This window comes from Rhodococcus sp. A14 (genome assembly GCF_011603105.1).
Taxonomy (GTDB): Bacteria; Actinomycetota; Actinomycetes; order Mycobacteriales; family Mycobacteriaceae; genus Rhodococcus_F; species Rhodococcus_F opacus.
In genome coordinates, this window is the sequence record NZ_JAAOQS010000007.1 from 1 (window position 1) to 112898 (window position 112898).

122 protein-coding genes, 1 pseudogene and 2 riboswitches (1 of these 125 running past the window's edge) are annotated in these 112898 nt (G+C 67.8%); of the genes and pseudogenes, 97 read left to right on the forward strand and 26 right to left on the reverse strand.

Annotated features, from left to right (window positions below; translation table 11 throughout):
* Positions 1-481: hypothetical protein (locus tag G9373_RS05745; RefSeq protein WP_240960389.1), on the forward strand; the 481-nt coding region annotated here is incomplete at its 5' end.
* A gap of 19 nt (positions 482-500) precedes the next feature.
* On the opposite strand, the gene G9373_RS05750 is transcribed toward G9373_RS05745, so the two are convergent.
* The 4 genes from G9373_RS05750 to G9373_RS05765 all read right to left on the reverse strand — a co-directional run bounded on the left by G9373_RS05750 (position 501) and on the right by G9373_RS05765 (position 3891).
* Positions 501-1349, reverse strand: a complete 849-nt coding sequence (locus tag G9373_RS05750; protein WP_005253852.1) for an ABC transporter permease — start codon at positions 1347-1349, stop codon at positions 501-503.
* A complete protein-coding gene (locus G9373_RS05755; protein ID WP_005564947.1) occupies positions 1346-2161 on the reverse strand; it encodes an ABC transporter permease in 816 nt (271 codons plus the stop codon). The genes G9373_RS05750 and G9373_RS05755 overlap by 4 nt, the downstream gene beginning before the upstream one ends.
* The gene (locus tag G9373_RS05760; protein ID WP_005253854.1) at positions 2158-3126 is read right to left on the reverse strand and encodes an ATP-binding cassette domain-containing protein; all 969 of its coding nucleotides are present in this window, start codon (positions 3124-3126) and stop codon (positions 2158-2160) included. The genes G9373_RS05755 and G9373_RS05760 overlap by 4 nt, the downstream gene beginning before the upstream one ends.
* Before the next feature lie 288 nt (positions 3127-3414).
* On the reverse strand, positions 3415-3891 hold the full coding sequence (locus tag G9373_RS05765; RefSeq protein WP_054245373.1) for a hotdog fold domain-containing protein: 477 nt from the start codon (positions 3889-3891) through the stop codon (positions 3415-3417).
* Positions 3892-4357: 466 nt separating this feature from the next.
* On the opposite strand from G9373_RS05765, the gene rpsJ reads away from it, so the two are divergent.
* The 24 genes from rpsJ to map all read left to right on the forward strand — a co-directional run bounded on the left by rpsJ (position 4358) and on the right by map (position 16931).
* Positions 4358-4663: a 30S ribosomal protein S10 gene (gene rpsJ, locus G9373_RS05770; protein ID WP_003938093.1), complete on the forward strand. Its 306-nt coding sequence runs from the start codon at positions 4358-4360 to the stop codon at positions 4661-4663.
* A 20-nt stretch (positions 4664-4683) separates the two neighbouring features.
* Positions 4684-5340 carry a 50S ribosomal protein L3 gene (rplC, locus tag G9373_RS05775; protein WP_005239628.1) on the forward strand — a complete coding sequence of 219 codons (657 nt, stop codon included), beginning with the start codon at positions 4684-4686 and terminating at the stop codon, positions 5338-5340.
* Positions 5337-6026 carry a 50S ribosomal protein L4 gene (rplD, locus tag G9373_RS05780; RefSeq protein WP_005239630.1) on the forward strand — a complete coding sequence of 230 codons (690 nt, stop codon included), beginning with the start codon at positions 5337-5339 and terminating at the stop codon, positions 6024-6026. Before rplC ends, rplD begins: the two co-directional genes overlap by 4 nt.
* Positions 6023-6328, forward strand: coding sequence for a 50S ribosomal protein L23 (gene rplW / locus G9373_RS05785; protein ID WP_005239632.1), 306 nt, complete (start codon positions 6023-6025; stop codon positions 6326-6328). The genes rplD and rplW overlap by 4 nt, the downstream gene beginning before the upstream one ends.
* 40 nt (positions 6329-6368) lie before the next feature.
* Complete coding sequence (rplB, locus tag G9373_RS05790) at positions 6369-7205, forward strand: 50S ribosomal protein L2 (protein WP_005239633.1); 837 nt, start codon at positions 6369-6371, stop codon at positions 7203-7205.
* A gap of 13 nt (positions 7206-7218) precedes the next feature.
* Positions 7219-7500: a 30S ribosomal protein S19 gene (gene rpsS / locus G9373_RS05795; RefSeq protein ID WP_003940820.1), complete on the forward strand. Its 282-nt coding sequence runs from the start codon at positions 7219-7221 to the stop codon at positions 7498-7500.
* Positions 7497-7901 carry a 50S ribosomal protein L22 gene (gene rplV / locus G9373_RS05800; RefSeq protein WP_005239634.1) on the forward strand — a complete coding sequence of 135 codons (405 nt, stop codon included), beginning with the start codon at positions 7497-7499 and terminating at the stop codon, positions 7899-7901. The genes rpsS and rplV overlap by 4 nt, the downstream gene beginning before the upstream one ends.
* Entirely contained in the window at positions 7901-8707 is an 807-nt protein-coding gene (rpsC, locus tag G9373_RS05805) for a 30S ribosomal protein S3 (RefSeq protein WP_167114394.1), read from the forward strand. Before rplV ends, rpsC begins: the two co-directional genes overlap by 1 nt.
* A 3-nt stretch (positions 8708-8710) precedes the next feature.
* Positions 8711-9127 (forward strand): 50S ribosomal protein L16, encoded by a 417-nt coding sequence (gene rplP, locus G9373_RS05810; RefSeq protein WP_005239636.1) that lies wholly within the window; start codon positions 8711-8713, stop codon positions 9125-9127.
* Positions 9127-9363: a 50S ribosomal protein L29 gene (gene rpmC, locus G9373_RS05815; RefSeq protein WP_005239637.1), complete on the forward strand. Its 237-nt coding sequence runs from the start codon at positions 9127-9129 to the stop codon at positions 9361-9363. The genes rplP and rpmC overlap by 1 nt, the downstream gene beginning before the upstream one ends.
* Positions 9360-9641, forward strand: coding sequence for a 30S ribosomal protein S17 (gene rpsQ / locus G9373_RS05820; RefSeq protein ID WP_005239638.1), 282 nt, complete (start codon positions 9360-9362; stop codon positions 9639-9641). The genes rpmC and rpsQ overlap by 4 nt, the downstream gene beginning before the upstream one ends.
* 169 nt (positions 9642-9810) lie before the next feature.
* Positions 9811-10179, forward strand: a complete 369-nt coding sequence (gene rplN, locus G9373_RS05825) for a 50S ribosomal protein L14 (protein ID WP_005239639.1) — start codon at positions 9811-9813, stop codon at positions 10177-10179.
* Positions 10179-10496 (forward strand): 50S ribosomal protein L24, encoded by a 318-nt coding sequence (rplX, locus tag G9373_RS05830; RefSeq protein WP_005239640.1) that lies wholly within the window; start codon positions 10179-10181, stop codon positions 10494-10496. Before rplN ends, rplX begins: the two co-directional genes overlap by 1 nt.
* 1 nt (position 10497) lies before the next feature.
* Entirely contained in the window at positions 10498-11064 is a 567-nt protein-coding gene (rplE, locus tag G9373_RS05835) for a 50S ribosomal protein L5 (protein ID WP_005239642.1), read from the forward strand.
* 4 nt (positions 11065-11068) lie between these two features.
* Positions 11069-11254 (forward strand): type Z 30S ribosomal protein S14, encoded by a 186-nt coding sequence (locus G9373_RS05840; protein WP_005239644.1) that lies wholly within the window; start codon positions 11069-11071, stop codon positions 11252-11254.
* Positions 11255-11407: 153 nt separating this feature from the next.
* The gene (gene rpsH / locus G9373_RS05845) at positions 11408-11806 is read left to right on the forward strand and encodes a 30S ribosomal protein S8 (RefSeq protein ID WP_005239657.1); all 399 of its coding nucleotides are present in this window, start codon (positions 11408-11410) and stop codon (positions 11804-11806) included.
* A 14-nt stretch (positions 11807-11820) separates the two neighbouring features.
* A complete protein-coding gene (gene rplF / locus G9373_RS05850) occupies positions 11821-12360 on the forward strand; it encodes a 50S ribosomal protein L6 (protein WP_005239658.1) in 540 nt (179 codons plus the stop codon).
* Between the two features lies 1 nt (position 12361).
* Positions 12362-12769, forward strand: a complete 408-nt coding sequence (rplR, locus tag G9373_RS05855; RefSeq protein ID WP_005239660.1) for a 50S ribosomal protein L18 — start codon at positions 12362-12364, stop codon at positions 12767-12769.
* 37 nt (positions 12770-12806) lie between these two features.
* On the forward strand, positions 12807-13463 hold the full coding sequence (gene rpsE, locus G9373_RS05860) for a 30S ribosomal protein S5 (protein ID WP_005239662.1): 657 nt from the start codon (positions 12807-12809) through the stop codon (positions 13461-13463).
* Complete coding sequence (rpmD, locus tag G9373_RS05865) at positions 13463-13642, forward strand: 50S ribosomal protein L30 (protein WP_005239665.1); 180 nt, start codon at positions 13463-13465, stop codon at positions 13640-13642. The genes rpsE and rpmD overlap by 1 nt, the downstream gene beginning before the upstream one ends.
* 2 nt (positions 13643-13644) lie before the next feature.
* Positions 13645-14088, forward strand: a complete 444-nt coding sequence (gene rplO, locus G9373_RS05870) for a 50S ribosomal protein L15 (RefSeq protein WP_005239667.1) — start codon at positions 13645-13647, stop codon at positions 14086-14088.
* Positions 14089-14278: 190 nt separating this feature from the next.
* Positions 14279-15592, forward strand: a complete 1314-nt coding sequence (gene secY / locus G9373_RS05875; protein WP_005239668.1) for a preprotein translocase subunit SecY — start codon at positions 14279-14281, stop codon at positions 15590-15592.
* Positions 15589-16134: an adenylate kinase gene (locus tag G9373_RS05880; protein ID WP_005253860.1), complete on the forward strand. Its 546-nt coding sequence runs from the start codon at positions 15589-15591 to the stop codon at positions 16132-16134. Before secY ends, G9373_RS05880 begins: the two co-directional genes overlap by 4 nt.
* Positions 16134-16931 carry a type I methionyl aminopeptidase gene (gene map / locus G9373_RS05885; protein WP_005564943.1) on the forward strand — a complete coding sequence of 266 codons (798 nt, stop codon included), beginning with the start codon at positions 16134-16136 and terminating at the stop codon, positions 16929-16931. The genes G9373_RS05880 and map overlap by 1 nt, the downstream gene beginning before the upstream one ends.
* Before the next feature lie 21 nt (positions 16932-16952).
* On the opposite strand, the gene dtd is transcribed toward map, so the two are convergent.
* Complete coding sequence (dtd, locus tag G9373_RS05890; RefSeq protein ID WP_054245432.1) at positions 16953-17390, reverse strand: D-aminoacyl-tRNA deacylase; 438 nt, start codon at positions 17388-17390, stop codon at positions 16953-16955.
* 265 nt (positions 17391-17655) lie between these two features.
* On the opposite strand from dtd, the gene infA reads away from it, so the two are divergent.
* The 9 genes from infA (at position 17656) to G9373_RS05935 (ending at position 23036) form a co-directional block, all read left to right on the forward strand.
* Positions 17656-17877 carry a translation initiation factor IF-1 gene (gene infA, locus G9373_RS05895; RefSeq protein ID WP_003418601.1) on the forward strand — a complete coding sequence of 74 codons (222 nt, stop codon included), beginning with the start codon at positions 17656-17658 and terminating at the stop codon, positions 17875-17877.
* Positions 17878-17963: 86 nt separating this feature from the next.
* Positions 17964-18077, forward strand: coding sequence for a 50S ribosomal protein L36 (rpmJ, locus tag G9373_RS05900; protein WP_003938068.1), 114 nt, complete (start codon positions 17964-17966; stop codon positions 18075-18077).
* Positions 18078-18297: 220 nt separating this feature from the next.
* A complete protein-coding gene (gene rpsM / locus G9373_RS05905; protein WP_005239677.1) occupies positions 18298-18672 on the forward strand; it encodes a 30S ribosomal protein S13 in 375 nt (124 codons plus the stop codon).
* Positions 18672-19085 carry a 30S ribosomal protein S11 gene (gene rpsK, locus G9373_RS05910; RefSeq protein ID WP_005239680.1) on the forward strand — a complete coding sequence of 138 codons (414 nt, stop codon included), beginning with the start codon at positions 18672-18674 and terminating at the stop codon, positions 19083-19085. The genes rpsM and rpsK overlap by 1 nt, the downstream gene beginning before the upstream one ends.
* A 22-nt stretch (positions 19086-19107) precedes the next feature.
* Entirely contained in the window at positions 19108-19713 is a 606-nt protein-coding gene (gene rpsD, locus G9373_RS05915; protein WP_005239683.1) for a 30S ribosomal protein S4, read from the forward strand.
* Between the two features lie 116 nt (positions 19714-19829).
* Positions 19830-20891, forward strand: a complete 1062-nt coding sequence (locus G9373_RS05920) for a DNA-directed RNA polymerase subunit alpha (RefSeq protein WP_005239684.1) — start codon at positions 19830-19832, stop codon at positions 20889-20891.
* Positions 20892-20918: 27 nt separating this feature from the next.
* A complete protein-coding gene (gene rplQ, locus G9373_RS05925) occupies positions 20919-21488 on the forward strand; it encodes a 50S ribosomal protein L17 (protein ID WP_005239685.1) in 570 nt (189 codons plus the stop codon).
* A gap of 5 nt (positions 21489-21493) precedes the next feature.
* Positions 21494-22387, forward strand: a complete 894-nt coding sequence (truA, locus tag G9373_RS05930) for a tRNA pseudouridine(38-40) synthase TruA (protein WP_206031630.1) — start codon at positions 21494-21496, stop codon at positions 22385-22387.
* A gap of 82 nt (positions 22388-22469) precedes the next feature.
* The gene (locus tag G9373_RS05935; protein ID WP_005560715.1) at positions 22470-23036 is read left to right on the forward strand and encodes an NAD(P)H-dependent oxidoreductase; all 567 of its coding nucleotides are present in this window, start codon (positions 22470-22472) and stop codon (positions 23034-23036) included.
* On the opposite strand, the gene eccE is transcribed toward G9373_RS05935, so the two are convergent.
* Entirely contained in the window at positions 23033-24682 is a 1650-nt protein-coding gene (gene eccE, locus G9373_RS05940; RefSeq protein WP_054245371.1) for a type VII secretion protein EccE, read from the reverse strand. The two genes, G9373_RS05935 and eccE, sit on opposite strands and share 4 nt — an antisense overlap.
* 112 nt (positions 24683-24794) lie before the next feature.
* On the opposite strand from eccE, the gene eccB reads away from it, so the two are divergent.
* Complete coding sequence (gene eccB / locus G9373_RS05945) at positions 24795-26273, forward strand: type VII secretion protein EccB (protein WP_043786916.1); 1479 nt, start codon at positions 24795-24797, stop codon at positions 26271-26273.
* A 10-nt stretch (positions 26274-26283) separates the two neighbouring features.
* Here eccB and mycP read toward each other — a convergent pair whose 3' ends face one another.
* Both mycP and eccD read right to left on the reverse strand, forming a co-directional pair.
* Positions 26284-27675, reverse strand: a complete 1392-nt coding sequence (mycP, locus tag G9373_RS05950; RefSeq protein WP_005560709.1) for a type VII secretion-associated serine protease mycosin — start codon at positions 27673-27675, stop codon at positions 26284-26286.
* Positions 27672-29144, reverse strand: a complete 1473-nt coding sequence (gene eccD / locus G9373_RS05955) for a type VII secretion integral membrane protein EccD (protein WP_054245431.1) — start codon at positions 29142-29144, stop codon at positions 27672-27674. Before eccD ends, mycP begins: the two co-directional genes overlap by 4 nt.
* Positions 29145-29428: 284 nt before the next feature.
* Here eccD and G9373_RS05960 point away from each other — a divergent pair, with 284 nt between their 5' ends.
* The 4 genes from G9373_RS05960 (at position 29429) to G9373_RS05975 (ending at position 35604) form a co-directional block, all read left to right on the forward strand.
* A complete protein-coding gene (locus G9373_RS05960; RefSeq protein ID WP_043786914.1) occupies positions 29429-33430 on the forward strand; it encodes a type VII secretion protein EccC in 4002 nt (1333 codons plus the stop codon).
* Positions 33431-33486: 56 nt separating this feature from the next.
* Positions 33487-34824, forward strand: a complete 1338-nt coding sequence (locus G9373_RS05965; RefSeq protein ID WP_240482661.1) for a type VII secretion-associated protein — start codon at positions 33487-33489, stop codon at positions 34822-34824.
* 131 nt (positions 34825-34955) lie between these two features.
* Complete coding sequence (locus tag G9373_RS05970; protein WP_005253872.1) at positions 34956-35273, forward strand: WXG100 family type VII secretion target; 318 nt, start codon at positions 34956-34958, stop codon at positions 35271-35273.
* 43 nt (positions 35274-35316) lie between these two features.
* Positions 35317-35604: a WXG100 family type VII secretion target gene (locus G9373_RS05975; protein WP_005253873.1), complete on the forward strand. Its 288-nt coding sequence runs from the start codon at positions 35317-35319 to the stop codon at positions 35602-35604.
* A gap of 78 nt (positions 35605-35682) precedes the next feature.
* Here the strand turns inward: G9373_RS05975 and G9373_RS05980 are convergent, their stop codons facing one another.
* Complete coding sequence (locus G9373_RS05980) at positions 35683-36135, reverse strand: Lrp/AsnC family transcriptional regulator (protein WP_005560697.1); 453 nt, start codon at positions 36133-36135, stop codon at positions 35683-35685.
* A gap of 81 nt (positions 36136-36216) precedes the next feature.
* On the opposite strand from G9373_RS05980, the gene ddaH reads away from it, so the two are divergent.
* The 8 genes from ddaH to G9373_RS06020 all read left to right on the forward strand — a co-directional run bounded on the left by ddaH (position 36217) and on the right by G9373_RS06020 (position 43699).
* On the forward strand, positions 36217-37134 hold the full coding sequence (gene ddaH / locus G9373_RS05985; RefSeq protein ID WP_081276425.1) for a dimethylargininase: 918 nt from the start codon (positions 36217-36219) through the stop codon (positions 37132-37134).
* Positions 37135-37140: 6 nt separating this feature from the next.
* The gene (gene rocD, locus G9373_RS05990; protein WP_120659336.1) at positions 37141-38367 is read left to right on the forward strand and encodes an ornithine--oxo-acid transaminase; all 1227 of its coding nucleotides are present in this window, start codon (positions 37141-37143) and stop codon (positions 38365-38367) included.
* 168 nt (positions 38368-38535) lie between these two features.
* A complete protein-coding gene (gene rplM / locus G9373_RS05995; protein ID WP_005239728.1) occupies positions 38536-38979 on the forward strand; it encodes a 50S ribosomal protein L13 in 444 nt (147 codons plus the stop codon).
* Positions 38976-39512, forward strand: a complete 537-nt coding sequence (gene rpsI, locus G9373_RS46255) for a 30S ribosomal protein S9 (RefSeq protein WP_005239729.1) — start codon at positions 38976-38978, stop codon at positions 39510-39512. The genes rplM and rpsI overlap by 4 nt, the downstream gene beginning before the upstream one ends.
* 137 nt (positions 39513-39649) lie before the next feature.
* A complete protein-coding gene (gene glmM, locus G9373_RS06005) occupies positions 39650-40987 on the forward strand; it encodes a phosphoglucosamine mutase (protein WP_005253877.1) in 1338 nt (445 codons plus the stop codon).
* 86 nt (positions 40988-41073) lie between these two features.
* Positions 41074-41382, forward strand: a complete 309-nt coding sequence (locus G9373_RS06010) for a hypothetical protein (protein ID WP_054245368.1) — start codon at positions 41074-41076, stop codon at positions 41380-41382.
* Positions 41379-43478: a hypothetical protein gene (locus tag G9373_RS06015; RefSeq protein WP_346842807.1), complete on the forward strand. Its 2100-nt coding sequence runs from the start codon at positions 41379-41381 to the stop codon at positions 43476-43478. Before G9373_RS06010 ends, G9373_RS06015 begins: the two co-directional genes overlap by 4 nt.
* A gap of 38 nt (positions 43479-43516) precedes the next feature.
* A complete protein-coding gene (locus G9373_RS06020; RefSeq protein WP_005562362.1) occupies positions 43517-43699 on the forward strand; it encodes a hypothetical protein in 183 nt (60 codons plus the stop codon).
* A 9-nt stretch (positions 43700-43708) separates the two neighbouring features.
* Here the strand turns inward: G9373_RS06020 and G9373_RS06025 are convergent, their stop codons facing one another.
* Positions 43709-44545 carry a dienelactone hydrolase family protein gene (locus tag G9373_RS06025; protein ID WP_167114402.1) on the reverse strand — a complete coding sequence of 279 codons (837 nt, stop codon included), beginning with the start codon at positions 44543-44545 and terminating at the stop codon, positions 43709-43711.
* 97 nt (positions 44546-44642) lie between these two features.
* Here G9373_RS06025 and glmS point away from each other — a divergent pair, with 97 nt between their 5' ends.
* Positions 44643-46505 carry a glutamine--fructose-6-phosphate transaminase (isomerizing) gene (glmS, locus tag G9373_RS06030; protein ID WP_005562366.1) on the forward strand — a complete coding sequence of 621 codons (1863 nt, stop codon included), beginning with the start codon at positions 44643-44645 and terminating at the stop codon, positions 46503-46505.
* 33 nt (positions 46506-46538) lie between these two features.
* On the opposite strand, the gene G9373_RS06035 is transcribed toward glmS, so the two are convergent.
* A complete protein-coding gene (locus G9373_RS06035; RefSeq protein WP_037203020.1) occupies positions 46539-46967 on the reverse strand; it encodes a cupredoxin domain-containing protein in 429 nt (142 codons plus the stop codon).
* On the opposite strand from G9373_RS06035, the gene G9373_RS06040 reads away from it, so the two are divergent.
* The 7 genes from G9373_RS06040 to tsaD are packed head-to-tail and all read left to right on the forward strand — an operon-like array spanning position 46966 to position 53438.
* On the forward strand, positions 46966-48450 hold the full coding sequence (locus G9373_RS06040; protein ID WP_167114407.1) for an NAD(P)H-hydrate dehydratase: 1485 nt from the start codon (positions 46966-46968) through the stop codon (positions 48448-48450). The genes G9373_RS06035 and G9373_RS06040 overlap by 2 nt on opposite strands.
* A gap of 17 nt (positions 48451-48467) precedes the next feature.
* Positions 48468-49673, forward strand: coding sequence for an alanine racemase (alr, locus tag G9373_RS06045; RefSeq protein WP_007301253.1), 1206 nt, complete (start codon positions 48468-48470; stop codon positions 49671-49673).
* 3 nt (positions 49674-49676) lie between these two features.
* The gene (locus tag G9373_RS06050; RefSeq protein WP_167114410.1) at positions 49677-50741 is read left to right on the forward strand and encodes an alpha/beta hydrolase; all 1065 of its coding nucleotides are present in this window, start codon (positions 49677-49679) and stop codon (positions 50739-50741) included.
* Positions 50731-51219 carry a tRNA (adenosine(37)-N6)-threonylcarbamoyltransferase complex ATPase subunit type 1 TsaE gene (tsaE, locus tag G9373_RS06055; RefSeq protein WP_005569292.1) on the forward strand — a complete coding sequence of 163 codons (489 nt, stop codon included), beginning with the start codon at positions 50731-50733 and terminating at the stop codon, positions 51217-51219. Before G9373_RS06050 ends, tsaE begins: the two co-directional genes overlap by 11 nt.
* A gap of 49 nt (positions 51220-51268) precedes the next feature.
* Positions 51269-51928, forward strand: coding sequence for a tRNA (adenosine(37)-N6)-threonylcarbamoyltransferase complex dimerization subunit type 1 TsaB (gene tsaB, locus G9373_RS06060; RefSeq protein WP_007301252.1), 660 nt, complete (start codon positions 51269-51271; stop codon positions 51926-51928).
* Complete coding sequence (gene rimI, locus G9373_RS06065) at positions 51925-52404, forward strand: ribosomal protein S18-alanine N-acetyltransferase (RefSeq protein ID WP_005566598.1); 480 nt, start codon at positions 51925-51927, stop codon at positions 52402-52404. Before tsaB ends, rimI begins: the two co-directional genes overlap by 4 nt.
* Positions 52401-53438, forward strand: a complete 1038-nt coding sequence (gene tsaD / locus G9373_RS06070) for a tRNA (adenosine(37)-N6)-threonylcarbamoyltransferase complex transferase subunit TsaD (RefSeq protein ID WP_005566597.1) — start codon at positions 52401-52403, stop codon at positions 53436-53438. The genes rimI and tsaD overlap by 4 nt, the downstream gene beginning before the upstream one ends.
* On the opposite strand, the gene G9373_RS06075 is transcribed toward tsaD, so the two are convergent.
* Complete coding sequence (locus G9373_RS06075) at positions 53431-55035, reverse strand: Hsp70 family protein (protein WP_167114413.1); 1605 nt, start codon at positions 55033-55035, stop codon at positions 53431-53433. The genes tsaD and G9373_RS06075 overlap by 8 nt on opposite strands.
* A gap of 207 nt (positions 55036-55242) precedes the next feature.
* Between G9373_RS06075 and G9373_RS06080 the strand changes: the two genes are divergently transcribed.
* Positions 55243-55779, forward strand: a complete 537-nt coding sequence (locus G9373_RS06080; protein ID WP_005566595.1) for a potassium channel family protein — start codon at positions 55243-55245, stop codon at positions 55777-55779.
* Here the strand turns inward: G9373_RS06080 and G9373_RS06085 are convergent.
* Entirely contained in the window at positions 55776-57494 is a 1719-nt protein-coding gene (locus G9373_RS06085) for a TIGR03767 family metallophosphoesterase (protein WP_054248331.1), read from the reverse strand. The two genes, G9373_RS06080 and G9373_RS06085, sit on opposite strands and share 4 nt — an antisense overlap.
* Positions 57495-57724: 230 nt before the next feature.
* Here G9373_RS06085 and groES point away from each other — a divergent pair, with 230 nt between their 5' ends.
* Together groES and groL are read left to right on the forward strand one after the other, a co-directional pair.
* Positions 57725-58024, forward strand: a complete 300-nt coding sequence (gene groES, locus G9373_RS06090; RefSeq protein WP_003940763.1) for a co-chaperone GroES — start codon at positions 57725-57727, stop codon at positions 58022-58024.
* Positions 58025-58116: 92 nt separating this feature from the next.
* A complete protein-coding gene (groL, locus tag G9373_RS06095) occupies positions 58117-59730 on the forward strand; it encodes a chaperonin GroEL (RefSeq protein WP_005253893.1) in 1614 nt (537 codons plus the stop codon).
* Between the two features lie 97 nt (positions 59731-59827).
* Here the strand turns inward: groL and G9373_RS06100 are convergent, their stop codons facing one another.
* From G9373_RS06100 to G9373_RS06110, 3 genes are all read right to left on the reverse strand, one after another.
* Entirely contained in the window at positions 59828-60547 is a 720-nt protein-coding gene (locus G9373_RS06100) for an anti-sigma factor (RefSeq protein WP_054248328.1), read from the reverse strand.
* 1 nt (position 60548) lies between these two features.
* Positions 60549-61181: a sigma-70 family RNA polymerase sigma factor gene (locus tag G9373_RS06105; RefSeq protein WP_005253895.1), complete on the reverse strand. Its 633-nt coding sequence runs from the start codon at positions 61179-61181 to the stop codon at positions 60549-60551.
* Positions 61182-61346: 165 nt separating this feature from the next.
* Positions 61347-61640 (reverse strand): WhiB family transcriptional regulator, encoded by a 294-nt coding sequence (locus G9373_RS06110; protein WP_005239766.1) that lies wholly within the window; start codon positions 61638-61640, stop codon positions 61347-61349.
* Between the two features lie 248 nt (positions 61641-61888).
* On the opposite strand from G9373_RS06110, the pseudogene G9373_RS46260 reads away from it, so the two are divergent.
* The 5 genes and pseudogenes from G9373_RS46260 to G9373_RS06130 form a co-directional block, all read left to right on the forward strand.
* Positions 61889-62137: pseudogene (locus tag G9373_RS46260) on the forward strand (MerR family transcriptional regulator); the annotation flags it as partial.
* A 198-nt stretch (positions 62138-62335) separates the two neighbouring features.
* Complete coding sequence (locus G9373_RS46265; RefSeq protein ID WP_317611074.1) at positions 62336-62905, forward strand: transcriptional regulator; 570 nt, start codon at positions 62336-62338, stop codon at positions 62903-62905.
* Between the two features lie 34 nt (positions 62906-62939).
* A complete protein-coding gene (locus G9373_RS06120) occupies positions 62940-63773 on the forward strand; it encodes a hypothetical protein (RefSeq protein WP_167114419.1) in 834 nt (277 codons plus the stop codon).
* Between the two features lie 159 nt (positions 63774-63932).
* Positions 63933-64511: a sigma-70 family RNA polymerase sigma factor gene (locus tag G9373_RS06125; protein ID WP_005239770.1), complete on the forward strand. Its 579-nt coding sequence runs from the start codon at positions 63933-63935 to the stop codon at positions 64509-64511.
* Positions 64495-65511 carry an anti-sigma-D factor RsdA gene (locus G9373_RS06130; protein ID WP_043792231.1) on the forward strand — a complete coding sequence of 339 codons (1017 nt, stop codon included), beginning with the start codon at positions 64495-64497 and terminating at the stop codon, positions 65509-65511. The genes G9373_RS06125 and G9373_RS06130 overlap by 17 nt, the downstream gene beginning before the upstream one ends.
* Before the next feature lie 85 nt (positions 65512-65596).
* Here G9373_RS06130 and G9373_RS06135 read toward each other — a convergent pair whose 3' ends face one another.
* On the reverse strand, positions 65597-66001 hold the full coding sequence (locus G9373_RS06135) for a DUF5319 domain-containing protein (RefSeq protein WP_005239778.1): 405 nt from the start codon (positions 65999-66001) through the stop codon (positions 65597-65599).
* 243 nt (positions 66002-66244) lie between these two features.
* On the opposite strand from G9373_RS06135, the gene guaB reads away from it, so the two are divergent.
* The 4 genes from guaB to guaA all read left to right on the forward strand — a co-directional run bounded on the left by guaB (position 66245) and on the right by guaA (position 72530).
* Positions 66245-67768 (forward strand): IMP dehydrogenase, encoded by a 1524-nt coding sequence (guaB, locus tag G9373_RS06140; RefSeq protein ID WP_005570999.1) that lies wholly within the window; start codon positions 66245-66247, stop codon positions 67766-67768.
* A gap of 33 nt (positions 67769-67801) precedes the next feature.
* A complete protein-coding gene (locus tag G9373_RS06145) occupies positions 67802-68941 on the forward strand; it encodes a GuaB3 family IMP dehydrogenase-related protein (protein WP_005257142.1) in 1140 nt (379 codons plus the stop codon).
* Between the two features lie 210 nt (positions 68942-69151).
* The gene (locus G9373_RS06150) at positions 69152-70894 is read left to right on the forward strand and encodes a GMC family oxidoreductase (RefSeq protein ID WP_005257140.1); all 1743 of its coding nucleotides are present in this window, start codon (positions 69152-69154) and stop codon (positions 70892-70894) included.
* A 64-nt stretch (positions 70895-70958) separates the two neighbouring features.
* Complete coding sequence (guaA, locus tag G9373_RS06155; RefSeq protein ID WP_005570997.1) at positions 70959-72530, forward strand: glutamine-hydrolyzing GMP synthase; 1572 nt, start codon at positions 70959-70961, stop codon at positions 72528-72530.
* A 60-nt stretch (positions 72531-72590) separates the two neighbouring features.
* On the opposite strand, the gene G9373_RS06160 is transcribed toward guaA, so the two are convergent.
* Together G9373_RS06160 and G9373_RS06165 are read right to left on the reverse strand one after the other, a co-directional pair.
* On the reverse strand, positions 72591-72818 hold the full coding sequence (locus tag G9373_RS06160) for a hypothetical protein (RefSeq protein ID WP_005570995.1): 228 nt from the start codon (positions 72816-72818) through the stop codon (positions 72591-72593).
* The gene (locus G9373_RS06165; RefSeq protein WP_167114422.1) at positions 72811-74343 is read right to left on the reverse strand and encodes a PspC domain-containing protein; all 1533 of its coding nucleotides are present in this window, start codon (positions 74341-74343) and stop codon (positions 72811-72813) included. The genes G9373_RS06160 and G9373_RS06165 overlap by 8 nt, the downstream gene beginning before the upstream one ends.
* A gap of 113 nt (positions 74344-74456) precedes the next feature.
* Between G9373_RS06165 and G9373_RS06170 the strand changes: the two genes are divergently transcribed.
* From G9373_RS06170 to G9373_RS06195, 6 genes are all read left to right on the forward strand, one after another.
* Positions 74457-75794: an ATP-binding protein gene (locus G9373_RS06170; RefSeq protein WP_167114425.1), complete on the forward strand. Its 1338-nt coding sequence runs from the start codon at positions 74457-74459 to the stop codon at positions 75792-75794.
* Positions 75795-75951: 157 nt separating this feature from the next.
* Entirely contained in the window at positions 75952-76455 is a 504-nt protein-coding gene (locus G9373_RS06175; protein ID WP_120659330.1) for a YbaB/EbfC family nucleoid-associated protein, read from the forward strand.
* Positions 76452-76766, forward strand: a complete 315-nt coding sequence (locus tag G9373_RS06180; protein WP_052024043.1) for a type VII secretion target — start codon at positions 76452-76454, stop codon at positions 76764-76766. Before G9373_RS06175 ends, G9373_RS06180 begins: the two co-directional genes overlap by 4 nt.
* Positions 76766-77623: a hypothetical protein gene (locus G9373_RS06185; RefSeq protein ID WP_054248424.1), complete on the forward strand. Its 858-nt coding sequence runs from the start codon at positions 76766-76768 to the stop codon at positions 77621-77623. The genes G9373_RS06180 and G9373_RS06185 overlap by 1 nt, the downstream gene beginning before the upstream one ends.
* Before the next feature lie 35 nt (positions 77624-77658).
* Positions 77659-78144 (forward strand): RDD family protein, encoded by a 486-nt coding sequence (locus tag G9373_RS06190; protein ID WP_240960390.1) that lies wholly within the window; start codon positions 77659-77661, stop codon positions 78142-78144.
* Between the two features lie 40 nt (positions 78145-78184).
* The gene (locus G9373_RS06195; RefSeq protein WP_005257121.1) at positions 78185-78844 is read left to right on the forward strand and encodes a response regulator transcription factor; all 660 of its coding nucleotides are present in this window, start codon (positions 78185-78187) and stop codon (positions 78842-78844) included.
* 12 nt (positions 78845-78856) lie between these two features.
* On the opposite strand, the gene G9373_RS06200 is transcribed toward G9373_RS06195, so the two are convergent.
* Entirely contained in the window at positions 78857-80068 is a 1212-nt protein-coding gene (locus tag G9373_RS06200) for a serine/threonine-protein kinase (RefSeq protein WP_005257120.1), read from the reverse strand.
* A 211-nt stretch (positions 80069-80279) separates the two neighbouring features.
* Between G9373_RS06200 and G9373_RS06205 the strand changes: the two genes are divergently transcribed.
* The 10 genes from G9373_RS06205 (at position 80280) to G9373_RS06255 (ending at position 89476) form a co-directional block, all read left to right on the forward strand.
* A complete protein-coding gene (locus tag G9373_RS06205) occupies positions 80280-81119 on the forward strand; it encodes a hypothetical protein (RefSeq protein WP_025432258.1) in 840 nt (279 codons plus the stop codon).
* A complete protein-coding gene (locus G9373_RS06210; protein WP_167114428.1) occupies positions 81116-82669 on the forward strand; it encodes a DNA polymerase Y family protein in 1554 nt (517 codons plus the stop codon). Before G9373_RS06205 ends, G9373_RS06210 begins: the two co-directional genes overlap by 4 nt.
* Positions 82662-83264, forward strand: a complete 603-nt coding sequence (locus G9373_RS06215; RefSeq protein ID WP_005572772.1) for a dihydrofolate reductase family protein — start codon at positions 82662-82664, stop codon at positions 83262-83264. The genes G9373_RS06210 and G9373_RS06215 overlap by 8 nt, the downstream gene beginning before the upstream one ends.
* 592 nt (positions 83265-83856) lie before the next feature.
* Positions 83857-85083 carry a transposase gene (locus G9373_RS06225; protein ID WP_346842808.1) on the forward strand — a complete coding sequence of 409 codons (1227 nt, stop codon included), beginning with the start codon at positions 83857-83859 and terminating at the stop codon, positions 85081-85083.
* Positions 85080-85451 (forward strand): VOC family protein, encoded by a 372-nt coding sequence (locus tag G9373_RS06230; RefSeq protein ID WP_043793368.1) that lies wholly within the window; start codon positions 85080-85082, stop codon positions 85449-85451. Before G9373_RS06225 ends, G9373_RS06230 begins: the two co-directional genes overlap by 4 nt.
* Positions 85452-85491: 40 nt before the next feature.
* Positions 85492-86277: an alpha/beta fold hydrolase gene (locus tag G9373_RS06235; RefSeq protein ID WP_005257096.1), complete on the forward strand. Its 786-nt coding sequence runs from the start codon at positions 85492-85494 to the stop codon at positions 86275-86277.
* Between the two features lie 152 nt (positions 86278-86429).
* Positions 86430-87404: a R2-like ligand-binding oxidase gene (locus G9373_RS06240; protein ID WP_005257095.1), complete on the forward strand. Its 975-nt coding sequence runs from the start codon at positions 86430-86432 to the stop codon at positions 87402-87404.
* Between the two features lie 62 nt (positions 87405-87466).
* Positions 87467-87979, forward strand: a complete 513-nt coding sequence (locus G9373_RS06245) for a hypothetical protein (protein WP_005572775.1) — start codon at positions 87467-87469, stop codon at positions 87977-87979.
* Between the two features lie 10 nt (positions 87980-87989).
* A complete protein-coding gene (locus G9373_RS06250) occupies positions 87990-88568 on the forward strand; it encodes a YdeI/OmpD-associated family protein (RefSeq protein ID WP_005572777.1) in 579 nt (192 codons plus the stop codon).
* 29 nt (positions 88569-88597) lie between these two features.
* Positions 88598-89476 carry a sucrase ferredoxin gene (locus tag G9373_RS06255; protein ID WP_054248810.1) on the forward strand — a complete coding sequence of 293 codons (879 nt, stop codon included), beginning with the start codon at positions 88598-88600 and terminating at the stop codon, positions 89474-89476.
* A 5-nt stretch (positions 89477-89481) separates the two neighbouring features.
* Here G9373_RS06255 and G9373_RS06260 read toward each other — a convergent pair whose 3' ends face one another.
* Both G9373_RS06260 and G9373_RS06265 read right to left on the reverse strand, forming a co-directional pair.
* On the reverse strand, positions 89482-91476 hold the full coding sequence (locus G9373_RS06260) for an SDR family oxidoreductase (RefSeq protein ID WP_054248809.1): 1995 nt from the start codon (positions 91474-91476) through the stop codon (positions 89482-89484).
* 32 nt (positions 91477-91508) lie between these two features.
* Positions 91509-93629, reverse strand: coding sequence for an MMPL family transporter (locus tag G9373_RS06265; protein ID WP_005561683.1), 2121 nt, complete (start codon positions 93627-93629; stop codon positions 91509-91511).
* 100 nt (positions 93630-93729) lie between these two features.
* Positions 93730-93864, forward strand: a riboswitch (cobalamin riboswitch).
* Between the two features lie 94 nt (positions 93865-93958).
* Here G9373_RS06265 and G9373_RS06270 point away from each other — a divergent pair.
* The 7 genes from G9373_RS06270 (at position 93959) to G9373_RS06300 (ending at position 102168) form a co-directional block, all read left to right on the forward strand.
* Positions 93959-94954 (forward strand): ABC transporter substrate-binding protein, encoded by a 996-nt coding sequence (locus G9373_RS06270; RefSeq protein WP_167114431.1) that lies wholly within the window; start codon positions 93959-93961, stop codon positions 94952-94954.
* Entirely contained in the window at positions 94951-96039 is a 1089-nt protein-coding gene (locus tag G9373_RS06275; protein WP_167114434.1) for an iron ABC transporter permease, read from the forward strand. Before G9373_RS06270 ends, G9373_RS06275 begins: the two co-directional genes overlap by 4 nt.
* Positions 96036-96812 carry an ABC transporter ATP-binding protein gene (locus G9373_RS06280; RefSeq protein WP_005561689.1) on the forward strand — a complete coding sequence of 259 codons (777 nt, stop codon included), beginning with the start codon at positions 96036-96038 and terminating at the stop codon, positions 96810-96812. Before G9373_RS06275 ends, G9373_RS06280 begins: the two co-directional genes overlap by 4 nt.
* On the forward strand, positions 96805-97548 hold the full coding sequence (locus tag G9373_RS06285) for a (2Fe-2S)-binding protein (protein WP_167114437.1): 744 nt from the start codon (positions 96805-96807) through the stop codon (positions 97546-97548). The genes G9373_RS06280 and G9373_RS06285 overlap by 8 nt, the downstream gene beginning before the upstream one ends.
* Before the next feature lie 143 nt (positions 97549-97691).
* Positions 97692-100946: an error-prone DNA polymerase gene (locus G9373_RS06290; protein WP_167114441.1), complete on the forward strand. Its 3255-nt coding sequence runs from the start codon at positions 97692-97694 to the stop codon at positions 100944-100946.
* Positions 100947-100969: 23 nt separating this feature from the next.
* Positions 100970-101863, forward strand: coding sequence for a DUF4349 domain-containing protein (locus tag G9373_RS06295; RefSeq protein ID WP_167114444.1), 894 nt, complete (start codon positions 100970-100972; stop codon positions 101861-101863).
* The gene (locus tag G9373_RS06300) at positions 101860-102168 is read left to right on the forward strand and encodes a rhodanese-like domain-containing protein (protein WP_005560188.1); all 309 of its coding nucleotides are present in this window, start codon (positions 101860-101862) and stop codon (positions 102166-102168) included. Before G9373_RS06295 ends, G9373_RS06300 begins: the two co-directional genes overlap by 4 nt.
* A gap of 22 nt (positions 102169-102190) precedes the next feature.
* On the opposite strand, the gene G9373_RS06305 is transcribed toward G9373_RS06300, so the two are convergent.
* Complete coding sequence (locus G9373_RS06305) at positions 102191-103240, reverse strand: TDT family transporter (RefSeq protein ID WP_167114447.1); 1050 nt, start codon at positions 103238-103240, stop codon at positions 102191-102193.
* Positions 103241-103329: 89 nt separating this feature from the next.
* On the opposite strand from G9373_RS06305, the gene G9373_RS06310 reads away from it, so the two are divergent.
* On the forward strand, positions 103330-104274 hold the full coding sequence (locus G9373_RS06310; RefSeq protein ID WP_005560184.1) for a LysR family transcriptional regulator: 945 nt from the start codon (positions 103330-103332) through the stop codon (positions 104272-104274).
* Here the strand turns inward: G9373_RS06310 and G9373_RS06315 are convergent.
* A complete protein-coding gene (locus G9373_RS06315) occupies positions 104255-104722 on the reverse strand; it encodes a tRNA (cytidine(34)-2'-O)-methyltransferase (protein WP_005560181.1) in 468 nt (155 codons plus the stop codon). The genes G9373_RS06310 and G9373_RS06315 overlap by 20 nt on opposite strands.
* Positions 104723-104765: 43 nt before the next feature.
* Here G9373_RS06315 and G9373_RS06320 point away from each other — a divergent pair, with 43 nt between their 5' ends.
* The 3 genes from G9373_RS06320 to G9373_RS06330 are packed head-to-tail and all read left to right on the forward strand — an operon-like array spanning position 104766 to position 106551.
* Entirely contained in the window at positions 104766-105371 is a 606-nt protein-coding gene (locus G9373_RS06320; protein ID WP_054247555.1) for a pentapeptide repeat-containing protein, read from the forward strand.
* A gap of 33 nt (positions 105372-105404) precedes the next feature.
* Positions 105405-106265, forward strand: coding sequence for a bifunctional methylenetetrahydrofolate dehydrogenase/methenyltetrahydrofolate cyclohydrolase (locus tag G9373_RS06325; RefSeq protein ID WP_005257035.1), 861 nt, complete (start codon positions 105405-105407; stop codon positions 106263-106265).
* A gap of 1 nt (position 106266) precedes the next feature.
* On the forward strand, positions 106267-106551 hold the full coding sequence (locus G9373_RS06330) for a DUF3017 domain-containing protein (RefSeq protein WP_005560179.1): 285 nt from the start codon (positions 106267-106269) through the stop codon (positions 106549-106551).
* A gap of 31 nt (positions 106552-106582) precedes the next feature.
* On the opposite strand, the gene G9373_RS06335 is transcribed toward G9373_RS06330, so the two are convergent.
* Together G9373_RS06335 and G9373_RS06340 are read right to left on the reverse strand one after the other, a co-directional pair.
* A complete protein-coding gene (locus G9373_RS06335; protein WP_005560178.1) occupies positions 106583-107707 on the reverse strand; it encodes a homoserine O-acetyltransferase in 1125 nt (374 codons plus the stop codon).
* The gene (locus tag G9373_RS06340) at positions 107704-108987 is read right to left on the reverse strand and encodes a bifunctional o-acetylhomoserine/o-acetylserine sulfhydrylase (RefSeq protein WP_005257028.1); all 1284 of its coding nucleotides are present in this window, start codon (positions 108985-108987) and stop codon (positions 107704-107706) included. The genes G9373_RS06335 and G9373_RS06340 overlap by 4 nt, the downstream gene beginning before the upstream one ends.
* Before the next feature lie 117 nt (positions 108988-109104).
* A riboswitch (SAM riboswitch) is annotated at positions 109105-109225 on the reverse strand.
* Positions 109226-109499: 274 nt separating this feature from the next.
* Between G9373_RS06340 and G9373_RS06345 the strand changes: the two genes are divergently transcribed.
* The 3 genes from G9373_RS06345 to G9373_RS06355 form a co-directional block, all read left to right on the forward strand.
* Positions 109500-110723 carry an NADP-dependent isocitrate dehydrogenase gene (locus tag G9373_RS06345; protein ID WP_005560536.1) on the forward strand — a complete coding sequence of 408 codons (1224 nt, stop codon included), beginning with the start codon at positions 109500-109502 and terminating at the stop codon, positions 110721-110723.
* A 200-nt stretch (positions 110724-110923) separates the two neighbouring features.
* Positions 110924-112147 (forward strand): MFS transporter, encoded by a 1224-nt coding sequence (locus G9373_RS06350; protein ID WP_205627376.1) that lies wholly within the window; start codon positions 110924-110926, stop codon positions 112145-112147.
* 35 nt (positions 112148-112182) lie between these two features.
* On the forward strand, positions 112183-112898 hold the 5' portion of the coding sequence (locus tag G9373_RS06355) for an exodeoxyribonuclease III (protein WP_007296656.1). The gene runs 91 nt beyond the window's last position; the window shows 716 of its 807 coding nt (coding positions 1-716); it begins with the start codon at positions 112183-112185; its stop codon lies off the right edge, out of view.

A 112898-nucleotide genomic window follows, 5' to 3' on the forward strand; every position in this document is an offset into this window, starting at 1 on the left:
CCGGACACCGCCCCACCGCCGCAACCTGACCCGCACCCCGCCCGCTCGGGTTACCCTCGACTCAGCACGCCCGAGCATGGGGAATTACGTGACGGACACCCCTGGGGAATTACGTGACGGTCGACAGGCGGGCGGCGTCGACACGGCCGGCCGTATCAGGAGGCTCACTCAGGCCGCACTCAATGCCGACGTCACGATCAGCCGCGTCGACGGCGTGGCACACGAGATCGGGACGTCCCTCGACGAATTCACCCGTGTGCTGGGCAGGTTCGACGCGTTGCTGGACAAGTTCGCCGATGGGCTCGACACCTTCGCCGGCACGGTCCGGTCGGTGGACGGCGTCGTCGGGTCGCTGGCGGCCACCGAACAGGACCTCGACGAGCTACTGCTGCGCGTCGGCCGGATCGTCGAGACGGTCGACTGGCTACTGACCCCCGCGACCGCGGCGCGTCGCCGGTTGGCCGGCATCAGATTCTTCTGACGTCCGGGAATACGAGTGGCTATGCCGGGTTGCCCGCGGCCCGGCGATAGCCGCGCACCGCGGGGTAGGTGAAGATCAGCAGCCCCGCGAGCGACCACGCGATGGTCTTGAGCAGTGGTTCCGCGACGGGTCCGCCCATCGACAGTCCCTTCATCGCGTCGATCGCGCACGACATCGGCTGGTTCTCCACGAACGGCTGAAGCCACGTGGGGTAGGCGCCTGTGGGTACGAATCCCGAGTTGAAGAACAGCAGGAGGGTGCACAGCAGGGAGAGGATTTCGACGAGCGGCGCCTTCGCCGCGTTGACGGCGAGGGCGGTCACCATCGTCGCGAAACTCACCCCGAACAGCAGCGGCAGGAGCATCAATGCGATACCGGCGAGAATGCCCTGATCGAACCGGAACCCGATAGCGAAACCGACGGCGATGATCAGCACCGTGGTGAGCATGATCCGCACGGATTCGGCCATGAGTCGGCTGAGCAGGCCCGACGCGCGGTGCACGGGCAGCACCCAGAACCGGCTCAGGAGCCCGTCCGCCCATTCCTTCTTCAGCGACAGACCGCCCGCGATGGACCCGAACATCGCGCCGACGAGCGTGATCATCGGAACGGTCCCGAAGACGCTGTTGACCCCGGTGGCCTTGGTGATCGAGATCCCGAGGACCGCCCAGAACATCAGCAACATCAACGACGGGTACACGATCGCCTGAAGCATGGTGTACGGGTCACGAGCCCAGCGGAGCAGAAGTCGTCTGGTCTGCAGCAGGCTGTGCGAGAACAGCGCGGCGAGGGAATTCTCCGGGTGGGGTTCGAGCACCTCGGGGAAGGTCACCGTCGCCGGTGTGTCGGATCGGTACTCGGTGGTCATCCGCGCCTCACATTCGACCAGACCGACAACGGGAGGAAAACCAAGGCAAATCCTGCGCACCACAGCAAGGTAGGTGTCAGTAACTGGAACGTGATCGTCCCATCGGTCATCGCGCGCATGGACGTGGAGAACTGTGAGATCGGCTGGTTGCGCACGAAGCCCTGAGCCCATTCGGGGAACTGCGTCACCGGAACGAACCCGGACGAGAACATGCCGAGGATCAGCTGAGGGAGCGTCAGCGCTTGACTTGTAATCTCGGGGCTCCGGGTCAGGGTGCCGAGCGCATCGGCACCCGTTGTGAGGGTGAATCCAATGGCCATGGCCAGTCCGCAGAACGCGGCAGTTTGTGCCACACCTCCGTCGAATCGGAATCCGATGAGCAATCCGTATGCGATCGATGCTACGAGCGAAATCGCCGAATGTACGAAGCTGGCGGTCATCCGTGCCGCCAACGGAATTGCTGGGCCGATCGGCATCGTCTGGAACCGGGAGTTCATCCCGTTCGATGCCTCGGTAGCAGCGCGATGGGCGGCCGAGATCGCGGTGAACGCCATGGCCTGCAGGACGATGATCGGCATGACGAACTGTGCGTAATCGATGCCCTGGAATTTCATCACCAGGCGTAGCGGCAGGTAGAAGCCGATGGTGAAGATTAACGGCGCCAACACTGCTATGAAGAACTGACCGGACACTGCCATCGTGTGCAGGTTGCGCTTGGACAGCGCAATCCACTGCTGGATGCTCGACGGTTGCGGCCGCCGGTGCCTGCCTTCGAGGGCACTCTCGAATCCGAGCTGGGCGGGCGCCGTCACGACGGCAGGCTCTCGTCGACGCGGACGTGACCGGTGAGGGAGAGGAAGACGTCGTCGAGGGACGGGCGCCGCAGGGCGATGTCGGCGAGCGTGACCCCGGCGAGGTCGAGGCGGCGCAGAACCTCGGCGAGGGTCTGGGCGCCGTGTTCGGCGGGTATCGACAACCGGTCGGTGCCTTCTTCGATGACCCGGCCGGGTGGGCACAGGCTCGAGAGGATCTCCCGCACGCGCGGCAGGTCGTCGAGACTCACCGGGACGACCTCGCAGTAGCTTCCGCCGGTCCGGGCCTTCAATTCGTCGGCCGTGCCCTCGGCGATCACGGTGCCCTTGTCGATGACGACGATGTTGTCGCTCAGCAGGTCGGCCTCTTCGAGGTACTGCGTGGTCAGCAGGATCGTGATGCCCTGCTCCTTCAGCGCGGACACGAGGGACCACACGCCCTGGCGGCTGCGGGGGTCGAGACCGGTGGTGGGCTCGTCGAGGAACACCACCTCGGGGCGGATCACCAGGCCACAGGCGATGTCGACGCGCCGGCGCATGCCGCCGGAGTACCCGGACACCTTCCGGTCGCCCGCTTCGAGCAGATCGAACTGGGTCAGTAGGTCCTGCGCGCGCGATTTCGCGGACGCCTTGGGCAGGCCCATCAGGCGGCCGAAGAGCACCAGATTCTCGCGACCGGTCAGCGACTCGTCGAGGGCGGCGTACTGGCCCGTCATCATGATGCTGCGACGGACGTTCGCCGACTCCTCGACGACGTCGTGTCCGGCGACGAATGCGCGGCCCGCATCGGGTCGCAGCAGAGTGGACAGCACGTTGACGGTGGTGGTCTTCCCTGCGCCGTTGGGGCCCAGGATGCCCAGGACCGTGCCGCGGGGCACCTCGAAGCTCACACCCCGCAACGCTGCTACGTCACCGAAGGATTTCTCGATTCCCTCGACAAGAACGGCGGTGTCAGCTGCTGGCATGTCCCGAGTATGTCACGCGAAGAGGGTGATCAAGGCAGACCGGGGAACACCTTCGCGCCCGAGGAACGGGAGGGGAAATCTTCTGTAACGCGGAAAGACAGGTACGCGATAAATGCCGGACGTCTGTACCACTTCGGCCCCGGCGACCGCGGCGGAAACCGGTCCCGTCCGGCCGGAAGGTGGTGCTGTGCCGCGACGTTCCGGCTGCGGGGAAGTGCCACACGGCAATTCGGGTCACCCCCGATGACGCCGCAACGAATGTGAGCTTCGACATGCGCCTTTCGCGTTCTACCGCGGTGTGACCCACGTCGTGATGTCGGCGTGAACCACCTCTACCCCGTGTCCGTCGAAAATGCCCACCGGCACGACGACGTCGGCGCCCGCAGTGATCGCGGTGAAGTCCGGCAGCTCCGGCAGTTCCGCGACGGCGCGCAGCGTTCCGTTCGCCTTGGCGAGGTAGTGGACCGTCATCGACTTCGGGATCCACCGGTGGGTCGAGGGCACGGTCGCCTCGGACAGCATGCCCATGGCGGCCTCGGCGAGGTTGCACGCCGCGATCGCGTGGAACGTGCCCAGGTGGTTGCGGACGCCCCACCATTTCGGGGCGCGGACCTCGCAGCGGCCGGGCCGCATCTCGACGACGCGGGGGAGGACCGAGCCGAAGTAGGGGACGCGGAGACACATGCCGACAGAGAAGAGGGCGTGGCCCAGCGCGTTGTCGGGGAGTTTCTGCCACGCGGCGTACGTGGGACTCGAGTTCGTCATCCACGCATCTTACTTCAGAGTAAGTTCGGGCGATGGCGGGAGGGATCGAGCCCGGTTTGAAGTCTCCCGCCCGGTACGGCATACTGGTCGGGTTGCCTTGTCTGGGACGCGATCGTTTGCGGCCCGAAACAGGTGGGGTGAAACGTCGCGGTGTAGATCACATGACCTGCTCGCGGCCACATGCAAGACGGAAGCAGTACCTACTGGCACTCGAATTCGAGTGCATCCGGTGCGCGTTCCCGGCCCGAAAAGCTGAAAAGTTCCGGGTCGGAGAATGAGTGGGAGGGCGACACGCCCGACCGCGTGTACCGGAGAACCATGACAGATGAACAGCGGCAGCGGATCGGGTGTGTCCCGGTCGCCTAGCGTTCGGACAGTTGCGGCCCAGGTAAGGGACTGTGCAGACGAGGTAGTTCGGCCCGACTCGGGTGGGACTACGAAACGCGGCAAGAAAAGGACACTAAGCGTGGCGGGACAGAAGATCCGCATCAGGCTCAAGGCCTACGACCATGAGGCGATCGACGCGTCAGCGCGCAAGATCGTCGAGACGGTGACCCGTACCGGGGCCCGCGTCGTTGGACCCGTGCCGTTGCCGACCGAAAAGAACGTGTACTGCGTCATCCGCTCGCCGCACAAGTACAAGGACTCGCGCGAGCACTTCGAGATGCGTACTCACAAGCGGCTTATCGACATCCTCGACCCGACGCCCAAGACGGTTGACGCGCTCATGCGCATCGACCTTCCGGCCAGCGTCGACGTCAACATTCAGTGAGCGCGGCGGAGACAAAAACAATGACTGATACCAAGATCAAGGGAATCCTGGGCACCAAGCTCGGCATGACCCAGGTCTTCGACGAGAACAACCGGGTCGTTCCGGTCACCGTCGTGAAGGCCGGACCGAACGTCGTGACCCAGATTCGTACCGAAGAGCGTGACGGCTACAGCGCCGTGCAGCTCGCGTTCGGCGCCATCGACCCGCGCAAGGTGAACAAGCCGACTTCCGGCCAGTTCACCAAGGCCGGCGTCACCCCGCGCCGCCACGTTGTGGAGCTCCGCGTTGCCGACACCTCGGAGTACGAGGTCGGCCAGGAACTTACCGCCGAGGTCTTCGAGGACGGCGCCTACGTCGACGTCACCGGAACCAGCAAGGGTAAGGGCTTCGCCGGAACCATGAAGCGCCACGGCTTCGCCGGTCAGGGTGCATCGCACGGTGCGCAGGCCGTTCACCGTCGCCCCGGTTCCATCGGTGGTTGCGCCACTCCGGGCCGCGTGTTCAAGGGCATGCGCATGTCCGGCCGCATGGGTAGCGACCGCATCACGACGCAGAACCTCTCCGTTCACAAGGTGGACGCCGAGAACGGCCTGCTGCTGATCAAGGGTGCGATCCCCGGCCGCAAGGGCGGCCTCGTGATCGTCAAGAGTGCAGTGAAGGGTGGTGCACGAGCATGACCAGCACCGAGACATCGACGACCAAGCTGACGCTGGACGTCAAGGTCGCCGGCGGCAAGACCAACGGCACCGTCGACCTCCCCGCGGAGATCTTCGACGCGCCTGCCAACATCGCGCTTCTCCACCAGGTTGTCGTCGCGCAGCTCGCTGCTGCACGTCAGGGCACCCACGCCACCAAGACCCGCGGCGAGGTTCGCGGCGGTGGCAAGAAGCCGTACCGCCAGAAGGGCACCGGCCGCGCTCGTCAGGGCTCGACCCGTGCACCGCAGTTCGCCGGTGGTGGCACCGTCCACGGCCCGCAGCCGCGCGACTACAGCCAGCGGACCCCCAAGAAGATGAAGGCCGCCGCCCTGCGCGGAGCCCTCTCCGACCGGGCCCGCAACGAGCGCATCCACGTGATCACCGAACTGGTTGCCGGTCAGACTCCGTCCACGAAGTCCGCCCGCACCTTCCTCGGCGAGATCTCGGACCGCAAGAAGGTCCTGCTCGTCGTCGGACGCGAGGACATCGCGGCCTGGAAGAGCGTGCAGAACCTGGACGGCGTGCACCCCATTGCACCCGACCAGCTCAACACCTACGACGTGCTCAACAGCGATGACGTCGTGTTCAGCGTCGAGGCGCTCAACGCGTTCATCCACGGGCCCGCCGAGACCGCCCAGGAAGAGAACAAGGAGGAGGGCAAGTGAGCACCATCGCCGATCCCCGCGACATCCTGCTCGCCCCGGTCATCTCCGAGAAGTCCTACGGACTGATCGAGGAAGGCACCTACACCTTCCTGGTGCACCCGGACTCGAACAAGACGCAGATCAAGATTGCCGTCGAGAAGATCTTCGGCGTCACCGTGACCAGCGTCAACACCGCCAACCGTCAGGGCAAGCGCAAGCGGACCCGGTTCGGTTACGGCAAGCGCAAGGACACCAAGCGCGCGCTCGTGACCCTCTCGGCCGACAGCAAGCCCATCGAGATCTTCGGAGGACCGGTCGCGTAAGCGCCCGGGACTTGACGAGACATAGAGGACGAGAAGACTCATGGCAATCCGTAAGTACAAGCCGACTACCCCGGGCCGTCGTGGCTCGAGCGTCTCGGACTTCGCCGAGATCACTCGGTCGACCCCCGAGAAGTCGCTGGTTCGCCCGCTCCACGGACGCGGTGGACGTAACGCACACGGTCGTATCACCACCCGGCACAAGGGCGGCGGACACAAGCGTGCCTACCGGCTGATCGATTTCCGTCGCAACGACAAGGACGGCGTGCCGGCCAAGGTCGCTCACATCGAGTACGACCCCAACCGCACCGCGCGTATCGCCCTGCTGCACTACGCGGACGGCGAGAAGCGCTACATCATCGCCCCCAAGGGCCTGGTCCAGGGTGCTCCGGTCGAGTCCGGCGCAGGCGCCGACATCAAGCCCGGCAACAACCTGCCCCTGCGCAACATCCCGACGGGTACCACCATCCACGCGGTGGAACTCCGCCCGGGTGGCGGCGCCAAGATGGCCCGCTCGGCCGGATCCAGCATCCAGCTGCTCGGTAAGGAAGGCACCTACGCCACGCTGCGTATGCCGTCCGGCGAGATCCGTCGTGTCGACGTTCGCTGCCGCGCCTCGATCGGTGAGGTCGGCAACGCCGAACAGTCGAACATCAACTGGGGCAAGGCCGGCCGTATGCGCTGGAAGGGCAAGCGCCCGACCGTCCGTGGTGTCGTGATGAACCCGGTCGACCACCCGCACGGTGGTGGTGAGGGTAAGACCTCCGGTGGTCGCCACCCGGTCAGCCCGTGGGGCAAGCCCGAGGGCCGCACCCGCAAGAACAAGGCGAGCGACAAGCTCATTGTCCGTCGTCGCCGTACCGGCAAGAACAAGCGCTAGGAGGGAGTGAAGGATGCCACGCAGCCTCAAGAAGGGCCCGTTCGTCGATGACCACCTCCTCGCGAAGGTGGACGTGCAGAACGAAAAGGGAACCAAGCAGGTCATCAAGACCTGGTCCCGTCGTTCCACGATCATCCCGGACTTCATCGGCCACACGTTTGCGGTTCACGACGGCCGCAAGCACGTCCCCGTGTTCGTTTCCGACTCGATGGTCGGACACAAGCTCGGAGAGTTTGCACCGACCCGCACGTTCAAGGGTCACATCAAGGATGATCGGAAGGCGAAGAGGCGATGAGCAACACCGAAACCGCCAACCCGACCGCCAAGGCAGTAGCGCGCCACGTGCGCGTCACGCCGATGAAGGCGCGTCGTGTTGTGGACCTGGTCCGCGGGCGTTCGGTTGAAGACGCCCTGAACATCCTGAAGTTCGCGCCGCAGGCAGCGAGCGAGCCGGTCGCCAAGGTGATCGCCTCCGCAGCAGCCAACGCCGAGAACAACCTCGACCTCGACCCGAGCACGCTTGTCGTCGCCACGGCGTTCGTGGACGAGGGCGCGACCCTCAAGCGGTTCCAGCCGCGTGCACAGGGACGTGCGTTCCGTATCCGCAAGCGCACCAGTCACATCACCGTGATCGTGGAGAGCCTGCCGAAGACCGGAACATCGACCCGTAATCGCCGGAAGGGAAGTGCTCAGTAGTGGGCCAGAAAATCAACCCGCACGGCTTCCGCCTCGGCATCACCACCGACTGGAAGTCTCGCTGGTACGCAGACAAGCAGTACGCGGAATACGTCAAGGAAGACGTCGCGATCCGTAAGCTCCTCGCCACCGGCATGGAGCGCGCGGGCATCGCGAAGGTCGAGATCGAGCGCACCCGTGACCGTGTGCGTGTGGACATCCACACCGCGCGCCCGGGCATCGTCATCGGCCGCCGCGGCGCCGAAGCCGATCGCATCCGTTCCGAGCTCGAGAAGCTGACCGGCAAGCAGGTCCAGGTGAACATCCTCGAGGTCAAGAACGCCGAGGCCGAGGCTCAGCTCGTCGCACAGGGTGTGGCCGAGCAGCTCTCGAACCGTGTCGCCTTCCGTCGCGCCATGCGCAAGGCCATCCAGTCGGCCATGCGTCAGCCCAACGTCAAGGGAATCCGGGTTCAGTGCTCCGGTCGTCTCGGCGGCGCCGAGATGTCCCGGTCGGAGTTCTACCGCGAAGGCCGTGTTCCGCTGCACACGCTTCGTGCGGACATCGACTACGGCCTCTACGAGGCCAAGACCACCTTCGGCCGCATCGGCGTGAAGGTCTGGATCTACAAGGGCGACATCGTCGGTGGCAAGCGTGAGCTCGCCGCCAACGTGGCTGCTCCCGCAGGCGACCGCCCGCGCCGTGAGCGTGCGAGCCGTCCCCGTCGTTCCGGTGCCACCGGCACCACCGCGACCAGCACCGAAGCCGGCCGCGCAGCGACCGCCACTGCCGATGCACCCGCTACGACTGAACAGAAGGAGGGCTGACGCATGTTGATCCCACGGCGGGTCAAGCACCGCAAGCAGCACCATCCGAGCCGTTCGGGTGCCGCCAAGGGTGGAACCCAGGTGACCTTCGGTGACTACGGCATCCAGGCTCTCGAGCCGGCCTACATCACCAACCGGCAGATCGAGTCCGCTCGTATCGCCATGACCCGGCACATCAAGCGTGGCGGCAAGATCTGGATCAACATCTTCCCGGATCGCCCCCTCACCAAGAAGCCGGCCGAAACCCGCATGGGTTCCGGTAAGGGTTCGCCCGAGTGGTGGATCGCGAACGTCAAGCCCGGTCGCGTGATGTTCGAGATGAGCTACCCCAATGAGGAGATCGCTCGTGAGGCCCTGCGCCGCGCGATGCACAAGCTCCCGTGCAAGTGCCGGATCGTGACAAGGGAGGAGCAGTTCTGATGGCTACTGGAACCCCAGCCGCAGAGCTCCGCGAGCTCACTGAAGAAGAGCTGGTCACCCGGCTTCGTGAGTCGAAGGAAGAGCTGTTCAACCTTCGTTTCCAGATGGCCACGGGCCAGATGGACAACAACCGTCGACTTCGTACCGTTCGTCACGAGATCGCGCGTATCTACACCGTTCTGCGTGAGCGTGAGCTCGGGCTGGCCGTTGGTCCGGACGCAGGTGACGCGGCATGAGTGAGGAAAAAGCAGTGAGCACTGAAGAGCGCGGCAGCCGCAAGGTCCGCACCGGATACGTCGTCTCCGACAAGATGGAGAAGACGATCGTGGTCGAGCTCGAAGACCGGGTCAAGCACCCGCTCTACGGCAAGATCATCCGGCGCACCAGCAAGGTGAAGGCGCACGACGAGAACGGCGTCGCAGGCATCGGTGACCGCGTGCAGCTGATGGAGACCCGTCCGCTGTCCGCGACCAAGCACTGGCGTCTCGTCGAGGTCCTCGAGAAGGCCAAGTAAGAACCGAATAATGTATCCAGTACGATGGTGGGGTTGCCTTGCGGCAGACGCACGGCAACCCCACCGTTGTGCCGCCCACCCGGGCGGCCCCTCTCGCAGGGCACGGGTACAGACCGCGCACGTCGGGTCGGAAATCTGCCGTGCAACAGTCCAGGTCAAGGAGAAGTAAGTGATTCAGCAGGAGTCGCGGCTGCGCGTCGCCGACAACACGGGTGCCAAGGAGATTCTCTGCATCCGCGTTCTCGGTGGTTCGTCTCGCCGCTACGCCGGGATCGGTGACATCATCGTCGCCACCGTCAAGGACGCCATCCCGGGTGGAAACATCAAGAAGGGCGAGGTCGTCAAGGCCGTCATCGTCCGTACCACCAAGGAACGTCGCCGTCCGGACGGGTCGTACATCAAGTTCGACGAGAACGCCGCCGTCCTCATCAAGCCGGACAACGATCCCCGTGGCACCCGCATCTTCGGCCCCGTCGGCCGCGAGCTGCGTGAGAAGAAGTTCATGAAGATCGTCTCGCTCGCCCCGGAGGTGCTGTGATGAAGGTGCACAAGGGTGACACCGTGCTGGTCATCGCCGGCAAGGACAAGGGCGCGAAGGGCAAGGTCATCCAGGCCTACCCCGCGACCAACAAGGTCCTCGTCGAAGGCGTGAACCGCATCAAGAAGCACACCGCGGTTTCCGCGAACGAGCGCGGAGCTTCCTCCGGCGGCATCGTCACGCAGGAAGCCCCGATCCACGTTTCCAACGTCGCGGTCGTCGACTCGGACGGCAACCCCACTCGCGTGGGCTACCGGACCGACGAAGAGTCCGGCAAGCGCGTTCGGATTTCCCGGAAGAACGGGAAGGACATCTGACATGACCTCCACTGAGAACAAGATCCAGCCGCGCCTGAAGACTCGCTACCGCGAGGAGATCAAGGCTGCGCTGAACACCGAGTTCGACTACGCCAACGTGATGCAGATCCCCGGCGTCGTCAAGGTCGTCGTCAACATGGGTGTCGGTGACGCCGCGCGCGACGCCAAGCTGATCAACGGTGCCGTCAACGATCTCGCTCTGATCACCGGTCAGAAGCCCGAGATCCGCAAGGCACGCAAGTCCATCGCGCAGTTCAAGCTTCGCGAGGGAATGCCGATCGGCGCCCGCGTCACGCTGCGTGGCGACCGCATGTGGGAGTTCCTGGACCGTCTCGTGTCCGTCGCGCTTCCCCGCATCAGGGACTTCCGCGGCCTGTCGGGCAACCAGTTCGACGGCAACGGCAACTACACGTTCGGCCTGAACGAGCAGTCGATGTTCCACGAGATCGACGTGGACAAGATCGACCGCCCGCGCGGCATGGACATCACCGTGGTGACCACCGCGACCAACAACGAAGAAGGCCGTGCCCTGCTGAAGCACCTCGGCTTCCCGTTCAAGGAGAACTGAGCTAATGGCTAAGAAGGCATTGGTCAACAAGGCCAACAAGAAGCCCAAGTTCGCGGTGCGCGCCTACACCCGCTGCCAGCGCTGCGGCCGTCCGCACTCGGTGTTCCGCAAGTTCGGCCTGTGCCGAATCTGCGTCCGTGAGATGGCGCACGCCGGCGAGCTGCCCGGCGTTCACAAGAGCTCCTGGTGAGCCGGTGACGCCGTCGCCCTCTACGGCGGCGGCGTCACCCCCACAGACTTCCGGTTCGTAACCTCGGACCGGGAAACGTAAGACCTACTTCGCGATAGGCCTGCGTCGGAAACGGCAGAGGGAACCGTTGTGAGAAAGGTAGAGGTCAACCTCATGACCATGACCGACCCCATCGCAGACTTCTTGACGCGTCTGCGCAACGCCAACACGGCGTACCACGATGAGGTGAAGTTGCCCCACTCGAAGATCAAGGCGAACATCGCCGAGATCCTCAAGCGCGAGGGTTACATCGCCGACTACCGCACCGAAGACGCCGAGGTGGGCAAGACCCTCATCGTCGACCTGAAGTACGGCCCGAGCCGTGAGCGCAGCCTTGCCGGCGTGCGTCGCGTCTCCAAGCCCGGTCTGCGTGTGTACGCGAAGTCCACCAACCTGCCCAAGGTTCTGGGCGGCCTCGGCGTGGCGATCATTTCCACGTCCACCGGCCTGCTCACCGATCGCCAGGCGGCCAATCAAGGAGTGGGCGGGGAAGTCCTCGCCTACGTCTGGTAAGGGAGGCCACCACAATGTCGCGTATTGGAAAGATTCCCGTCACCGTCCCCGGCGGCGTCGATGTCTCGATCGACGGCCAGGACGTCACGGTCAAGGGTCCCAAGGGCACGTTGGCCCTGACGATCTCCGAGCCGATTGCCATTGCGAAGAACGACGACGGCACGCTCAGCGTGACGCGTCCGGACGACGAGCGTCGCAGCCGCGCGCTGCACGGTCTGTCTCGCACCCTGGTGCAGAACCTCATCACCGGTGTCACCGACGGTTACACCACCAAGATGGAGATTCACGGCGTCGGTTACCGCGTCGCTCTCAAGGGCAAGGACCTCGAGTTCGCACTCGGCTACAGCCACCCGGTCCCGATCGAGGCTCCGGAAGGCATCACCTTCGCGGTCGAGTCGCCCACCAAGTTCTCGGTGTCGGGCATCGACAAGCAGAAGGTCGGGCAGATCTCGGCCAACATCCGTCGTCTCCGTCGTCCGGACCCGTACAAGGGCAAGGGCGTGCGTTACGAGGGTGAGCAGATCCGCCGCAAGGTCGGAAAGACGGGTAAGTGATATGAGCCAGACTGCAAACCAGAAAGCCAAGCGGATTCCGCTCGGCAAGGATGCGTCCACGAAGCGTCGCCTGTCGAAGGTGCGTCGTCACTTCCGTCTCCGCAAGAAGGTCTCCGGCACGCCCGAGCGTCCCCGCCTGGTCGTCAACCGGTCCTCGCGCCACATCCACGTCCAGCTCGTGGACGACCTCGCAGGCCACACCCTGGCCGCGGCGTCGACCACCGAGGCCGACGTGCGTGCAGCGGACGGCGACAAGAAGGCCCTCAGTGCGAAGGTCGGTCAGCTGATCGCCGAGCGCGCGAAGGCAGCCGGTGTCGAGGCCGTCGTGTTCGACCACGGTGGACACGGCTACCACGGTCGCATCGCGGCCCTTGCGGACGCAGCTCGCGAAGGCGGGTTGAAGTTCTGATGACCAAGACCGAGTACATGAACGGAAGGACAGCCTGATGCCGGGACGTCAGAGGCGTGACGGCGGAAGCGGACCCGCCGGACAGAATGGCCCCAACACCGGGGACAACCGCGGCGGCGGCGACCGTCGTGGTGGCGGTCGCGACGATCGTCGCGGCGGACAGTCGGCCGAGAAGTCGAACCACATCGAGCGCGTCGTCACGATCAACCGCGTGTCGAAGGTCGTCAAGGGTGGTCGTCGCTTCAGCTTCACCGCTCTGGTGATCGTGGGCGACGGCAACGGACTGGTCGGCGTCGGCTACGGCAAGGCCAAGGAAGTTCCTGCGGCCATCCAGAAGGGCGTCGAGGAGGCTCGCAAGAGCTTCTTCCGCGTTCCGATGATCGGCAGCACCATCACGCACCCGGTTCAGGGTGAGGCCGCAGCGGGCGTCGTCATGCTGCGTCCGGCAAGCCCCGGTACCGGTGTCATCGCCGGTGGCGCGGTGCGTGCCGTGCTGGAGTGCGCCGGTATCCACGACATCCTGTCGAAGTCGCTCGGTAGCGACAACGCCATCAATGTCGTGCATGCGACCGTTGCTGCGCTCAAGGGCCTGCAGCGTCCCGAGGAAGTTGCGGCTCGCCGCGGTCTCCCCCTCGAAGACGTGGCTCCCGCCGGCATGCTGCGTGCACGCGCACAGGCTGGGAGCGTGAAGTAATGGCCGAACTCAAGGTCACTCAGATCAAGAGCACCATCGGTACCAAGCAGAACCAGAAGAACTCTCTGCGCACGCTGGGCCTGAAGGGCATCCGTCAGACTGTTGTTCGCGAGGACAATGCGCAGAACCGCGGTCTGATCAACGTGGTGCGCCACCTCGTCACAGTTGAGGAGGTCTAACCATGACCATCAAACTGCATCACCTGCGCCCCGCACCCGGAGCCAAGTCCGACAAGATTCGTGTCGGTCGTGGTGAAGGCGGCAAGCGCGGCAAGACCGCCGGTCGCGGCACGAAGGGCACCAAGGCCCGCAAGAACGTGCCCGCAGCCTTCGAGGGTGGACAGATGCCGCTGCACATGCGTCTGCCCAAGCTCAAGGGTTTCACCAACCCGTTCCGCACCGAGTACCAGGTCGTCAACGTCGGCGACATCGCCCGTCTGTTCCCCGAGGGTGGACAGGTCACGGTCGAGGACCTCGTTGCCAAGGGTGCCGTTCGCAAGAACCAGCTCGTCAAGGTTCTCGGCGACGGCGACCTGACTGTCGCCGTCCAGGTGACGGTCGACAAGTTCACCGGCTCCGCCAAGGAGAAGATCGCTGCTGCCGGTGGTACCGCCACCGAGCTGTGAGCTATCACCGCTAGCCAGTAGATGGCCGCAGTACAGCCTCGCGCTGTACTGCGGCCATTTGCGGCTGTACGGGCAGCACTGCCGCAGGTCTCCCAACTGTGCGTTCAGTTGCCACTGTTAGAGTTCTAGAGTTCATTCACGGACAAGTCTGCTTTCGACTCGTCTCCCCACCGTCGTGCCAGGAGGATCTTTGCTTTCCGCCTTCGTCTCGGCCCTCAGGACCCCGGACCTGAGGCGGAAGATCCTCATCGCGCTCGGTCTCGTTGCGCTCTATCGCATCGGCGCCGTGATTCCGTCGCCGGGCGTCGACTATGGGAACGTCCGAGCCTGTGTCGATCAGCTGTCGGGCGGTGATTCCGCTGGTATCTACTCTCTGATCAACCTGTTCTCCGGCGGCGCACTACTCCAGCTGTCGATTTTCGCGATCGGCATCATGCCGTACATCACGGCCAGCATCATCGTCCAGCTGTTGACGGTCGTCATCCCGAAGTTCGAGGAACTCCGGAAGGAAGGCCAGTCCGGCCAGGCGAAGATGACGCAGTACACGCGTTATCTGTCGATCGCCCTGGCGATCCTGCAGGCCACCGGCATCGTGGCGCTCGCGTCGCGCGGCCAGCTGCTGCAGGGATGCCAGGAAGAGATCATCGCCGACAAGAGCATCTTCGGCCTCGTGATCATCGTGCTGGTCATGACCGCGGGCGCTGCGCTCGTTATGTGGTTCGGCGAGGTCATCACCGAGCGCGGTGTCGGTAACGGCATGTCGCTGCTGATCTTCTCGGGTATCGCGTCCCGCCTGCCCTCCGAGGGCAAGGCCATCCTGGACAGTCGCGGGGGACTGATCTTCGCGATCATCTGCGTCGCAGCCCTCGCCATCATCGCCGGCGTCGTATTCGTCGAGCAGGGCCAGCGGCGGATCCCGGTCCAGTACGCCAAGCGCATGGTCGGCCGCAAGATGTACGGCGGCTCGTCGACGTATCTGCCGCTCAAGGTCAACCAGGCCGGCATCATCCCGGTCATCTTCGCGTCGTCGCTGCTGTACCTGCCGAACCTCATCGCGCAGCTCACCGGCGCCACGTCGTCCGCCGATCCCAGCTGGTGGCAGCGGATCATCAACGAGTACCTGGTGAATCCGAACAACCCGGTGTACATCGTCATCTACTTCGCACTGATCGTGTTCTTCGTGTTCTTCTACGTCGCGATCACGTTCAATCCGGAAGAGCGCGCGGACGAGATGAAGAAGTTCGGCGGCTTCATTCCCGGTATCCGCCCGGGTCGCCCCACCGCGGACTACCTGAATTACGTGCTCAACCGCATCACCGTTCCCGGCTCGATCTACCTCGGCCTGATCGCGGTGCTGCCCCACTTCTTCCTGTCCGGAAGCCAGACCTCCAGCAGCATCTTCGGTGGTGCGGCCGTGCTGATCCTCGTCAGCGTCGCCCTGGACACGGTCAAGCAGATCGAAAGTCAATTGATGCAACGTAACTACGAAGGGTTCCTCAAGTGAGACTTGTCCTCCTTGGTCCTCCCGGTGCAGGCAAGGGCACCCAGGCCGCGATTCTGTCCGAGAAGCTCGGCGTCCCCCACATCTCCACGGGCGACCTGTTCCGCGCGAACATCGGCCAGGCCACGCCCCTCGGCCTCGAGGCGAAGAAGTACCTGGACGCCGGAGACCTGGTTCCCAGCGAGATCACCAACAACATGGTGAAGGCCCGCGTCGCCGAGCCGGACGCGGCCAACGGATTCCTCCTGGACGGCTTCCCCCGGACCGTCGACCAGGCTCAGGCGCTCGAGGCGATCCTCGCCGAGCTGAACACGAAGCTCGACGCAGTGCTGTCCTTCATCGTCGACGAGGACGTCGTGGTCGAGCGGATGCTGGCCCGTGGCCGCGCGGACGACAAGGAAGACGTCATCCGCAACCGGCTCCGGGTGTACCGCGAGGAGACCGCGCCGCTGCTGGACTACTACAAGGACCAGCTGGTGACCGTCGACGCCCTGGGCGAGGTCGACGAGGTCAACGCTCGCGCACTGGCAGCGTTGGGTAAGTAATGGGCTTCGGGCGTAAGCGCAAGGTCGTTCCGTTCCGGACCGCAGGCGAGCTCGACGCAATGGCGGCCGCCGGTGCCATCGTCGGTGCGGCTCTGGTGGCGGTCCGCGAAGCGGCGAAGCCGGGTGTGAGCACGCTCGAACTCGACGAGGTGGCCGAATCGGTCATCCGCGACGCCGGCGCCGTGCCGTCGTTCAAGGGCTACCACGGGTTCAGCGGATCGATCTGTTCGTCCGTGAACGATCGTGTGGTGCACGGGATTCCCTCGGCGGAAGACATTCTCGCCGAGGGAGACCTCGTCTCCATCGACTGCGGCGCCATTCTCGACGGCTGGCACGGCGACTCTGCGTGGACCTTCGGTGTCGGAGACATCATCGAAGCGGACCAGCAGCTCAGCGAGGCCACCCGGCTGTCCATGGAGGCGGGGATCGCGGCGATGCTGCCCGGCAACCGCCTCACCGACATTTCCCACGCCATCGAACTCGGCACCCGCGCCGCCGAGGTCGCGCACGACCGCAAGTACGGCATCGTCGACGGCTACGGCGGTCACGGCATCGGCCGGGAAATGCACATGGAGCCGTTCCTCGCCAATGAAGGAGCTCCGGGCAAGGGGCCGCAACTGGTGGTCGGTTCCGTTCTGGCGATCGAGCCGATGCTGACCCTCGGCACCACCGACACCGTTGTCCTCGACGACGATTGGACGGTTGTCACCTCCGACGGAACCCGTGCAGCGCACTGGGAGCACACGGTCGCCGTCACCGAGGACGGGCCGCGCATCCTGACCCTGCGTCCGGAGTAGTGGCCTCCTGCGGGTGCGGGCCTACACGTCGATCAGCAGAGTCACCGGGCCGTCGTTGACGAGGCTGATCTCCATGTGTTCGCCGAACACGCCGGTCTCGACGGTCGCTCCCAGCTCGCGGAGGGCGCCGGTGAACTCGTCCACCAGTGGTTCCGCCACCGGCCTCGGCGCCGCGGCGGACCAGGACGGGCGCCGGCCCCGGCGGGTGTCCGCCATGAGCGTGAACTGACTGGCGACGAGTACGGGGGCGTCGAGGTCGGACGCGGACTGTTCGTTCTCCAGGATGCGCATGGTCCACACCTTCTTCGCGAGCAGAGCCGCCTTCGCCTCGTCGTCCGTATGGGTGATGCCGACCAGGACGAGCAGCCCGTGGCCGCCGGCCGGGGGAGTGATCCGCCCGACCTCGTCGCCGTCGACGCGGACCGACGCGGATGTCACTCGCTGTACCAGGGCGCGCACGCACACCATCCTTCGCATCGTTGCCGGTGGGTCTCGGAAGTCGAATTCTCGCCGGGCGGGCGGGTCCGTCAGGGACCGCATTTGGCCTGGTGAGCAATTTCCCGTAACATGGATCAACGGTGCGCTATGCGTGCCGGTTGTCTGCGTGCCCAGTGCCGGATTCGATCCGGATTGTTCATGTTTCGGCCGGTGAAGATCCCATTGGGCGCCACGGTAACGGAAACAGATGCAATAAGCACGCCAAACCACATGGATCGCGGAGGATATGGCTAAGAAAGACGGGGCCATCGAGGTCGAGGGACGAGTAGTCGAGCCGCTGCCCAATGCGATGTTCCGCATTGAGCTCGAGAACGGCCACAAGGTTCTCGCCCACATCAGCGGAAAGATGCGTCAGCACTACATTCGCATCCTCCCGGAAGATCGCGTCGTCGTAGAGCTCTCGCCCTACGACTTGTCGCGCGGACGCATCGTTTACCGGTACAAATAAAAGCTTCCCCGCCGACCAGGTCGGGGAGAAGTACGTCCGCTGCGGATCTGCGTAGTGGGCTGCCACAAAACAGGAGATCAGAAGACGTGAAGGTTCAGCCGAGCGTCAAGAAGATCTGCGAAAAGTGCAAGGTGATCCGTCGTAACGGCCGGGTCATGGTGATCTGCGAGAACCTGCGCCACAAGCAGCGTCAGGGCTAGATCTCCGCTTTTCGAGGATCTGCTTGGCAACAAGCAAAGATGACCTCCCAGCACCAGCCAGTACTCACGGCTCTCGAGCAGGTACTGGTTCACCCCCGGCACGGAGGCCGGGGCCCCACTGAGTTAGTTGAAGCATTGTCGGTCGCGAGACCGCCGACGTTTGAAGAGGCACAGGGGATGGACTGGGAGCAGACCTCCGCACACCGATAGGAATGCCGACATGGCACGTCTCGCAGGTGTCGATCTTCCCCGTGAAAAGCGGATGGAGATCGCACTTACTTACATCTACGGCATCGGCCGTACCCGCTCCAAGGAGATCCTGGACGCCACCGGCGTCAGCCCGGATCTGCGGAGCAAGGATCTCTCGGACGAGGATCTGGCCAAGCTCCGCGAGTACATCGAGGAGTCGCTGAAGGTCGAGGGTGACCTTCGCCGCGAGGTCCAGGCCGACATCCGACGCAAGATCGAGATCGGCTGCTACCAGGGCCTGCGCCACCGTCGTGGTCTGCCCGTGCGTGGTCAGCGCACCAAGACCAACGCCCGCACCCGTAAGGGTCCGAAGCGCACCATTGCAGGCAAGAAGAAGGCGAAGTAATGCCCCCCAAGTCACGTAGCACCGGTCCGAAGAAGACCCAGAAGGCGCGTCGCAGGGACAAGAAGAACGTCCCGCACGGCGCCGCTCACATCAAGAGCACGTTCAACAACACCATCGTGTCCATCACGGACCCCGCCGGAAACGTGATTTCCTGGGCGTCCTCGGGACACGTCGGCTTCAAGGGTTCGCGTAAGTCGACCCCGTTCGCCGCTCAGCTGGCCGCCGAGAACGCAGCCCGCAAGGCGCAGGAGCACGGTGTCAAGAAGGTCGACGTCTTCGTCAAGGGCCCCGGCTCCGGCCGTGAGACCGCGATCCGCTCGCTTCAGGCCGCAGGCCTCGAGGTCGGCACCATCTCCGATGTCACCCCCCAGCCGCACAACGGCTGCCGTCCGCCCAAGCGGCGTCGGGTCTAGCGGGAAGGATAGGTAGAAGAAAATGGCACGTTATACCGGACCCATCACCCGCAAGTCGCGTCGTCTGCGCGTCGACCTCGTTGGAGGCGACCAGGCGTTCGAGCGTCGTCCCTACCCGCCGGGCCAGCACGGCCGCGCGCGGATCAAGGAGAGCGAGTACCTGCTCCAGCTGCAGGAGAAGCAGAAGGCTCGCTTCACCTACGGCGTCATGGAGAAGCAGTTCCGCCTGTACTACAAGGAGGCGAACAACCGCCCCGGTAAGACCGGTGAGAACCTGCTCCGCATCCTGGAGTCGCGTCTCGACAACGTCGTGTACCGCGCCGGACTGGCTCGCACCCGCCGCCAGGCCCGTCAGCTGGTCACCCACGGCCACCTCCTTGTGAACAACAAGAAGGTCGACATCCCCAGCTACCGCGTCTCGCAGTACGACATCATCGATGTCAAGGACAAGTCGCTGTCCACGCTTCCCTTCCAGGTCGCGCGCGAGACCCAGGGTGATCGCCCGATCCCGGGTTGGCTGCAGGTTGTCGGTGGACGTCTCCGGGTTCTGGTTCACCAGCTTCCCGAGCGTGCGCAGATCGACGTTCCTCTGCAGGAACAGCTCATCGTCGAGTACTACTCGAAGTAGGCCTGACGGCTCGTGCGCCTTTCCGGTAGTTCCGACTACCGGAAAGGCGCACGGGCACGAAGTGCCTTTCCCATCGTGGGCGTCAAATAGCGGACGCCCGTACAGGAGGAACTCCAATGCTCATTTCTCAGCGACCCACGCTGACCGAAGAGGTCATCGCTGACAACCGCTCGAAGTTCGTCATCGAGCCCCTCGAGCCAGGCTTCGGGTACACCCTCGGCAACTCGCTCCGCCGCACGCTGCTCTCGTCGATTCCCGGCGCTGCTGTCACCAGCATCCGCATCGACGGCGTTCTGCACGAGTTCACCACAGTTCCCGGTGTGAAGGAAGATGTCACCGACATCATCCTGAACCTCAAGGGCCTCGTCGTGAGCTCCGAAGAGGACGAGCCGGTCACCATGTACGTCCGCAAGCAGGGCCCCGGCGCCGTGACTGCAGGCGACATCGTGCCCCCGGCCGGCGTCACCGTGAACAACCCGGATCTGCACATCGCCACCCTGAACGACAAGGGAAAGCTGGAGATCGAGCTCGTCGTCGAGCGCGGTCGCGGCTATGTCCCCGCCGTCCAGAACAAGGCGTCCGGCGCCGAGATCGGCCGTATCCCGGTCGACTCGATCTACTCGCCGGTGCTCAAGGTCACCTACAAGGTGGAGGCCACCCGCGTCGAGCAGCGCACCGACTTCGATCGGCTCGTGCTCGATGTGGAAACCAAGAACTCCATCACCGCTCGGGACGCGCTCGCTTCGGCGGGCAAGACCCTGGTTGAGCTCTTCGGCCTGGCCCGTGAGCTGAACGTCGAAGCAGAAGGCATCGAGATCGGACCCTCGCCCGCCGAGGCCGATCACATCGCTTCGTTCGGACTGCCCATCGAGGACCTGGACCTGACGGTCCGTTCCTACAACTGCCTCAAGCGCGAAGGTGTTCACACCGTCGGTGAGCTTGTCGGCCGTACCGAGTCCGATCTGCTCGACATCCGCAACTTCGGACAGAAGTCCATCGACGAGGTGAAGGTCAAGCTGCATTCGCTCGGCCTGGCCCTCAAGGACAGCCCCGCGTCCTTCGATCCCACCACCGTTGCCGGCTACGACGCCGCCACCGGAACGTGGAGCGACACGGACGCCGGTTCCTTCGGTGATGCCGAGGGCACCGAGGACTACGCCGAGACCGAACAGCTGTAGCTCACGGTCCTTTACTAGGAGATCATCATGCCCAAGCCCAAGAAGGGTGCCCGCTTCGGCGGGTCGGCTTCGCACCAGAAGGCGATCTTCGCCAATCTGGCTACCGCGCTCTTCGAGCACGGCCGCATCACCACCACGGAGTCCAAGGCCAAGGCCCTGCGCCCGTACGCCGAGAAGCTCGTCACGCACGCCAAGGCCGGAACCCTGGCTCACCGTCGTGAGGTTCTGAAGGTCATCCGCAACAAGGATGTCGTGCACACCCTGTTCGCGGAGATCGGCCCGTTCTACGCCGATCGTGACGGCGGCTACACCCGCATCATCAAGACGGTCCCCCGCAAGGGCGACAACGCGCCGATGGCGATCATCGAGCTCGTCAAGGAGAAGACCGTCACCTCCGAGGCCGACCGCGCTCGTCGCGTGAAGGCATCGAAGGATGCGCCGGCTGCTGCTCCCGCCGAGGAGAACGTCGTCGAGGCCGTCGAGGCCGAGGCAACCGACGCCGAGGTCGAGAACGCTGACGCCGTCGTCGAGGCCATCGAGGACGAGACCGCCACCGCGGCCGACGCCCCCGAGGCCGAAGAGGCCAAGAAGGACTAGTCCACTTGGTTTCGGCACACGCTGAATCGAACGAGCCCGTCGTCCCCTCGAGGGACGGCGGGCCCGTTTCGTATGAGACCCGTCGCTTGCGCCTGGACATCGCGTACGACGGAACGGAGTTCTCCGGGTGGGCCCGCCAGAACGGGCTGCGCACGGTGTGCGGGGAGATCGAGGAGAAGCTCGGCGCCGTCCTGCGCGCACCGTTGCAACTCACGGTGGCGGGGCGCACCGACGCCGGGGTCCACGCCACCGGGCAAGTGGCGCACGTCGACGTTCCGCTCGACGCCGTGCCGGACGACCCGTCCCGGCTCGTCCGCAGGCTCGCACGGTTCCTGCCGAAGGACGTGCGGATCAAACAGATCGCCTTCGCGCCCGAACACTTCGATGCGCGGTTCTCCGCGATGCGCAGGCACTACGAGTACCGCCTCACGGCGGCGGCCTACGGCGCCGATCCGCTCCGAGCCCGGGACACCGTGTCGTATCCGAAGGTCCTCGATCTCGAACTCATGCGCGCGGCGTCCGCGACGCTGCTGGGTTTGCACGACTTCGCGGCGTTCTGCAAACGCCGGGAAGGCGCCACGACTGTTCGCGATCTCCAACGTTTCGACTGGAAGCGCGACGGCGACGTATTCACGGCCTTCGTCAGCGCCGACGCCTTCTGCTGGTCGATGGTGCGCAGTCTCGTCGGTGCGGTTCTCGCCGTGGGGGAGGGACGTCGCGACCTCGACTGGATCGAAGGACTCCTCCGCGAGAAGTCGCGGTCGAGTTCGATCCTGGTGGCCCCGGCGCACGGACTGTCCCTGGTGCGCGTCGACTACCCGGACGACGCGGATCTGGCGGCACGCAACGAGATCACCCGGGACGTCAGGACCGTGCCGGGCGGCTGCTGCGGCGACTGACCGGAACCCGCGGCGTCGATCGCCACCGCGGTTGCGGAGGCGTCAGCACCTACGATGGCTCCGGAAGAGAAGGAGCCTGTTCATGACCGCAGTCGCACCCGTCCGGATCGAGATCATCATCGGATCCGTCAGAGTGGGTCGGATCGCTCCCGTCGTCGCCGGCTGGTTCGCCGAACGTGCCCGCGCCTACCCGGGACTGGACGTGGGCATCATCGATCTCGCCGACACGCCGTTGCCGCAGGATCTCGGCGCATCCCCGGTGACGGACGAATTCCGGGAGCGAGTGGGCAGAGCCGACGGGTTCGTGGCCGTCACCTCCGAGTACAACCACGGCTACCCTGCGGCGCTGAAGACCGCGTTCGACAGCGTCAAACACGAATGGCGCTCGAAGCCCATCGGTTTCGTGTCGTACGGCGGGTTGGCAGGCGGACTCCGGGCAACCGAACAGCTGCGCCAGGTGGTGGCCGAATTGCACATGGTGTCGGTGCGGCAGAGCGTGAGTTTCCACCGGGTGCGCAAGAGATTCGACGACCAGGGGCAGACGACCGACGGCGCCGCCATCGACTCGGCTGACCGCATGCTCGCGCAGCTCGTATGGTGGGCCGACGCGGTCCGTGTTCAGCGCGGGACCACCCCGTACCCCGGCTAGAACTGGTGCACCGGCACGTACTCGTCCACCGCGCGAGGCCGGCCGATGAACGCCGTCTCGGACGAGATCGTGACCAGCATCAGTTCGATGCTCGTCCCTCCGGTCGATAGAAGAATGCGGTCGCCCAGCGCATTCGGTTGGACGATCGACAGGTCCGGTTCGGCACCGGGCCACTGGCTCGGTTCTCCGTAGAGGTAGATCGCGGTGACCCCGGCGCGGGGCGGCAGCGCGTTGACGCCGTCGAACACGACGGTGTTGAACCTGTTGTCGGACTGCGGATTGTGGCCGGCGAGGCGCAACCGGTCGGGCGTGGCGATGGAGTCGATCAACGACGACCACGCGTCGGGCCGATCGGTGTGAATGAGCACGCGGGCGCCGGTCGCGACGGCGCGGAACACCAGTTGCTGGGCGAGATACAGCTCGCCCGCCACATAGACCATGCCGACGCCGGGACCTGCGATGCGAGCGGTGATTCCGTGACCGTAGTCGTCGGAGCCGATGAGCTGGCCGCACCCCGCTGGGGGCAACTGCAGCGCACGAAGGTCCTCGACGGACATGTCGGTCAACGGCATCACGTCGTCGAGGTCCGACATCGCGACGGGAAGGTTGGCCAGCAGCCCGTCCCGGTGCCTGCCCTGCATCGAGATGAGCCCGGGGATCGTGAGCGGTTCGGGCATCGTCCGGGTGGTCACCCGGCAGGCCGCACCGACCTTCACCTGCCCGTCGTGTCCGCTGGGGCGCAGCCGGATCGTCACGGTCGTGCCGAGGCTCGACGGAACCCAGAGCTTCGCGAGCAGGTCTCGCGTCAGGTAGCGCGGGTCGACGCCGTAGCCGGTGTTGCACACGCCGGGCAGCGGTGCATGCTTCCATGTCTCCGTGAAGGTCTTCGGATCGACGCCCCGACTGATCTGCAGCGCGGCCGATTCGATCTCTGGGGCGGTGAGAATGCGCGCGCGACATCCTGAATCGGCCAGTGCACGCACGACGCGACTTGCCGCGATCGTGATGGCGCGCGACGCGCCTTCCTCGCCGCCGCCACGCCGCGCCACGGCAGCGACGTTCTCCGTGGCGTCGAATCGCAGGGCGAGCCAGACCATCCGGGTCGCCGTCGCCGGCAGCGGGCCGACCAGCCTGTCGTACACATCGGTTGCGGGGGAGCCGGCCGCGGCGCGATAACCGTGGCTGACGATGTCGATTCCGCTCAGCGAGATGTCGTGCTGGACGAGACACGCGGCGAGCGCGTCGGTCGGGAGTTCGTGCGTCGTCTGGAAGCCGTCCCGGGTGATCTGCGTGAGGCTCCCCGCGGGAGGAAGTACCTCGACGACGGCGACCACGCTGCCACCGTCCCACCGGAGCCCGACGGACTGACCTGTCGGTGCCTGGAAACCGACGGTGCGGGACTGCGTCCGAACGGGTTTGGTGCAATATCGCCAGCACGTCCGGGCCCAGTCCAGGCTCGACCAGCCGCCCACGCGGACGAGCGCGGCGAGAACGAGGACGAACGCGACGACGACGGCGCCCCACCACACCAACCCGCACAGCGAGGCCACGACGCCGCCGGTCACCCCCAGTAGTTGCGCAACGATCATCTCGGTCGCCGAAAACCGAAGAGACGACGGCCGACGTGTGACGCGCGAACGGTCCATGGTTCCTCCCCCGAATACCTGAACCCAGCAGACCCGTACCCGTCCGCCGTGAAGATTGTCGATGGAACTGTACTGTGTCACCCCGAGCGCTGTGCAGCACGGGGGAGGAACAATGGCTGTAACACCCACCACCCGGTGGCAGGTCAACGGGTATCGATTTCTGGTCAGACGGATGGAGCACGCCCTGGTGCGTCGCGACGTCCGAATGTTGCACGACCCCATGCGGTCGCAGTCGCGCGCACTCGCGGTGGGGGTCGTGATCGCGTCGCTCGGACTCGCCGGCTGCGCCGCGCTGGCGCTGTTCCGTCCGCAGGACAAGATCGGCGACGCGTCGATCGTCGTCGGCAAGGATTCGGGCGCGATGTTCGTGGTCATGGGCGACACACTTCGTCCCGTCCTGAATCTCGCGTCCGCGCGGCTCATAGTCGGAAAGTCCGAGAATCCGGTGATCGTCAAGGAATCCGAACTCGACACCCGACCCCGCGGTGCCCTCGTCGGGATTCCCGGCGCGCCGTCCGCGCTGCCGGCCGGGGACCCCTCGGCGAAGACAGCGTGGACGGTGTGCGATTCGATCGGGGCCGACGGAAATCGTCCCGTCACAACATCGGTCATCGTCGGCGAGACGGAGAGCTCCGAGGGCGGCGGGACTCTTACGGGAGATCAGGCGTTGCTCGCGTCGACCCCCGATGCGTCGTACCTGATCTATGGCGGGAAGCGCGCCAAGATCGATCTGGACGATCCGGCGGTCACCCGCGCGCTGGACCTCGAAGGCGCTCGATCACGCCCGGTGAGCAAGGGTTTCGTCAATGCCATCCCCGAAGTACCGCCGCTCGCCGCGCCCGTCATCCCGGGGGCCGGGAGCAGCCCACGCTATCCGTTGCAGGACAAGGTCGTGGGATCGGTCTTCCAAGTACTGATCGGCTCCGAGACCACGCACTACGTGGTACTCCGCGACGGAATCCAGAAGATCAGCTCGGCCGTCGCGAACCTGATTTTCCTGTCGGACTCGCACGGCGACACCGAGATGTCGAGCATCATGCCCGACGCCACCAAGCGAATCCCTTCCGTGGAACAGATTGCGGTGAACAGCTTCCCGGAGTCGGCACCGAAAATCGTCGACGCCGCCGAAAGTCCCGTGAGCTGCCTGTCCTGGCAGCCAATCCGTGCAGCGGACGACACGAGCGCGAGCGGTCCGGCGGCCGAGCTGTCCTTGGTAGCGGGTCGCACCCTTCCGATTCCGGGCGATGCTCGCGCGGTCGAGTTGGCCCAGGCGGACGACGCGGGCGACAACGCGGATTCGGTGTACGTGCAGCCGGGTACGAGCGGTTTCGTGCAGTCGACCGGCATCGAGGCTACGAGCACGCGACGCGACAGCACCTTCTTCGTCGCGGACACGGGAGTCCGGTTCGGTCTACCAGATAAGGAGTCTGCCGAGGCACTGGGCGTCGACGGCGCCCGTCCCCTCGCACCCTGGCAGATTCTCGGCCTCCTGGCGCAGGGCCCGGCGCTCGGGAAGTCGTCGGCACTCGTCGCGCACGACGGGGTCGCACCGGACGCCGCCCCGGCCGCTGTCGCGTCAGGGTCCAACTGAGCGGGTTCGGTCAGCGCCGATCGGTCGCCGACTGGAACCGCCGGCGGAGTGGGAACGACGCCAGGACGCCGAGCACGAGTAGGGCGCCCAGCGTTCCTGTTGCCGCGACAGCGATGTTGCGCGGTCGACGATCCGGGGGAGCAGCGGCCGGGAGCGCCTCGACCGCGACGGAAGTCGACTGATCGACGGTGGCACCGTCGAGGGGAACGTCGGCGGTGACTGCGGCCAGCGGATCGATGATCCCGTGCCCGACAGACGTATTCCACCCCTCCGCCGGCGCATGCGCTGTGGCCTCGATCCGGGCCATGACCTGCTGTGCGGACAGTTGCGGGAACCGTGAGCGGACCAGTGCGACGGTCGCCGAGACGTACGGCGCGGCGAAACTCGTGCCCTTCACCGGCTCCGCGTTGCCTTGCACGCCGTACGTCGTATTCGTCAGGTCGCCCGTGCTCGGATGCAGTGATGTCAGACCGGATCCCGGAGCTGCCACGTCGACCCACGGGCCGGCCAGGCTGAACTCGCTCGGTGATCCGTTCGCCTCGACGGAGCCGACGGTCAGCACGTAGTCGTCGTACCAGGCGGGACTGGCGATGGTGCTGACGGAGTCCCACAGATCGGCGCCGGGACGGAGGGGATCGTGTGCCGGATTCTGAAGCTTGCATTCTCCCGAACCGAAGTTCCCTGCCGCCGCGACCACCACGGCGTTGTGCACCGTGACGGCGTATTTCACGGCCGACCCCAGGTACCGGTCGCCATCGCCGATTCCCTCGGCGGCGGTCTTGCACGCGACCTCGGAGATGTTGATGACCGTGGCGCCCGAGTCGGCTGCACGCCGGATCGCCGTCGCCATTGTCGCAACGTTCCCGTATCCGCCGACCGAGTTGCCCGCGTTGTCGACCTGATCGGCCTGGCCTGCGGCGTTGTACGCGCTACTCGTCTGCCGGATGGACAGGATCCGGGAATCCGGTGCACCACCGGAGAAGCCGGAACCGGGAACCTGAGCGGCGCCGATCAGCCCGGCGACGAGCGTGCCGTGCGCGTCGCAGTCGACCGTGCCGGTCTCCGTCCCCACGAGGTCGCCGCCGTCCATGAGGCCGGGAAGTCGCGGATGTGGGGAGACGCCGGTGTCGATCACCGCGACGATCTGACCGGCGCCCCGGGTGATCGGCCAGACCGATTGAAAGTCGAGATCGCGCTGGGCAACCGGAACGTCGGGACCGTCCGGCACGCGCACAGCGTCTTTGCACGGCCGGCGTTTCTCGACCTTCGTGCTGTCCTTCGGTGGAATGAGCCCGGCGTCCACGGGAGCGGGCACGACAGCAGAGGCGCCGCCCTGACCCACGGCGGCGGTGACTGCCACGACCGCGGTGGCCAGGACTACGCGGATGAGCCGGCGCCTCACAGTCCACGCATCAGCGAGTAGAGACCGGTCACCCAGCACACCAGCGGAACGATCGACGCGATCACCGCCAGATCGATGAGCTCGGCTACCCGTCGCATCACGGGTGAGAACGTCTGGCGGGGGGCGAGGATTCCCAGTACCAGCCCACCGACGGCGAACAGGATCGCGACGGCGAACGAGGCGATGGCGAAGTCGGGCACGGCAACGGCCGCGGCGGTGAGCAGCAGAACCAGTATCGTCACCCCGCCCGCGATCAGCGGTACCGCCTGCTCGGCGCTGCTGTACGTGCGTCCTCGGAACATCAGGACGGCGGCGGTGGCGACGGCGAGAGAGAGCCCGGGCCAGAAGATTCCGTCGGACACACCAGGTTGCGCCGCGATGAGGGCGCCGGAAACGGCGAGTACCGTCATCGCGCAGACCAGACCGGTGAGGTACTTGCGGGCGCGTGCCGCACGCTGTGCCAGAGAGTCGAACGATGGCATCGTCACCTCGTCATCCGGGTCGTCCTCGGACGGATCGACCGAGGTGCCCGGCGCCGGGACGGGAGGCAGTGGAAGCTTCGCCAGCACGATCGATACCCGTGCCGAGAAGGCGAGTCCGATCAGCGCCGCCGCCACGACACCTGCGCCGACAGCGGAAACCGGATTGCCGAACAGGGTCGCCACGAGGGCGGCGAGCGAACCGAACAGGGACGTCACCGACAGGGCCGTGAACAATCGCAGTCCGACACCGCCCAGTCGCAGCGCAAGAACGGCGGTGGTTCCCGCCAGCACGAGTCCGAGGAGCAGGTGCGGAGCGCCGAGACCGCCGGGCACGAACAGCATCCCCGCGGCGAACGAGAGGGGAACGGCGCATCCGCTGAGGACGACGGAGCTTGCCGCGTCGCCGTAGATTCGACCGGTGACCGCGCCGGCGATCAGGAACAGTAGGGCCGCCGCGAGTGCACATCCCGCCCCCAGGAATCCTTCGGTCCCCGCTCCGGACCACAGCAGCGCGAACGATCCGACGACGGTGCCGAGTACCGCGGCGACGGAGCCTACGACCCGTGCGGAACCCCGGGTCCACTCACGGTCGCCTTCGGCGTCGGCGATCGCCACGTTGTACATGATGTCGTCGAACAGCGGCGGTGGCGCGCTGGCGTGCACGCTCTGCAGTACGAGGAGGTCACCGTCGCGGATTCCGTGTTCGTGCAACGTCAGCGTGGTCGAGAGCGGCGAGTGCCCGATCTTCGCGAGAACCCACTCGCTGGGTTCGTACTGTTCGAGCGAGTCGTCGAAGTCGTTGGTACTGCGATGGGTGCGGATGGTGTCGACGATGCCCGGAACGAGGATGGCCAGCGGCACACCGAACGGCACGGCCATGTCGACCTGCGAATGCGTCGACAGGACGGTGATCCGGCAGAGATCTGCTGCGGCACCGGGACGGGTGGACGAGGCGGATCCCCGCGATTCGTCATGGGTGATGGACACTGCGATTTCCCCCAACTCTGCGACGCACAACCCCATCTGCGCCGTTACGACACCGATCGACGACCGGTCACAGATCGTCATCCGATTTGATCACCGGTGACCTTACGACACCGCGAGCGCCGCCTCCAGTGTCCGGCAGGGGCGCGGACCTTCTATATGCCCGATCGCCATTCATGGGTTAGTGTCTGACTTCGCGGATCGAGCCCAGGGGGGCGACCCGGAGTTCCGGGATCGGATCGGCTGCACGGTTTTTTCGGGGCGGTTGTAGTCATGGGGGGCGAGTAGTGAGCACTATTCGGTTCGTGCGCAAGGCGCGACGGGAAGTACCGCGTATCCCGGGCGGCGAAGTGAGTCTGCAGGCTCCGCCCGAGATTCCACGCCTGGTACCGGGAAACCTTCTGACCAAGCTCCTTCCCGTGGTCATGGTCGTCGCCATGGTCGGGATGATGGCCCTGATGTTCTCGTCGGGCATGGCCCGCAATCCGATGTCGATGCTCTTTCCCGTCATGATGATGGTGTCGATGCTCGGCATGCTCGCCGGTGGCGGCCGTGGCGGCCCGAAAGCGGCGGAGGCCAACGAAGACCGCAAAGATTACCTGCGCTACCTCGATCAGTTGCGCCGCGACGTCGACGAGACCGCCGAGCAGCAGCGAAAGGCGCTCGACTGGAGTCACCCCGAACCCGGTCTGCTGTGGACCATCGCAGGCACGGCGCGCATGTGGGAGCGCCGCATCACCGACCCCGACTACTGCCACGTGCGCGTCGGCCGGGGAAGCCAGCGCCTCGCAACCCGCCTGATCGCACCGGAGACCGGACCGGTGGAGGATCTGGAACCGGTTGCCGCGGTGTCGCTTCGTCGCTTCGTCCGCGCGCACTCCGTCGTTCAGGATCTGCCCACTGCAGTGTCGCTGCGCGGCTTCGCGGCCATCTCCGTGGATGGGGAACGCGGTACGGCACGGTCCCTGGTGCGGTCGATGCTCATGCAGTTGTGCGCATTCCACGGCCCGGACAACCTCCTCGTCGCCGTCGTGTGCGGCCCCGACACCGAGCACGAGTGGGACTGGGCCAAGTGGCTGCCGCACGCGCAGCATCCGGATTCGTCCGACGGTGTCGGTTCGTCCCGCATGATCTACGGCTCGATCCTCGAACTCGAATCTTCGCTCGGCCCCCAGCTGTCGATGCGAAACCGATTCTCGCGCAATGCTCCCGCCGCCCCCGGTGTCCCGCAGTTCGTCATCGTCGTCGACGGTGGGATTCTGGAGGGCGAATCGGGGATGATCACCGACGGCGGGGTCGACTCGGTCTCCGTTCTCGACATCAGTGGCTTCTGCCCGCGACTGACGGCCACACGAGGACTCCAGCTGGTGGCGCAGGACGGATCCCTCGGCGCCCGCAGCGGAGCGGGCGTGGAGATGTTCGCGACAGCAGACCTCGTCAGCGCTCATCAGGCCGAAACGCTGGCCCGGCGACTCGCGCCGTACCGGACGGCGTCGCAGACGGCAGTGGACGCGGGCGACGACGATCAGCCGGTGCAGACGTGGAGCCAGATGCTGGGGATCGGCGACGTCGGCCGTCTCAACCCGGATCACGCGTGGCTGCCCCGCCAGGGCCGCGACCGGCTGCGGGTCCCGATCGGTGTCGGAGTGGACGGCCACCCGGTCGAGATCGACCTCAAGGAGTCGGCCGAGAACGGCATGGGGCCACACGGCCTGTGTATCGGGGCCACCGGTTCGGGTAAGTCGGAGTTCCTGCGGACGTTGGTGCTCGGCCTGATCGCGACGCATTCGCCCGACGCGCTCAACCTCGTCCTCGTCGATTTCAAGGGCGGCGCCACGTTCCTCGGACTCGAGGAGGCTCCGCACGTCGCCGCGGTGATCACCAACCTGGCCGAGGAACTCGCGATGGTCGACCGGATGCGGGACGCACTCGCCGGGGAGATGAATCGGCGTCAGGAACTCCTGCGCTCCTCCGGGAACTTCGCGAACGTCACCGAATACGAGAAGGCCCGCCAGGCGGGCGCCGACCTCGACCCGCTGCCCGCATTGTTCATCGTCGTCGACGAATTCTCCGAACTGCTCAGTCAGCAGCCCGAGTTCGCGGACCTCTTCGTCGCGATCGGCAGGCTCGGCCGGTCGCTGCACATCCACCTACTGTTGGCGAGTCAGAGGCTCGAGGAGGGCAAACTGCGGGGGCTCGACAGCCACCTGTCGTACCGCATCGGTCTCAAGACCTTCTCGGCCAACGAATCGCGCACGGTGCTCGGCGTTCCGGACGCCTACCACCTGCCCGCGACCCCGGGTGCCGGATACCTCAAATGCGATTCCGCGGAGATCGTCCGCTTCCAGGCCTCGTACGTGTCCGGTACCTACGAGGGCAGCCGGGAAGACAGTGTCCGACGGCCGGGTGAGGCGGCTGTCGAGCTGCGGCCCAAGATCTTCACGGCTGCACCGGTCGCGCTCGACGTCGTCGAGATCCACGACGAACCCCAGTCGCTCCACCTGGCCGAGGAGCCGACGGAGATCCGCACCACCATGGACGTCGTGGTCGAACGGATCACGGGTCGCGGACCGCGAGCCCATGAGGTGTGGCTCCGGCCGCTCGACGCCGCGCCGAGCCTCGACCAGATGCTGCCGAGGTCGGTTCTCGCCGAACCGGTTCCCGCGCTGAGCTCGCTGCGCACACCGATCGGAATCATCGACAGGCCCTACGACCAGAGGCGCGACCCCCTGGTCGTGGATCTGTCCGGGTCCACCGGCAACATGGCGGTGGTGGGCGGGCCGCAGTCGGGCAAGTCGACTGCGATCCGCACGCTCATCACGTCGTTGGCTGCCACCCATTCCGCGGAGCAGGTGCAGTTCTACTGCCTCGACTTCGGTGGTGGCACGCTCGCCGGACTGTCGGGACTGCCGCACGTCGGCTCGGTCGCCAACCGCCTCGACGTCGATCGGGTGCGTCGCACCATCGCGGAGATGAACACCATCGTGCGTCAGCGCGAGGAGCGTTTCCGCGAACTCGGGGTCGAGTCGATGGCCGAGTTCCGGCGACTGCGCGCCACCGATCCCGGCAGCGGCGGCGCGGCGGCCGGGGTCGCGCAGGATCCGTTCGGGGACGTCTTCCTGGTGATCGACGGTTTCGGCAGCGTTCGTCAGGACTTCGAGGCTCTCGAACAGCAAATCACCAACCTTGCGTCCCAGGGGTTGTCGTACGGTGTGCACGTCGTGCTCACCGCCTCACGGTGGGGCGAGGTCCGGCCGGCGCTCAAAGATCAGCTCGGCACTCGGATCGAGCTGCGCCTCGGTGATCCCTCGGATTCCGACCTCGGTCGGAAGACCGCGGCACTCGTTCCCGAAGGCCGACCCGGACGCGGCATGACCCGCGACAGCCTGCATCTGCTCGTCGGGTTGCCGAGGATCGACGGGAGCTCGGATCCGACCGACCTGGCATCCGGTGTGGCGTACGCGGTGTCGTTCATCGCCGCCGCGACACACGGCCGGCCCGCGCCGGCAGTGCGAATGCTGCCTGCACAGATCGCCCGCGACGACGTGCTCCATGCGGCCGGGGGGTGGCCGTCCTACCTCGATCCGGCGCAGGCCTGTCTGCAGATTCCGATCGGTCTCGACGAGGCGGAGTTGGCTCCGACGTTCCTGAACTTCGCCGAGCAGCCCCACTTCCTGGTGTTCGGCGACACCGAATGCGGAAAGACGACCCTCCTGCGGAACATCTGCGAGGGCATCATGGCATCGAACACGAGCAAACAGGCGAAGATCATTCTCGGCGACTATCGGCGCACGATGCTCGGCGTCGTCGAGACGGAGCACCTGGCTTCGTACGCGCCGTCCGAGGACGTGCTGACGACGAACATGAGGGACCTCGCGATCCTGCTGAAGGGACGCATGCCAGGCCCCGGCTTCAATCGCCAGCAGCAGCGCGACCGGTCCTGGTGGTCGGGACCCGAAGTCTTCGTCGTCATCGACGACTACGACCTCGTCGTGACCTCGAGCGGCAACCCGGTCGCCGCGATCGTCGAATTCCTGCCGCACGCCCGCGACATCGGATTCCACCTGATCATCGCGCGCCGCTCCGGCGGTGCGGCACGGGCAATGTACGAACCGGTCATCGCACGCTTGCGCGATCTGCAGTCGACGGGCCTCGTGATGAGTGGCAACAGGGAGGAGGGCAATCTCATCGGCACCGTTCGTCCGAGTGCGATGCCTCCCGGGCGCGGAACGCTGGTCAACCGTGCGGGTACCGGCCTGATCCAGCTCGCGTGGATGCCGCCGCTGTGATGTCGTCGGTCGCGATTCATCTCACTGAATCCGGCATGTGGTCCTGCGCTCAGGGCGTGACGACGGCAGCTCACGAGATGACGCCGCTGTGCTTCGTCGACGACGAGTACGTCGACGTCGATGGCGGAGTTCTCGCGGTGTCCGACGCCCTGGCATCGATGTTCCGGTCTGTGATCGACGGTGCGGGGGAGGCGGCGCCGATCGCGACGGCAGTGCTGTCACACCCGACGGAGTGGGGTTCCGCGAGGCGGAACGCGCTGTCCGACGCGGGGTCGCGCGTTGCCGCCGACACGGTGCTGGTTCCCGTTGCCGTGGCGGCGGCCGAGGGTGCTGCGGTGTCGGGTGGCCGATGGGTGGTGCTCGAAAGCCGGACCGTGGGTGCAACGGCCAGCTACGTGGTCGGCGAGGTCGGCGGATACCGGGTCGTCGAATGCGAGCACGATCCGTCGCTCTGCCCCGACGAGGGGATCGAGGAGTGGGCGACAGCGATAGTGGAACTCGGTGCGCGAGCCCGCGGTGATCGGCCGGTCGACGGAATACTCCTGACCGGCGGCGGAGAGTCGCAGGAGCGCACAACGATGCGTGACGCCGTGATCGCCCACGCGTCCCCGAACGCCGACGTCCGGATCGTCACCGGTGAAGAGATCGCGCGCGCACTCGCGTCCAGCCTGGTCGACTCTTCGGACGAGCTGACCACGATGGCTGTGCCGCAGGCGAACTGGCTCGAACCGGCGCTGCAGGGATCGGAGCGCGGTGACCGACGGAGCACGCGGCCGACGTTCTTCGCGGTGGTTGCGGTGCTGGCTGTCGTCGTCGGAGCTGTTCTCGTGTTCACTCTTCGGGAGCCCGGTACCGGCACCGAATCCGTCCGTGCTCTGGACGCGAGTGCGGCACCGGCGGCTCCGGTCACGACGACCACCCGATCCGCGGTGCCGGCCACCACGACCGCCACCGCGGCGGCGGACCTCGAGGTGGGCGGAATTCGCGTGACACTGCCGAGTGGGTGGAAGGAGCGGGCGCCCGCCGCGTCGGCTTCTTCCGGATCGCGAGTGGAGTTGGTGCCTGCGGGGGGAGCCGACAGGCGAATCATCATCACGCAGAACGCGGTTCGAGAGGATTCCGGATACGACGAAGTGGCGGTGACGCTCGCGGCGAAGATTGCGCAGCGTGGCCGTCCCGAGCTGTTCGGCGAACTGGAGCGCGATGTCGTCTTCGGAGGTCGACCCGGCATCGCGTACAGCGAGTTTCCCGACGCGAGCTCCGTGGTGCGGTGGCACGTACTCGTCGAACGCGACCTCCAGGTGAGCGTCGGCTGTCAGTTCCTGGCGGAGGAGTGGGAGTCGATCGAGAGCGTGTGCGAAGAGGTCGTGCGGTCACTGGTGATAGTTCGGTGACCCCTTTCTCGTCGCCGAGAAAACTTCCACCGTGGTGGAACCGATTGGGCGGTTGATGCGTCCAATCTTGTGTAGGGGTGAATGCGGGCAGTCCAGAGGGGGCCGCCGCACCGAGAACAGAAGGAGTCACAATGGCGGGAGTTGTTACCGATGTCGGCCAGATGGAGGTCGCGGCCAATCACGTGCAGACGGTGAACAGCCAGCTGCAGGGCACGATCAACAGCCTCAAGGGCCGTTGCGAGGAGTCGTCTTCGGCCTGGCAGGGTGGAGCCCAGGTGGCGTTCATGGAGCTGATGGCGCGGTACGGAGACGCTGCGCGCCGCATGCAGGACTCGCTGGACGAGATTGCGGTGAAGATCCGCGAGAACGGCAAGGGATACGACGCCGCCGAGCAGGCCAACCAGGACGCGATTCATGCGGCCGGAGCTTCGGGATCGCTCGACATCTGACGCCGGCGCCGACAACAATTACCACGCTCGAGGGGAGCACCGAATGTCTTCATTGAAGTACGGATTTGCCGAGTTGCAGGCGCTGGCGAGCGACATCAAGTCGAACGAGGCGAAGCTGCGCGAGACGCATGACGAGCTCCGGGGCTACGTCAACGGGCTCGTCGCGCAGTGGGAGAGCGGTGCGCGGGAGAACTACCAAGCTGTGCAGGCGAAGTGGGACAGCTCCCACGAGGATCTGCTCCAGGTTCTGCAGACGATCTCGAAGGTCGTCCAGGACGGCGCCGTCGACATGCAGACTGCGGAAGACCGGAACGCCACGGCGTGGCTCTGATCTTCGCGTGACACGTCGAGTGCCCCAGCAATCCACGGTTGCTGGGGCACTGTCGTCTCCGACGGTGGAGCGAGTGGATCAATCGGCGGGCGGTATCAGCCGGCTGAGGACGACGCTGCTCTTGGTCTGAAGGACGGCCGGCTCCGACCGCAGATTCTCCAGCGTGCGTTCGAGGTGTGCCGTGTCGGTGGTGCGGACGCGGAGGAGGGCGTTGGCATCGCCGGTGACGGTGTACGCCTCCTGAACCTCGGCGTGGCGGGACACGATCCGTGCGATCTCGACGGCCGAGGTGCGGCCGCTGCAGTACAACTCGACGAACACCTCGACGCCGTGGCCGAGAGCACGCGGATCGAGCGCCGCATGGAATCCGGTGATCACCCCGGACTCGACCAGTCGATCGACCCGACGCTTCACGGCGGGTGCGGACAGGCCGACCTCGGCGCCGATGGTGGCGAAGCTGGACCGTGCGTTGCGCTCCAGCCGCGCAACGATCTGCCGATCGAGCCCGTCCAGACGCAACGAATCATCCATGTGATGGAACGCTAGCGCATTGATCAGGCCTTTTGGTGGGTGGATACTGATTTCACCGACACCGATCGAGGGGGAGTGGAGATGGCGCCCACTGCTGGTATCGAGTCCGAGAACCCGTACGAGGAGACGACGGAGGTGCCGGGCGCCGCCGCCCGCGTCCCGCGGCATGCTCACTCGCGGAGCTACCTGATGTGCCCGCCCACGTATTTCGACGTCGTCTATGCCATCAACGACTGGATGCGGCCCGAGGAACCCGTGGACCGGGATCGTGCGATGTCGCAGTGGTCGGCGCTCGCGGACACCTACCGGCGACTCGGGCACGAGGTCCTCACGATCGACCCGGTTGAGGGACTTCCGGACATGGTGTTCGTCACCGACAGCGGACTCGTCGTCGACGGTGTCGCGCTCGGCGCCCGCTACCGCTCCGCCGAGCGGCGGGCCGAGGCCGAACACGTGTTCCGGTGGTTCTCGGACAACGGGCTGATCAGGCCCACCCTGCCGCGGTACGTCAACGAGGGGGAGGGCGACTTCCTCGTCGTCGGCGACGTGATCCTCGCCGGAACCGGATTTCGGTCCGACCCGCGGTCGCACGCCGAGGCCTCGGCGCACCTCGGCCGCCCGGTGATCACGTTGAACCTGGTGAATCCCCGCTACTACCACCTCAACACCGCCCTGGGTGTGCTCGACGACTCGACCATCGCCTACCTGCCCGCGGCGTTCTCGCCGGACAGTCGCGCTCTGCTCGAGCAGATGTATCCCGACGCGGTGATCGCGGCCGAGACGGACACCGACTGGCTCGGACTGAACCTGGTCAGCGACGGCGCCAATGTGGTGCTACCCGTCCAGGCTTCACACCTTGCCGACCAGTTGTCCGCCCGCGGGTACGAGCCCGTGCCGGTCGACTACTCGGAATTCCTCAAATCCGGTGGTGGAATCAAATGCAGCACTTTGGAGCTCCGCGGCTTCCGCAGGCTCCGGATCGCGGAAGATCAGGGGTGACCAGCAATGTCGGACGGTGTCGTTTCCGTGTCGGATGCCACGCGTGAGCAGCTGAGCAGGGCCGACGAACACAGCGCACACAACTACTCGCCGCTGCCGGTCGTGATCGAGTCGGGCGCGGGCTCGTGGGTGAAGGGAATCGACGGCGTCGACTACCTCGACGTCCTCGCCGGATACTCGGCGCTCAACTTCGGCCACGCACACCCCACCCTCGTCCGGGTGGCGAGCGAACAACTCGGCCGGCTCACCCTGACCAGCCGCGCCTTCCAGCACGATCGGTTCGCGTCCTTCTGCGAGGACCTGAGCCGGCTGTGCCGGAAAGAAGCCGTGCTGCCGATGAACACGGGCGCCGAAGCCGTGGAGACCGCGCTGAAACTGGCCCGCAAATGGGGTTACGACGTCAAGGGAGTGCCACCGGGACGTGCCGAGGTGATCACGTGTGCCGGGAACTTCCACGGCCGCACCATCTCGATCGTCGGGTTCTCGTCCGATCCGGACGCGTACACCGGATTCGGTCCGTTCCCGCCGGGCTTCGCGTCCGTCGAATACGGGAACGCGGACGCGTTCGAGGCCGCGATCACCGAGAACACCGTGGCGGTGCTCCTCGAACCGATCCAGGGGGAGGCCGGAGTGCTGGTGCCACCGCCCGGCTATCTCACGGCGGTCCGGGACATCTGCACCCGTCGCGGGATCCTGATGATCGCCGACGAGATCCAGAGCGGGCTCGGGCGGACCGGCGACACGTTCGCGTGCGACCACGAGAACGTGACCCCCGACGTGTACGTCCTGGGCAAGGCGCTCGGGGGTGGCTTGATGCCGGTCTCCGCCGTCGTCGCCGACTGGCCGGTGATGGCGGTGATCGGCCCCGGACAGCACGGGAGCACGTTCGGGGGCAACCCCCTCGCCTGCGCGGTCGGGAGCGCGGTCGTCGACCTGCTCGAGACCGGCGAATATCAGCAGCGAAGCCGTGAGCTGGGCGCCTACCTGCACAGCATGCTGTCGCAACTGCCCCCCGACCACGTGTCGGAGGTGCGTGGGCGCGGACTGTGGGCCGGTGTGCAGCTGGCCGACGGTATGCCGTCCGCGCGAACGATCTGTGAAAGACTCCTGGCGCGCAGGGTCCTCGCGAAGGACGCGCACGAAGGAACGATCCGCATCGCCCCGCCGCTGGTGATCGAACGGGACGAGCTGACCTGGGCGGTCGAACAGCTCGCCGATGCGCTCGCCGAGTGAGTTTTGACCCTGGGCCTCACCGACCGGTATTGTTCTCCGTTGGCGTGCCGTGCGCCGCTGCGTCCTCGTGTCGCAGTGGCTGGCGGTTCTCGGGTCTCAACTGGCCGCCGAGAATCGCTCGACGATACGCAATGGCCAGCAGCGGATTGAACAAGACGAGGAAGTTCTGTGTCTACGTACACCCCGAAGGCCGGAGATGTGACCCGCACGTGGCACGTCATCGACGCCACTGACGTGGTGCTCGGCCGCCTTGCCGTCCAGGCAGCCAACTTGCTGCGCGGCAAGCACAAGCCCACCTTTGCACCGCACGTTGACGGCGGCGACTTCGTCGTCATCATCAACGCCGAGAAGGTTGCCATCAGCGGCAACAAGCGTGAGGGCAAGTTCCTCTACCACCACTCCGGACACCCCGGTGGTCTGAAGTCCCGCTCCGTCGGTGAGGTTCTCGACAAGAACCCCGACCGCCTCGTGGAGAAGGCCATCGTCGGCATGCTCCCCAAGAACAAGCTGGGTCGCGCCATCAGCAGCAAGCTGAAGGTCTACGCGGGCCCGAACCACCCCCACGCCGCGCAGCAGCCGGTGCCATTCGAGATCAAGCAGGTGGCCCAGTGACGGCGCCGGAGGAGCAGAACGTGTCCAACCCCGAAGAGATCACCGAGGCTGTCGAGGTCGCGGCGGACGAGTACGTGTCCGTCGAGGAGCCCGAGGTCGCCGAGGACATCGAGGCCGCTGCTGCGCCGCAGGCCCCGATCGTGATCGATCGCCCCATCCAGACCGTCGGTCGTCGTAAGGAAGCGGTTGTCCGCGTCCGACTGACCCCCGGTTCGGGCGACTTCAAGCTCAACGGCCGCACCATCGAGGACTACTTCCCGAACAAGGTGCACCAGCAGCTGATCAAGGCTCCGCTGGTCACGGTCGAGCGTGCCGAGTCCTTCGACATCGTGGCACTGCTGCACGGTGGCGGACCGTCCGGACAGGCCGGCGCACTGCGCCTCGCCATCGCCCGCGCGCTCATCGAGGTCACCCCCGAGGACCGTCCGGCTCTCAAGAGCGCCGGCTTCCTCACGCGTGACGCCCGCGCCGTCGAGCGCAAGAAGTACGGCCTGAAGAAGGCCCGCAAGGCATCTCAGTACTCGAAGCGCTGATGTGTCGCCGAAGCCGCCCTCCGGGGTCGGCTTCGGCACCTGTTCTTCCCGAGAGCAGGCGTCCATCGTTACCGGACGCCTGCTCTCGTGCTTTATCCGAGATGTAGTGGGTTTCCTAGGTGCGAGGGGTCTGGTCTATGGGTCGATTGTTCGGGACGGATGGGGTTCGTGGTCTCGCGAATACCGAGCTGACCGCCGAGTTGGCGTTGCAGGTGGCGTCCGCCGCCGCGACGGTGCTGGCGTCGCCGGGTTCGGGGGGACGCAAGACGGCCGTGGTCGGCCGTGACCCGAGAGCCAGCGGTGAAATGCTCGAGGCGGCGGTCGTCGCGGGCCTGACGTCTGCCGGCGTCGACGTTCTGAACGTCGGGGTGCTGCCGACACCCGCGGTGGCCTACCTGACCGCGGAGCTGGACGCAGCTCTCGGTGTCATGATCTCCGCCTCGCACAATCCCATGCCCGACAACGGCATCAAGATCTTCGCGGCCGGCGGGCACAAACTCGACGACGAGGTGGAAGACCGCATCGAGGCCGTCGCCGCCGGAACCACGACACGGCGGGCGCCGACCGGCGCGGGGATCGGACGTGTTCGCACGGTGCCCGACGCCGCGGAACGGTATCTGCAGCACCTGGCCACCGCGCTCCCGAACAGCCTCGACGGGCTGACCGTGGTGGTGGACTGTGCGCACGGCGCGGCATCGGGCGTCGCTCCCGCCGCCTACCGGGCCGCCGGCGCCACCGTCGTCGCGATCAACGCCGAACCCGACGGACTCAACATCAACGAGAACTGCGGGTCGACGCACCTCGAGAGCCTGCAGAAGGCAGTCGTGCAGCACGGTGCCGATCTGGGGCTCGCGCACGACGGCGATGCGGATCGATGCCTCGCCGTCGACGCCGCCGGTTCCCTCATCGACGGTGACGCCATCATGACCGTCCTCGCTCTGGGCATGCGCGATGCCGGTGAACTGGTGGACAACACCCTCGTCGCGACAGTCATGAGCAATCTCGGTTTGCACATCGCGATGCGCGAGGCCGGGATCTCACTGGTCACCACTGCTGTCGGTGATCGCTACGTCCTCGAAGGGCTCCGGTCCGGCGGCTTCAGCCTGGGCGGCGAACAGTCCGGACACGTCGTGTTCCCCGCTTTCGGCACCACCGGCGACGGAGTGCTGACGGGACTGCGGCTGATGGGCCGGATGGCGGAGACCGGACAGCCGATCGCGGACCTGGCGGCGGCGATGACGACACTCCCGCAGGTTCTGGTCAACGTGAGGGTCGCCGACAAGCGCGCCGTCGCCGCGTCTCCGGTCGTGCTGGACGCGGTCCTGGCAGCCGAGCGCAGCCTGGGCGACAACGGCAGGGTACTGCTGCGACCGTCGGGCACCGAACAACTCGTACGCGTGATGGTCGAGGCTTCGGACATCGAAGTGGCCAGGAAGCTCGCCGACGAACTGGCGGGCACTGTCGCCTCCGTGTGAGCGGACACAGCGCACCGATCGGCCGGGGGAACCGATCGGTGCGCTGTCGCGTCTAATGCAGTAGGTCGCGAAGAGAGGGTGGGGCAATGAGCGATGGGCTCGAGGTGGACGTCGCGGTGGTGACGGGCGCGGGCGCGAGACTGCTGCGGTCGGCGGAGGTCCTGAGACAGCAGGCCGCCGAGACCGCCCGGCTGGAATTCGGTGGGGCGCACGCGGGCCGCGACTACGCCGCGAAAGGTGACGCGGTGCATGACGCCCTCGGCATCGTCGGGGTCGCGCTCGGCCAGTGGGCCGCGGACGCGGAATCGTTCGGCCACGCGTTCCGGGCCGCCGCGGCGCGCTACTCGGGAACGGACGCGAACGTCACCGCCGACGTGAACGGGGTGCAGTGGTGACCACGGATCCGAGAACGCTGATCGACGACCCGAACCTGAGCCGCGAATACAAGGAGCAACTCCTCCAGGCCTGGGCCGCCTCCCGCGAGGAGGACGAGGCGTCGTGGCAGCCGTACTTCGACGAGTACGGGCTCGACAAGCGTGACCGGACTCCGTCCGCAGACCAGCGCTACGCCGCATTGTTGGAGCACGGCAGCGACGCCCAGACCGCGAACGCATCCCGGAACGCGCTGGGGGAGCACCTGCGCCCGAATTGTCTCAACGTTCCCGACGACATGCTCGATCTCGGCGCGCGGGGCCTCGAATTCTTCGAGTTGTTCCTCCCCGCGGCGAAAAAACTGGGATACGAGTCTCGCGAACTCACCGACTACTACGCGATGTTCGACGCCGAGCGGGGGATGCGATTGAACGTGCTCGCCCGCGACGTCGACACCCTCGGACGCAGTCTCGACACGGCCCGCACCGAACTCGACGAGAACGAGAGATGCGTCGCCGCAGTGCGAACCGGGTGGTGCGGAGTCGCCGCCGCGGCGGCGATCGACGCCGTCGACCGACAGAACATCCAGGCGGACGCCACCATTGGTCGGCTCCACGGACTCGCCGAAGTGCTGTTCGAGGCGAACCTCACGCTGAGCGCCGCGGTGACGAACAAGGCGTACAAGGTGGTGTCTCTGCACCAGCCGACGGTCGCGGGGTACAGCGCGGAACAGATCGACGTTCTCGCCCAGATCTACGCCGACGGCAAGGACGGCGACAACTCCGCCGCGAAGGACTGCATGGAAGACGCGTCCTACTGGTTCCCCGAACTCGCCGACGACGACTACCGGCACGTCAACGGCCTGTACAAGGACGGGGGCGCAGGTGCGCTCCGCCGACTCGACCGGGACGACGTGGTGCGGCGGGCCGCCGGAATCACCAAGGACTGGCTCGACGCGAACTTCCGCCACGTGTACGAGGAGAAGCAGCAGGAGTTCACCGCTGCGTGTGCGGACTGCGCCGAAGCGGTGCACGCCGCCTACGACGCCGTCATCGCCGAGGCGCGGTCGATCGAGGTGCAGCCCGGTTTTCGTCCCGAGGACACTCCCGATCCGGCACCCGCGCCGAGGGGGCCCGAGGTGCCACACGCCGACACCGTCCCCGCCGCTGCGGCGGCGCCCGCGCCTGCACCTGCAGCGCCGACGGCGCCCGCCGCGGCCCCTGCAACGGGCGGACCGGCGTACGTCCCGCCTCGATCCGGTGGTGGGGACGCGGCCACCAGTCCGATGGCCGCGGCGCCACCGACAACCGGACCTCCGATGGCCGCGGCCCCACCGACAACCGGACCGCCGGTGGTCGCGGCGCCACCGACGACTACTGCCCCGGGCCTCGGGAGCATTCCCGGCCCGGGTGACCTGGTGCGTCCGGGTCTCGCAGGAGGTCTGGCGGATCTCGGTTCGATCCTTCGCCCGTTGATCGAGGACACCGTCTCGGCCCTCACCCACAGGGACGACGAGGAACGGAACACCGAGGACCTCGGCGACGACCACGCCGATACGCGGGAGGACGATGGCGAGCCGGCCGACGGCATCCCACACGACACGAGCCTCGAACTGAACCTCGACGGACAGTCGTGGACGCTCGCCGTCGATGCCGACGGTCAGGGGATTCATCTCGAGATGAGCGACGGACAGGGCGGGACGGCCAGGTTCGGAGTCGAGATCGGCCCCAACGGTCTGCCGCAGATCACAGCGGAAACCGCTGCCGGGGACGGAGACTCCGGCGACGCCGGCTGCGCACCCGCCGCGCCGACCCCGGAATCGCAGGTCAGCGCTGGTGCCGAGGACGCCCCGGACGCGACAGCCGAGGAAGAGCCGACGCCCGGTGGGGCTGCCTCGGACAACGTCCCGGCCCACGAGAACACACCGGCCCTTGCGCCGGCCGGAGACGCCGCAGCCGTCCCACAACCACAGATGGTGTCAGTGCAGCAGGAGCCGGCTCCCGAGACACCCGTCGAGGTCCCGCCGCTACAGGAGCCGCGGTCCGCACCCGAACTGGCGACAGGTCCCGTGGCCGGATTCGACAGCGGCGCCGAGTTGGCCGAGGCCGGGCCGCTGTGAGCCACCGAGCCGCACGGTTGCGTGCACAACGGGCACAGATGCGAGCCGACCTGGAAATGTTCCGGGAGCGGATCGACGAACGCAAAGCCAGAGACGAGGAAGCCGCGGCGAACCGGTCCGGCCGCGGCCGGACCGAATCTGCAGCGGCACCGCCTGCGGCTGCGCAACCGAGAACACTCGACGACGACGAGTTCTATCGGCCGCGCAGCTGGCTGGTGTGACCGGAGACGTCAGATATGCGGGAGCACGCCCTCGAAGCCGGCGTCGGTGTGCTCCTCGTGCGGATCGACGAGCGTGGTGTGGGGAAGTTCGGCATCCTCCTTCGCGAACGCCTCATACTTCTTGTCCTCGGTGAGGTGATACAGCAGGAAGCCGGTGAGCAGCGCGCGCGTGATCTGCTGGGTCTTCCGCTCGGAACCGCCGATGCCGAGTGCACCCAGGAGGCGGCGTCCTTCGGTGAGCCCCGACTCCTTCGCCCCGTTGACGGCGCGCAGGACGTGTTCCCCGCCCCATGCCTCGGCCAGCGCCTTGGCGTTGCTGTTCATGGTGTCGATGTCGGCACCGGCCACGATCAGACCCGGCGCTGTGATCTTGGACGCATACTTCTCGGCCTTCGGTGCGGTCGGCGCCGGGAACAGGGCGGCGACCGCCGACACGTCCCGCTGCGCGGCGGCCAGCACTGCCACACCCGCACCCATCCCGTGTCCTGCGAACGCGACGCGGTCGGGCTGCACGCTGATCTGGCCGGGACCGAGTCGCACGCCCACACAGATGTCGAGGGTGGCCCGGAGGTCGGTGGCGAGGCCCAGGTGAGAGGGCACGGGACCCCGCTCGCTGTTGGGGGCTGCCACGACGATTCCCCACGAAGCCAGATGCTCGAGCGTCTTCCGGTAGTGGTCGGCACCTGCCATCCAGCTGTGCGCGAACGCGACGGCGGGCAGGTTGAAGCCTGATTCGGGCGTGTATACGACGCCCGGCTGTCCGGCGAGTGCGAGGTCACCCCGCAGCACGCGGTGCGGTCCTCGCTTGGATAGTTCACGGGCCAGGGTCTTCGGTTTCGGCGCCACGGGGAGAACGTTATCCGATTCGCGGGCCGGCGAGAGAGCCGATGCGGCACACACTCCGACTTCGCCGCGTCGCCCGGTCCAAGTACCCTGATGAACCATGTGCGGAATCGTGGGATACGTCGGCCACCGGCAGGCTCTGACTGTTGTGGTGGAGGCCTTGCGGCGAATGGAATACCGCGGATACGACTCTGCCGGCATCGCCGTGCTCGACGGAGACGGCGGCATGGCGGTCGAGCGGAAGGCGGGTCGTCTCGCGAATCTCGAGGCCGAACTCGACGAGGTCGGGGCCGAGCACTTCACCGGGAGCACCGGGATCGGTCACACACGGTGGGCCACGCACGGCAGGCCGACCGACCGCAACGCGCACCCGCATCGTGACGCGGGCAACACGGTTGCCGTCGTGCACAACGGCATCATCGAGAACTTCGCCCCGCTGCGGGCCGAACTCGAGCACGACGGAGTCGACTTCGCCAGCGACACCGACACCGAGGTCGCGGTGCACCTGGTCGCCCGCGCCTACGCCTCGGGCGAGACGGCCGGTGACTTCGTCGCGAGCGCGCTGAGCGTGCTGCGCAGGCTCGAGGGCGCGTTCACGCTCGTCTTCACGCACTCGGACCACCCGGACACCATCGTCGCGGCGCGCCGCTCGACGCCCCTCGTCATCGGTGTCGGCGAGGGAGAGACGTTCCTCGGGTCCGATGTCGCGGCGTTCATCGAGCACACCCGTGACGCGGTCGAGCTGGGGCAGGACCAGGTCGTGGTGATCACCGCGGACGGGTACTCGATTCTGAACTTCGACGGATCCGAGGCGCAGGGCCGCCCGTTCCGCATCGACTGGGATCTCGCCGCCGCCGAGAAGGGCGGCCACGACTACTTCATGCTCAAGGAGATCGAGGAGCAGCCGGCCGCCGTCGCGGACACCCTGCTCGGTCACTTCCAGGACGGGAAGATCGTTCTCGACGAGCAGCGACTGTCGGATCAGGAGCTGCGCGACGTCGACAAGGTCTTCGTCGTCGCCTGCGGCAGCGCCTACCACTCGGGGCTGCTCGCGAAGTACGCCATCGAGCACTGGACCCGCCTGCCCGTGGAGGTCGAGCTCGCCAGCGAATTCCGCTACCGCGACCCGGTTCTCGACCGGTCGACGCTGGTCGTGGCCATCTCGCAGTCCGGTGAGACGGCCGACACCCTCGAGGCCGTGCGCCACGCCAAGGACCAGAAGGCGCGGGTCCTGGCGGTGTGCAACACGAACGGCGCCCAGATTCCGCGCGAGGCCGACGCCGTCCTCTACACCCGGGCAGGTCCGGAGATCGGTGTCGCGTCGACCAAGGCGTTCCTCGCGCAGGTCACGGCGAACTATCTGGTCGGCCTGGCCCTCGCCCAGGCCCGCGGCACCAAGTACCCGGACGAGGTCGCACGCGAGTATGCCGACCTCGAGGCGATGCCCAACCTGGTGAGCCGGGTGCTCGAGACGGTCGAGCCGGTGCGGGCGCTGGCGCGGGAGCTGGCGTCGTCGTCGACGGTGCTGTTCCTGGGCCGCCACGTGGGCTACCCCGTGGCGCTCGAGGGTGCGCTCAAGCTCAAGGAGCTGGCGTACATGCACGCCGAGGGCTTCGCGGCCGGCGAGCTCAAGCACGGGCCGATCGCGCTGATCGAGGACGGGCTGCCGGTGATCATCGTGATGCCGTCCCCGAAGGGGCGCGCGGTGCTGCACTCGAAGCTGCTGAGCAACATCCGGGAGATCCAGGCCCGCGGGGCGCGGACCGTCGTGATCGCGGAGGAGGGCGACGAGGCCGTGCGCCCGTTCGCCGACCACCTGATCGAGATCCCGGCGGCACCGACGCTGCTGCAGCCGCTGCTGTCGACGGTGCCGTTGCAGGTGTTCGCGGCGGAGGTCGCGCAGACACGGGGCTACGACGTCGACAAGCCGCGTAACCTCGCCAAGTCCGTCACCGTCGAATAGCGGCGACCGTAGGGGCGTGGCAGGGCCGCGCCCCTACGGGGTGACCACGACGGTGCCCGTCATCTCGGGGTGCAGCGAACACGTGTATTCGTAGGTCCCCGGTTCGGTGAACGTGTACGTAAAGGTGCCGGTCTGCATCAACCGGCTCCGCAGCACACTCTTCGCGGCGCCGACACCCACCACGTCGTGGGTGACACCCCGGTCGTCGAAATTCCAGGTGACGGTGTCTCCTGCCGTGACGGTGAGTGTCGCCGGCGCATACGCCATGTTCGCGACCTGCACGACGGGTCCGGTCGGCGCCTCGGGCGCCGCGCTGTCCGGCGAACCGCATCCGGACACGACGCCCGCCATCGAAATGCTTGCGGCGAGAGCCACTCCGGCGATCCACGAGCTTCCACGTCCACGCATGACGTCGAGCGTAGTCTGACCCGGTACCGACCCTTCTCGACGAGGAGTTCCCATGCGGGGCTACTACACCGCTGACGAGGTTCGAGCCGCGGAGGCGCCGTTGCTGGCGTCTCTTCCCGACGGCGCGCTGATGCGACGCGCAGCGCATGGGCTCGCCACGGTGGTGGCGGCGGAGCTGCGGGCGCGGACCGGGGGCGTCGCCGGTCGAACGATCACGGTGCTGGTGGGGTCCGGGGACAACGGCGGGGACGCGCTGTGGGCGGCGTCGATGCTGCGCAAGCGCGGTGCCGCGGCCACCGCGGTGCTGCTGAAACCGGAGAAGGCGCACGCGGCCGGGCTGGCGGCGTTCACCGCGGCCGGCGGCCGGGTGGCCGCCCCGTCGGACGAGCTGGGCCTGCCCGATCTGGTGATCGACGGAATCGTCGGAATCTCCGGCAGGGGGCCGCTGCGACCCGATGCTGCGGCGCTGGTCGACCGGATCGAGGCTGCTCCGATCGTGTCGGCGGACCTGCCGAGCGGTGTGGACCCGGACACGGGAGCGGTCGACGGCCCCGCCGTGAGCGCCGCCGTCACCGTCGCATTCGGCGCCCTCAAACCGGTCCACGCGCTCGGTGCGGCGCACTGCGGCCGGGTCGAGCTCGTGGACATCGGACTGTCGCTCGGCGCTGCCGGGATCACTGCCCTCGACGCCGCCGACGTGGGTGCCGCGTGGCCGGTGCCGGGGGCCGGCGACGACAAGTACTCGCAGGGCGTGGTGGGGGTGGTCGCGGGCAGCGACGGCTACCCGGGCGCCGGTGTGCTGTGCACGGGCGCCGCGGTCACGGCCACGTCGGGGCTCGTCCGCTACGCCGGGCCGTGCACGAACGAAGTGCTCGCGCACTCGCCGGAGGTGATCGCGACCGCCGATCTCGCGATGGCGGGACGCGTCCAGTCGTGGGTGGTCGGGCCGGGCATGGGAACCGACGACGCCGCCCGTCGCACGCTGCGGACGGTGCTCGAGTCCGACGTGCCCGTGCTCGTCGACGCGGACGGTCTGACCCTGCTCGCCGAGGACCCGGACCTGGTGCGTTCGCGGACCGCAGCGACACTGCTGACCCCGCACGCCGGGGAGTTCGCCCGGCTGACGGGGACGGATCCGGGTCCGGACCGGGTGGCGTCGGCACGCGCTCTCGCGGCCGACTGGAATGTTCACCTGCTGCTCAAGGGGCGTGCCACCGTGATCGCGGAACCCGGGGGCCGGATCTTCGTCAACGAGGCGGGCGGATCGTGGTCCGCCACCGCGGGTGCGGGGGACGTGCTCGCCGGGATCATCGGCTCGCTCATGGCGGCGGGCATCACCCCGGCGCGGGCCGCCGCGGTGGGTGCGCGAGCTCACTCGCTGGCCGCGAACCTGGCTGCCCGTGGCGGTGGCGCGGACCTCTCCGCAGGGCGCGGAACAGCACCGATCTCCGCCGCGACGCTGCTCGCACACCTCAGGGAGTCGATCAGAGTCCTCCGTGCGGGGGTGTCACCCGGAGAAATGCCGGCCTCCTCGTGAATGGCAGGATCGAACATATGACGCTTGCTGAAGCAGTACCGGCCGACGACCACGGACACAGCGAACCCGCAGCGCCCGCACAGGCCGCGCCGGCACCGCAGGCCGAGGCCGTGGTCGATCTGGACGCGATTGCCCACAACGTCCGCATCCTGCGCGACAGTGCCCGGGACGCGGCGATGATGGCCGTCGTGAAGGCGGACGGCTACAACCACGGCGCGGTGCCCGTGGCACGCGCAGCGCTGGCCGCCGGAGCGTCGGAACTGGGCGTGACGACGGTGGCGGAGGCGCTGACTCTGCGCCGCGCGGGCATCGACGCACCCGTCCTCGCGTGGCTGCACACCGTCGACGCCGATTTCGCCCCCGCGATCGCGGCCGGTGTCGAACTCGGCGTGTCCTCGCCCCGCCACCTCGCCGCGGTGGTCGCTGCCGCCCGGAGCGTCGGCACCCCGGCGATCGTCACGATCAAGGTCGACACCGGACTGAACCGCAACGGGGTGGCACCCGACGAGCTGGCGCAGGTCCTCGTCGATCTGGCGCGCGCACAGGCCGAGGGCTCGGTGCGGCTGCGCGGCATCTTCTCGCATCTCGCCCACGCCGACGAGCCGCACCACGCCTGGATCGATTCCCAGCGCGACCGACTGGTCAGCGCGATCGCGGATGCCAAGCGTCAGGGACTGGTCCCCGAAGTGGTGCACCTGTCCAATTCCGCGGCCACCCTGACCCGTCCCGACCTGCGGTTTGACATGGTTCGCCCGGGAATCGCGATATATGGGTTGTCGCCTGTACCCGAACTCGGTCAGTTCGGGTTGCGCCCGGCGATGACACTGCGATCGAGGGTGGCTCTGGTGAAGAAGGTGGCGGCAGGTGAAGGCGTGTCCTACGGGCACCAGTGGGTGGCCCCACGGGATACGACGGTGGCGCTGCTGCCGTTCGGGTACGCCGACGGGCTCCCGCGCTCGCTCAGTGGCCGTTTCGAGGTCCAGCTGGGCGCGGAACGACGGCCGGGGATCGGGCGGGTGTGCATGGACCAGGTGGTCGTGGATCTCGGGCCGGACGGCGGGGGAGTCCGGGAGGGGGACACCGCGGTGTTCTTCGGCAACGGAGACCTCGGCGAGCCCATCGCGCAGGCGTGGGCCGACGAACTCGACACCATCCACTACGAGGTGGTGACGGGGGTACGCGGACGCACGGTGCGCAGTTACGTCGGCGGAACGGGTACGTAGGACATGGGTGTGTCGAAGCGTCTGGGGCTCGTCGGCGGCGTGCTGAGCGCGCTGGCGCTCGGTTCGGTCGCCGGGGCCAACGCGCTGCGCAGCGCGACCCGGCCGGGCCGCGAGATCTATCGTGACGAGGACTTCACGCTGATGTCGCGGGACCGGCGCAGCGTCGTGGTCACCGAGGACGGCGTCGCGCTCGCGGTCCGCGAGGTCGGTCCCGAGGACGCGCCCGTGACGGCGGTGTTCGTGCACGGCTACTGCCTGGACATGACGTCGTGGCATTTCCAGCGCCGCCAGCTCGCCGAGCGGTGGGGCGACGACGTGCGGATGGTGTTCTACGACCAACGCGGGCACGGTGATTCGGGTGTGCCGTCCACGGCGAGCTGCACCATCGCTCAGCTGGGCGCCGATCTCGCGACCGTGATCGCAGCGAAGGCCCCCACCGGACCGGTTGTGCTCGTGGGGCATTCGATGGGCGGGATGACGGTGCTCGCCTTCGCCGGGCAGCGACCCGAACTGTTGGCGTCGCGGGTGGTCGGTGTGGGCCTGGTTGCCACGGCCGCTGCGGGTCTCAGCGAGACCGGATTGACGCGGAACCTGCAGAACCCGGTCATCGACGGCTTCCGGCTGGCCGTCCGGACGTCGCCCGAACTCGTCCAGCACGCGCGCGGCGCGGCCCGCGTGCTGATCACCCCGATCCTGCGGGCAGCGTCGTACGGCACGGATGTGAGCCCGCGGCTGCACAGGTTCTCCGACTCCATGCTGGACCGGACGTCGGTGGTCACCGTCGTGAACTTTCTGCGCACACTCGAATTGCACGACGAGTCCGCCTCACTCGAGGCGATCGAGCACATCCCGTCCGTCGTGGTGTGCGGCGACAGCGACATGATCATCCCGTTCGGCAGTTCCCGGAAACTGGCGGCGGACCTTCCGGAGTCCGAACTGGTGCGGGTGCGCGGTGCCGGCCATCTGGTGCAGCTCGAGTTCCCGTCCGTGGTATCGGACGCCGTCGACCGGGTGCTGCATCGTGGCCTGGCGACGTACGAATCGCGTGAGCAGTCCGATGTCGGCTGAAGAGGGAGTGTTGCCCGTGAGCGGGACCGTGGTGTTGCCGACGGCGGAGGACACCGAGCAGTTCGGGCGGGACCTCGCCCGGGGACTCGTCGCCGGTGATCTCGTGGTCCTCGACGGACCCCTCGGTGCGGGGAAGACCGCACTGACGAAGGGAATCGGAGCCGGGCTCGGCGTGCAGGGGCGAGTGACTTCGCCCACATTCGTGATCGCGCGGGAGCACCGGGCGGGCACGCGACCTGACGGGGGCGCGCCGGTCGGAATGGTGCACGTGGACGCGTACCGACTGGGCGGAAGCGGCCCGCACGCGCTGGACGAACTCGACGCGCTCGACCTCGACACCGACCTGGCTGCAGCGGTTGTCGTCGTCGAATGGGGCGCGGGCATTGCCGAGCAGCTGGCCGATCGTCACCTGCGGGTACGCCTGCGCCGCGAACCGGAGACGGACGTCCGCACCGCCCACTGGGAGTGGATTTCCTGACGGGTCGGGTGTCGGGAGCGGTTCTGACGTGCGAGTACCCTCAGTTACCGTGCTTGTTCTCGCCATCGACACGTCCACGCCTGCCGTGACCGCCGGAGTCGTCCGGGTTTCGGCCGATTCCGCATCGGTGGAGGCGGTGGACACCCTCGCGGTGCGCGTGACGGTCAACCCGCGCGCCCACGCGGAAGTGCTCACCCCGCACATCCTCGAGTGCCTCACCGAGTCGGGTCACGTCGCCGCGGACCTCGACGCGGTGGTGGTCGGCGCCGGACCGGGGCCGTTCACGGGACTGCGCGTGGGGATGGCCACCGCCGCCGCGTTCGCCGACGCCCTCGGTATTCCGGCCCACGGCGTGTGCAGCCTCGACGCCATCGCCGCACAGGTGGACGGTGACCGGAATCTGCTGGTCGTCACGGACGCACGCCGACGTGAGGTGTACTGGGCGCGCTACTCGGCAGGGGTGCGGGTGGAAGGCCCCGCCGTGGTGAAGCCGCGCGAGCTCGAGCCGATGCCGTCCGAGGTGGTGGCGGGATCGCCGTCACACGTCGACTTCTTCGATCTGCCGGTCGAACCCGTGGAAACACCGTCGCCCGCAGGGCTGGTCACGGTGGCCGCGGATGCCCTGTTCAGCGGTGCGGCACCGGCGGCGCTCGTACCGCTCTACCTGCGGCGCCCGGACGCGGTCGAACTGGCGGACCGGAAGAAATGACATTCCGCATCGAACCGATGGCGGCCACGGATGCCGACCGGTGCGCGGAGCTCGAAACACTCCTCTTCGCCGGTGACGGGCCCTGGAGCGCCGGCGCATTCAGGGCGGAACTCGCCGCACCGCACGTGCACTACACCGTGGCGCGGGACGACACCGGCCACGTCGTCGGGTACGCCGGAATCGCTCTGCTGGGCAACGGTTCGCATCCCGAATCCGAGATACACACGATCGGAACGGACCCGGCGTGTCAGCGCCGGGGGATCGGCGGGGCCCTCCTCGACGAACTCCTGCGCGTCGCCGACGCGCGGGGTGGCCCGGTGTTTCTCGAAGTGCGCACCGACAACGACGCGGCGATCGCCCTGTACAGACGTGAAGGATTCGAGATCGTGGGAACCCGTAAGAAGTACTACCAACCGAGCGGTGCGGACGCCTTCACGATGCGTCGCCCCGGATCGGGTGAGGAGCCGGTGCAATGATCGTCATGGGGATCGAAAGCTCTTGTGACGAGACCGGAGTCGGCATCGTCCGGTGGAACGGTGACGGGACGTGCGAACTTCTCGCGGACGAGGTCGCATCCAGCGTCGAAGAGCATGCCCGGTACGGCGGGGTGGTGCCGGAGGTCGCGTCCCGCGCGCACCTCGAGGCGATCGTCCCGACGATGCGGCGGGCCCTCGCCGCGGCCGGCATCGCCAAGCCGGACGCTCTCGCCGTCACCATCGGACCCGGTCTGGCCGGCGCCCTGCTCGTCGGTGTCGCGGCCGCGAAAGCCTATGCGGCGGCGTGGGACATCCCGTTCTTCGCGGTGAACCACCTCGGCGGCCACGTCTCGGTCGACACCCTCGAACACGGACCGATGCCACCGTGCGTGGCGCTGCTCGTGTCCGGTGGGCACACCCACCTCCTGCACGTCGAGGATCTCGCGAAGCCCATCGTCGAACTCGGCACCACCGTGGACGACGCGGCCGGCGAAGCCTTCGACAAGGTGGCCCGCCTCCTCGGCCTCGGATTCCCCGGTGGCCCGGCCCTCGACGCCGCGGCGCAGGTCGGCGACCGAGACGCCATTCCCTTCCCGCGCGGGATGACCGGGCCACGGGACGCCCGGCACGACTTCTCGTTCTCCGGGCTGAAGACGGCTGTCGCACGGTACGTGGAGTCCAAGGAGCGGGCAGGGGAGGCTTGTTCGGTGCCGGATATCGCCGCGAGTTTCCAGGAAGCCGTGGCGGACGTGCTGACGATGAAAGCGGTGCGCGCGGCCCGCGACGTCGGCGTGGACACACTCGTTCTCGGGGGCGGCGCCACGGCCAACTCGCGCATCCGCGCACTCGCCGAGGAACGCTGCGCCGAAGCCGGACTTACCCTGCGGGTGCCGAAACCGCGCCTGTGCACCGACAACGGGGTGATGATCGCCTCGCTCGGCGCGCATCTGATCGCCGGCGGCGCCGCGCCGTCCCTGCTGACCGTGGCCAGCGACCCCGGACTGTCGGTGGCGACCAGTCAGGTGTTCAGCTGACCGGAATCGTGACGGTCTGCGTGGCCGGGGGAGTGAGCGTCTCGCCGGGCTGAGCACCACTCGGTTGCGCCGCATCGGGACTCGGAGCAACCGTGCCCGGGGCCGGGATCATCGGGAAGAGCCCTTCGGGCGCCGCGGGGGCAGTGGATTCCGCGGGCGCGGCGGGCGTCTCGGTGGGCGGCGGTGCTACTTCCGGTACGTCGGGTGCGGGCGTACCCGGGCGCGGTTCGTTCGGCGTGGATTCTCCCGGAACCTGCGGCCACAGCGGCGGAATCGCGGGCCATTCGATGTGCGGCCACGACGGCTGCGACGGGTTCGTTCCGGGCAGCGTCGGATGCGGGGGAGCCGTGGGTGTCGGCACCGGGGTGGTGGTGCGCGGCGTCGTGGTCTCGCTCGTCGAATCGGGCGTCTGCTCGGGGGACCGGTCCGTCTGCGGTTCGGAGGTGGGCGGGGCAACCTGATTCGGGTAGTACGCCGACGTCGGCGTCGGATCGTACGACGGAATCCGCGTCGCGGGCGGTTCGTCCGACGTCGTGGTCGTGACCTGCTCGGTGGTCTGGAACATGTCCGTCCCCGCGGGGGAGACGTTGGGGTCGGGTGCGGGCGCGAGTTCCTTCACGCCGTAGCCGAGAACGAGCCCTCCGACCACGAGGGCGCCGACGAGTGCCCCCGACACCTTGGCGGCCGAACCGGGACGGGTCGACTCGGTGGCCGGGTAGTCGCGGATGGCGGAGGAGACGGCGAGCAACGCCGCACCTTTCGCGGTCGCCGTGTCGGGTTCGCGCACAGCGATGACCCGTGCGGTGAACGCGTCGGCGACGGCGGCGATGATCGCGGGTATGTTCGCGCCGCCACCGACCAGGGCCAGGGCGTCCGGTCGACGCGGGGAGTCGGCGACGGTGGCACGGATGAACTCCACCGCGACCCGGACGGTCGGTGCGGCGATCTCGTCGAACCTGGTGCGGCTGATCTCGATCGGGCGGATGCCGTGCAGGTCGATGTCGACGTGCGCATTCGGCTCCGAGGACAACTGCTCCTTGGCGACGCGGCACCGCGCCGAGAGCAGGTCGCGGTCCAGGTGCCGCAGGGGATGCGGGGTGGCGAGGCTGCCGACGACGTGGTGGAAGACGAGGTCGTCGATTCCGGTGCCGCTCACGTGGGTCGTGCGGTCGGCGTGCAGGACGGTGCCGTCGACCTGGTCGACGACGGCGACGGACAGTCCGGACTCGCCGAAGTCGACGATCGCGACCGTGGCATGCTGGGCGACCTCACCGGTGTGCCGAAGATAGGTGAGGGTGGCGGCGGTCTCGGGCACGAGATGCACGCGGTGCCGCTGCCTGCTGACGGCGCTGCGGATCGAATGCGCCTGCTCCGCCGTCCGGTACGCGACAGCGAACGCGTCGGGTGTGGTGGGGTCGGCAGGAACCTGGGTGGTCATCAGCGAGATGGAGGAACGGACCAGGTCGCCGAGGTCGGTGTGCGCCTGATCGGCGGACAGGTAACGGAACTCGACGTTCTGCGTACCGTTGGAGGCGGTGGTGACGAGGGCGGAACCCACACCGGCCGCACCGGTCGACATCCCCAAGGACATACCCATCTCACACACCCCCTCACGTTTTCGACGCGTGACCTGCTGTCTCTGTCGGAACGCCCTGTTCAGCGGGGAATCCCTGCCCGTTGAATCGGCGACTGTTATCTGAACGTTACAGAAAACAAACGGATTTCGCTCCCGACTTCCGGCCCCGGGAGACGAGGATGGCGCTCGATATCCGGTCTCACCTGCACAGTTGTCCAAAGGAATCTGATGCGACGCGCCAGCGATTTTCGCAACCTCACGAGACGTGAGCGCCGACGGCTTCTGCTGCGTGCAGTTCTGCGCCCGCTGGTCACCGTCTTCCTGTGCACGGTGGTCTACTTCGCCCTGCCGTGGACGTCGCTCGGGGAAGTGTCCGCCCTGTTCTTCCTGGCGGGCGGCTTGCTCGTGGTCGCGCTCGTCGCGGCCTGGCAGATCTGGCGGATCGTCAAGTCCGACGTACCGGCGCTCCAGGCGATCGAGGCGCTGGCCCTGATCCTGCCGCTCTACCTGCTCGGGTTCTCGGCAGGATATTGCTTGATGTCCGAAAGTGATCCGGGTTACTTCACCGAGCCCCTCACGCGGATGGGTGCGTTGTACTTCTCGCTCACCGTCTTCTCGACCGTCGGGTTCGGCGACATCGCCGCGACGACCGATCCGTCGCGAGCCGTCGTGAGTGTGCAGATCATCGGAAATCTGATCCTTCTCGGCGTCGGCATCCGCGCGGTCGTCGCGGCCGTCGACTGGGCCCGCAGGCGCCGGGTCTAGCGACCCGACGCCAGTACCAGTTCGACGTTCCGGTCGGGTGTCCCGCCGAGCAGGTCGGGGTCCGCGTGAATGTCGTTGAACGACAACTCCCGGTACAGCGACGCCAACCCGAGCGGTGAGAGATCGGTGTGGTCGACGGAGTAGGGGCTGTCGGCCTCGAACAGCGTCGTGAGCAGCGACACGGTTCCGTCGACGTTGTCGACCACCTCGATGATCCGCCCGTGCTGGGGGAAGTCGATGTGCGAGGCCGTGTTGATCTCCCAGAACGACTGCTCCGGAGTCGATCCGGGCCACGGTGTGATCCGGTTCTCGTGGGTGTGCCCGTTGACCCAGGCGAGGACGTTCGGGAATCGGTGCAGCAGATCCACCAGTCGCGAACCCCGGATCCGGGGTTCGGCCGGGGCGGAGGGGTCGGGGACGACGTTGTCCATGCTGCCGCTGGTGTGGTGACTGAACAGGACGAACCAGGTGTCGTTGCGTACCTGGGACACCGGGTTGCCCGCCGTGTCGAAGTACCGGCTGCTGCCGGCCACCAGTGTGTCCTCGATCCACCGGAACTGCGCAGCACCGAGCGAGCCGTCGACGAACCCCGCGCGGTTGGTGGAATCCATGCTGATGCCGACCACGCCGGGTGCGATCTCGAACGAGTAGTAGCCGATCCCGGTCTCGCCGGCATCAGGTGCGAAGCCGTGACCGACCGGTCCGGGGCCGGTGTTGGCCGGGTCCAGGTGTGCGGCGATGAACTGGCGGGGAGTGAACGGCGCGCGTGCGGGGTCGGGTGTGACGACCCGCGCGGGGGTCGTGATCGCGGACAGGGCGGCGGGAATGGCGCCGGGATCGAACCTGGTGGCGATGTCGACCGTCTTCGCCTCTTCCGGCGATCCCGGGACCTCGAACTTCAGCGAACCGGTGTACATGGCTTCGAGCGGTGGGATGCCGCTCGGGACGGTGCCCTGCACCGAGTCGTCGTGATTGCCGAAGACGCAATACCAGGGGGTGCGGAGGCCGGGGCTCGTGACGGGAGAGATCGCCGCGCCGAGCAGGCCGGGTATCTCGGGGAACCCGGCCTTCTTGTACATGTCCTGGATGGACGACTCCGGGTTCCAGTACAGATCGGCGCCCGAGTTCTGCACGCCTTCGTAGCGGTCGGGTGCGCCCGTGTTGGGGACGATGGTGCCGCCGTTGAGCGCGGTGAGGAACCAGCCGAGTTCGGCGAATTCCTTGTTGTCGGTGTTGTCGCCGGTGCTCACGACCGCGTCGAACGGGCGCTGGGTATGCGGGCCGGATGCGAGCGCGTTGACCCGTGCGACGAGGGCGACGAGACCCTGGGCGGTGAGTGTCTCGTGCGGGCGGAACGCGGACCCCGTGAAGGGGTGCACGTATTCGAAACGCATCGGGGACTGGGCGTCGACCAGGTGGACGTCCGTGAGCTGGACGAGGGAGGCGAGGGCGGTGCGCCGGTCCTCGCGCCCGCTGCGGGCCTCGGCGAGTTCCGTGCGAACGATGGTCGGCCACCCCGGTCCCGCGCCGAGCCTGCGGTATCCGGAGTCGCCGAGGGGGACGGCCACCGCTTCGAGGGTGGTGCCGGCCCCGGACGTGGGAAGCGGCGCCGCGCCCGCGTACTGCAACCCCCACGGGCGTGCTTCGAATCCCACTGCCCCGATCGCCCCGAGTCCGGCAAATGTCAGGAATTTACGCCGAGTGATGTCAGACACCAGAGGAACCTTAGGTGACGACCCGTGAGACAAGCCGATATTCGGCTCGGCGCGGTCTACCACCCCCTTCTCCTTGAGCGTTGGCACTCTCACGTATAGAGTGCCAAGTGGCGCCGATCGAGCTCCGGCACCCGCGACGACGGGGCTGTGTGAAGTGCCGTAAACGGAACACTCAAACAGGAGTCCGGAGAAGTCTCCGGATCCGCATACCCCAAAGTGGAGGGCTCATCGTGGCGAGCGTCAACATCAAGCCGCTCGAGGACAAGATCCTCGTCCAGGCCAACGAGGCTGAGACGACGACTGCCTCCGGCCTGGTCATTCCCGACACGGCCAAGGAGAAGCCCCAGGAGGGCACCGTCGTCGCAGTCGGCGAAGGCCGCGTCAACGAGCAGGGCAACCGCATCCCGGTCGACGTCAAGGAGGGTGACACGGTCATCTACTCCAAGTACGGCGGAACCGAGATCAAGTACGCCGGCCAGGAGTACCTGATCCTGTCGGCACGCGACGTGCTGGCTGTCGTCTCCAAGTAAGCCATACGTGATCCGCCCCGGAGTCCCCACAGGATCCCGGGGCGGAGTGCGTTCACGCGCGTAACCCTGAGATCCAGGAGAAGACAGAACACATGTCCAAGCAGATTGAGTTCAACGAGGTCGCACGCCGGTCTCTCGAGCGTGGAGTCGACAAGCTTGCCGACGCGGTCAAGGTGACCTTGGGTCCGCGTGGCCGCCACGTAGTGCTGGCGAAGGCCTTCGGCGGCCCGACCGTCACCAACGACGGTGTCAGCATCGCCCGGGAAATCGAGCTCGAGGACCCGTTCGAGAACCTCGGCGCGCAGCTCGTCAAGAGCGTCGCCACCAAGACCAACGACGTCGCCGGCGACGGCACCACCACCGCCACCGTGCTGGCTCAGGCCATCGTGCGGGGCGGTTTGAAGAACATCGCCGCGGGTGCGAACCCGATGGCACTCGGCATCGGCATCAACGCCGCGGCCGACAAGGTCGTCGAGGCACTGCTCGCCGCCGCGAAGCCGGTCGAGGGCAAGACGTCCATCGCCCAGGTCGCGACCGTGTCCTCGCGTGACGAGGAGATCGGCGAAATGGTCGGCGAGGCGCTCACCCGCGTCGGCACCGACGGCGTCGTGACGGTCGAGGAATCCTCGACCCTGGCGACCGAGCTCGTGATCACCGAGGGCGTCCAGTTCGACAAGGGCTACCTGTCGCCGTACTTCGTCACGGACCTCGATGCACAGAAGGCCGTGTACGAGGACGCGCTCGTGTTGCTGTACCGCGAGAAGATCACGTCCCTGCCCGACTTCCTGCCGCTGCTGGAGAAGGTTGCCGAGAGCGGCAAGCCCCTCCTCATCATCGCGGAGGACGTCGAGGGCGAGGTTCTCTCGACGCTCGTGGTCAACTCCATCCGGAAGACCATCAAGGCCGTCGCCGTCAAGGCGCCGTTCTTCGGTGACCGCCGGAAGGCGTTCCTCGACGACCTCGCCGTCGTCACCGGTGGCACGGTCATCAACTCCGACGTCGGCCTCACGCTGAAGGACGCCGGGCTGGACCTGCTCGGCAGCGCACGCCGCGTCGTGGTCAGCAAGGACGAGACCACGATCGTCGACGGCGCCGGAACCGACGACGACATCAAGGGTCGCGTCGCGCAGCTGCGCCGCGAAATCGAGAACACCGACTCCGACTGGGATCGCGAGAAGCTCGAAGAGCGTCTGGCGAAGCTGGCCGGTGGCGTCGCCGTCATCAAGGTCGGCGCGGCCACGGAGACGGACCTCAAGGAGCGCAAGTTCCGCGTCGAGGACGCCGTCAACGCCGCGAAGGCTGCTGTCGCCGAGGGCATCGTCCCCGGTGGCGGTTCCGCTCTCGTCCAGGCGAGCACCGAGCTGGCCGACAACCTCGGTCTGACCGGTGACGAGGCCACGGGCGTCAAGGTCGTGCGCGAAGCACTGCAGGCGCCGCTGTTCTGGATCGCCAGCAATGCCGGTCTCGACGGTTCCGTCGTCACCAGCAAGGTTGCCGAGCAGCCCAAGGGCCACGGTTTCAACGCCGCGACCCTGACCTACGGCGACCTGCTCGCCGACGGTGTCGTCGACCCCGTGAAGGTCACCCGCTCCGCGGTCGTCAATGCGGCCTCGGTCGCGCGGATGATCCTCACCACGGAGAGCGCCGTGGTCGAGAAGCCTGCGGAAGAGGACGAGCAGCAGACCGGTCACGGGCACAGCCACTAGGCTCTGGCGTCGCGACCGATCGGGCTCCGATCGTTCGAGCGAAGACACCCCCGTGCGGATCACCGCGCGGGGGTGTCTTCTGCCTGCAGGCGCCGGATCAGCTCAGTTGCAGCACCGCGAACGGTTCCGACGTCGGCTGGGGAGATCCTCCGGGCGGTTCGACGGTGACGGCCAGCTTCGACATCGACCCCACGTCGTCGAGGACGACCGTCGTGGTCGGCTGCATCTCTCCGGGAGAGATGGTTCCCGCGGGCACGGGCGCGTCCCCGGATGCGGGCATCAACCACAGCTGGTACACGGTGTCGGCGCTGGGCGGGGCGACACCGTCCAGCACGAACACCACGGCGTCCTGCGACTTCGAGTAGTTGGCGGTCGCGGACCCGCCGGCGGCAATCGCACTCGTCGACGAGTGCACGTCGGAGGCGTCGAGAACCTGCTCCGCCACAGTCGGCGACGGACCTTCCGTGAGCTGCCGGACGATCACCGTCCCGCCGGCGAGCACCCCGACTGCCGCGGCAGCGGCGACGGCGATCTGCCAGCGACGCCGGCGGGAGCGGCGTTCGGTCAGCGACGTCGGCCCGGCGGCGGAGTGCCGGACTTCGTCGAGGACTCGAGTCCGCACCCGGGGCGGGGGTTCTACGGCTCCCACCGCGCTCACCACCGCGAAAGCTTCCCGGATCCGCCGGACCTCGTCGGTGAAGGTGGAGCGGGTGTCCTCGTCGGCGGTGGCGAGATCGGTGTCGAGTTCGCGGCGCTCCCTGTCGTCGAGCGCATCGAGTGCGTACGGGTACGCCATGCCCACGAGTTCGTCGTTCATGTCACAGACCTCCCAGGCACCCGCGAAGACGCGTCAATCCGTCACGGATGCGCGTCTTCACCGTGGACAGGGCGACCCCCAGCTGGGAGGCGACCTCTCGGTAGGTGCGGCCGTCGTAGTACGCCATCGCGACGGACTCACGTTGTGTGTCCGTGAGCGAGTCGAGGCAGGCGAGCACCGATTGATGCTCGAGCCGGCGGGTCACCTCCTCGGTGACGTGGTCGAACGGCCCTGCGATGTTGGTGGTCTCGTAGAGCGCCTCGCGGTCGGTGCCGGCCTGCTCGGACCGCACGCGGTCGACCGCACGGCGGTGCGCGAGCGTCATCAGCCAGGACAGGACGGAACCGCGGGCCGGATCGAAGTTGGACGCGGTGCGCCACGCCTGGAGGAAGACTTCCTGCGTCGTCTCCTCCGCGTACCCGGGATCCCGCAGGACCCGCAGGACCATGCCGTGGACCCGGGCGCTCGTCCGGTCGTAGAGTTCGGCGAAAGCGTCGGCGTCCCCGTTCGCGACGCGGGCCATGGTCTCATACAGTTCCGCGGATTCGGTGGTCCGGGCCCCGTGTGCCCCGGCTGCGTCCGCCGAACACACGTCTTCTGCTGGAGTGTTGCCCTCGGGGTTCGTCACCGGCACTCGTCTCGGTTCATCGAGAACCACGGTAGCGTGCACATCCACTCATCTCCTCCAGCCGGTAGGCATTCGGAGACCGCGTCGCGGTGGATGGGTGGGAGGGTGCCGATGTGACGAGAGGAACCCCCGTGCGGCGACGAGGGTTCCCCGATGAGTGTGGTCGAGCGGTCAGACTGCTATCCGGCCGCGTCTGTGCCGGGCGTGCATCTCGCGTTCCGTCTCGGACATTCCGCCCCAGATCCCGTACGGTTCGGACACGCTCAGGGCGTGATTGCGGCACTGGGCGAGGACCGGGCAGCGTCTGCACATTTCCTTGGCCCGGGTCTCTCGCTGCGCACGAGCTCGGCCACGCTCTCCGTCGGGATGGAAGAACATCGAGGAGTCGACCCCGCGGCACAGTCCGTGCATCTGCCAATCCCAGATATCGGCGTTCGGGCCGGGCAGGTGGTTGGGTGCAGGCATGTGGACTCCTTAGCTGCAAGCTCGCCTCGGGCGACGAGCGGACCGTGGGCTCGTAGGTACGTTCAAGCCACTGAATCATTCACGTCGCTAACCGTAGAGTCGGTTGTGAAATCGCGTCAATAGTTGTTCACAGTGGCGATTTACATATCCCACGAACTGAAAGTTAACCTGGAAAATATTTACTTTCCCGCGGTTCCGTGATTCCGTTTCGGGTTGAAAGACCCCGGGGCGCGGGTAACGATGTCCGGGTGCCCCAGCCCGCGGAGCCAGAAACCCAGCCCTCTTCCGGATCCCCGGACGAGGGACCCACGATCTCGGTATCGGCCCTGGCCAGAAAGCTCGGGGTGGCTCCGTCGACGCTCCGCACCTGGGACCGCAGATACGGCATCGGGCCCTCCGTTCACGTGCAGGGAAGTCACCGGCGGTACACGCCGCGCGACGTCGCCCGGCTCGAATGCATGCAACATGCGCTGGACGGTGGTGCAAACTCCGCGGAGGCCGCGAGATATGCGATTAACGCAATGGCTACGTATTCGTCAGAAAGCGACCGCCGACCGGGTGTGAAAAATCTGGGTGACAACTCGGTGAACGGGATGAAAACAGACCCGTCGAACCTTTTGTCACCTTTTTCCGGCCTCGGTGGCGCCGAGGCATCCGTCCGGAATTTATCGGGTGCGCTGCTGGCGCGAGACGTCGTGACCATCCGGCGGATCATCGTGCGGGCCGTCGCGGAGCGGGGATTCAGCTCCATGTGGACGACCCTGGTCGTTCCGGTGCTCGAATGGGCGGACGAGGGCAGGAATTCGGACGCCGCCGCTGCGAGTGTCCGCGTCTTCGCCGAATGCGTCGCAGGGATTCTGTCCACGATGACGCTGGACGCGCCGATCGGTGGCGGTGGCCGTGTCCTGCTCGTGCACGTGCCTGCGGACTCGAAGGACACGGTTCCCGCCGATCCGTACGGCCTCGAATTCCGGGCACTGGGCGCCGCCCTGGCCACTGCCTCGGTGGACACGCGGATGGCGCTGCCACTGTGCCGGTCGGCGCTCCTCGCCTCCGTGACCAACGCCGAGCCGGACGTGATCGTCCTGTGGTTGCCCGCCGCCGGATGCGCCCTCCCGTCTCTCCTGCGGGCGATCCGCCGGCGGCGCACCGGGCTGACGATGCTCGCGGGCGGCCCCGGATGCCGGACGCAGTCACTTCCACGGTCGATAGCGGTGCTGGGCACGCTGGACGAGGCGGTGGACGCCGTCACCGCGGTCACCTGACCGCAGAGCGGCCGGACGATGCAATGATCTCGGCGTGCCCGACTCCACTCTCCGGTCCGACCCCACGAATTCGTTGATCCGCGCGGCGTTCGGCGCCGATCCGGGCGCGTGCCCGCTATCGGCGTCCGACGTTCCCGTCGAGCGCTGGATGCGAGCGGTGGCGTGGGGCGCCCGGGGGCACTACGCCCGATCCCGCGCAGAGCTGGACGCACTGACGCGCGGCGAGGTGGCCGAACCCGCGGTCGCCTCACTCGCGTGGAGCACGCAGGCGTCGTTGCTGAGGCAGCTCGGCTGGCACGGTGTGGCGTCCGGGTTCGACGGCCGGGCTCTCGCCGTCGTCGGGACGGGTCCCGGCGACGGCGACGACGTCCTCGTTCACGAAGCGCGGTGTGACGCGATGACGGGGCTGGCGGCCGACGCGTTGGGGTGCGGCCGGCTGGCACTGGGCCGGCGGCTGCTCGACAGGTGCTCCGAATACCTCGACGAGCGTGCTCCCGGCGAACTGTGGCGACAGCGCGTCCGCAGGCACTGGGTGAGCGCCGAGTTGTTTCTCGCGGGCGGAGACTTCGCCTCGGCGCGCCGCCACGCCGAGACCGCAGCGGAAATTTCGGAGGCTGCCGGATCTGTGCGGCACCACGTCAAATCGGATCTGCTGCGGAGCGCGTCGATGACAGGGGAGCCCGATTCGGGTCCGGCGGCACGGCTTGCCGCGGATGTGCTCGACCGGTGCGATCGGTACGGCTTGATACCTCTGAAGTGGGCAGCTGCGATGTTGCTGAGTGGTGTGACATCCGACTCACGTGCGGAGGCCGTGCGTGTGGAGTGCGAAGCCGTCATCAGGGCGCGAGGTGGGCGCTTCCGAATCTGACTCCGCTGCTCGGCCCCGTACGGGCGGGTTGCGCGCGAATCGCTGCGAATCCGGGCGAATACCGTTCGGTCCGCACCGTTACTCTTGGAGTGTTCCGCTGAGAGCGGGAGCACACCCATCGGGGGAGGTGCCACTGTAACGCCAGGATATTCAGCAACGATGACTAATACGAGCGAGGAGTTGGACTCCGCCGTCGCCGCTGCAACGCAGGGTGACCGGGCCGCTTTAGCTCTGGTCCTGGAAAACATTCGGCCCTTGGTTGTGCGTTACTGCAGAGCCAGGGTCGGTGCTGCGGAGAGGGGACAACTCTCCGCGGATGACGTGGCACAGGAAGTGTGCCTCGCCGTGATGACGGCCTTACCTCGCTACGAGGATCAAGGCCGCCCGTTCATGGCATTCGTCTACGGGATCGCCGCGCACAAGGTCGCCGACGCGCATCGGAACTCCGCCCGTAACAAGTCGGAGCCCGTCGCCGAAGTACCGGATGTCGTAGCCAACGATGACGGACCCGAACAGAGGGCGCTGGACTCGGAAGCGAGCAGGCAGATGAACGAACTGCTGAGCACGCTGCCGGAAAAGCACCGGGAGATCTTGATCCTCCGCCTCGTGGTCGGTATGTCAGCCGAGGAGACGGCCGCGGCCGTGGGTAGTACCGCGGGAGCTGTCCGCGTGGCTCAACACCGAGCCATCGCGAAACTGAAAAAAGAAGTGACGAGGGCAGGTGAGAGGTTTGGCTAGGGGCATCAAGCGCAACGGCAATCCCGATGCCGATCTCCCAGGAGACGACGCACCGGTGGACGTCGCGGCAGTGCGCCGCGACGACGCTTTGATCGACGCGATCGCCGGTGGCGGTCCTGTCGCGACGGATTCGCCGGAGCAGTACGAGCTCGCGCTTCTGCTGACCAATTGGCGCGCCGACATCGTGGCGACGCCGATGCCGACCGGGCCGCTGCTCGACGACGTGATCGCGGCGATCGACGCCTCGGACGCCCGTTCCGCACGCAGCGCTGCCCGCGGCAAGCTCCGCTTGTTGCGACCCATCGCCGGCGCTGCCGCCGCGATCGCGGTCGTCATGGGTGGCGCCACCATCTTCTCGTACAACGCCGCACCCGGCGATCCGCTGTGGAGCGTCAAGTCGGTCGTATTCAGCCAGCAGGCCGATTCGACCGTCGCGCAGATCGACACCACGTCGCAGCTGCAGGAGGCCGAGCGGCTGATCGCCGCGGGCGACGCGGAGGCGGCGAAGAACCTGCTCGAGGGCGCCGCAGGCCGTTCCGGCGGGGTGCTCGACGCCGACCTGCGCAACGAACTCGACGTGTGGCGTGCGAAGCTCGCCGCGGAGGTCGAGAAGATCGCTCCCACCACGCCGCCCGCGGCGACGACGCCGGGAACCACCACCACCGACGCGCCGACACAGACCACCGAGTTGCCGGCCACGGTGCCGGGGACACCCGGTTCCACGACCGCGCCGGGAGTCGAGCAGTTGCCGGGAACCCTGCCCACGGATCTGCAGATTCCGGGACTGCCGCCCATTCCGCTGCCGCAGCTGCCCACGCTGCCGCCTCCGCCCGAGACGTTGCCGTCCACGAGCCCGGATCCCACGATCATGTTGGTTCCGACGCTGCCCTCGGACATTCCGGCGACGGAGCCATCCACCCAGCAGCCGCCGCAGGAGCCTTCGACGGTGCCACTACCCACCACCACGACCCCGGTCCCGGTGCCGCCGCCCACCAGCTAGCGGTTCGGCGGCCCTTCCGCACAGACCACTGTGGCCCGACACTTCGCGTGTCGGGCCACAGTGGTCTGTATCGGGTTGTGCCGGATCAGGCGTCGAAACCGTCGCCGTGCAGAGCGTCGTTCATCGAGGCGTCCGCGTAGCCGCGGCAGTAATCCCAGGTGACGTATGCCTCGGGTGTCGGGTCGTAGGCGGGCTCGTGCGGGCGCACGGTGCCGTCGACCAGAAGCTGGAGGAGATTGGCACGGAGCATGTCCCAATCGTGGTAGTGATCTTGCTGGCAGTCTTCGCAGCAGACGACGAGACCGCGGATCCCGCGATGCGCCAGCAGCGCCTCGTACACGGCGAGGTCGGCCAGATCTTCCTCCACGGCGAGACGCTCGTGGGGGTCGAGTGGCTGGCCCGGTTCGATCGCGTCGAGAGCTGCGGACGGGTCGGCGGGGTCGCCGGCGAAGGGGTCCGGGGGCAGACCTGGAGGCAGTTGATCGCGCACAGCACCACGGTACGCAGGTCAGCCCGGTCTGCGCCAGCCGTTCGGCGTACGCCCAGCGTGGGTGGGCTCCGTGGTGATCGCGTCGAGCCGATATCATGGTTTGTGGAGCTGGGAATATCGATCGTCGCTCCGGCCTTTTTCTTGTATCCGTGTTCCCGAAAGTTTCCACCAGATCGAAGATCTGAATGTCCACAGACGGCGCCACCGGCGCCGCACCTATGTTCCATGGAGGGCCCGAACCGCATGACAAGTTCAGCAGGGCATGTACACACCGGCGGTGACGACCCGAACAAGGTCGCGATGCTGGGTCTCACGTACGACGACGTCCTGCTCTTGCCGGCGGCGTCGAATGTCATCCCCGGCCAGGTCGACACGTCCAGCCAGCTGACCAGGGACATCCGGCTGCGAGTGCCGCTCGTCAGCTCCGCGATGGACACCGTCACCGAGGCGCGGATGGCCATCGCCATGGCCCGCGCCGGCGGGATGGGCGTCCTGCATCGCAACCTGTCGGTCGAGGCGCAGGCCGGGCAGGTGGAGACGGTCAAGCGGTCCGAGGCGGGAATGGTCACCGACCCGGTCACCTGCAAGCCGTCGGACACCCTCGCCGAGGTCGACGCCAAGTGCGCCCGCTTCCGGATCTCCGGACTTCCGGTGACCGACGAGGCGGGGCAGCTCGTCGGCATCATCACCAACCGCGACATGCGCTTCGAGGTCGATCAGAACCGCGCCGTGTCCGAGGTCATGACGAAGGCCCCGCTGATCACCGCCCAGGAGGGTGTGACCGCGGAGGTGGCGCTGGGCCTGCTCCGCCGCCACAAGATCGAGAAGCTGCCGATCGTGGACGGTCAGGGCAAGCTCACGGGCCTCATCACGGTCAAGGACTTCGTGAAGACCGAGCAGCACCCGGACGCCACCAAGGACCGCGACGGCCGGCTCCTCGTCGGCGCCGCCGTGGGTGTGGGCGACGAGGCGTGGAGCCGCGCAATGGCCCTCACCGACGCCGGGGTGGACGTGCTCGTCGTCGACAGCGCCCACGGTCACTCGGCCGGCGTGCTGGACATGATCTCGAAGCTCAAGGCAGAGGTCGACGAGCGTGTGCAGATCATCGGCGGCAACGTCGCCACCCGCAGTGGTGCGGCCGCTCTCATCGAAGCCGGTGTGGACGCGGTGAAGGTCGGTGTGGGCCCCGGCTCCATCTGCACCACCCGTGTCATCGCCGGTGTCGGCGCCCCGCAGATCACGGCGATCCTCGAGGCGGTCGCCGCGGCCAAGCCGCACGGTGTGCCGGTGATCGCCGACGGTGGACTGCAGTTCTCCGGCGACATCGCGAAGGCCCTGGCGGCAGGCGCGTCGACGGCCATGCTCGGTTCGCTGCTCGCAGGCACCGCGGAGTCGCCGGGCGAGCTGATCCTGGTCAACGGCAAGCAGTACAAGAGCTACCGCGGCATGGGTTCCCTCGGCGCGATGCAGAGCCGTGGCGCCGCGAAGTCGTATTCCAAGGACCGCTACTTCCAGGACGACGTGCTGTCCGAGGACAAGCTGGTTCCGGAGGGCATCGAGGGCCGGGTCGCGTTCCGCGGTCCGCTGTCCCAGGTCACCCATCAGCTCACGGGCGGTCTGCGGGCCGCCATGGGTTACACGGGAGCGTCGTCGATCGAGGAGCTGCAGAACGCGCAGTTCGTGCAGATCACGGCTGCGGGTCTGAAGGAGAGTCACCCGCACGACATCACGATGACGGTCGAAGCTCCCAACTACACCGCTCGCTAGCAACCAGTCACGATTCACGAGAAAGGGGCGCGCGTGCGCGACCTCGTTGAGATCGGCATGGGCCGAACAGCCCGACGAACCTATGAGCTGGACGACATCGACATCGTCCCCTCCCGCCGGACCCGCTCCTCCAAGGAGGTGTCGACGTCCTGGCAGCTCGACGCATACCGGTTCGACATTCCGGTGCTGGCGCATCCGACCGACGCGCTGGTCTCGCCGTCGTTTGCGATCGAACTCGGCAAGCGTGGTGGCCTCGGGGTCATCAACGGTGAGGGTCTGTGGGGCCGGCACGCGGACGTCGAGGCGAAGCTCGCCGAACTCGTCGCACTGGCCGAGTCGGACGTCGACGTCGAGGCGCCGATCAAGAAGCTGCAGGAACTGCACGCGGCGCCGTTGCAGCCGGGACTTCTGGCCGCTGCCGTGGCCCAGGTCCGCGATGCAGGTGTCACGACCGCGGTGCGGGTCAGCCCGCAGAACGCCCGGGCGCTGACCCCGCAGTTGCTGGAGGCGGGCATCGACCTGCTGGTCGTGCACGGCACGATCATCTCCGCCGAGCACGTCGCGCACGGCGACAGCGAGCCGCTGAACCTCAAGACGTTCATCTCCGAGCTCGACGTCCCCGTGGTGGCCGGTGGGGTGAGCGATCACCGCACCGCACTGCACCTGATGCGCACGGGCGCGGCCGGTGTGATCGTCGGATACGGCTCCACCGAGGGCGCCACGACCACCGGTGAGGTGCTGGGCATCGGTCTTCCGATGGCCACGGCGATCGCGGACGCCGCTGCTGCCCGCCGCGACTACCTCGACGAGACGGGTGGACGCTACGTCCACGTGATCGCGGACGGCGACATCACGTCCTCGGGCGACCTCGCCAAGGCGATTGCCTGTGGCGCGGACGCCGCAGTCCTGGGCGCACCGCTGGCCGTTGCCGCGGAAGCTCCCGGCGGCGGCTGGTACTGGCCGTCGGCCGCGGCGCACCCCTCGGTTCCGCGCGGCACGATGCTGCCGGTCTCGTTCGGTGACCGTCCGTCGCTCGACCGGGTCCTCACGGGTCCGTCCGATGACCCGTTCGGTTCGCTGAACTTCGTCGGCGGGCTGCGCCGGTCGATGGCGAAGTCGGGGTACTCGGATCTGAAGGAATTCCAGAAGGTGGGCCTGACGGTCCGCGCCTGAGGCGTCCGTCCGTCACTGCTTTCTCTCGTCGCCCGATGTCACATCGGTGCAGTTCAACTGCACTGGTGAGGCATCGGGCGACGTGCGTTTGCGGGTATCGCGACCGTTCCTGATACCTCTCGTTACAGTTAGGTGACCCTTGTGGCAGCTGTCACAGCCGCGGGGTGCATACTGGCGAGTAATAACTCAGGTGTCGTTGGAGGTCGAGTGATGAGCAAGCAGCGCGCAACGGAGTACGACGTCCTCATCGTCGGTTCCGGATTCGGTGGCAGTGTCACCGCGCTCCGATTGGTCGAGAAGGGCTACAAGGTCGGCATCCTCGAGGCGGGCCGTCGCTACGCCGACGCGGACTTCGCGAAGACCAGCTGGGATCTCAAGAAGTTCCTGTGGGCGCCCGCTCTCGGTTTCTTCGGCATCCAGCGCGTCCACCTGCTGCGCGACTGCCTCATCCTCGCCGGCGCCGGCGTCGGTGGCGGTTCGCTCAACTACGCGAACACGCTCTACAAGCCGCCTGCCTCCTTCTTCCAGGACAAGCAGTGGTCGCACATCACCGACTGGCACGACGAGCTCACGCCGTACTACGAGCAGGCCCGCAAGATGCTGGGCGTGGTCCAGAACCCGCACATGACCCCCGCCGACGAGATCATCAAGTCGGTCGCGGAGGACATGGGCGTGGGCGACACGTTCATCCAGACCCCGGTCGGTGTCTTCTTCGGTGAAGCGGGAAAGACCGTGCCCGACCCGTACTTCGGTGGCGTCGGCCCCGACCGCACCGGGTGCATCGAATGCGGCGAATGCATGACCGGATGCCGGCACGGCGCCAAGAACACCCTGCTCAAGAACTACCTGGGCCTCGCAGAGAAGGCCGGTGCCGAGATCATCCCGATGACGACGGTCACCGGTCTGCGCGAGGCATCCGACGGCACCTGGGACGTCTTCACCCGGCGCAGCGGGCCGCGCAAGAACCGGAACCGCAAGACGTACACGGCCGCGAACGTCGTCCTGGCCGCGGGCACGTGGGGCACTCAGCATCTGCTGTTCGACCAGAAGGAGACGGGCGCGCTGCCCAAGATCTCCGACCGCCTGGGGGTACTCACCCGCACCAATTCGGAGTCGATCCTCGGCGCCGCCAAGAACAAGGTGGACCCCGCGCTCGAGCTCACCAAGGGCGTCGCCATCACGTCGTCCTTCCACCCGACGTCCGACACCCACGTCGAGCCGGTGCGCTACGGCAAGGGGTCGAACTCGATGGCCCTGCTGCAGACGCTGCTGACCGACGGTGGCGGCAGGCGGTGGGTGACGTTCCTCAAGGAACTGGCGAAGGATCCGACGGCTCTGAAGGTCCTCACCCCGTACAAGTGGAGCGAGCGCACCATCATCGCCCTCGTGATGCAGAACCTCGACAACTCCATCACCACGTACACGAAGAAGGGCCTGTTCGGTCGGCGCAAGGTCACCAGCAAGCAGGGTCACGGCCAGCCGAACCCCAGCTGGATCCCGGCGGGCAACGAGGCGACCCGCCGGATCGCGGAGAAGATCGACGGCCGCGCGGGCGGCACCTGGGGAGATGTGTTCAACATCCCGCTCACCGCGCACTTCCTCGGCGGCTGCACGATCGCGTCGGAACCGTCGAAGGGCGTCATCGACCCCTACCACCGCGTGTGGGGTTACCCGACGCTGAGCGTGGTCGACGGTTCGGCCGTGTCCGCGAACCTGGGCGTCAACCCGTCGCTGACGATCTCGGCGCAGGCCGAGCGTGCGGCTTCGCTGTGGCCGAACAAGGGCGAGAAGGATCAGCGGCCGGCGCAGGGCGAGGGATACCGGCGCCTGAACCCGGTCGCCCCGGTCGCCCCGGTCGTCCCGGAGGGGGCGCCCGCCGCACTGGTGCTGCCGATCGTCGAGATCCGCAACAGCTCTGTGGTGCCCGACACGCAGAAGCACGGCGTTGCATAGGACCCGAGAGGGCCGGGTCATGGGGTCGCGCAGACCACAGAGCTGCGCCGATTAGACTGACCCGGTGGCAGATATCGAGCAACAGAGACCGGTCCTCGTCGTCGACTTCGGCGCGCAGTACGCGCAGCTGATCGCCCGACGGGTGCGTGAGGCCAAGGTCTATTCCGAGGTGGTTCCGCACACCGCGACCGTCGAGGAGATCGCGGCCAAGAATCCCCTCGCCGTGGTGCTGTCGGGCGGGCCGTCGAGCGTCTACGCAGACGGGGCGCCCCAGCTCGATCCGGCACTGTTCGATCTGGACATTCCGGTGTTCGGCATCTGCTACGGATTCCAGGCCATGGCCGGCGCGCTCGGCGGGACGGTGGCGCACACCGGCACCCGTGAGTACGGCCGGACCGACCTCAAGGTGCAGGGTGGTCTGCTGCACGAGGGACTTCCGTCCAGCCAGCCCGTGTGGATGAGTCACGGCGACGCGGTCACCGAGGCCCCGGCGGGCTTCGAGGTGACGGCCACCAGCGAGGGCGCACCCGTCGCCGCGTTCGAGGACCGGGCCCGCAAGCTCGCCGGTGTGCAGTACCACCCGGAGGTGCTGCACTCGCCGCACGGCCAGCAGGTGCTCAGCCGGTTCCTCCACGAGATCGCAGGCATTCCTCCCGCATGGACGGCCGCGAACATCGCCGACGCCCTCGTCGAGCAGGTCCGCGAGCAGGTCGGCGACGGCAAGGCGATCTGCGGACTTTCGGGCGGTGTCGACTCCGCTGTCGCGGCGGCGCTCGTGCAGCGCGCGATCGGCGACAACCTCACGTGTGTGTTCGTCGACCACGGTCTGATGCGTGCGGGGGAGCGTGCCCAGGTCGAACAGGATTTCGTTGCCGCCACCGGCGCCAAGCTGATCACGGTCGACGCCGCCGACACCTTCATCGGTGAGCTGGCCGGGGTGTCCGACCCGGAGACCAAGCGCAAGATCATCGGCCGCGAGTTCATCCGCAGCTTCGAGGGCGCGGTCAGTGACGTGCTGGGCGAGAACGCCGCGCACGGCGACACGGTCGAATTCCTCGTGCAGGGCACGCTGTACCCGGACGTCGTGGAATCCGGCGGCGGTACCGGCACGGCCAACATCAAGAGCCACCACAACGTCGGCGGACTGCCGGAAGACCTGCAGTTCACGCTCGTGGAACCACTCCGCCTGCTGTTCAAGGACGAGGTCCGGGCGGTGGGACGCGAGCTGGGTCTGCCCGAGGAAATCGTGGGACGCCAGCCGTTCCCCGGTCCCGGGCTCGGCATCCGCATCATCGGCGAGGTCACCCAGGAGCGGCTCGATATCCTGCGTCACGCGGATTCCATTGCGCGCGAAGAGCTGACGGCCGCCGGGCTCGACGGTCAGATCTGGCAGTGCCCGGTGGTGCTGCTCGCCGACGTCCGCAGCGTCGGCGTGCAGGGTGACGGACGCACCTACGGTCACCCGATCGTGCTCCGCCCGGTGTCCAGCGAGGACGCGATGACGGCGGACTGGACGCGACTGCCGTACGACGTTCTCGAGCGGATCTCCACCCGGATCACCAACGAGGTGCACGACGTCAACCGTGTCGTGCTGGACATCACGAGCAAGCCGCCGGGCACCATCGAGTGGGAGTGACGCACTGTGCGCGGTGAGCGAGTCCGACGACTCGCTCACCGCGCACATGCGCTTGCGCCCCTATCGCCGCCGGTTCGGGGCGAACACGAGCACCACGCCGACCAGCACCGCCACCACCACGAACAGCCAGCGGAACTCGACCTTCGCGAGCGGTTCCAGCGAGAACGGCCCCGCGAGCGCCCAGCCGCTCACCAGGAGTGCTGCCAATCCTGCGAGGAGCAGGAGCGGCGACGGGCGCTTCCGCGTCCCGGTCTGCTCGCTGTCCTGAGTGTCGTCGATGTCATCCACGGCGCACCTCCACACTTCCGAACTGGACATCTGCATTGAGGTTCAGAACGGGGCCGTCCGTGCCGTCGACGCCACCGTCGAGACCGTCCGGGAGGCACTGCGCGTCGCCGAACTGGGCGGTGCAGTGGTTCTCGACGTTCATGCCGGGCGGCAGGAGCACCACGACCTCACCGAACTGCCCGCTGACGTCGACCGTCTTGTCCTCGGTCAGAGTGACGTTCCGGAGGTCGAGCGTGAAGCTGCCGAAGCCACCGGAGTAGGCGGGCTCGATGGCGGCCGCTGTCGTCGGGTTCCAGGTCCGGTCGCCCATGTTCTCGCTGTTCAGGTCGAGGGACCCGACGATCGAGGCGAGGATCACGAAACCGATCAGGGGACCTGCGACGACGAGAAGGCCGTAGCCCTTGCGCAGGAATCCGCCGATCAGCAGCCCCACTCCGATGACGGCCAGCGCGACGGCGCCGATGCGACCGGGGTTCAACCAGTCGGATCCGGTGGCGACCGACAATGCCGTCGCCGCCGCGGCCGCCAGGATGGCCAACCCGATCACCATGGTGGTCAGACGGGAGTGGGTGCGCTCCGGTTGGACTGCGGGAGTGGTGGTCCTGGCCGGCTCGGGCAGGTCCCACGCGAACGGGGCTACACCGAGCGGATCCCACGCCGGCGGTCGCGGTTCGAGCGGCGCGAACGGGGCCGAGGGTGCGTCGACCTGCGGACCGGGGGCCGGGGACTTCTCGAACGACACCGGATCGGATTGGGCGGCAGCGGTTTCGGGATTCAGTGCCTCGGTGGGCGCGTCGGCCGTCTTGTCGTCCGAGGTGGGAGGTGTGCTCGGCGTGTAGGAGTCGGGAAGCTTCGTGTACGGACCGTACGCACCCGGACCGTACGCACCCGGACCGTACGCACCCGGACCGTACGCACCCGGACCGTACGCACCCGGACCGTAGGCACTCGGACCGTACGTGCCCGGGCCGAACGGGTTGGCGCCGAACTGACCCGGCGAGAAACTCGTCCCGGGATAACCGGTCCCGACACCCGGGGCAACGGCTCCGGCGGGCAACGGCGGAGGTATCGGCTGCCGCTGGTACAGCAACCACAGGCCGCCGAGCATCAGCGCCATGCTGATCAGCCCGGAGCCGCCGAGGCCGACACCGAACGGGCCGACGGTGGTCAGCGCGATGGCCAGTGCGACGAGAAGGACGATGGTCTTGGTGCCCGAGTCGGAGCTGTGACCGCGTCCCACCAGCGACTCCGCGGGTGAGGCCGGGTCGCCCGACTTCGTGAGGGCGAGCCAGCACGCCAGGTAGAGGAGCACACCGGCGCCACCGAAGATGGTGGACACGACGAAGGCGACTCGTATCAGTACGGGATCGACGCCGTAGCGGTAGCCGATTCCCGCACAGACACCGGCGACGTGACCACGGCCCGGCAACCGCACCGGTCGGGTCCGCCACAGATCCTGTATCTGCTCTTGGAAGCTCCCATTGCTCATATGACCATCGTTCCGGTCGGCGCGGCGGGCGTACATCGGGAACTACCCTGATCTTTCCGGTCGGGGTGGGCCGGAACGCGTGCCGAAGTCAGGGTTGGACCCTGATGCCGCGGCCCGGGGATCGTGCCAGTATCGAAGATGTGCACCCTGTGTCGAACACGTCCGCGGGCGGCGCCCAGTACGCGGGCGCCGTGACCGCGCCTGTCCCATCCGGCGGCATCCCCATGCCGCGGCTCGAACGCCGGACCGGTGGTCGCATCGTCGGCGGCGTCGCGGGTGGTATCGCCGATCAGCTGGGTGTCGACGTGATGAAGGTGCGGGTGGCGTTCGCCTGTCTCGCCGCGCTCGCCGGTGCGGGCATCGTCGCCTACGGACTGTTGTGGATCTTCACGGCCGCGGGTTCCGACACCGAGAAGCCCAGTGCGTCCGAGCGACGGAGAGCGTACGGACTGATCGCGATCGGCCTGGCCGGTGCGTCCGCGCTGTCGTGGTTGTTCAGTGGCCGCGTCGGTTCGGTGATCGCACCGATCATCGTGGTGGCGGTCGGCGCGGCCCTGGTGTGGCGCGAATTCGATTCGGAGGGCCCGCGCACCGTCATCGGGCTACCGCAGCGTCCCACCGTCCTCACCTGGGCGCGGGTCCTCGGCGGCGTGACGTTGATCGTGTCGGGTCTCGGTGTGGTGATCCTCGCGCAGGTCGATCTCGCTGCGCTGCGTTCGTCGTTGCTGGCGGTGGTGGTCACCCTGGTCGGCGCCGGGTTGCTGACCGTGCCCCTGTGGTTGCGACTGTGGCGCGCGCTGGGCGCGGAGCGTGCCGCCAGGATCCGCAATGACGAGCGTGAGGAGATCGCGTCACACCTGCACGACTCCGTCCTGCAGACCCTGGCGCTGATCCAGAAGCAGGCCGACCATCCGCAGGAGGTCGCGCGGCTGGCCCGGGGGCAGGAACGGGAACTGCGGAAGTGGCTGTTCGGTGGGGGAGACGCCGACCATTCGAGTCTCGCGGAGGCGTTGCGCATCATCGCGGGCGAGGTGGAGGACCACCACGGCGTCACGGTGCGGCCGGTGACGGTCGGCGATGTGGCGCTCGACGTCGACGACACGGGCGAGGGTCTGTCGAAGGAGAGTTTCACGGCGGTGCTGGGTGCGACGCGGGAGGCTCTGGTCAACGCGGCCAAGCATTCCGGGGAGACGGACATCAACCTGTTCGCCGAAGCGGAGCGCGAACAGGTCAGCGTGTTCGTCCGGGACCGCGGCGTCGGATTCGACGTCGACGAGGTGTCCCCGGACCGTCAGGGCCTCGCGAAGTCGATCCGTGGACGGATCGAGCGGCGAGGCGGGCACGTCGACGTGCGGTCCGCACCCGGCAAGGGCACCGAGGTGCGAATCCACATGCCGCGGAACGGCCGGACGTGGGCGGCAGCGGGCGCTTCCGAGGACTCGGATGCTGCCGGCGTCGAGGACGTGCCGTTCAGTCAGGGTGCGTGAGCACCACTTTCGCCGTGTCGGCGCACTGGTGCGCGGTGTCTGCTCGCATGCTGTCCCGGTGAGAGGGTAATGTTCGCCGGCGACACGACTGTGGGGGTCGTGTGGTCGCATCCTGCTGTGGCGGGGTGAGACGCGCGAGATGTCAAGGGGGGATTTCATGTTCGACCGTGAGGGTCTGCGCGTGCGCGAGCGCGAGTTGCAGAATCAGATCGATTCGATGCTGGCCACGCTCGACCGGCAGACGCAGGATCTGCATGCCGCTCAGCAGCAGGTGGCGCAGCTGCGGGTGAGTGGGGCGTCGGCCGACGGACTGGTGCAGGTGGTGGTGAACTCGGTGGGCGGCGTAGTGGACGTGCACCTCGCCCCCGACGCGTTCCGGCGGTCGACTCCCGAGTCGCTGGGGCGTGCGATGACCGAAGCCGCCCGGCGGGCGGGCGAGGCCGCGCACACCGAGTCGATGCGCATCATGGGATCGATCGTGTCCGCGACCGAGACCCTGCCGGATCTGCCGGACCTCGTTCCCGGTGCTCCGAGCCTGCGGGACTTCCTCCCGCGCCTCGAACCCGACGTCGGCGGCGTCCCGGCCGATCGGGAACCGGACCCGGATAATCCCGACGACCCGCGGTGGAATCGGCCGGTCCTGCGGGACGGATGGCAGTGAGCGCGCAACTGTGGGTGGACTCGGCGCATCTGCGCAGCGTCGCGCCCCGATTCGAGGCGCTCTCGCAGCGGATGGCAGAGGTCGCCGCCGCACTGCATTCGACCCTCGAGGCCGAGGGGGAGTGCTGGGGCGGCGACGAGACCGGGACGACGTTCGCGAGCGGGTATCTGGCGTCGGCAGACGTGGCCGGGCGGTCGCTGGGGTTCGCGGCCGGGGCGCTCGCCGCGCTCGGATCCAGGCTCAGGAGCACCGCCGACTCGTTCGACGACACCGACCGCGGCACCGCATCCAGCCTCGCCGGGCTGTTCTGATGGGCATCGAGGTTCCGGGCAGTGTCCGGTGGCTGGCGGAGAAGGTGGTCGGGGCGGACTGGCCCGACGCGGACGAAACGGCGATGGAGCGGCTCGGGCAGGGGTGGAAGGACGCCGGAGCCTCGCTCGACGACATCATCGAGGAGGCCGACGCCGCCATGCGGTCGGCGAGATCCGGGGTCAGTGGTGACGTCGACACCGCGATGGCGCAGCAATGGGCGCGGATCGGTGCGGACGGGGCGCTACGCGAGTTGTCGGGGTTGCTCCACGAACTCGGCGACACCCTCGACTGGTCGGCCGACGACGTCCGGGTCGCGAAACTGTCGATCATCGCGGCGCTGGTGGCGCTCGCGGCCGAACTCGTCGCGGTAGCCGCGGCCAGCGCGATGACGTTCGGTGCGGCGAGCCCGGCCGCATTCGCGGCGGAAGCGGCCACACAGGTCACCGTCCGAATGATCATCCGGCAGCTGATCACCTCGATCCTCACCCGCGCCGCCATGGGCGCTCTGAAGGGCGCGGCAGGGACGGCGGCCATGCAGGCGACGTTGGAAGCCGGCCTGCAGTGGTACGAGAAGGAACACGGGCGACGCGACAGCATGGACTGGGGCAACGTCGCCGAAGCGGGCGGCAAGGGTGCGGTTCAGGGAGGCGTGAAGGGGGCCGTCAACGGTGCGTTCGGGCTGAAGCTCACCGACCCTCGTTCCCAGTTCGGGGGCATGCTCGGCTCCTACGTGCAGGAGGACACCGTCGGCACACCGAGGTTCAGCGACGCCGTCGTCGACGAGATGCTGGACCGGACCGGACTCGATGACGACGTCCGGCGTGCCCGCGACGAGATCGACGGGCGTCTGCCGTGAACGGGGACAGCCATAGCTTCCGCCGGGAGACCGACATGACGGTTGAGACCGACATGACGGTGGATTCACGCCGGGGCGTACCGAGCAGGCACGGCGTGCACGGTGACCCCCGCTACCCCTCGCCCCGCAGGCTGCGGCGGGCGACCGCCTTCGCGATCGACTGGCTCCTCCATATCGGCGTTGCGATCGGGGTGTCGGCGGTGTGCGAGGCATTTCCGGAACTCACGCCGTGGTCTTTCGCTGCGGCAGTGTCCTCCTGGATTGCAGTGTCGTTCGTGCACCGAACCGTTCTTCAATCGGTGTTCCATACAACGGCGGGGAAAGCACTGTGTGGACTGTGCATCCTGAAGTCCGACGGATCGTGGCCAAGGTTCGGCTTCCTCACGAAATGGTGGGTGATCGGTGCATTCTCGACCGTTCTCGTCGCCTTTTCCGGCGCGGGTGGCGACAGTGACGAGGAGGACGACTGGTTTCCTCCGGTCGTTCGGCTCCGAGACGTCCGGCGCCTGCACGTCACCTAGAGTGGGGTGACACTACCCGTCCACGCGAGGAACAGCCGCAGTGACTTTGCCTGAAACACCCCCGTACCGTGTCTTTCTCGTCGATGATCATGCCGTTTTCCGTTCCGGTGTCCGCGCCGAGCTCGGCAGGGAACCGGACATGGAGGTGGTGGGCGAGGCGGGCGGTGTCGCGGAGGCGGTGTCCGGCATCAACGCCACGTCACCGCACGTCGTGCTGCTCGACGTCCATATGCCCGACGGCGGCGGTGTCGCGGTGCTGCGGGGTATCGAGTCGGGTCCGGTGTGCCTGGCGCTGAGCGTGTCCGACGCTGCCGAGGACGTGATCGCCGTGATCCGCGCGGGCGCCCGCGGGTACGTCACCAAGACGATCTCGGGCGCGGAACTGGCCGACGGCGTGCGCCGGGTCGCCGGCGGTGACGCCGTGTTCAGCCCGAGGCTCGCGGGATTCGTGCTGGACTCCTTCACCGGACGTTCCAATGCTCCTGAGCCGCAGCTGGATCCGGAGCTGGATTCGCTGACGCCGCGGGAGCTGGAAGTGCTGCGGCTGCTCGCACGCGGTTACACGTACCGGGAGATCGCCGAGGAACTGGTGATCTCGGTGAAGACGGTCGAAACGCACGCGTCGAACGTGCTGCGGAAGACACAGCAGTCCAACCGGAATGCGCTCACGAGGTGGGCGCACCGCCGGCGGATCGACTGACCTCCCGGGGTGTCAGGGCTGGGCGAGGAGGACGATCACGGCCACGAGCACGGCCAGGATCAGGATCGCGACCATGACACCCATGGCGATCGGCGCCCACGCCACCACCTGATCGCGGACAGTGGGGGCCGGCGAACCGGGAGCGGGTTTCGTCGGGCGCGGCGGCCACTGCAACCGGCCGAGCGGACGCGGCACGTTCTTGAGCGGTGTGCTCTGATGCACCGCGGGCAGACCGGCCTGGGTGGAACTCACCAGTTTGCTGCGCCGGCGTGAGTCGGGCAACGGCGTCGAGCGGTGTGCCCACGCCGGGATGGTGCCGTCTGCGGAATAGACGGGCGAGCCGACGAGGTGCGCGACGTTTCCGTCCCCGGCCATGGCCACCCGGGCCAGGGCGTCGCGGGCCTCGGCCATCGTCGGACGACGCGCCGGGTCGGGCTCGAGCAGGTGCAGCAGCGTGTCGGTGAGCGGCCCGGCCTTACTGGGACGGTAGATCTCGGCCTTCGCGACCCGGTGCAGGAGTGCGATGGAATCGGAGTCGATCCCGAACGGCGGCTGGCCCTCGACGACGGTGTACAGCGTGGAACCGAGCGAGAAGACGTCGCTCGCCTCGGTGGGGTCCTGACCGCGGGCGACCTCGGGGGAGAAGTACGCGGGTGTGCCGGTGATGACCCCGTTCGTGGTGTCGGCGGAGTCTCCCTTGGCGCGGGCGATGCCGAAGTCGCTGATCTTGACGGTGCCGAGTTCCCGGCCGCGGTCGGCGACGAGGATGTTGCCCGGCTTGATGTCCCGGTGCACGATCCCGGCGGCATGGGCGGCCGTGAGTGCGTCGGCCACCTGCGCGCCGATCTGGGCGACCTCGAGCGGGGGCAGTGTGTCGGCGATGTTCATCGCCTGGGCGAGGCTGCGGGACGGCAGGTACTCCATGACCAGCCAGGGCTCGCCTGCCTCGAGTGCGACGTCGTACATCGCGATGGAATGGCGGTGGGCGAGTTTGGCGGCGTTGCGACCTTCCCGCATGGTGCGTTCGCGGACACGGCGGGCCTCGTCGGGGTCGAGTCCGGCCGTCGTGGTGACCTGTTTGATGGCGACGTCGCGGTGCAGCAGGGTGTCCCGGGCGAGCCAGACCGCGCCCATTCCACCGCCGCCCAGTTTGGACCGCAGGCGGTATCTTCCGGCCACCAGGTATTCGGGTCCGATGCCCCTTTCGCTCTGCTCCTGCTCCATCACGCGTTCAGGTTAGAGGATTGTGCGGACACGAGATGTGCGACGGTCCTGACCTGGCCATTCGGGGTCCACTTGACGGGCCACCACCGACCGGCTTTACTTGAAATGAGTTCGAAAATACGTTCGAACAAAGCGTCTGTTCGAGCCGCGTCTTCCCCGTGGTTGCCGACCGCTGTTGGTGCCGAGTGTCAGGGGTGTCGAGTTGGCTGAAGTGGCCGGCGAGCCGGGGTTTCCGGTGCCGGGGTCTCCCGAGTTGTCCGGGCTGTCCCGGCAGGAGCGTCTGGACTACCTCCGACGACGGATGGCCGCTGTTCCCGCGCGCGGTGAATCGGTGGCGAGCCGCGCCCCGGTGGAGAGTGCGTTCCCCACGACGGGTACTTCCGCAGCACCCGATTCCCATGCTGCCGGGGTACTCCCGGTTCCGGCTGCGCTGGCGGAACTCCTTCCCCGAGGCGGGCTGGTGCGCGGTTCGGTGGTGTCGGTATCGGGTGCCACGTCGCTGCTGCTGGGGTTGGTCGCGTCCGTGACCGCGGGCGGCGGACACGTCGCGGTGATCGGGCATCCCCGGCTCGGGGTGCTGGCAGCGGTCGAGATGGGGGCGCAGCTGGAACGGCTGGCCCTGATCCCCGACCCGGGCGCTGATCCGGTGGAGATCGCCGCGGTGCTGCTGGACGGAATGGATCTGGTGGTGCTCGGACTGGGAGGGGCGTCGGTGGCGCCGTCCCGGGCGCGTGCGGTGGTGGCCCGGGCCCGGAGCAAGGGGTCGACCCTGGTCGTCACGGACGGGCACTGGGACGGCGCGGAGATGCGGCTGGAAGCCCGGGTGCACGGTTACGCCGGACTGGGCAACGGATCTCAGGACCGGGGATGCGGGCGGTTGCGTTCTCTCAGCCTGGCGGTGTGCGCCCGGGGGCGGTCGTTCCAGCCGCGCACCACCCGGCTGGACGTGCGGTCGGCGCAGGGCCGGGTGGAATGGGTGAGCACTCCGGAACCGGTGGCGTCCCTCGAGGCCGCCCCCTTCCCGGAGCCGGTGGAGGTGGTGGGTCTGTGAGCCGGGTGCTGGCGTTGTGGTGCCCCGACTGGCCCGCGATCGCGGCGGCCGCCTCCGCGGACCTCCCGCCGACGCATCCGGTGGCGGTGACGTCGGGCAATCGGGTGATCGCCTGCTCGGCGCCGGCCCGCGCGGACGGGGTGCGCAGAGGGCTGCGCCGCCGCGAGTCCCAGGCCCGGTGCCCCCGGTTGCACGTGGTGGCAGCCGATCCCGACCGCGACGCGCGGCTGTTCGAGCCGGTCGCCTCGGCCATCGACGCGGTGGCGCCCGGTGTCGAGGTGCTGCGACCCGGGCTCGTGGTGCTGTCCGCACGGGGCGTCGCCCGGTATTTCGGTTCGGAGGAAGCCGCCGCGGAACGGTTGGTGGACCAGGTGTCGGCGGTGGGGGTGGAGTGCCAGGTCGGTATCGCCGATCAGCTGTCCACGGCCGTGATCGCCGCGCGCAGAGCAACTCTCGTGCCACCGGGTGAGGGGGCCGCCTTCCTGGCGCCGCTCCCGATGCGGGAACTGGCCGCCGAGCCGAGCCTCGCGGCACCCCACCGCGGTGAGCTGGTCGATCTGCTGCACCGGCTCGGGTTGCGCACGATCGGCAGTTTCGCCGCGCTGTCGGCGGGCGATGTGGCTTCGCGGTTCGGAACCGATGCGGTGCTGGCGCATCGGGCCGCGCGGGGTGAGCCGGAGCGTCCCCCGTCGGGGCGGTCGCTGCCTCCCGACCTGGAGGTCGAGGAACGGTGCGATCCCGTCATCGAACGGGTCGACGCCGCTGCCTTCGCGGGGCGTGCGCTGGCGGAGAAGCTTCATCGCACACTGTCGGACGCCGCGGTGGCCTGCACCCGGCTGGCGATCTCGGCGAGCACCGGCAACGGTGAGCAACTGTCCCGGATCTGGAGATGTGCGGAACCGTTGACGCCGGAGGCGACGGCGGACCGGGTGCGGTGGCAGCTGGACGGGTGGTTGACCGGGCGCAGCGAGAAGCGGCCCACCGCCGGTATCGCCGTCCTGCGACTCGAACCGGTGGAAGTGGTGGCGGCCGGAGCCTTACAGCTGGGTCTGTGGGGTGGGGTCGGTGACCAGGACGAGCGGGCCCGGCGGGCTCTGGTGCGGGTGCAGGGCCTGCTCGGTGGGGAAGCCGTGCAGGTGGGTGTCCTCAGCGGTGGGCGGGGCCCGGCGGAGCGCATCACGTTGCTGCCGTTGGGCGACGAGTTGATTCCTCGCAACGATCCGTCGGAGCCGTGGCCGGGCACGTTGCCGGAACCGGCGCCTGCCGCGGTGCTGACCGCGTATCCGGAGGTGTGGATGTCGGACGAGCGGGGTATGGCTGTGACGGTCACGGAACGTGGTGTGTTCAGCGCGCCTCCCGCGCGGTTGCGGTGGGGGAGCCGAGAGTGGGCGGTGTGCGGATGGGCCGGACCGTGGCCGGTGGACGAGCGGTGGTGGGACCCTCCGGCCGCCCGGACGGCGGCCCGGGCCCAGGTACTGCTGGAAGAGTCGCGGGCGCTGCTGGTGATCTGCACGGCAGGCCGTTGGTCGGTGGAGGGAATCTATGAGTGACACGGAGCGGGACACGCTGCACCGCAGGGTCGTCGTCCAGGAATTGACGAGCCTCGACGGGTTCGTCGCCGGGCGGTCCGGCGAGCTGGACTTCTTCGATGCGGTGCCGGATTACGGTGAGGTGGACCGGTACAACCTCCGTCTGCTCGCCGACACGGACCTCGCCCTGCTGGGGCGCAAGACGTATCAGATGTTCTCGGACTACTGGCCCACCGAACAGGCTCAGGGCGAGGTCGTGGCCGAGACCGTCAACGCGATCCCGAAACTCGTGTTCTCCTCGACGCTGGACAGTGCCCCGTGGGGGGATCGGGAGCCGGCGCAGCTGTGGCCGGGCGACGCCGTCGAGAGGGTGCAGCAACTCCGGCAGGAGCCGGGGGGCGACCTGATCGTGTGGGGAAGCATCACCCTCGCGCGATCGCTGCTCGCCGCCGAACTGGTCGACGAAATCCAGTTGCACGTGGTGCCGATCCTGCTGGGACAGGGACGCAGGCTCCTCGACGAGGACACCGGGATGCATGCGCTGACGTTGCTGGAGTCGAAGGGTTACGACTCCGGGGTCGTCACGTTGCGCTATCGGGTGGGGCGGGCGGCGTAACCCGCCCAGCCGATCTCCCTTGCGAACCGACCGTTCGAAATGCTTTGCTGTGCAGAGGGTCGCGTGCCGGTGGCGGACAGCGTCAGGCATGGAGGCCGGCCACGGCTGCATCGTCGGACTCGTGGCATACCTCGAAAGGGTCGACTGTGCCCATTTCTTTCAACTGAGCTATCAGCGGGATCCTGGCCGTTCAGGGCACGGGAGGAAGCTGATCTGTGGTGCGGGGGTGTTTCGGGTGGATGTAGGTGTGGTTGGCGGGTCGGGTCGTTTCTGGTTGGTGATGTATTCGGCGATGAGCGACAGCGGCGCTTCGCCTGCGGACGCAGGCGAAGTAGGAGCGACTAGAAGTGGTTGCCCTGCAAGTATTTGCGTATGTGTTCGGGGAACTCCTGCCGCAGGCGGCGGGCGGAGACGCCTTTGAGGCTGTTGACCTGGGTGGATCAGTAGGTGCGCTCGGTGTCGCCGTCGAATTCGGTGAGGTGAGTATTGCCCCGAACTTGTCGTACCCCTCTGTCATGATCTGTTCACACATCGGGTCGGTGAAGGCTAGTCGACTAGGGGAGGCGGTGGGTGCGTGGTGAGAAGGGTTGTCGTGGTCAAGCTCGTACCCACTGCGGATCAGTTCGCGGCGCTGGAATCGACGTTGGTGTTGTGCAACGAGGTTGCCAACGAGGTGGCCGGGTTGGCGCAGTCGAGGGGACTGCGGTCGCGGCGGGCGCTGCAAGTCGCGCTGTATCCGAAGGTGAAGGCACGGGGGCTCTCCGCGCAGCCGGCGTTGCATGTTCTGCGGAAAGTGGCCGACGCGTACGCCACCCGGCAGGCGACCCTGACCAACGGAAACTACGGTCGGCCGGGGTCGACACGGTATACGGCGGTGGCGGAGACCGCGGTCGCATTCCGGCCGCACGCTGCCCAACCGTTCGACGACAGATGCCTGTCGTGGCAAATGGATTCCTCGACGGTGTCGATCTGGACCACGGCGGGCCGGATGCGGGGTGTGCGGTTCGTGTGTGCGCCGTGGCAACACAAGCTTCTCGCTGCCCGCAAGGGTGAATCCGACCTCGTCTACCGCGACGGGCACTTCTACCTGTACGCCACCGTCGACGAGCCCTCACCGGAACCGGCCCCGCCGCCGGACACCGCCGAAGGCTGGTTGGGTGTGGATCTGGGGATCGTGAACCTCGCCGTCACCACCGACGACGATCCGGCCACCCTCGACGTGCGGTGGTCCGCAGGGGCGGTGACCGCGCGTAGGAAGAAGTACGCCGCCCTGCGCGCGAGTTTGCAACGAGTCGGCACGAAATCCGCGAAACGGAAATTGAAGGCGCGGCGACGAAAGGAACAGCGGTTCGCCACCGATATCAACCATCAACTGTCGAAAACTATTGTTGCCAAGGCACAACGCACCGGTCGTGGGATTGCGGTGGAAGACCTGTCGGGTATCCGCGACCGGGTACGGCTAGCCCGGAGGCAACGGACCCAACTGCACTCCTGGGGATACGCCCAGCTACGCGCGCAGATCACCTACAAGGCCGAGAGGTCTGGGGTACCTGTCGCTGTCGTTGACCCCCGGAACACCTCGCGAACCTGCTCACACTGCGGGTACTGCGACAAAGCGAACCGGGTCTCGCAAGCAACGTTCCGATGCCGACACTGCCAGTGGACCGGTCATGCCGACCACAACGCGGCCCGCAACATTGCCGCACTCGGACATCGCACGTACAGGGCCGCCCAATCAACCGCGCCCATAGCAGCCACCCCTCCCGCAGCCAGTGGGAACGTGAGCAGCAAACCCGGCCCTTCGGGGCCGAGTAGTTGATCCACACGATCGTCGCCGCCAAGAACAAGCAGGAGTCGGCGACATTCTTCACCACGTTGTTCGGACTGCCGGACGCCGTGCCTGCCGGCCATTTCCTGGCGGTCGCCCTCGACAACGGGGTGTCTCTCGACTTCGCGGAACCGCCGATCGAATTCCAGCCGCAGCACTATGCGTTCCTCGTCGGCGAGGACGACTTCGACCGGATCTACGGCCTGATCGTCGAGTGGGGTCTCGATCACTGGGCGGATCCGCGGCAGACGCTGCCGGGCACCATCAACACCAACGACGGCGGGCGAGGCGTCTACTTCCTCGACCCGTCCGGTCATTATCTGGAGATCATCACCCGCCCGTACGGGTCGGGTCGGTAGTTCGCGGCCGGGGTGTCCGTACTCGCTAGTCTGGATTCTCGTGGAGACGAGCAGGACTACCCCGACGCGCGCCGGTATCGAGATCGCCTACCGAGACAGTGGCGAGTCCTCGGTGCCGGGGTCGTCGGACGTCCATCCCGTGCCGGTGGTTCTGGTGCACGGGATGGGCGGTGACGGCGGTACCTGGGACCGATTCGCCCGCGCACTCGTCGCCCGCGGGCGACGCGTCCTCGTCCTGGATCTGCGGGGGCACGGTCGCAGTGCCCGCGCCGGGTCGTATCTGTTCGAGGAGTTCGGTGCCGACGTGGTGGAGGTGTGCGACAACCTCGGGCTGACGCGGGTGGATCTCATCGGCCATTCCCTCGGTGGTCATGCGGCGTCGCTCGCGGCTCAGGCCTCTCCCGGGCTGGTTCGCCGGCTGGTGATCGAGGAGGCGCCGCTCCCGTTGCGTCCCGGTGACCCGGAACAGGTCTTCGCGAATCGGCTGCCGTCGCTGCCGGAACTGTGGCACGCAACGACGAGCCTGATCCGGCATCCGCGGGCGGTGTTCGCCTTCGATCGGTCGATGACGGGTTCGGCGCTCGAGCAGTTCCGCCGCCCGGATCCGTTGTGGTGGGACAGATTGCCGGACATCGAGGCCGACACGCTGATTCTGCGGGGCGGTACGGGCGGAATGGTGGATCCGCGCAGACTCGAGTCCGCGGTGGCGGCGATACCGAACTGCCGGGTGGTGGTGTTCCGCAGCGGGCACAGCATTCATCGCGACCGCTACGACGACTTCGCGGCGGCGGTCCTGCCGTTCCTGATGAAGCCCGAGAAGAGCTGACAAAAAGTCCGAAAATGTAAACCGTGACGGCTTCGGCAGGACTAGCGTGGGTACCGAAGCGGGGGCTCGGAACGAGACGGTAGTCACGACGAGCGACCCGAAGCTGCGGGGCGTCCGACGACGTCTTCCGCACGTCCGGAAGAAGGCCAACGATGTCGACACTCACGCCCGGACGCCCCTACGCGCCCGGCAGGCAAGGGTTCAGCTCGCTCCGCGCGGGGGGCCTCAACTGGGACGCGTTCCCGCTGCGGCTGTTCACGAAGGGCAACGCCAAGTTCTGGAACCCCACGGACCTCGACTTCGGCCGGGACGCGGAGGACTGGGAGGGGCTGAACTCGGAGCAGCAGCGCAACTCCACGTATCTGGTCGCACAGTTCATCGCCGGTGAGGAAGCGGTCACCGAGGACATCCAGCCGTTCATGAAGGCGATGGCCGCCGAGGGGCGCTTCGGGGACGAGATGTACCTGACGCAGTTCTGTTTCGAGGAGGCCAAGCACACCCAGGTGTTCCGGTTGTGGATGGACGCGGTGGGCCTGACACGCGACCTGCATCCCTTCGTCGCCGAGAACCCGTACTACCGGCAGTTGTTCTACGAGGAGCTGCCGGGATCACTGAAAGTGCTCGAGAGTGATCCCAGCCCCGCCAATCAGGTGCGGGCCAGCGTCACCTACAACCACGTCATCGAGGGCAGTCTCGCACTCACCGGGTACTACGCCTGGCAGAAGGTGTGCACCACGCGCGGGATCCTGCCGGGGATGCAGGAACTCGTCCGCAGGATCGGCGACGACGAACGACGCCACATGGCGTGGGGGACGTTCACCTGTCGCCGGCACGTCGCCGCCGACGACAGCAACTGGGACGTCGTCCAGGAGCGGATGGCGGAGCTGATGCCGTTGGCCCTGGGCATGATCGACTGGGTCAACAAGCAATTCGAGGTCCAGCCGTACGGGCTCGACGACCAGGAGTTCATCGCGTACGCCGCAGACCGGGCGCAGCGCCGGCTGGGGGCGATCGAGTCTGCGCGCGGACGCCCGGTCGAGGAGATCGATCTGGATTACTCACCCGAGGCCCTCGAGGAGAAGTTCGGCGAGGAGGATGCCAAGGCGATGTCCGAGGCCGCAGGCTGAGGCACGCGTCGCGGTGCGCAGGCTGAGGCACGCGTCGCGGTGGCAGATGGCAGGATCGGCTCATGGCGCTCACCGCACTCGACCGCAGACTCATCGGCTGGTCTGCAGCATTCGTGATCTCGCAGGCGAACATCGTCCGGCTTCTCGGTCCGGTGGCACCCCGGCTCGCCGACATCCAGACGGCCCGGTCCGCCCGGTCCTACACGGCGATCCTCGACGGAATGACCGCCGCCGACACGGCACGCTACCGCAGCCACTACTACCCGGACTTCGTCCATCCCGTGATCTACGCGGTCGCGTTGCGCACGGGCGCACGACGTCTGGCGGAGCTGACACCACTCTCGGCGAGAACGCAGAGGGTGCTGGCGGCGGCCCCGGTGATCTCCGCGGTGGGCGACTACGCCGAGAACGTCGTCGGGCTGTACCTGCTGTCTCATCGCGAGCACATCACCGATGCGACTGTGCGCACCACCAGTGCGGTCAGCGTCACCAAATGGGTGCTGGCGCTCGGGACGCTCGGATATCTCTCCCAGGGATTCGTCCGGGTCTGGGCGGGACAGCTGTTCTCCCGCTAGATTCGGGCACATGTGTGCCGCCGAGCTCAGCGTCGAGTACTTCTCCGGACACGCCGAGTTCCGGGAATGGCTCGGCGCTCATCACGACTCCTCACCCGGCATCTGGCTCAAAATGGCCAAGAAGGGGTCGGCGTATACGTCGATCAACTACGACCAGGCTCTCGAGGTCGCGCTGTGCTACGGCTGGATCGACAGCCAGGTCCGCCGCGTCGACGACGACTTCTTCGTGCAGCGGTTCACCCCGCGCTCGTCACGAAGTCCGTGGTCGAAGCGGAACCGGGAGTTCGCAGAGAAACTCGCCGACGCCGGTCTCCTCGAGCCTGCGGGCGCGGCGGAGGTGGAGCGGGCCAGGGCCGACGGCCGCTGGGACCGCGCGTACGCGGGACAGAAGGCGGCGGAGATACCGCAGGACTTCCTGGACGCCCTCGCGCAGAACCCCGAGGCCGAGGCCTTCTACGCGACACTCGACAGCCACAACCGGTACGCCGTCTACTACCGCCTGCAGGACGCCACCCGCCCGGAGACGCGTGCCCGCCGTATCGAGAAGTTCGTCCAGCAGTTGTCGGAGCGCAGGAAGTTCCATGACTGACCGATTGTCGCGACTGACACAATGGCACCGTGCCTGACACGATCACCGCCACCTGCTCCGCCCTGTCCGCGACCGACGAACCCCTCGCAGGCACCGCTGCGCACGTCACGGGCTGGGTGTGCCTCGAGTTCCCCGGCGCGTGGGGCCGGGACGTACTCGACGGCACCGCGCTCGGACCGGACCTGGCCCGTGAGCTGGACGCCCGCGCCGACGCCGCCGGGGTGCGGGTCATGTTCATCCGCCGGCCGGGCCGCAGCACCGCGGCCCCGGATCGGCGGACGGTGCTGCTGGCGCAGTCGCATCCCGCGCGGTCGTGGTGCGAGCGGCTCGAGATCGCCTTCCCAGAAGACCTGCTCGACCTGGACCTCGGGCTGATCGCGGGAAACGCACCCGGGCTGGGCACCCCGGTGACGGATCCGGTCGTCCTGGTGTGCGCGCACGGGAAGAGGGACCAGTGCTGCGCCGTCCTCGGACGGCCGGTCGCGGCGGGTCTGGCCGCGGAGTTCGGCGACGCGGTGTGGGAGTGCTCGCACACGGGTGGGCATCGGTTCGCGCCCTCGCTGATCCTGCTGCCGACGGGTTACACGTACGGCCGGCTGTCGACGCAGGGGAGTGTCGACGCGGTCCGCGCCGCCGCTCGGGGCGAGGTGTACCCGACCGGGCTGCGCGGCCGCAGTTGCTGGGACGCGCCGGGGCAGGTGGCGGAACTCGCCGTCCGCGATCTCGTGGACGCGGCCGCGGACGAGCTCACGGTGGACGCGAATTCGGTTGTCGCGCATCGTGACGGGCGCTGCTGGGTCGTCGACCTGGAGGAGCGGGAACTGCCGCCCCGGCCGGCGAGTTGCGGGGCGGCGCCGAAGCCGGTGCGACCCGTCGTCGCCACCGGAGTCCGCCCTTTCGCCCCCTGAGGCGGTCACCAGTGGGTGCCGGGCACCAGCCTTCCGACCTTCCGGGCGGCGCGGCCGAGCACCGACGACGTGTGGTGCCGGGGTTCCGGCGTGTGCTGAGGGGCCGGCCCCGCGTCGTCCGTGCTCTGCCCCTTCGCCGCCGGGGAATCGGGGAACATGCGATACATCTGGTGCATCACGCGATCCTTGACGGCGGGTGCGAAGACGTGGCCGAGTTCCCCGAGCGTGCCGGTCGGGACGTCGATGCGCTTGGGGCGTTCGATCAGCGCCCGGACGACCATCGCGGCCGCCTTCTCCGGAGAGGTGATCGGTCCGACGTTGTACCGGCCGGTGGGCGCGATCATCGGCGTCTCGACCAGTGGCATGTGGATGGTGGTGAACGTGATTCCGTCCGAAAGGGTTTCGGACGCCGCGACGTCGGTGAAGCCGTCGAGGGCCGATTTGCTGGCGACATAGGCGGCGAACCGCGGCGTCGCGCCCTGGACCCCGGCGCTGCTGATGTTGACGATGTGCCCGAACCGCCGCTCGCGCATCTGCGGGAGGAAGGCGAGGACGAGCCGGACCGCGCCGAAGTAGTTGACGGCCATGGTCCGCTCGAAATCGTGGAGCCGGTCCGTGGAGTGGTAGAGGCCCCGACGGATCGACCGGCCGGCGTTGTTGACGAGCATGTCGACGTGATCGTGCTCGGCGAGAACGGCTTTGACGGTGTGCTCGACCGACTCGTCGTCGGTGATGTCGCAGGGGTAGCCGTAGGCGTCGCCGCCCGTCGCGCGGATCTCGGCCACCACGGCGTCGAGTTCCTCGGTGCGCCGGGCGAGGAGAATGACCTTCGCGCCCTTGCGGGCCGTCGCGATCGCGGAACTCCGGCCGATCCCGGACGACGCCCCGGTGATCACCACGTGTCTGCCCACGAGCGGTCCGGCCGGATGGGGCCGGCGCGCCCGATCGGGATCGAGGTTCTCGCGCCAGTACGACCACAGCCGGTCGGCGTACGACGCGAACCGCGGGACGTCGATGCCTGTGCCGCGCAGCGCCTCCCGGGTGTCGTCGTTCACGAACACTGTGGGCAGCGTCATGTTCTCGACGAGTACCGGAGGGATGCCGAGCGCGCCGAGCACCGCCTTGCGGCCCGTGTCGAGGGCCGAGTCGGGGGTGGGATTGAGGAAGGGGCGGACGAGTCCGCCGGGCAGTCCGGCCGCGGGATGCGGCGCCCCGGCAGCCTTGGCGAGCGCTGCGTAGATCTCGCGGACCGGCTGCGGACGTGGATTGACGAGATGGAACGTCTGGCCGTCCCTTCCGGGTGCGGACATCAACTCCACGATGGCCGTGGCCACGTAGTCGACGGGTACGACGTTGGTCGATCCGATCCGGGGGACGGCCACGGGGAGGGCCGCGGGGAGTTTTGCGAGCGCCGCGATGGCGGGGAAGAGGTAGTACGGGCCGTCGATCTTGTCCATCTCGCCGGTGACCGAACTGCCGACCACCGCGGAGGGCCGGTAGATGCGCCATCGCAGGCCCTCGGCTTCCCGCACCAGCTTCTCCGCCTCGAACTTGGTGCGGTGATACGGGGTGGGGAATCCCTGCCCGAGATCGAAATCCGTTTCCCTGAACGGACCTTCGTGATCCCCCGCGACGGCGATGGACGAGACGTGATGCAGAGTCGCATCCAGTTCCCGGGCCAGCGCGATCACCGAGCGGGTGCCGTCGACGTTCGTGGTTGCCTGTTCGTCGCCCGCCGTGAGGTCGTAGATCGCGCCGAGGTGCAGGATGTGATCGGCTGCCGGCGCCGCGGCGAGTCCGAGGCCGGGCTCGGTCAGGTCGCCGATCAGCGGATGCACTCGTTCGCCGCCCGGCATGCCGTCGACGAGCGCCTCCCAGCGCGCGACGGACGCGCGCCGGACGAGGACGTGGATCTCGGCTGATGCATCGCGGTCGAGGATGAGGGGCAGCACGTGCCGACCCAAAAATCCGGTTCCGCCGGTGACGAGGTAGGTGGCCATGACCCGAACTTACTCCAAAGTAAGATAATGCACTAGTGGCCCAGACCCACCTTGGCGTGCACCTTCTTCATCCAGGCCGGGGCCCACCAGTTGGCCTCGCCCATCAGCTTCACGAGGGACGGAACGAGGAGCATGCGGACCACCGTCGCGTCGACGACGAGTGCGACGATCATGCCCACACCGAGGAACCGCATGATCGACAGACCGGAGATGGTGAACGCTCCGGTCACCACCACGAGCAGCAGCGCCGCGGCCGTCACGATGCGGCCCGTGCGCTCGGTGCCGAAGCGCACCGCCTCCTCCGTGGTCGCGCCGGCCTCGTGCGCCTCGACCATGCGTGACATCAGGAACACCTCGTAGTCGGTCGACAGGCCGAAGACCACGGCGAGGATGAGGACCACGAACGTCGCCTCGAGCGGTGCCGGACTGACCCCGAGCAGACTCGCGCCGTGGCCCAGCTCGAAGATCCAGGTGAGTACACCGAACGTGGCGGCGAGGCTCAGCCCCGCCATCGCGACCGCCTTGATCGGCAGCACCACCGAGCCGAACGCCAGGAACAACAGCACGAGCGTCGAACCCACCATGATCGCGATCATCACCGGCATCCAGTGCACGATCGCCGCGTTCCCGTCGTCGACGGTCGCCTGACCGCCGCCGACGAGGAGTTCGGTTCCCTCCGGCGGCGTGATGGCACGGAGTCCGTCCACTGCGGCGCTCTGGTCGTCGGTGGTGACGCCTTCGGAGTAGACGGCCTGGACCGCGACCAGCTCGTTGCCGGACGCGACGACGGTGGCCGCCCCGATGCCCTCCACCCGGCCGGCGGCCTGGGCGACCGCGGCGCCGTCGGCGGCGGTCGGGGCCGTGCCGTCGGTGCCCCGGAGGATGAGGGTGGCGCCGTTTCCGGTGGTGGGAAATTCGGTGGTGAGAGTGTCGGTGGCGATGCGGGCGGGGTCGTTCTCCGGCAGCGCCGTGTACGTGACCTCGCCGAGTGACGCGCTGAGCAGGGGCGAGGCGAGGACCATCAACCCCGCGACGATGCCGACCGCGATGGCGACCGGCCGCCGCATCACCCACGTGACGACGGAGCCCCAGAACGTGCGGGCGCGAACCTCCCCACGCTGCGCCGCATCCTTGCGCCAGGTCAGTGCGTTGATACGATGACCCAGGATCGCGAGCAGCGCCGGGACCGCGGTGAGTGACAGCAGCGCCGCGCTCGCGACCGCGGCCATCGCACCGAACCCGAGCGACTTGATCACGTCCTGCGGAAACACGAGCATGCCCGAGAACGCGCACACGAGAAGCAGACCGGAGAACAGCACGGTGCGGCCCGCGGTCAGGACGGTGCGCCGGGTCGCCTCCGCGACGTCGGCACCGGACTCCAGTTCCTCGCGGAAACGTCCGACGATGAACAGGCCGTAGTCGATCGCGAGCCCCAGTCCGAGCAGGGACGCCACGTTGATTGCGAACGAACTGACGTCGGTGAAGAGGGTCAGCAGGCGCAGGGTGGCCAGGGCGCTGAAGATCGAGAGCAACCCGACGAACACCGGAACGGCCGCGGCCACCAGTCCGCCGAAGATGAAGACCAGCAACACGAGAGTGATCGGGAGCGCGATCGCCTCCGCCAGCACCAGGTCCTGTTGCAGCCGGTTGTTGAACGCCACACCCACCACCGAATTTCCCGCGAACTCGGTGTCGATGCCCTCCACCTCGAGCTTCGGCAGCAGGTCGTCGAACGTGGCGGCGGTGATCCCGGCGTCGGGGTCGACGGTGATCGCGGCCGACGCCTTGGTGCCGTCCTCCGACACCATCAGCTGCTTCCTCGCCGCGTCCGCGGTCCAGTACGACGTCACCGAGTACGTCGGCACCTCGGCGGCGAACCGGTCGAGACTCGCGGTGACCTCGGGGCCGATGTCGTCCAGGGTCTTCCCGTCGGGTGCCGTGTAGATAGCGATGATGTCCGGCGTCTGCGGACCCAGGTTGTCCTGGACGATCCGGGCCACTTCGGCGGATTCGCTACCGGGATCGGTGAACCCGCCCGAGCTGAGTTTCGCGAAGACACCGGTGCCCCACGCGCCGCTCACCAGAACGGCGACGACGGCGAGGCTCAGGACCCACCATTTGCGTGAAACAACGGTCGAGGCCCAACGTGTCATGCGTCATCTCCGGCTTGTCTGGGGCGGGCAGCTGCGACTGCCGACTGTAGTGCGGATCGGGGTGTCACCGACGGGGGTGTGATGCGGCTCCCGGCAAATCGTGCATACTCGGCATCGCACTTGCAGCCACACGCACGGGGGAAGCCGGTCCGAATCCGGCGCTGACCCGCAACGGTAGGCCACCAGATCATTTCGGTGGCGAGCCCGATTACCCGGCGTGGGGTGTGTGACATCCTTTTCGTCGTGGTCTACGAAGCGGAGTCCTGCAGGCGCCGCACAGGGCGTCTGCTGACTTCTCATTCGTGGCTCTGAGCCGCAATGAGGTTTACATGCACGGTCAGTTGTTCAGAAGTACCGGTCTGGTCACGCTCGCTGTGGCCGCGCTGGTGGTCGCCGGGTGTTCGCGCGGGGAGTCCGTGGGGCAGACCGCTTCCGCCGAATCCTTCGCCGAGCCGGTGTCCGTCACGAACTGCGATCGAACGGAGACGTTCGACGCCCCGCCCCAGCGCATCGTCAGCATGAACGATCATGTCACCGAGGTGCTGATCGAGATGGGGGCCGGCGACCGCATCGTCGGCACGGGGTACGGCGACGCGACCCCGCTGCCGGAGTTCGCGGACGCCTTCGCGACGATCCCGAAACTCGCGAAGGAATACCCGACCCGGGAGCAGATCCTCGACCTCGACCCCGACCTGGTGGTCGGTGGAATGCGGAGCGCGTTCGACGAGAAGGAGGGGCGGTCGCGCGAATCCCTCGGCGACCAGGGCATTCCCACCTTCCTGTTCTCCGAGTACTGCGGGCAGGGTTTCCCCGACATCGGTCTGCTGCGCAGCGACTACACGCAGCTCGGCGAGATCCTCGGAGTCCCGGACCGGGCGCGGGCGATCACCGACCGGGTGACGTCCGGATTGCAGGCAGTGCGTGACGAGATCGCAGGCACCGCACCGGTTCCGACGTTCTTCTACGATTCCGGCGAGGACGTCCCGCTGACGATCGGCGGTGTGGGAGTCGGCCAGCTCATCGCGGACCACGCGGGTGCGGCCAACCTCTTCGCCGAGGGGGAGAAGCCGTATTCGAAGTCCACCTGGGAGATCATCGGTGAACGCGCCCCGGAGGCGATCGTCGTCCTCGACTACGGTACGACGAGTGCGCAGGCGAAGATCGACTTCCTGAAATCGCACCCGATCATGTCGACGACACCCGCCGTGAAGGCCGGCCGGTTCGTCGTGGTGCCACTCGACGACTTCTTCGAGAGCCCGCGCCTGGTGCGGTCGGTGGAGACGATCGCGCGGGCACTGCATCCGGACGCCGTCGGCGCGCGATGACCGTCACCGTCGAACGTGCGGCACCACCGGCGCAGGCGCCGCACCCGGCCCGTGCACGCCTCGGCTTCGTGGGCCTGATGGTGCTGCTCGCACTGACGACCCTGTTCGTCGTCGGCCTCGCGGTGTCGTTCGGTTCGGTGCGCATCCCGGTCGGCGACGTCTGGGCGATCGTCGCGCACCGGGTGGCCCCCGGCGCATTCGAGTCCTGGTGGTCGCAGGCGCGGGAGTCGATCGTCCTCGACTCCCGGCTGCCGCGGGCGCTGACCGCGGCGGCAGTCGGTGCGGCGCTGGCCCTGGCAGGCGCCGTGGCGCAGGCGGTGACCCGCAATCCATTGGCCGATCCCTATCTGCTCGGCGTGTCCTCGGGGGCGGGGTTCGGCGTGGTGGTGGTGACGGTGCTCGGGCTCGGGGTGGGAGCACTCGGCGCGTTCACCGTTCCCGTCGCGGCGTTCCTGGGCGCGATGGTGCCGCTGTTCCTGTCGCTGGCGATCGGCGGACGGTATCCGCAGCCGACGGCCGTCATCCTCGTGGGTGTCGCGTCGGCGCAGGTGTTCTCGGCGCTCATCACGTTCTCGATCCTGGTCGTCGCAGACGAGCATCAACTGAGTTCGGTGATGCACTGGCTGGCTGGCGGGTTCGGCGACTCCCGCTGGTCGACGGCGATCTTCCCGGCCGTGGCACTCGCGACGGTGGGGGCCGCGATGATGCTGAGCGCGAGCCGTATCGACCTGCTGCAGGCGGGAGACGACGGCGCCGCCGCCCTCGGCATGAACGTGCGGCGCTTCCGCGTGGTGCAGTTGCTCGGTGTGTCGATGCTGGCCGGGGCCGCCGTGTCCGTCGCGGGCGGCATCGGCTTCATCGGTCTGCTGGTGCCGCACCTGGCCGGGTACGTCGTCGGTGCACGGGCGGTGAGGCTGCTGCCCGTCGCCGCATTCCTCGGCGCGATCGCGATGGTCGCTGCGGACACGGCCGCGCGGACGGTCGCACGGAGCATCGAGATCCCGGTCGGCGTCGTCACCGCGTTGGTGGGAGCGCCGATCTTCGTCTGGATGCTCTACCGGCAGTACCGGAGGGCCGAACAGTGACCGCGCTGAGTCTGCAACGGGTCCGCGCCGAACTCGGGCCGCGGGAAGTGCTGCACGGCGTCGACTTCTCCGTGCGTCCCGGTGAGGTGCTGGCGTTGGTCGGGCCCAACGGTTCCGGGAAGACCACCGCGCTGCGCTGCTGCTACCGCGCGCTCACCCCGACCGGGGGCGCCGTCGTCGTCGACGGAGCGGACACAGCCGATCTGGGCCGGCGGGCACTGGCCCGCACCATCGGGGCGAGCACCCAGGAACCGCGGGTGTCCGCGGGACTGACTGTGCGCGAATCCGTTTCGCTCGGACGCGTCCCGCACCGGGGCTGGTTCGAACGGGCGAACGGCGCCGACGGCGAGATCGTCGAGACGTGCGTCCGTCAGGTGGGGCTGGCCGAACTCGCCGGTCGCGACGTCCAGGCACTGTCGGGCGGGGAGCGTCAGCGGGTGTCGATCGCCCGGGCTCTCGCGCAGCAGCCGAGGGTGCTGCTGCTCGACGAACCCACCAACCACCTAGACCTGCGGCATCAGCTGACGGTGATGAACCTGCTGCGTGACCTCGCGTGCGACGGTCTGGCGATCGTCGTGACCATGCACGACCTCCGGCTGGCCGTCGAGTACTGCGACACGCTGGCCGTGATGCACGATGGACGGGTGATCAGCACCGGTCCGCCCGCCGACGTGCTGGACGACGCCGTCCTCGGCGGGGTGTTCGGCATCCGCGCGATCATGCGGTCGACGCCGCGGTTGTCGATGGAGATCCTGGGGTTGGCCGATGGATGAGCAACTGCGGCGTGTGTACGAGCTGACCGCCCGCCGCGTCCCGATGATCGCCGACCAGATCGAGTACTCCGGCGCCTTCTCGTTCCCGGCCGTGTGCCTGACCGATCCGGGCTGGCTCGCGGACCGGGTCGCGGACACGGCGAGGCGGTGGGGCAGCGACGACCCCCGGGTCAACGGCACCCTGTGGTGGTACTCGGCCAGCTCGACGCTGACCGGGATTCCGATCGCGACCGCGCTCGTCACGGGTGTCGCCGCCCGGCCGCGGCTCGGCGACGCCGTGGCATTCCTGCGTGACGACGGGTACCTCGGCGGCCTGACCGCGTCGTCGGCACTGCCGGTCACCGAGGGGCTGTCCGAGCTGGCGTCCGACATGGCCGCCGCGCTGACGCCGATCATCGACGCTCTCGCCGCGGCGTCCGGGGTGCGGCAGGCCGCGATGTGGGCGATCACGACGGATTCGATCGCCAACCGGGCGCTCGACGCGGGAACGGCGTGCGGCGATCGCGCACGCGGCAGCATCTTCGCGCGGGGGCTGGTGGACGCACTCCGCCGCGTCGGTGTGGTGATGCCGGACCCGCGGTTCGTCGACGTCCGGGCCGGGGCATCGTCGCGCCGGTTCACACAGCGGGCGTCGTGCTGCCTGATCTACGAGACCCCCGGGTCGGGCAAGTGTGTGAGCTGCCCGAGGAGGCCGGCCGAGGACCGTCTGAGGGGCCTGGCCGCGCTCGTGACGTGAATCCGGGTGGCCCGCGTTGACCGGTCCGCGCGTGTGATGGCACACTGAAGGCATTCGAACTCCCGTTCGAATGATGCGTCTTCCCCAGCGGCATCTTCCATGGTTTCGGCACGGCACGTGCGTGACATGAAGAGGTGTGCCCGATGGGTTGGGGAAACGGTCCGCCGACGTGGTCCGAGATGGAGCGCGTCCTGTCGGGCAGGCCGGGGCGGGTCAGCCCGGAGTCGCTGTATCCAGGCGACGGCGGCGACAGTCCCGCGTGGTCCCGCAAGCGGGGGGAGTACCGGGCGGGCCGTCAGGAGCGCACCGGCTCCACCGTTCCGTACGCCGAACTCCACGCGCATTCGGCGTTCAGTTTCCTCGACGGCGCCTCCCCGCCGGAAGAGTTGGTGGAGGAGGCCGTCCGGCTCGGTCTCGAGGCCATCGCACTCACCGACCACGACGGGTTCTACGGTGTGGTCCGGTTCGCGGAGGCGGCGAAGGAACTGAACATGCGCACCGTGTTCGGATCAGAACTGACATTGGACGACGCCCATCTGCTGGTACTGGCGCGAGGTCAGGAGGGGTACCGGCGGCTCTCCCGGGAAATCGCGGCGGCGCATCTCGCGGGCGGGGAGAAGGGCAAGCTGCGCTACGACCTCGACCGTCTCACCGACGCGGCCGGGGGGCACTGGCAGATCCTGACCGGGTGCCGGAAGGGGCATGTGCGTCAGGCCCTGGCCGACGGTGGCCCGGACGCCGCGGCCGCCCGGCTGCGGGAGCTGATCGACCGGTTCGGGGCCGACCGGGTCACGGTGGAACTCACCCATCACGGCATCGCGGAGGACGGTGAGCGCAACGCCGACCTCGCCGAACTCGCACAGCAGCACGGACTTCGGGTGATCGCGTCCACGGCGGCGCACTTCGCGGGACCGCCGCGCCGGAGGCTGGCCATGGCGATGGCCGCCGTCCGGGCGCGGCAGAGCCTCGACGACGCGGCCGGGCACCTGGCGCCCGCCGGGGGAGCGCACCTGCGGTCCGGTGAGGAGATGGCGCACCTCTTCGCCGCGTACCCGGAAGCTGTGCGCGGTGCGGCGGACCTCGGGCTGGAGTGTGCGTTCGACCTGCGGCTCATCGCGCCGCAACTGCCACCGTTCGACGTGCCCGACGGGCACACCGAGGCGAGCTGGCTGCGGCAACTCACGATGGACGGGGCGCGCCGCCGGTACGGTGCGCCGGTGGACCGGCCGGAGGCCTACCGGCAGATCGAGCACGAACTGGACATCATCACCGCGCTGAACTTCCCGGGTTACTTCCTGGTGGTCCACGACATCGTGTCGTTCTGCAAGAACAACGACATCCTCTGCCAGGGAAGGGGTTCGGCGGCCAACTCCGCCGTCTGCTACGCCATCGGCATCACCAACGTGGATCCCGTCCGCAACAAACTGCTGTTCGAACGGTTCCTCTCACCCGAACGCGACGGCCCCCCGGACATCGACGTCGACATCGAATCCGATCGGCGGGAGGAGGCCATCCAGCACGTCTACGCCAAGTACGGACGCCAGTACGCGGCGCAGGTGGCGAACGTCATCACGTACCGCGGAAAGTCCTCGGTGCGGGACATGGCCCGGGCGCTGGGATTCTCGCAGGGGCAGCAGGACGCGTGGAGCAAACAGGTCAGCCGCTGGGGTGGCATCGGGAAGGAGGTCGGCACCGACATTCCGCCCGCCGTCCTCGAACTGGCCGCTCAGATCGAGGGGTTTCCGCGGCACCTCGGCATCCACTCGGGCGGCATGGTGATCTGTGACCGGCCGATCGCCGACGTGTGCCCGGTGGAGTGGGCGCGCATGGAGAACCGCAGTGTTCTGCAGTGGGACAAGGACGATTGCGCGGCGGTGGGTCTGGTGAAGTTCGACATGCTGGGCCTCGGCATGCTGTCCGCGCTGCACTACATGATCGACCTCGTGGCCGAGCACAAGGGCATCGAGGTGGATCTGGCGCAGCTGGACCTCTCCGAGGAGGCCGTCTACGAGATGCTGCAGCGGGCGGACTCGGTGGGGGTGTTCCAGGTGGAGTCGCGGGCCCAGATGGCCACCCTGCCGAGGCTGAAACCGCGGAACTTCTACGACCTGGTGGTGGAGGTGGCGCTCATCCGCCCCGGTCCGATCCAGGGCGGATCGGTGCACCCGTACATCCGCCGCCGCAACAAGCTCGAACCGGTGACCTACGACCACCCGTCCCTGGAGAAGGCGCTGAAGCGGACGCTGGGTGTGCCGCTGTTCCAGGAGCAGTTGATGCAGATGGCGGTCGACGTGGCGGGTTTCAGCCCGGCCGAGGCCGACCAGCTCCGCCGGGCCATGGGTTCCAAACGGTCGCCCGAGAAGATGGAACGGCTGAGGGGGCGGCTCTACCGGGGCATGCGGGAGATGCACGGGATCGGCGACGATGTGGCCGACCGGATCTACGAGAAGCTGTACGCTTTCGCGAATTTCGGTTTCCCCGAAAGTCATTCGCAGAGTTTCGCCGCCCTGGTGTTCTATTCGTCGTGGTTCAAGTTGCATCACCCGGCGGCGTTTTGCGCCGGTCTGCTGCGGGCGCAGCCGATGGGGTTCTACTCGCCGCAGTCGCTGGTGGCCGACGCCCGCAGGCACGGGGTGCAGGTGCACGGCGCAGACATCAATGCGAGTCTCGCCCACGCCACCGTCGAGGCGGGCGGGACGGAGGTGCGTCTCGGGCTCGGGGAGGTGCGGCACATCGGGACCGCGCTGGCCGAGCGAATCGTCGAATCCCGCGGCGACGGAGGGCCGTACACGTCGTTCCTCGACCTCACCGGCCGGGTGGAACTGAGCACGGCGCAAGCCGAATCGCTGGCAACCGCAGGTGCTCTCGACAGTTTCGGGTTGTCCCGCCGGGAGGCGTTGTGGGCGGCGGGCGCCGCGGCGGGGGAGCGCCGCGACCGGCTGCCGGGGATCGGGGCGTCCACCCGCGCGCCGACCCTGCCGGGGATGAGCGATCTCGAACTGGCCGCGGCGGACGTGTGGGCCACCGGGGTGTCCCCGGACACGTACCCCACCCAGTTCCTGCGCCCGCAACTCGACGCGCTCGGGGTGGTCCCGGCGGCGCACCTGCTCGATGTCCCCGACGGCGACCGGGTTCTGGTGGGTGGGGCGGTGACCCACCGGCAGCGCCCGGCGACGGCCGCGGGGGTCACGTTCATCAACCTCGAGGACGAGACCGGGATGGTCAACGTGGTGTGTTCGGTGGGGTTGTGGGCGAAATACCGCAAGCTCGCCAACACGGCGCCCGCACTGCTGGTCCGCGGCAAGGTGCAGAACGCGGAGGGGGCGGTGACGGTGGTGGCGGATCGGCTGCAGCTGATGGATTTGCGGGTGTCCGCCAAATCCAGGGACTTCAGGTGAGCCCGCACCGCTAGCATTCGGACATGAGGAGATACGTCTTGTCGGCGATCGTCGTGGCTTCGCTGGCGCTCGCGGGGTGTGGTGGTCCCGGCAGTGATTCCTCCCAACCGTCGCCCGCCCCGACACCGGGGGACTCGAGCCAGATGGAAATCGGTGGCGCAGTACAGCAACCCGCGAAGGACCAGGCGCCCACCGACCGCCAGGAGATCATCACCGGTCAGGTCGCGCTCACGGCGGACGACCCGGTGGCCGTCGGCAGGCAGATCGTGGACAAGGTCGACGATCTGGGCGGACGCGTCGACCAGCTCACCGAACAGCCGGGCTCCGATGATCAGGACGCGAGCAGTTCCCTGACCATCCGGGTGCCCGCCGATTCGCTCACCCGGACGTTGGACGATCTGCGGGAACTGGGCACGGTCACCAGCGTCAGCGTCACGAAGAGCGACGTGACGATGCAGTCGCAGGATCTCGACGCCCGGATCGGCGCGTTGACGGCATCCGTCACCCGGCTGCAGGGGCTCATCACGTCGGCGGCGAACACCGCGGATCTGATCGAAGCCGAGAGGGCGCTGTCGGAGCGTCAGGGCGAACTGGACAGCCTCACCGCCCAGAAGCGGTCGCTGAGCGACCAGGTGGCACTGGCCACGCTCATGATCGACGTCACCTCCACGGATGCCGAGCAGCCCAGTCCCGGTCCGGACAACTTCTGGGAAGGGCTCGTCGCGGGCTGGCACGCCCTGCTGTCGGCGATCAAGGGCGGCGCCGTGGTCGTGGGGGCGCTGATTCCCTGGTTCGGATTCGTGGCCGTCATCGCACTGGTCGTGTACGGCGCGTACCGTCTGCGCCGGATGTACAACAGGCCGCCCGGCCCACCGTCGGGCCCGGCGCCGGATCGAGAAGAGGCGAAGACGCAATGATCGAAGTCGACCTGAATGCCCTGGACGGCGCATTGGCGTCGGGCGCACCCGTCATCGATGTGCGCGAGGCCGACGAGTACGCCCAGGCGCGGGTGCCGGGTGTGACGCTGATTCCGCTCAGTGAGTTCGTCGCGCGCGTGGACGAGATCCCGGAAGCCGAGGTCGTCTACGTGATCTGCGGGGTGGGCGGCCGGAGCCTGCAGGCGGCGGAGTACCTGAACGCGCGGGGGATCAACGCCGTGTCGGTCGCGGGCGGCACGTCCGCGTGGATGCAGTCCGGACGTCCCGTCGATTCGGGCGCCTGACACCCGAAGCGCCGGTTCGCGGTCAGCAGACCGCGCTGAGGGCGTGGGCCGCGGGGTCGTCGCGGACCACGCGCCCACCCCGTTGCCCGGCGGCGTGCCGCAGTGTGCGGACCGCGACGGTGCTCCAGATCAGGACAAGAGCGCACCACAGGGTCACGCCTGCGCCGACGATCACGACCGAGTCCAGCGCGACGCCCAGCGAGTTCGCGCCCAGCGCGCAGGTGCCGACGGGGAACGTGAAACTCCACCAGCTGGGCGTGAACGTCAACCCGCGGCGAAAGGCCCTGGCGGTCACCGTGACCAGGGTCACGAGGGCGAGGATGCCGAGTGCGCCGACCGTGGTCCCGTAGACCACGCCCACCGAGTGGAGCCAGGTGTGGCCGGATGCCCCGCCGAGCAGATTGATCGCCGCCACCGACTGTCCGATCACGCCGAGCGGAATCCAGAGCGTGGGCACGAGCGGGGTGTCGGGGAGCCCGTTGCTCAGCAGATGGCGTCCGACGACGACGGCGACGGTCAGCGCGGCGCCCAGCGCCAGCGCGAACAGGGTGTAGCAGACCGCCAGCATCGCGATCTGCGGCGCGCCGTCCGGGAGGTGCGTGACCAGTGCGGCACCGGTGGCGGCCGACACCATGGGCGGCACGACGGGCATGAGCCAGGACGGCACCGGGGTCACCTGGTGGGGCCGGGTCAGCCGGCGCGCCATCACGACGTAGGTGACGAGTCCGATGACGGTCCCGACCGTCCACAGGGCGGCCGACGCGGGGACGGCGACACCGCCGAGAAGTTCGCGACCGGCGGATCCGGTGCCGGCGCCGACCGTCAGCACCGCCATCGACACGGCACCGTAGAACGGGAACATCGTGTGGCTGCGCGCGTCCGCGAGTGCGTCGTCGCGGCGACGGATCCAGTGCCGCACCAGTGCGGTCGTCAGCACGACGAGCAGCGTCACGGCGATCAGCCAGAAGATCTCGGCGGCCGTCCGGGCAACCGGAAGGCCCGCCGGAAATGCCGCGGCGACGACTGCGAGGATGCCGGTGCCCATCACTGCTGCGAACCAATTCGGGGTCATACCTAGAGCTTGCCGACGCATCGTCGTGGCCGGTAGAAGGCTTGTGGTTGAATACCCACAAATCGCGTTTGTGGGACTAGCCTAGGGTTGTGCCGCTGTCCCCCCGAGTACCCGAACTCAGTGCCCTCGACGTCCTGCTGTCCGTCGAGCGGCTCGGAAGCATGGGCGCGGCGGGGCGCGAGCACGGGCTCAGTCAGCAGGCCGTCAGCGCCCGGGTGCGTTCGGCCGAGCGGCAGTTCGGTATCAAGGTGTTCAGCCGCGGCGCCAGCGGGGTACGCCCCACATCGGAGGGTGCGCTCATCCTCGAATGGGCGAGTCACATCCTCGCCACGGCCGAGGAACTGGCGTCGGGAGTCGCGGCGCTGCGCGGCGAGCGGCAGGCCGGGCTGACGGTGGCGGCCAGCATGACGATCGCCGAGTACCTGGTCCCCGGGTGGACCGTCGCGATGCGGCGCAAGTACCCGAACGTGGTCACCAACGTGCGGCTGCTCAACTCGTCCGAGGTGACCGCCCGGGTGCTGTCCGGTGAGGCGGATCTCGGGTTCGTCGAGGGCCCGGACATTCCGGCGGGACTGCAGGTGCGGGAGATCGGCCGCGACCATCTGGTGGTCGTGGTGCCGCCGGAGCACGAATGGGTCCGACGGTCGCCGATTCCCGTGTCGGAACTCGCCGCGACGCCGATGATCCAGCGGGAGTCCGGTTCCGGGACGCGCACTACTCTGGAGAACGCGGTGCCGCAGTGCGTCCCGCCGTTGCTCGAGTTGACGTCGTGCACGGCGGTGAAGGCGGCCGTCGTGGCGGGTAACGCTCCGGCAGTGCTGTCGTCGCTGGCGGTGGCCGCCGACCTGACGGACGGCCGCCTCGCCTCCGTTCAGGTGGAGGGGTTGACGCTTCCGCGGCGGCTCTCCGCCGTCTGGGACCCGGTGCGCGGCGTTCAGGGTGCGGCGCGCGATTTCCTCGACATCGCCCTCGGTGCCGGCGCGGCCGCGGGTATCGGGGCCGCAGCCGTCGGAGCTACAGCGCAGCCCCTTTGAATCCGTGCTGCCGCCACGCCTCGTACGTGACGAGGGCGGCGGCGTTCGACAGGTTCAGCGACCGCCGGCCGGGCAGCATGGGGATGCGGAGTCGCTCCGTCACGTGGGGATCCGCCAGCACTTCCTCCGACAGTCCGGTGGGTTCGGGACCGAACAACAGAACGTCGCCGGGCCGGTAGGCGATGTCGGCGTACGACACGGTGGCGTGCGCGGTGAAGGCGTACACCCGCGCAGGCTCCACCGCGGCCCAGGCCGCCTCCAGGTTCTCGTGCACGGTCACCGACGCCAGGTCGTGGTAGTCGAGCCCGGCGCGTTTGAGTTTCGGCTCGGACAGGTCGAATCCGAGTGGACCCACGAGGTGCAGTTCGCAGCCGGTGCCCGCCACCATGCGGATGGCGTTGCCGGTATTGGGTGGGATTCGGGGTTCGTGGAACATCACTCGGAACACCCGCACAGCTTAGGGGCACACCGCGAGGCGGCATGATGGACGCATGGATCCGGTAGAAGAGGTGGTGGGTGAGGACTACGGCGACGCACGACTCCCCGCGCAGAACTGGCAGCGGCGGCACTACACGAAATGCAACTTCCGCGACGCCGACCTGAGTGAACTCCGCACCGAGTCGGTGATCTTCACCGACTGCGATTTCACGGGCGCCGACCTCGCCGAGTCGCGTCATGTGGGGACGGCGTTCCGCTCGTGCTCGTTCACCAGAACGACGCTGTGGCACAGCGAGTTCCGCAACTGCAGCTTCCTCGGATCGGAATTCGACAACTGCCGACTGCGCCCGATGGTCTTCGACGAATGTGATTTCACGCTCGCGTCGCTGGGCGGCGCGGACCTGCGCGGACTCGATTTCACGGACTGCCGGTTCCGGGAGGCCAACCTCGTCCGCACGGACCTCCGCCGCGCCGTTCTCCGCTCGGCGGACCTGTTCGGCGCCCGCACCGGCGGCGCGAAATTCGACGGCGCGGACCTGCGCGGCGCCCACGTCGACGCGAACCTGTGGACGACGGTCTCGCTGGACAAGGCGCAGATCGAACTCACCCAGGCCATCGCGTACGCGACGGCCAACGGGCTCGTGGTGGAACCGACCTGACGCGCGTGTGGCGAACCTGAGAGAATGGGGCACGTGACTGCAACGATCCTCGATGGCAAGGCGACCCGCGACGAGATTTTCGAAGACCTGAAGGTGCGGGTGAGCGCCCTGAAGGACAAGGGCATCACGCCCGGTCTCGGCACCGTTCTGGTGGGCGACGACCCGGGGTCGGCCGCCTACGTGCGCGGGAAGCACAACGACTGCGCGAAGGTCGGGATCACCTCGATCCGCCGCGACCTGCCCGGCGACATCACGCAGGAGAAGCTCGACGCCACCATCGACGAGCTCAACGCCAACCCGGACTGCACCGGCTACATCGTGCAGCTCCCGCTGCCGAAGCAGCTCGACGAGAACACCGCCCTCGAGCGCATCGACCCCGACAAGGACGCCGACGGCCTGCACCCGGTCAACCTGGGCCGGCTGGTGCTGGGCAAGGAAGCGCCGCTGCCGTGCACGCCGCGCGGAATCCTGCACCTGCTGCGCCGGTACGAGGTGCCGATCGAGGGTGCCCACGTCGTCGTCGTCGGTCGCGGTGTCACCGTGGGTCGCCCGATCGGTCTGCTGTTCACCCGGCGCAGCGAGAACGCCACCGTCACCCTCTGCCACACCCGTACGCGGGACCTCGGCGCCGAGGTCCGCCGCGCCGACATAGTCATCGCCGCGGCGGGTGTACCCGGGCTGGTCACGGCCGACATGGTCAAGCCCGGTGCCGCGGTGCTCGACGTGGGTGTGAGCCGCACCGAGGACGGACTGCGCGGCGACGTGGCGGCGGACGTTGCCGAGGTCGCCGGCTTCCTGTCCCCGAACCCCGGTGGCGTCGGGCCGCTCACCCGCGCCTTCCTGCTGACCAACGTCGTGGAGCGGGCCGAGCGTGTCGCAGCGTCTCTCGGCTGACATGGCCGACTGGGGGCAGTTCGCGAAGAAGAATCTGCCGATGCTCGCAGTCCTCGTCGTCATCGTCGTGGCCGTCGTGTTCGTGCTCGCGGATCGGTGGCGACGAGGCGCGTTCGTGTTCGGTGTCGCCACGCTGCTCGCGGCGGTCTTCCGGTTGATGATGCCGTCGGAGCGCGTCGGACTGCTCGCGGTGCGCAGCAAGCCTTTCGACGTGGGCGCGCTCGTGGCCGTCGGGGGCGCGATCGTGTGGCTGGCCGTGTCGATCGACCCGCTCGGAACCGGCTAGCGGTCCGAGCGGGCGTCGTCCGGCGCCGGTGTCAGCGTCCGGCGCGTGCCAGTTGCATCGTCTCGGAGAGCAGTTTCGCGACGGCGGCGGCCTCGGTGAGGAACCCGTCGTGGCCGTCCCGCGAGTTGAGCACCCGCAGACCGTCGCAGGTGGGGATGTCGTTGGCCAGATCCTCCTGCAGGCGGATCGGGTACAGGCGGTCGGAGTCGACGCCGCCCACGATGACGGGGGCGGTGATCGTCCCCAGCGCCGCGGCGATGCCACCGCGACCGCGGCCCACGTCGTGCCGGTTCATGGCCTCGGACAGCAGCACATACGTGCTCGGGTCGAACCTGCCGACCAGCTTGTCGGCCTGGTGCTGGAGGTAGCTCTCGACGGAGTACCGTCCGCCGCGCCACGGGTCCTCGCCGTCCTGCGGCGAGTTCGCGAACCGGGAGTCGAGTTCGCTCTCGGTGCGGTACGTCAGGTGCGCGATCCGGCGGGCGATGCGCAGACCCGCCAGGGGGATCCGGCCGGTGCCGTGATAGTCGCCGCCCTGCCAGTCGGGGTCGCTGGTGATGGCCGCGATCTGGGTGGTCTGTGTGCCGATCTGGTCGGCGGTCGCGCGGGCGCCGACCGCGAGAACGAGCGCCGACGCCACCTGGTCCGGGTAGGTGACGGCCCACTCGAGCGCGCGCATCCCGCCCATCGAACCACCGACGACGGACGCCAGCTTGTCGATGCCCAGCAGGTCGGTGAACTTCTTCTCGGCCGCGATCTGGTCGCGGATGGAGATCTCCGGGAAGCGGCTGCCCCACGGGCGCCCGTCCTCGGCGATCGAACCGGGACCGGTGGTGCCGCGGCAGCCACCGAGGACGTTGGTCGCGACGACGCACCACTCGTCGGTGTCGATCGGCGCACCCGGACCGACCATTCCGGTCCACCATCCGGGGGAGGGGTGCTCGTCGGTGACGGGTCCGGTGACGTGGGAGTCACCGGTGAGGGCGTGCTCGACGAGCACGACGTTGTCCCGGTTGGGGGACAGCTCACCCCATCGCTGCACGGCAAGGGACACCGACGGGATCACTGTTCCGCTCTCGAGCTCGAGCGATCCGATGTCGATGGTGCCGAGCCGTCCGTCCGCCACGGGCAGGTTCTGTACAGCGCTCACGGTCAAGATGCCGCCGCCGTAAGTCCGGTCTCGATATCGGCGATGATGTCGTCGATCCCTTCGATGCCGACAGCCAGGCGGACCAGTCCGGGGGTGACGCCGCTGGCGGCCTGCTCCTCGGGGGTCAGCTGGGAGTGTGTGGTGGACGCCGGGTGGATCACCAGCGAGCGGACGTCGCCGATGTTCGCGACGTGGCTGTGCAGGGTGAGCGCGTTGACGAACTTCTTGCCCGCGTCGATGCCGCCGGCGAGTTCGAACGTCACGATGGCACCCGCACCCCTCGGCGCGATCTGTTTCGCCCGGTCGTGCCAGGGCGACGACGGGAGCCCGGCGTATCCGACGGACACGACCTCCGGGCGGGCCTCCAGGTACTGCGCGACGGCGGTCGCGTTGGACACGTGTCGTTCCATGCGAAGGCTCAGAGTCTCGAGGCCCTGCGCGATGAGGAACGCATTGAACGGGGAGATCGCCGAACCGAGGTCGCGAAGCAGCTGCACGCGAGCCTTGAGGGCGAACGCAGGCGGTCCGAGCTCGGAGTAGACGACGCCGTGGTAGCTCGGGTCCGGCGTGGTGAAGTTGCCGTGGCGGCCCTGGGTCCAGTCGAACGTGCCGCCGTCGACGATGACACCGGCGATCGCCGTGCCGTGACCGCCGAGGTACTTGGTGGCCGAGTGCACCACGATGTCCGCGCCGTGCTCGAGGGGGCGGATCAGGTAGGGAGTGGCCACCGTGTTGTCGACGATCAGCGGGAGTCCGTGCTGATGCGCGATCCCGGAGATGCCGGGCAAGTCGAGGACGTCGTTGCGGGGATTGGAGATGGTCTCGCCGTAGAACGCCTTCGTGTTGTCCCGGACCGCGTCCTTCCACTGCTCGAGGTCGTCGGGGTCCTCGACGAACGAGACTTCGATGCCGAGCTTGGGCAGCGTGTAGTGGAAGAGGTTGTAGGTGCCCCCGTACAGCCGCGGGCTGGAGACGATGTGGTCACCTGCCTCGGCGAGATTCAGGATCGCGATCGTCTCCGCGGCCTGTCCGGAGGACAGCAGCAGGGCGGCGACGCCGCCCTCGAGCGCGGCAATGCGCTGCTCGACCGCGTCCTGCGTGGGGTTCATGATGCGGGTGTAGATGTTGCCCGGCTCTGCCAGACCGAACAGCGCGGCAGCGTGATCGGTGCTGTCGAACGTGTACGAGGTGGTCTGGTAGATCGGCAGCGCCCGCGCCTTGGTGGTCGCGTCGGACGTCTGCCCGGCATGGATCTGCTTGGTTTCGAACGACCAGTTCTCGGTCATGTGCTGTCTACTCCAGTGGTCTGACGAGGCGCGGACGGAGTGCTGGTTCGTTCGCGCGCAGGGCTTGTCTGGGGTCTATCTACGACAACAACAACACATCATGAACCTCCGATGTCGGACCCGCGCTTGTCACCCGACTGTTGTATGAATCAGGGAACCAGGTCATCACCCGGGGCACCCCACCGCGGTGGAGGGTTGCCGGCCAGCTAGCCGGGGCTCGTTGCTGGCACTCATGACCTGGAGTGAATCTTAGCGGCTGAGGTGGAACGACCGGAAACGGCACCGATCAGGGCCGCTAGCAGGGAAAAGTTACCCGCGAGTAGGGGTGGGTTGTGCGCCCCAACTGTTGCGAGCCGCTCGCATAGCAGTACGCTTGTCTTGTTTAGGTGCGGTCTCCCCAGGGGCCGCCGTGACCGTCTACGTTTGATAAGCGAACCGTTCGCGGACCCACTCACAAAGTGCGCCCGCAACCGTGTAACCAGGGAAACTTCCTAGGAGGACGCGAAGCACCCATGTCCAAAATCAAGGTTGAGGGCACCGTCGTCGAACTCGACGGCGACGAGATGACACGCATTATCTGGCAGTTCATCAAAGACAAACTGATCCATCCTTACCTGGATGTGAACCTCGAGTACTACGACCTCGGCATCGAGTACCGGGACGAGACCGACGACCAGGTGACCGTCGACGCGGCCAACGCCATCAAGAAGCACGGCGTCGGCGTCAAGTGCGCGACCATCACCCCGGACGAGGCACGCGTCGAGGAATTCGGTCTCAAGAAGATGTGGCGGTCGCCCAACGGCACCATCCGCAACATCCTCGGTGGGACGATCTTCCGCGCGCCGATCATCATCTCCAACGTTCCGCGACTGGTTCCGGGCTGGACCAAGCCGATCATCATCGGCCGTCACGCCTTCGGTGACCAGTACCGCGCCACCGACTTCAAGGTCCCCGGCCCCGGCAAGGTGATGATCACCTACACGCCCGAGGACGGCAGCGAGCCGATCGAGCACGAGCTGGTGAACTTCCCCGAGGGCGGCGGCGTCGTCCAGGGGCAGTACAACTTCACCAAGTCCATCGAGGACTTCGCGCGCGCCTCGCTCAACTACGGCCTGCAGCAGAACTACCCGGTGTACCTGTCGACCAAGAACACCATCCTCAAGGCGTACGACGGCGCATTCAAGGACATCTTCCAGCACGTCTACGAGACCGAGTTCAAGCCGGAGTTCGACGCGGCCGGACTCACCTACGAGCACCGTCTCATCGACGACATGGTCGCGTCGGCGCTCAAGTGGGAGGGCGGCTACGTCTGGGCCTGCAAGAACTACGACGGCGACGTCCAGTCCGACACCGTCGCGCAGGGCTTCGGATCGCTCGGCCTCATGACCTCCGTGCTGCTGACCCCGGACGGAAAGACGTGTGAGGCCGAGGCCGCGCACGGCACCGTGACGCGTCACTTCCGTCAGCACCAGCAGGGCAAGCCGACGTCCACCAACCCCATCGCGTCGATCTTCGCGTGGACCCGTGGACTCGAGCATCGCGGCAAGCTCGACAACACCCCCGACGTCATCGGCTTCGCCCAGAAGCTCGAAGACGTGGTCATCAAGACCGTCGAGGGTGGTCAGATGACGAAGGACCTCGCGATGCTGGTCGGCGGCGACCAGGGCTACCTGACCACCGAGGAGTTCCTCGGTGCGCTGGACATCAACCTCCAGAAGGCCATCGCCGAGCAGTAGGCACCGAGCCGCAGCGCTACGAACGGGACGTCCCTCACGGGGGCGTCCCGTTCGCAGTCTCCGGGTCCCGGGTGAGTCATCTCACGGTCGTTCGAGGCGCGAAAGGCGGAATCCGGGGAAGAGAATTTCGATGTGGGTCGTTGCGCAACGAGGCGCCGTGCGCCGCGTAGCCGTATCTCCGCCTAGTCGAAAGTTCTTCCGTGAGCACTTCCACCCCTGTCCGCCCCGAGCACCTCGGTGTCATCGCGCAACATCCGTCCGTCCGCAAGCTCGCCATGGTCGCGCTCGCGCTCGGTGGCTTCGGGATCGGGACCACCGAGTTCGTGGCGATGGGGCTGCTGCCCGAGATGGCGTCGAGTCTCGGGATCACCGAGCCGACGGCCGGGCACGTCATCTCGGCGTACGCGCTGGGTGTGGTCGTGGGCGCGCCTCTCATCGCGGCGCTGACCGCACGGGTGCCCCGGAAGACGCTGTTGATCGCGTTGATGGCGGCGTTCACGATCGGCAACGCCGCCACCGTGTTCGCGCCGAACTACGGCGTGCTGATGGCCGCGCGGTTCGTGGCAGGCCTCCCGCACGGCGCCTACTTCGGTGTCGCGGCCCTCGTGGCGGCGCACCTCGCGGACCGCGGCCAGCGGGCCAGGGCGGTCGCTCTCGTCATGATGGGGCTGTCGGTGGCCAACGTCGTCGGCGTTCCGGTCGCCTCGTGGCTGGGTCAGACGCTCGGCTGGCGCAGCGCCTTCGCGCTCGTGGCGGTGATCGGTGTGGCGACACTGGGCGCGATCTGGTCGTGGGTGCCCGCGCTCGCCGCAATGCGGATGTCGAATCCCCTCACCGAACTCGGTGCCCTGCGCCGCGCGCAGGTGTGGATGACGCTGATCATCGGCATGGTCGGATTCGGTGGCATGTTCGCCGTCTACACCTACATCAGCACGACGCTCACCGACGTCGCCGGGCTGTCGCGGTCGCTGGTGCCGCTGGCCCTGATGATCTACGGACTGGGCATGGTCGCGGGCAATCTGATCGGCGGCCGGCTCGCCGACCGGGCGCTGATTCCCGGTCTGTTCGTATCGATGACGGCACTCGGGGTGTTGCTCGGCATCTTCGTGATCGCCTCCCACAACCCGTACACGGCGCTGCTGCTGGTGTTCTTCGTCGGTGCGGCGGGTGCGTCGATGGTGCCCGGACTGCAGACCCGGCTGATGGACGTCGCCGCCGACGCCCAGACCCTCGCCGCCTCGCTCAATCACGCGGCACTCAACATCGCGAACGCGTTCGGGGCGTGGATCGGTGGTGTCGTGATCGCGGCCGGCTACGGCTACACGGCGCCCGCCGCGGTCGGTGCGCTGCTCGCCGTGGCGGGACTCGTGGTCCTCACCGTGGCGGTCGCGATGGAACGCCGCAGCGCCCGTTCGTCTCGGTAGCCGCGGTGTCGTACGCGTCCGCTACGGTGCTTGCCGTGCCACACATCATCACCACCGTCAATGTCAACGGCGTGCGCGCCGCCGCCCGCAAGGGGCTCACCGAGTGGATCGAGCGCACGGAGGCCGACGTCGTCTGCCTGCAGGAGACGCGGGCGTCCGACGAGCAATTGGCCGAGACGCTCGCGCCCGCCCTGGAGGGCGGATGGAACCTGGTGTCCGCGGAGCCGTCGTCGAAGGGGCGCAACGGCGTCGCGATCCTGTCCCGGAAACCTGCCGACGCCTTCCGCGTCGGCCACGGTGACGACGAGTTCGCGACCGCGGGCCGCTACCTCGAGGCCGACTTCGACGACCTGACCGTGGCGAGCCTGTACCTGCCCTCCGGGGAGGCCCAGACACCCCGGCAGGAGGAGAAGGAGCGGTTCATGGACTCCTTCGCCCGGTACCTCACCGACACCGCAGCGGCTGCCGTCGCGGCGGGCCGGCACGTCGTGGTCTGCGGCGACTGGAACATCGCCCACACCGAACTCGACCTGAAGAACTGGAAGACCAACAAGAAGAACTCCGGTTTTCTCCCGAACGAGCGGGAGTGGCTCGGGGCCCTGTTCGCCGAAGACGCGCACTGGGCCGACGTGGTCCGGCAGCTGAATCCCGACGTCGCCGGACCGTACTCGTGGTGGTCGTACCGCGGGAAGGCGTTCGACAACGACTCCGGCTGGCGCATCGACTACCAGATCGCCACCCGGGAACTGGC

Bases quoted from the DNA above. Each gene is read 5' to 3' on its own strand.
- G9373_RS05750 (WP_005253852.1), bottom strand. From the start codon at position 1,349: ATGACCACCGAGTACCGATCCGACACACCGGCGACGGTGACCTTCCCC.
- G9373_RS05760 (WP_005253854.1), bottom strand. From the start codon at position 3,126: ATGCCAGCAGCTGACACCGCCGTTCTTGTCGAGGGAATCGAGAAATCC.
- G9373_RS05765 (WP_054245373.1), bottom strand. From the start codon at position 3,891: ATGACGAACTCGAGTCCCACGTACGCCGCGTGGCAGAAACTCCCCGAC.
- rplC (WP_005239628.1), top strand. From the start codon at position 4,684: ATGACTGATACCAAGATCAAGGGAATCCTGGGCACCAAGCTCGGCATG.
- rplD (WP_005239630.1), top strand. From the start codon at position 5,337: ATGACCAGCACCGAGACATCGACGACCAAGCTGACGCTGGACGTCAAG.
- rplB (WP_005239633.1), top strand. From the start codon at position 6,369: ATGGCAATCCGTAAGTACAAGCCGACTACCCCGGGCCGTCGTGGCTCG.
- rpsS (WP_003940820.1), top strand. From the start codon at position 7,219: ATGCCACGCAGCCTCAAGAAGGGCCCGTTCGTCGATGACCACCTCCTC.
- rplV (WP_005239634.1), top strand. From the start codon at position 7,497: ATGAGCAACACCGAAACCGCCAACCCGACCGCCAAGGCAGTAGCGCGC.
- rplP (WP_005239636.1), top strand. From the start codon at position 8,711: ATGTTGATCCCACGGCGGGTCAAGCACCGCAAGCAGCACCATCCGAGC.
- rpmC (WP_005239637.1), top strand. From the start codon at position 9,127: ATGGCTACTGGAACCCCAGCCGCAGAGCTCCGCGAGCTCACTGAAGAA.
- rpsQ (WP_005239638.1), top strand. From the start codon at position 9,360: ATGAGTGAGGAAAAAGCAGTGAGCACTGAAGAGCGCGGCAGCCGCAAG.
- rplX (WP_005239640.1), top strand. From the start codon at position 10,179: ATGAAGGTGCACAAGGGTGACACCGTGCTGGTCATCGCCGGCAAGGAC.
- rplE (WP_005239642.1), top strand. From the start codon at position 10,498: ATGACCTCCACTGAGAACAAGATCCAGCCGCGCCTGAAGACTCGCTAC.
- G9373_RS05840 (WP_005239644.1), top strand. From the start codon at position 11,069: ATGGCTAAGAAGGCATTGGTCAACAAGGCCAACAAGAAGCCCAAGTTC.
- rpsH (WP_005239657.1), top strand. From the start codon at position 11,408: ATGACCATGACCGACCCCATCGCAGACTTCTTGACGCGTCTGCGCAAC.
- rplF (WP_005239658.1), top strand. From the start codon at position 11,821: ATGTCGCGTATTGGAAAGATTCCCGTCACCGTCCCCGGCGGCGTCGAT.
- rplR (WP_005239660.1), top strand. From the start codon at position 12,362: ATGAGCCAGACTGCAAACCAGAAAGCCAAGCGGATTCCGCTCGGCAAG.
- rpsE (WP_005239662.1), top strand. From the start codon at position 12,807: ATGCCGGGACGTCAGAGGCGTGACGGCGGAAGCGGACCCGCCGGACAG.
- rpmD (WP_005239665.1), top strand. From the start codon at position 13,463: ATGGCCGAACTCAAGGTCACTCAGATCAAGAGCACCATCGGTACCAAG.
- rplO (WP_005239667.1), top strand. From the start codon at position 13,645: ATGACCATCAAACTGCATCACCTGCGCCCCGCACCCGGAGCCAAGTCC.
- map (WP_005564943.1), top strand. From the start codon at position 16,134: ATGGGCTTCGGGCGTAAGCGCAAGGTCGTTCCGTTCCGGACCGCAGGC.
- infA (WP_003418601.1), top strand. From the start codon at position 17,656: ATGGCTAAGAAAGACGGGGCCATCGAGGTCGAGGGACGAGTAGTCGAG.
- rpsM (WP_005239677.1), top strand. From the start codon at position 18,298: ATGGCACGTCTCGCAGGTGTCGATCTTCCCCGTGAAAAGCGGATGGAG.
- rpsK (WP_005239680.1), top strand. From the start codon at position 18,672: ATGCCCCCCAAGTCACGTAGCACCGGTCCGAAGAAGACCCAGAAGGCG.
- rpsD (WP_005239683.1), top strand. From the start codon at position 19,108: ATGGCACGTTATACCGGACCCATCACCCGCAAGTCGCGTCGTCTGCGC.
- G9373_RS05920 (WP_005239684.1), top strand. From the start codon at position 19,830: ATGCTCATTTCTCAGCGACCCACGCTGACCGAAGAGGTCATCGCTGAC.
- rplQ (WP_005239685.1), top strand. From the start codon at position 20,919: ATGCCCAAGCCCAAGAAGGGTGCCCGCTTCGGCGGGTCGGCTTCGCAC.
- G9373_RS05935 (WP_005560715.1), top strand. From the start codon at position 22,470: ATGACCGCAGTCGCACCCGTCCGGATCGAGATCATCATCGGATCCGTC.
- eccE (WP_054245371.1), bottom strand. From the start codon at position 24,682: ATGGACCGTTCGCGCGTCACACGTCGGCCGTCGTCTCTTCGGTTTTCG.
- eccB (WP_043786916.1), top strand. From the start codon at position 24,795: ATGGCTGTAACACCCACCACCCGGTGGCAGGTCAACGGGTATCGATTT.
- G9373_RS05970 (WP_005253872.1), top strand. From the start codon at position 34,956: ATGGCGGGAGTTGTTACCGATGTCGGCCAGATGGAGGTCGCGGCCAAT.
- G9373_RS05975 (WP_005253873.1), top strand. From the start codon at position 35,317: ATGTCTTCATTGAAGTACGGATTTGCCGAGTTGCAGGCGCTGGCGAGC.
- G9373_RS05980 (WP_005560697.1), bottom strand. From the start codon at position 36,135: ATGGATGATTCGTTGCGTCTGGACGGGCTCGATCGGCAGATCGTTGCG.
- ddaH (WP_081276425.1), top strand. From the start codon at position 36,217: ATGGCGCCCACTGCTGGTATCGAGTCCGAGAACCCGTACGAGGAGACG.
- rocD (WP_120659336.1), top strand. From the start codon at position 37,141: ATGTCGGACGGTGTCGTTTCCGTGTCGGATGCCACGCGTGAGCAGCTG.
- glmM (WP_005253877.1), top strand. From the start codon at position 39,650: ATGGGTCGATTGTTCGGGACGGATGGGGTTCGTGGTCTCGCGAATACC.
- G9373_RS06010 (WP_054245368.1), top strand. From the start codon at position 41,074: ATGAGCGATGGGCTCGAGGTGGACGTCGCGGTGGTGACGGGCGCGGGC.
- G9373_RS06020 (WP_005562362.1), top strand. From the start codon at position 43,517: ATGCGAGCCGACCTGGAAATGTTCCGGGAGCGGATCGACGAACGCAAA.
- glmS (WP_005562366.1), top strand. From the start codon at position 44,643: ATGTGCGGAATCGTGGGATACGTCGGCCACCGGCAGGCTCTGACTGTT.
- G9373_RS06040 (WP_167114407.1), top strand. From the start codon at position 46,966: ATGCGGGGCTACTACACCGCTGACGAGGTTCGAGCCGCGGAGGCGCCG.
- G9373_RS06035 (WP_037203020.1), bottom strand. From the start codon at position 46,967: ATGGGAACTCCTCGTCGAGAAGGGTCGGTACCGGGTCAGACTACGCTC.
- alr (WP_007301253.1), top strand. From the start codon at position 48,468: ATGACGCTTGCTGAAGCAGTACCGGCCGACGACCACGGACACAGCGAA.
- G9373_RS06050 (WP_167114410.1), top strand. From the start codon at position 49,677: ATGGGTGTGTCGAAGCGTCTGGGGCTCGTCGGCGGCGTGCTGAGCGCG.
- tsaE (WP_005569292.1), top strand. From the start codon at position 50,731: ATGTCGGCTGAAGAGGGAGTGTTGCCCGTGAGCGGGACCGTGGTGTTG.
- rimI (WP_005566598.1), top strand. From the start codon at position 51,925: ATGACATTCCGCATCGAACCGATGGCGGCCACGGATGCCGACCGGTGC.
- tsaD (WP_005566597.1), top strand. From the start codon at position 52,401: ATGATCGTCATGGGGATCGAAAGCTCTTGTGACGAGACCGGAGTCGGC.
- G9373_RS06075 (WP_167114413.1), bottom strand. From the start codon at position 55,035: ATGGGTATGTCCTTGGGGATGTCGACCGGTGCGGCCGGTGTGGGTTCC.
- G9373_RS06080 (WP_005566595.1), top strand. From the start codon at position 55,243: ATGCGACGCGCCAGCGATTTTCGCAACCTCACGAGACGTGAGCGCCGA.
- groL (WP_005253893.1), top strand. From the start codon at position 58,117: ATGTCCAAGCAGATTGAGTTCAACGAGGTCGCACGCCGGTCTCTCGAG.
- G9373_RS06100 (WP_054248328.1), bottom strand. From the start codon at position 60,547: ATGAACGACGAACTCGTGGGCATGGCGTACCCGTACGCACTCGATGCG.
- G9373_RS06110 (WP_005239766.1), bottom strand. From the start codon at position 61,640: ATGCCTGCACCCAACCACCTGCCCGGCCCGAACGCCGATATCTGGGAT.
- G9373_RS06125 (WP_005239770.1), top strand. From the start codon at position 63,933: ATGACTAATACGAGCGAGGAGTTGGACTCCGCCGTCGCCGCTGCAACG.
- guaB (WP_005570999.1), top strand. From the start codon at position 66,245: ATGACAAGTTCAGCAGGGCATGTACACACCGGCGGTGACGACCCGAAC.
- G9373_RS06150 (WP_005257140.1), top strand. From the start codon at position 69,152: ATGAGCAAGCAGCGCGCAACGGAGTACGACGTCCTCATCGTCGGTTCC.
- G9373_RS06165 (WP_167114422.1), bottom strand. From the start codon at position 74,343: ATGTACGCCCGCCGCGCCGACCGGAACGATGGTCATATGAGCAATGGG.
- G9373_RS06175 (WP_120659330.1), top strand. From the start codon at position 75,952: ATGTTCGACCGTGAGGGTCTGCGCGTGCGCGAGCGCGAGTTGCAGAAT.
- G9373_RS06185 (WP_054248424.1), top strand. From the start codon at position 76,766: ATGGGCATCGAGGTTCCGGGCAGTGTCCGGTGGCTGGCGGAGAAGGTG.
- G9373_RS06190 (WP_240960390.1), top strand. From the start codon at position 77,659: ATGACGGTTGAGACCGACATGACGGTGGATTCACGCCGGGGCGTACCG.
- G9373_RS06200 (WP_005257120.1), bottom strand. From the start codon at position 80,068: ATGGAGCAGGAGCAGAGCGAAAGGGGCATCGGACCCGAATACCTGGTG.
- G9373_RS06215 (WP_005572772.1), top strand. From the start codon at position 82,662: ATGAGTGACACGGAGCGGGACACGCTGCACCGCAGGGTCGTCGTCCAG.
- G9373_RS06240 (WP_005257095.1), top strand. From the start codon at position 86,430: ATGTCGACACTCACGCCCGGACGCCCCTACGCGCCCGGCAGGCAAGGG.
- G9373_RS06245 (WP_005572775.1), top strand. From the start codon at position 87,467: ATGGCGCTCACCGCACTCGACCGCAGACTCATCGGCTGGTCTGCAGCA.
- G9373_RS06250 (WP_005572777.1), top strand. From the start codon at position 87,990: ATGTGTGCCGCCGAGCTCAGCGTCGAGTACTTCTCCGGACACGCCGAG.
- G9373_RS06260 (WP_054248809.1), bottom strand. From the start codon at position 91,476: ATGGCCACCTACCTCGTCACCGGCGGAACCGGATTTTTGGGTCGGCAC.
- G9373_RS06265 (WP_005561683.1), bottom strand. From the start codon at position 93,629: ATGACACGTTGGGCCTCGACCGTTGTTTCACGCAAATGGTGGGTCCTG.
- G9373_RS06270 (WP_167114431.1), top strand. From the start codon at position 93,959: ATGCACGGTCAGTTGTTCAGAAGTACCGGTCTGGTCACGCTCGCTGTG.
- G9373_RS06275 (WP_167114434.1), top strand. From the start codon at position 94,951: ATGACCGTCACCGTCGAACGTGCGGCACCACCGGCGCAGGCGCCGCAC.
- G9373_RS06285 (WP_167114437.1), top strand. From the start codon at position 96,805: ATGGATGAGCAACTGCGGCGTGTGTACGAGCTGACCGCCCGCCGCGTC.
- G9373_RS06290 (WP_167114441.1), top strand. From the start codon at position 97,692: ATGGGTTGGGGAAACGGTCCGCCGACGTGGTCCGAGATGGAGCGCGTC.
- G9373_RS06295 (WP_167114444.1), top strand. From the start codon at position 100,970: ATGAGGAGATACGTCTTGTCGGCGATCGTCGTGGCTTCGCTGGCGCTC.
- G9373_RS06300 (WP_005560188.1), top strand. From the start codon at position 101,860: ATGATCGAAGTCGACCTGAATGCCCTGGACGGCGCATTGGCGTCGGGC.
- G9373_RS06305 (WP_167114447.1), bottom strand. From the start codon at position 103,240: ATGACCCCGAATTGGTTCGCAGCAGTGATGGGCACCGGCATCCTCGCA.
- G9373_RS06320 (WP_054247555.1), top strand. From the start codon at position 104,766: ATGGATCCGGTAGAAGAGGTGGTGGGTGAGGACTACGGCGACGCACGA.
- G9373_RS06330 (WP_005560179.1), top strand. From the start codon at position 106,267: ATGGCCGACTGGGGGCAGTTCGCGAAGAAGAATCTGCCGATGCTCGCA.
- G9373_RS06340 (WP_005257028.1), bottom strand. From the start codon at position 108,987: ATGACCGAGAACTGGTCGTTCGAAACCAAGCAGATCCATGCCGGGCAG.
- G9373_RS06345 (WP_005560536.1), top strand. From the start codon at position 109,500: ATGTCCAAAATCAAGGTTGAGGGCACCGTCGTCGAACTCGACGGCGAC.